Genomic DNA, 86,674 nt, shown 5'->3' with positions numbered 1-86,674 from the left:
GAAGTGGATGATCCTATGCTGTCGAGAAAAGCCTCTAGCGAGTTTCATGGCGGCCCGTACCCCAAACCGACTCAGGTGGTCAGGTAGAGAATACCGAGGCGTTCGGGTGAACTATGGTTAAGGAACTCGGCAAAATGCCCCCGTAACTTCGGGAGAAGGGGGGCCATTCCTGGTGACGGGCCTTGCGCCTTGAGCTGGGGGTGGCCGCAGAGACCAGCGAGAAGCGACTGTTTACTAAAAACACAGGTCCGTGCGAAGCCGTAAGGCGATGTATACGGACTGACGCCTGCCCGGTGCTGGAACGTTAAGGGGACCGGTTAGCTTGGATTCGTCCGGGCGAAGCTGAGAACTTAAGCGCCAGTAAACGGCGGTGGTAACTATAACCATCCTAAGGTAGCGAAATTCCTTGTCGGGTAAGTTCCGACCTGCACGAATGGCGTAACGACTTCTCGACTGTCTCAACCATAGGCCCGGTGAAATTGCATTACGAGTAAAGATGCTCGTTTCGCGCAGCAGGACGGAAAGACCCCGGGACCTTTACTATAGCTTGATATTGGTGTTCGGTTCGGCTTGTGTAGGATAGGTGGGAGACTTTGAAGCGGCAACGCCAGTTGTTGTGGAGTCGTCGTTGAAATACCACTCTGGTCGTGCTGGATGTCTAACCTGGGTCCGTGATCCGGATCAGGGACAGTGTCTGGTGGGTAGTTTAACTGGGGCGGTTGCCTCCTAAAGGGTAACGGAGGCGCCCAAAGGTTCCCTCAGCCTGGTTGGCAATCAGGTGTTGAGTGTAAGTGCACAAGGGAGCTTGACTGTGAGACTGACGGGTCGAGCAGGTACGAAAGTAGGGACTAGTGATCCGGCGGTGGCTTGTGGAAGCGCCGTCGCTCAACGGATAAAAGGTACCCCGGGGATAACAGGCTGATCTTCCCCAAGAGTCCATATCGACGGGATGGTTTGGCACCTCGATGTCGGCTCGTCGCATCCTGGGGCTGGAGTAGGTCCCAAGGGTTGGGCTGTTCGCCCATTAAAGCGGTACGCGAGCTGGGTTTAGAACGTCGTGAGACAGTTCGGTCCCTATCCGCTGTGCGCGTAGGAGTGTTGAGAAGGGCTGTCCCTAGTACGAGAGGACCGGGACGGACGAACCTCTGGTGTGCCAGTTGTCCTGCCAAGGGCATGGCTGGTTGGCTACGTTCGGGAGGGATAACCGCTGAAAGCATCTAAGCGGGAAGCCTGCTTCGAGATGAGCACTCCCACCTCCTTGAGAGGGTAAGGCTCCCAGTAGACGACTGGGTTGATAGGCCGGATATGGAAGCCCTGTGAGGGGTGGAGTTGACCGGTACTAATAGGCCGAGGGCTTGTCCTCAGTTGCTCGCGTCCACTGTGTTGTTCTGAAACAACGACCGCCCTGCCGGCGGGTCGAATAGTTTCATAGTGTTTCGGTGGTCATAGCGTGAGGGAAACGCCCGGTTACATTCCGAACCCGGAAGCTAAGCCTCACAGCGCCGATGGTACTGCAGGGGGGACCCTGTGGGAGAGTAGGACGCCGCCGAACAATTCTTCTGAAGAACCCCCATCCGGATCCCGGATGGGGGTTCTTCGCATTTCCGGACCCTTTTCGGGCCGCGAGCCAGGGAATCGCAGGACGCCCAGGGCGGCCGCGTGGCGCATGATCAGCGAAGACAGGTCGCTTGCTCCCACGCCTCCCACCTGTCTACGCCCGTAGCGCCCCTTCAGGGCCCTTCTGAGGCCCCTGAAGGCTGAAGGGCTGATCCGGTGTCACTCCTCGGGCCTGGAGCTGGTGATGACGGCGAAGACGGCCCCGTGCGGGTCGATCAGCTGGCCGAGGCGGCCGACGCCGTGCACGTCCATGGCCGGGATCCGCACGGTGGCGCCGAGGTTGGTGGCGATGGCGAGGGAGGCGTCGACGTTGGGGACCTCGAAGTACGGGAGCCAGTGCGAGCTGGTGCCGGCGGCGGTCTGTTCGGGGCCGAGTTGCATGATGCCGCCGTGGGCGTCGTCGGTGCCGCCGCCGGCCGGGGTGAGGACGGTGTAGAGCGAGCCTTCGAGCGGGACGTCCTGTTCCTGCCAGCCGAAGACGCTGCGGTAGAAGGACTTGGCGCGTTCGGCGTCGACGCTGTAGCACTCGGCCCAGCAGAGGCTGCCTTCCTCGTTGACCAGGTCCAGGCCGCGGGTGTCGTGCGGTTGCCAGACGGCGAACTCGGCGCCGGTGGGGTCGGTGTAGCCGGCCATTCGGCCCGCGGTGAAGACGTCGAAGGGGGTGAACCGGACCCGGCCGCCGGCCTCTTCGACCAGTTCGGTGGTGCGGTCGGCGTCGAGGGTGGCGAAGTAGAGCGTCCAGGCGGGCAGTGCGCCCTCCTCGGTGAGCGGGCCGAGGGCGGCGACCGTCCGGCCGCCGAGCTGGAAGAAGCCGTAGCCGCCGGCCTCGGGGCCCGCCGAGTCGAATGTCCAGCCGAACAGTGCGGTGTAGAAGTCGACGGAGGCCCGGGTGTCGGGGCTGCCCAGGTCGAGCCAGTCCGGGGAGCCGGGGCGGAAGGCGGTGTTGAGCATGGCACTGCTCCTCGGACGGGGCCCGGGCGGGCGCGGTCGACGGTCCCCCTCGGCTCCTCCCAGCCTGGCACCTCGGCGGGGGCGCTGCACGACAGGGTTCGCATGCGGGTTCGGGGGTCGGGCCGGGGCCGGGTCCGGGGGTGTGGGCTTGTCGGGGCCGGGCGGTACGGTGCGTAGCGGAATGATCCACCCGTACCGGTCGAAGGGGGCCCGGTGAGCAAGCAGGCGCAGGCGCAGGCGCAAGCGGGTCAACAGCCGCGCCAGCTCGCGCAGGTCGAGGGCGTGCTGGAGCGGATCACGTACGCCAACGAGGAGACCGGCTACACGGTGGCCAGGGTCGACACCGGCCGGGGCGGGAACGACCTGCTGACCGTGGTGGGTGCGCTGTTGGGTGCGCAGGTCGGGGAGTCGCTGCGGCTGCACGGCAGGTGGGGCTCGCACCCGCAGTACGGGCGGCAGTTCACGGTGGAGAACTACACGACGGTGCTGCCCGCCACCGTGCAGGGCATCCAGCGGTACCTGGGCTCGGGGCTGATCAAGGGGATCGGGCCGCGGTTCGCCGAGCGGATCGTGGAGCGCTTCGGGGTGGACACCCTGGAGGTGATCGAGAACGAGCCGGGCCGGCTGATCGAGGTGCCGGGGCTGGGGCCGAAGCGGACGAAGAAGATCGCGGCGGCCTGGGAGGAGCAGAAGGCCATCAAGGAGGTGATGGTCTTCCTGCAGGGGGTCGGGGTGTCGACCTCACTGGCTGTGCGAATCTACAAGCAGTACGGCGACGGCTCGATCGGTGTGGTGAAGAACGAGCCGTACCGGCTGGCCTCGGACGTCTGGGGCATCGGCTTCCTGACGGCGGACCGGATCGCCCAGGCGGTGGGGATCCCGCACGACAGTCCGGAGCGGGTGAAGGCCGGGTTGCAGTACGCGCTGTCGCAGAGCACCGACCAGGGGCACTGCTTCCTGCCGGAGGAGCGGCTGATCGCGGACGGCGTGAAGCTGCTGCAGGTGGACGTCGGCCTGGTGATCGACTGCCTGGCGGAGCTGGTGGCGACCGAGGGGGTGGTGCGCGAGGCGGTGCCGGGGGAGGGCGGGGAGCCGGTTACCGCGGTGTACCTGGTGCCGTTCCACCGGGCGGAGATCTCGTTGGCCAACCAGCTGACGCGGCTGCTGCGTTCGGACGCGGACCGGATGCCGTGGTTCGGGTCGGTGGACTGGCCGGTGGCGCTGGAGTGGCTGGCGAAGCGGACCGGGGCGGAGCTGGCGCCGGAGCAGGAGCAGTCGGTGCGGCTGGCGTTGACCGAGAAGGTCGCGGTACTGACGGGCGGTCCGGGCTGCGGCAAGTCGTTCACGGTGCGGTCGATCGTGACGCTGGCGCTGGCGAAGCGGGCCAAGGTGGTGCTGGCGGCGCCGACCGGCCGGGCGGCGAAGCGGCTGGCGGAGCTGACCGGGGTGGAGGCCTCGACGGTCCACCGGCTGTTGGAGCTGAAGCCGGGCGGGGACGCCGCGTACGACCGGGACCGGCCGCTGGACGCGGACCTGGTGGTGGTCGACGAGGCCTCGATGCTGGACCTGATCCTGGCGAACAAGCTGGTCAAGGCGGTGCCGATGGGCGCTCACCTGCTCTTCGTGGGGGACGTGGACCAGCTGCCCTCGGTGGGTGCGGGGGAGGTGTTGCGGGACCTGCTGGCGGAGGGCGGGCCGATCCCGTCGGTGCGGCTCACCAGGATCTTCCGGCAGGCGCAGCAGTCGGGCGTGGTGACCAACGCACACCGGATCAACGAGGGCAGGCCGCCCCTGACGGAGGGTCTGGCGGACTTCTTCCTGTTCGCGGAGGACGACGCGGAGCGGGCGGCCGGGCTGACGGTGGACGTGGTGGCGCGCCGGATCCCGCAGAAGTTCGGTTTCGATCCGCGCCGGGACGTCCAGGTGCTGGCGCCGATGCACCGGGGCCCGGCCGGCGCGGGCAACCTGAACACGCTGCTGCAGGGGGCGGTGACGCCGGCCCGGGAGGGGCTGGCCGAACGTCGTTTCGGCGGTCGCACGTTCAGGGTGGGGGACAAGGTCACGCAGATCCGCAACAACTACGACAAGGGGCGCAACGGCGTCTTCAACGGCACGGTGGGGGTGGTGACCGCCCTCAGCGTGGACGACCAGCGGTTGACGGTGCTGACCGACGAGGACGAGGAGGTGGCGTACGACTTCGACGAGCTGGACGAGCTGGCGCACGCGTACGCGGTGACGATCCACCGCTCGCAGGGCAGCGAGTACCCGGTGGTGGTGATTCCGGTCACCATGTCCGCGTGGACGATGCTCCAGCGGAACCTGCTCTACACCGCCGTGACCAGGGCACGGAAACTCGTGGTGCTGGTCGGGTCACGGAAGGCGATCGCGCAGGCCGTTCGGGCCGTCAGCGCTGGTCGGAGGCATACCGCGCTGGATCATCGACTGGCTACTGGATGATTATCCAACAGGATGGTTGCCTCTAAAGTTCTCTTGACGTGAAGAGATTTACGGCAGAGCCTAGGGTGGTGCCGATCTTGTCCGGTTCGTACCGGCTGCGGCTGCAGGTTTTGTAGGGGCGGGCCCTTTCGGGCCACCCCGGGTGCGCGACTGTCCTCCGGATGGGGGATGGTAGAGACAGTCAGGGCACCTTGGAAGAGGATTCATTTCGTCGGTGAGGAAGACGTGAGCGACAACTCGGTAGTACTGCGGTACCAGGACGGCGAGTACGAATACCCCGTCGTCGAGAGCACTGCGGGCAACGCCGGCTTCGACATCTCGAAGCTGCTCCCGCAGACCGGCCTGGTCACCCTGGACAACGGCTTCGGTAACACCGCCGCGTACAAGTCCGCGATCACCTTCGTGGACGGCGACAACGGCATCCTGCGGTACCGCGGCTACCCGATCGAGCAGCTCGCCTCGCAGGGCGGCTTCATCGAGACCGCGTACCTCCTGATCAACGGCGAGCTGCCCAACGCGGACCAGCTGGCGGAGTTCAACCGCGAGATCACCCAGCACACCCTGCTGCACGAGGACGTCAAGCGCTTCTTCCAGGGCTTCCCGCGGGACGCCCACCCGATGGCCATGCTGTCCTCGGTGGTCGGTGCGCTCTCCACGTTCTACCCGGAGAGCCACAACCCCTTCGACGCGGCCCAGCGCCACCTGTCGACCGTCCGCCTGCTCGCCAAGCTGCCGACGATCGCCGCGTACGCGTACAAGAAGGCGATGGGCCAGCCCTTCGTCTACCCGCGCAACGACCTCAGCTACGTGGAGAACTTCCTGCGGATGACCTTCGCGGTCCCCGCCGAGGACTACGAGCTCAACCCGGTCGTCGTCAACGCCCTGGACAAGCTGCTCATCCTGCACGCGGACCACGAGCAGAACTGCTCGACCTCCACGGTGCGCCTGGTCGGCTCCAGCCACGCCAACCTGTTCGCCTCGATCTCGGCCGGCATCTCGGCCCTGTGGGGCCCGCTGCACGGCGGCGCCAACCAGGCCGTGCTGGAGATGCTGGAGAGCATCCAGAAGGACGGCGGCGACGTCGACGCCTTCATCACGAAGGTGAAGAACAAGGAAGCCGGCGTCAAGCTGATGGGCTTCGGCCACCGGGTCTACAAGGCCTTCGACCCGCGCGCCGCCCAGGTCAAGCTGCTCGCGCACGAGGTCCTCGGCCAGCTCGGCAAGAGCGACGAGCTGCTGGACATCGCGCTCAAGCTGGAGGAGCACGCGCTCAAGGACGACTTCTTCGTCTCGCGCAAGCTCTACCCGAACGTGGACTTCTACACCGGCCTGATCTACCGCGCCATGGGCTTCCCGACCAGCATGTTCACCGTGCTGTTCGCCCTCGGCCGGCTGCCGGGCTGGATCGCCCACTGGCACGAGATGATCAACGACCCGACCAGCCGGATCGGCCGTCCGCGCCAGATCTACACCGGCACCGCCATCCGCGACTACGTCCCGCTCGACGGTCGCTGACCCGGCAGTGGTCCGGCAGTAGCGAAGAGGGGCCCGGCCGCCGAGCGGCCGGGCCCCATCGCGTCCCCGCGGCGGGCCCCCGGAGGGGTCCGCCGTGGGGACGGAACCGTACGACGCACGACTCCGGGGCCGGCCGCAACCGGGGACGGCCGCTCAAAGCGTCCCTGGCCCGCCAGAACCCCGGCGCCGTGCGCGAAGGCCGTCAAGGGCGACGACCGTTCCCGGGGCCCGCCGGAGCCCCGTCGGCGGCAGGCGGTGGAAGCGCAGGGGACGCGTTGCCGTTCATCGCGTTCCCACCCACCGGAAAACTGCCGCACTACCAACCTAAGACGTACCAGGGCGCGAGAAGTTACGCCCGGGGGGTGTGAGCTGCCTCTCGCCACGCTCCGTGTGCGCGTCGTACCCCGCCCATATCACACCTTCTCTCGCGCGGGACGTCACCCTCCCCGCAGTCACGGCAACCGAGCGTGATAGGAATCGTGGCATTCCGGTACGGACCGCCGCGCACTCGCAGCGCGGCGGCGGACCTGGGGAGGGAGTGCGCAGATGGCCAGGAACGTCGTCGTCACCGGCGGTGGCACGGGAATCGGGTACGAAGTCGCGCGGCGCTTCGCCGAGGCGGACGACCAGGTGGTGATCGTGGGCCGCCGACGCGCGGTCCTAGAGAAGGCCGCAGCCGACCTCGGGCCGAACGTCACCCCGCTGGTGTGCGACCTCGCCGACCCGGACGACGTCGAGTCCGCGCTGCGCGAACTGCCCGAGCGGATCGACATCCTGGTCAACAACGCCGGCAGCCGCGAGACCGTGGTCGGCGGCGGGCCGCACGCCCTGCTGGCCCGCTGGCGCGGCGACTTCGAGCGCAACGTGCTGACCGTGGTGCTGCTCACCGAGTCGGTCCGCGACCGGCTCACCCCGGGCTCCGGCCGGGTCGTCACCATCAGCTCCATCGCCGCCCTGCGCGGGGCCGGCTCGTACGGGGCGGCGAAGGCCTCGCTGCACGCCTGGAACCATTTCCTGGCCGCCCAGTTGGGCACCTCGGGCATCACCGCCAACATCGTCGCGCCGGGGACGGTCAGCGGCACCGAGTTCTTCGGGCCCCGGCTGGACGAGGCCGAGGTCGCCCGGCGGGCGGCGCGCACCCTGCTCGGCCGGATCGGCGAGACCGGGGAGGTCGCGGCGGCCGTGCACTTCCTGGCCTCGCCCGAGGCCGGGTTCATCACCGGCGAGATCCTGCACTGCAACGGCGGCGAGCTGCTGGGGCGTTGACGCGCGGCGAAGGCTCCGGACCGGGTGTCGGTCCGGAGCCTTCGTGCTGTCGGGGGCCGGGCGGGTCAGGCGGGGCGGAAGCGGCGCAGCCGGAGGCTGTTGGTGACCACGAAGACCGAGGAGAAGGCCATCGCGGCCCCCGCGATCATCGGGTTCAGCAGCCCGGCGGCGGCCAGCGGGATCGCCGCCACGTTGTAGCCGAAGGCCCAGCACAGGTTGCCCTTGATGGTGCCGAGGGTGCGGCGGGAGAGCCGGATCGCGTCGGCGGCGGAGCGCAGGTCGCCGCGGACCAGGGTGAGGTCGCCGGCCTCGATCGCGGCGTCGGTGCCGGTGCCCATCGCCAGACCGAGGTCGGCCTGGGCGAGCGCGGCCGCGTCGTTGACGCCGTCACCGACCATCGCCACCACCCGGCCCTCGGCCTGCAGCCGCCTGACCGTCCCGACCTTGTCCTCGGGCAGCACCTCGGCGATCACGTCCCGGGCCGGGATGCCGACCTCGGCCGCCACGGCCTCCGCGACCAGCCGGTTGTCACCGGTCAGCAGCACCGGGCGCAGGCCGAGCGCGCGGAGCCGGGTGACCGCCTCGGCGCTGGTCGGCTTGACCGCGTCGGCCACCTCCAGGACGGCCCGCGCCTCGCCGTCCCAGCCGACCGCGACCGCGGTGCGGCCGGCCGCCTCGGCGGCGGCCTTGGCGCGGGCCAGGGAGGGCGGCAGGTGCAGCGCCCGGTCGGCGAGCAGGGCCTCGTGCCCGGCGACGACCGTGCGGCCCGCCACGCGGCCCTCCACGCCCCGGCCGGGGACCGCGCGGAAGCCCTCGACCTTCGGCAGCTCGCCGGTGGGCTCGGCGGCGAGCGCGGCCGCGGCGATGGCGGCGGCGATCGGGTGCTCGGAGGCGTGCTCCAGGGCGCCGGCCAGGCGCAGCACCTCAGCCTCGGTGGTGGCGCCGGTGGTGTGGACGGCGAGCAGGGTCATCCGGCCGGTGGTGACGGTGCCGGTCTTGTCCAGGACGATGGTGTCCACGGTGCGGGTGGACTCCAGCACCTCCGGGCCCTTGATCAGGATGCCCAGTTGGGCGCCGCGGCCGGTGCCGACCATGAGGGCGGTCGGGGTGGCCAGGCCCAGGGCGCACGGGCAGGCGATGATCAGGACGGCCACGGCGGCGGTGAAGGCCCCGGTCGGGCTGTCGGTGACCAGCAGCCAGCCGACCAGGGTGGCCAGGGCGATCAGGATGACCACGGGGACGAAGACGGCGGAGATCCGGTCGGCGAGGCGCTGGGCGGCGGCCTTGCCGTTCTGCGCCGCCTCGACCAGCTTGGCCATCCGGGCGAGTTGGGTGTCGGCGCCGACCCGGGTGGCCTCGACCACCAGGCGCCCGCCGGCGTTGACGGTGGCGCCGGTGACGGTGTCGCCGACGGTGACCTCGGCCGGGACGGACTCGCCGGTGAGCATGGAGGCGTCCACGGCGGAGCTGCCCTCGACCACCAGGCCGTCGGTGGCGATCTTCTCGCCGGGGCGGACCACGAAGCGCATGCCGACGGCCAGCCCCTCCACCGGCAGGCGCACCTCGCGGCCGTCCTGGAGCACCGCGACCTCCTTCGCCCCGAGGTCGAGCAGGGCGTGCAGGGCGGCGCCGGCCCGGCGCTTGGAGCGGGCCTCCAGGAAGCGGCCGAGCAGGATCAGCACGGTGACGGCCGCGGCGGTCTCCAGGTAGAGCGTGGCGGAGGCGTCGGTGTCGCCGATGGTGAGGGAGACCTCGTGGCGCATCCCGGGCATGCCGGCGTGGCCCCAGAACAGTGCCCAGAACGACCAGCCGAAGGCGGCCAGGGTGCCCAGCGAGACCAGGGTGTCCATGGTGGCGGCGCCGTGCCTGAGGTTGGTCCAGGCGGCGCGGTGGAACGGCAGGCCGCCGTACGCCACGACCGGGCCGGTGAGGGCGAAGGCCAGCCACTGCCAGTTGGTGAACTGCAGGGCCGGGACCATCGACAGCAGCACCACCGGGACGCTGAGGACGGCGCTGATCAGCAGCCGGTCCAGGAGCGGGTCGGCGGCGGGCTGCTCGGGCGCGGTGGTGGCGGCGTCGGTGCGGCCGGACGGTGCGGGGGCGGCGGGCGCGGGGGGCGGCGGGAGCTCGGCGGTGTAGCCGGTGCGTTCGACCGTGGCGATCAGGTCCTCGACCGTGGTCCCGGGGCCGAAGTCGACCCGGGCCTTCTCGGTGGCGAAGTTGACGGTGGCCTCGACGCCGTCCATCCGGTTGAGCTTCTTCTCGATCCGGGCCGCGCAGGAGGCGCAGGTCATCCCGCCGATCGACAGCTCGACCCGGTCCCGGGCCTCGACGTCGGGGGCGGACGTGCTCATGCGGATCAGCTCCTCGGTGGGGGCGGACGGCGGGGCCGCTGGTCCGGCCCCACCGCTCGACGGGTTCAGGCGCTGCGGCCGACCAGCTCGTAGCCGGCCTCGTCGACGGCGGCGCGGACCTGCTCGTCGTCCAACGGTGCGGCGGAGGAGACCGTCACGGTCCCGGCCTTGGAGTCGGCGGCGACCTCGGTGACGCCGGTGAGGGCGGAGAGCTCCTCGCTGATCGCCTTCTCGCAGTGGCCGCAGCTCATGCCGGACACGGTGTAGGTGATGGTGCTGGACATCGGGGCCTCCGGGAGGTCTGGTGCGGGTGCGTGCGCTGGTTCCTGCACGGATCCGTGCGCTGTTCCTACGGTGATTCCTATGATGAGAACACCATACCCCTCTGGGGTATTCCAGGAAGGTCCCAGGAAGGGGTGGGGGAGGTGCAACGCATCGTAGGCGACACGGCGGGTGGGTGACGGCGCAGATCGTCCCTTATGTTCGATATGTGTTCTCGTTCCGCCGCGCCCAGTCACCCTCGGCTCCCACGGCAGCCGGACTGTCACCGGGCCGGCAGCGCGGCGCCCTGCTCGCCGCCGACCTCCAGGACATCCCGTTCTGGCGGCGGGCCACCCCCGCCCTGCTCGCCGTCCTGCTGGTCGGGCTCGCGGACCTCCTCTCCGGCAAGGACCGCTACCTCGCGCCGCTGATGACCGTCGTGCCGACCATCGCGGCCCTGACCCTGCGCCCCCGCGAACTGCTCTCGGTCTGCGCGCTCGGGCTGATCGCCGTCTTCGGACTCAGCCACTACGACGAGGTCGACAACATCAACGACGCGCGCTTCCTCTACGGCGCGATGGTCAGCTACCTGGTCGTGACCCTGTTCTCGGCCTGGGTCGCCAAACTCCGGATGCGCCGCGCGGCCGCCTTCGCGGCCGTCAGCTCCGTCGCCGAGGCCGCCCAACGGGCCCTGCTGCGGCTGCCCGGGCCGGCCGTCGGGCCGCTGCGGCTCGCCGTCCGGTACGTGTCGGCGGCCGACGCCTCGCACATCGGCGGGGACCTGTACTCCGTCCTGGAGACGCCGCACGGGACCCGCGTCGCGGTCGGGGACGTCCGCGGCAAGGGGCTCGCCGCCGTGCAGACCGCGGCCGTGGTGCTGGGCGCGTTCCGCGAAGCCGCGTACGACGAGTCCGGGCTGCGGGGCGTCGCGGCGCGGATCGAGGCCAGCGTCGAACGGCACGTGCCGGACGGGGAGTTCACCACTGCGCTGTTCGCGGAGTTCCGGACACCGGGGGTGATGGAACTGCTGCAGTACGGGCACGTGCCGCCGATCAGGGTCGACGGCGAAGGGCGGGCGCACGTCCTGGACGCGCCCGACCCGTGGGTGCCGCTGGGCCTCGGCCGGCTGGCCACCGGGGAGCCGACCACCTGGGGGCAGCCGTTCGGGCCGGAGGACGTGCTGGTGCTCTGCACGGACGGGGTGATCGAGGCGCGGCACCGCGAGAGCGGGGAGTTCTACCCGTTGGCGGAGCGGGTGGGGCCGCTGGTGCGGGGCGCTGCGCGCTCGGCGGGGGATCTGGAGGCGGCGGTGGGGCGGGTGTACGCGGACCTGCTGGCGCACACGGGTGGGGAGCTGCGGGACGACGCGTTGTTGTTGCTGATCACGCGGACGGACGAGTGAGGTTCCGCCGCGCGGGGCTGGGGTGGGGTCGGGCTCTCGGGGGATGGGTGCCGGGTCAGGAGGCGGTGGTGTCGGCGAGGGTGCGGAAGAGGAGGGCGGTGGAGGTGGCGCCGGGGTCCTGGTGGCCGATGCTGCGTTCGCCGAGGTAGGAGGCACGGCCCTTGCGGGCCTGGAGGGGGACGGTGTCGCGGGCGCCCTGGTCGGCTGCGTCGGCGGCTGCGGCGGCGGCCTCGGGGAGGGTGGCGCCGGCGGCGGCCGCGGCGCGGAAGGCGGCGACGGCCGGGGTCCAGGCGTCCACGATGGTCTTGTCGCCGGGTTCGGCCTTGCCGAGGAGGCGGACGGCGTCGAGCCCGGCCGCGAGGGCTTCGGCGAGGGCGGCCGGGGCGGCGGGCTCGGGCAGGGCGGTGCCGATGGCGCGGAAGGCCTTGCCGTAGAGCGGGCCGGAGGCGCCGCCGACCTTGGAGATGAGGGTGGTGCCGGTCTTGGTGAGGACGGCGCCGGGCCCGGCCGGATCGAGGCCGTCGAGGGCGGTGAGGACGGCCGTGAAGCCGCGGTGGAGGTTGCTGCCGTGGTCGCCGTCGCCGATCGCGGAGTCCAGCTCGGTGAGCCGGGCCTGCTCCTTCTCGACGGCCGCGGCGATCGCGCGGACCCAGGCCTCGGCCAGCGGGGTGTCGAAGTCCATCGCGAATCCTCCTCAGGCCCGCTTGAGGGCGGGGGTGTCGACGGGGGCGTCCCAGAGTTCCAGCAGCTGGGTGTCGGCCTTGGTGAGGGTGAGCGAGAAGCCCGCCATGTCGAGGCTGGTGACGTAGTTGCCGACCAGGCTGCGGGCCACCGTGATGCCGCGCTCGGCGAGCCGGGCGGCGACCTCGCCGTAGACGACGTACAGCTCCAGCAGCGGGGTCGCGCCCAGGCCGTTGAGCAGGGCGATCACCTCGTCGCCCGGGGTCAGGTGGTGGTCGGTCAGGATGGTCTCGACCACCTCGGCGGCCAGCTCGCGGGCCGGGCGGAGCTTCTCGCGGCGGCGGCCGGGCTCGCCGTGGATGCCGACGCCGACCTCGATCTCGTCCTCGGGCAGGTCGAAGCCGGGCTTGCCGGCGGCCGGGACGGTGGCGGGCGAGAGCGCGATGGCGAAGGAGCGGGAGGCGGCGTTGACCCGCTCGCCCAGGGCAGCCACCTCGTCCAGCGGGGCGCCGCGCTCGGCCAGCGCGCCGGCGGTCTTCTCCACCAGGACGGTCGCGCCGGTGCCGCGGCGGCCGGCCGTCCAGGTGGAGTCCTCGACCGCGACGTCGTCGTTGACCAGGACGGTGCGGACCTCCAGGCCCTCCTCGGCGGCGAGTTCGGCGGCGAGCTCGAAGTTCATCACGTCGCCGGTGTAGTTCTTCACGACGAAGACGACCCCGGCGCCGCTCTCCACGGCCTTGGCGGCGGCCAGCATCTGGTCCGGGACGGGGGAGGTGAACACCTCTCCGGGGCAGGCGGCGTCGAGCATCCCGGGGCCGACGAAGCCGCCGTGCAGCGGCTCGTGGCCGGAGCCGCCGCCGGAGATCAGCGCGACCTTGGGCCCGGCCGGGCGGACGGCCCGGGTGATCACCCGGTTCGGGATGTCCACCGTCAGCTCGGGGTGGGCGGCGGCGACTCCGGCCAGGGCGTCCTCCAGGACGCTCTCCGGGGTGTTGATCAGCTTCTTCAACGCTCTTCGCTCCCTTGGTGGCCTTGGTGGGCTTGCTGAGGACGCTACGGCGGCGGACGCCGGCGGGGACTGTCGCGCGGGACGGGCTCCGGACCCGACGCTACGCCAGACGGGGGGGCCGGGCACGGGGTACGACACGCGGGATCCCGGTCACTCGCCCGGAGTAGTGGGAGCGGGCCGTAGGGTCGCGGGCATGAGCGGAAACGTGGGCATTGTTCTGGTCTCGCACAGCGCCCGGCTCGCGGAGGGGCTGCGCGAGCTGCTGGGCGAACTCGCCTCGGACGGTGTGCGGGTGGTGGTCGCGGGCGGTACGGAGGACGGCGGGCTCGGCACCAGCTACGAGCTGATCGCGGGGGCGATCGCGCAGGCGGAGGGCGGGGCGGGCGTGGTCGTGCTGCCGGACCTCGGCAGCTCGGTGCTCACCGCCGTCACGGTGCTGGAGGACGAGCCGCGGCCGGGCGTGCGGCTGGTGGACGCGCCGTTCGTGGAGGGCGCGGTGGCCGCGGCCGTCACCGCCTCGACCGGGGCGGGGCTGGCCGAGGTGGTCGCGGCGGCCGAGGAGGCGCGGGGCTTCCGGAAGCTGTAGGGCCCGCCTCGGAAGGGCCCCGCTTCGGAAGGGCCCGCCTCGGAAGGGCTCACTTGGCGTCCGCGTAGCAGTCCACCACCGCCGTGCTGAGCGGGAAGCGCACCGGGGTGTCGCCGAACACCAGCCGGCGGGCCTCGTCGGCGGCCGCGTCGGCGGCGGCGGCGACCTCGTCGGCGAGGTTGGCCGGGGTGTGCACGATCACCTCGTCGTGCTGGAAGAACACCAGGTGGGGGCGGTCCGCCGGGCCGGTTGCGGGCAGCTCGTTCAGCCGTCGGCGCAGCGCCGCGAGCAGGGCGAGGGCCCAGTCGGCGGCGCTGGCCTGGATGACGAAGTTGCGGGTGAAGCGGCCGCGGGCGCGGGCCGTGCGCCCGCCGGACTCGCCCGCCGTGTCGGCCTCGGTGAGGTCGAGGAAGTCGGCGGAGGCGGGCGGGCAGACCCGGCCGAGCCGGGAGGCGACCACGCCGCCGTCCTCGCCGGTGCGGGCGGCGGCCTCGACGTAGCCCATCGCGGCCGGGTAGCGGCGGCGCAGGGTGTTCAGCAGCGGGCCGATGTCGCCGCCGGTCTGCCCGTACATGGCGCCGAGCAGGCCGAGCTTGGCCTTGTCCCGGTCGCCCTGGAAGGCGGTGGCGGCCAGCGCCTCGTACAGGTCGCCGCCGGCTGCGCTGCGGGCCAGCCCGGCGTCCCCGGAGAGTGCGGCGAGCACCCGGGGCTCCAGTTGGGCGGCGTCGGCGACCACCAGCAGCCAGCCCGGGTCGGCGACCACGGCCCGGCGCAGGATGCGCGGGATCTGCAGGGCGCCGCCGCCGCGGCTGGCCCAGCGGCCGGAGACCACGCCGCCGACCACGTACTCGGGCCGGAAGCGGCCGCCGCGGGCCCAGGCGTCCTGCCAGGCCCAGCCGTGCGCGACGTGGATCCGGGAGAGCTCCTTGTAGCGGACCAGCAGCCGGGCGGCCGGGTGGTCGATGCCCTTGAGCTCCCAGGAGCGGGTGGAGCCGAGCTGGATGCCCGCCTCGGCGAAGGCGCGCAGCACCTGGGTGTGCGAGTCGGGGTTGAACGGCTTGCCGCCGAGGGCCTGTTGGAGTTCGTGGGCGAGGTCGGCGAGCAGCCTGGGCTGGGTGCCGGGGACGGTCGGGCGGGGGCCGAGCAGATCCGTCAGCAGCCGGTCGTGGACGTCGGAGCGCCAGGGCAGGCCGTCGTGCGCGATCTCGGCGGCCACCAGGGCGCCGGCCGACTCGGCGGCGACCAGCAACCGGAACCGCTGCCGGGCGGCCGGGTCGGCGATGGCCGCGATCCGGCGCTGCTGCTCGGCGTGGACGGCGACCACGGCGGCCAACGGGTCGGCGCCGGGCGGAAGTTGCATCCGGTCGGGGGCGAAGAGGGTGTCCTGGCCGTCGTCGGCGTCGGCGAGGCCGGGCTCGGGCAGGTCCTCGGGGACGGGCAGGCCGCGCAGCCGGGACCAGGCGGCGCCGAGCGAGCGGGGCGCGCCGAACCGGCCCTCGTGCGCCAGCAGCAGGGCCTCGACCAGCCGCAGGTCGTGGCAGCGGGCGAGCCGGTCGGGGAGCCGCGGCAGCAGCGGGGCGTAGCCGGAGTCGGCGGCGGCCCAGACCCAGCGGGTCTGCTCGGCGGCCTCCCGGGCGGCGACGGCGGCGGCGAGGTCGCGGACGGCCTCGGGCGGGCCGAGGGGCACGCCCGCGTCGTCCAGCGCCTGGAGCCGGCCGCCGGGGCCGTGCGGGTCGGGCACGAGGGCCGTTCTGGGGGCCACGGGGGCTGCTCCTCTCCGGCGCGCGGTCGGGCGTGCGGCTACGGGCGCGGGCGTGTGGACACGGGTGTGCGGGTCTAGGGGTACGGGTGCGGGTGTTCGGTCTGCGGGTGCGGGCGTGCGGGGCGACATTCGTCCGGGTCGACGTTAACGGGTGGGTACGACAACGGGAGGAGGGGCACATGGGCAGGGCGGGTGACACCGCGTAGGGTCGGCGGAATGACCGAGAACCCGTTCTTCCGGCCCAGCACGCTGGAATACGAACTGCCGCCCTTCGCCGAGATCCGTGAGGAGCACTACCTGCCCGCGTACCGGCGCGGGATGGCCGAGCAGTTGGCCGAGATCGCGGCGATCACGGCCACCGGGTCCGCGCCGACCTTCGAGAACACCCTGGTGGCGCTGGAGCGTTCCGGGGAGCTGCTGCGCCGGGTGGACGTGGTGTTCCGCAACCAGGTCTCCTCCGACACCACCGACGCGCTGGACGCCGTGGACGCCGAGGTGAGCCCGCTGCTCGCCGCCCACCACGACGCGATCCACCTGGACCGCGCGCTGTTCGCCCGGATCGAGGAGCTGTACGGGCGTCGCGACGAGCTGGGCCTGGACCCGGAGTCGCTGCGGCTGCTGGAGCGCTGGTACACCGGCTTCGAGCGTTCCGGAGCCCGGCTGGGCGAGGCCGAGCAGGCCCGGCTGCGCGAGCTGAACGCCGAACTCGCCGCGCTCGGCACGACCTTCCAGCAGAACGTCAACGCCGCCACCCGGGCCGCCGCGCTGGTCCTGGACTCCGCGGCCGAGCTGGCCGGGCTGGACGAGGGTGCGATCGCCGGCGCCGCGGAGAACGCGCGGGTGCTCGGCCACGAGGGCAAGTACGTGCTGAGCCTGAAGAACACCTCCGGCCAGCCCGAACTGGCCCAGCTCGCCGACCGGTCGGTGCGTGAGCGGCTGCTGGCGGCCTCGCTCGGCCGGGGCGTCGAGACGAACGGCCCGCTGGCGATCCGGATGGCCGCGCTGCGCGCCGAGCGGGCCGGGCTGCTGGGGCACCCGAGCCACGCCGCGTACGTGGTGGCGGACGAGACGGCCGGCACCGTCGAGGCCGTCTCCGGCCTGCTGTCCCGGCTGGTCGGGCCGGCCGTGGCCAACGCCCGCCGGGAGGCCGCCGAACTGGCCAAGGCGGCGGCCGAGGACGGCATCGAGGAGATCGCCGCGCACGACTGGGCGTACTACTCGGAGAAGGTCCGGCAGAGCTCGTTCCAGGTCGACGCGGCGGCGCTGCGCCCGTACTTCGAGCTGGAGCGCGTGCTGCGCGACGGTGTGTTCTTCGCGGCGGAGCTGGCGTACGGGCTGCGCTTCACCGAGCGGCCGGACCTGACGGCCCACCACCCGGACGCGCGGGTCTTCGAGGTGTTCGAGGCGGACGGCACCCCGCTGGGCCTGTTCATCGGCGACTTCCACGCCCGGGCGTCCAAGCGCGGCGGCGCCTGGATGGACTCGCTGGTCGCGCAGTCCGGGCTGACCGGGCAGCGGCCCGTGGTGCTGAACACCCTCAACATCCCGCTGCCGGCGTCCGGCGAGCCGGCACTGATGTCCTGGGACGAGGTGCGCACGCTCTTCCACGAGTTCGGGCACGCGCTGCACGGGCTGTTCTCGGACGTGCGCTACCCGCGGTTCTCGGGCACCTCGGTGCCGCGGGACTTCGTCGAGTTCCCCTCGCAGGTCAACGAGATGTGGATGGTCCGCCCGGAGGTGCTGGCCAACTACGCCCGCCACCACGAGACCGGGGAGCCGCTGCCGGCCGAGCTGGTCGAGCGGATGACGGCGGCCGAGGGCTTCGGGCAGGGCTTCCGGACGGTGGAGTACCTGGCGGCCACGCTACTGGACTGGGCCTGGCACACCGTGCCGCAGGGCGAGGAGGTCGCGGACGCCGAGGAGTTCGAGGCGCGGGCGCTCGCCGCGGCGGGGATCGCGGTGGACGCGGTGCCGCCGCGCTACCGGACGGCGTACTTCCAGCACATCTTCGCCAGCGGCTACAGCGCGGCGTACTACGCCTACATCTGGTCGGAGGTGCTGGACGCCGACACCGTGCAGTGGTTCGAGGGCAACGGGCGCACGGTGCGGGAGAGCGGCGAGACGTTCCGGCGCGAGCTGCTGGCGCGCGGGTTCAGCCGGGACCCGCTGGAGTCCTTCCGCGCGGTGGTCGGCCGGGCGCCGGAGACCGGGCCGCTGCTGGCCCGCCGGGGGCTCGTCTGATCAGTTCGGTTCGAGTCGTTCCGGTTCCGGGTCATTCCGGTCGGAGCGTGATCGTCACCGGGGTGCCCGGACGGGCGTGCGGGAGCCGGATCCGTACGGTTCCCGCGCGTCCGTCCGCGGGCTGCTCGACCTCGACGCGGGCGTCGGCGGGCGAGACGGTGACCCGGGCGCCGCGCGGAAACGCGGACGGCGGCAGGAGGAGTTCGCTGCTGTGCCCGGTGCCGTCGGCGCTCCAGCGGACGGTGCCGCCCGCGGTGCCGCCTTCGGTGCCGGTCTCGGTACGGACGTCGGTGCCGGCGACGGCGGCCGGGTACGGGCCGAAGGCGGGCTCGTCGCCGGGGGCGGGCCGCCCGGCCGGGTCGAGCGCGCAGTAGCCGCCGGTGCCCCGGCACCAGTACCACATCGTCCAGCCCTCGGCGAAGCCGTCCATCGCGGCGACCTGCCGGGAGACCAGTTGACGGTTGCCCGGCGTACGGGAGTTCGGCGGGCCCCACTCACCGACCAGGACCGGCAGGCGGTGGGCGGCCGGGTAGCCGGTGATCGCGGCGGTGTACTGCTCGACGAAGCCTGCCGCCGGATCCCAGTCGGCGCCGTTCTCGACCGCTGTGTCGTAGAAGTGCGGCGCGTAGCCGAGCCGGGGTGCGCCGGGGCGCGGGTCGGTGAAGCCGGGCAGCCGGGTGGGCACGCCCTGGCCGACCAGGACCGTCGGCTCCACGAACAGCCAGGCACGGGAGTCGACTCGGCGCACCGCGGTGATCAGCCGGCCGTACATGTCGGCGAGCCGGCCCTGTTCCAGGGCGGCGGAGGCGGCGGCCAGGACGGCCGGGTCGCTCGGGTCGCCGTCCACCGGGCCGAACGGCTCGTTGAACAGGTCGTAGCCCAACAGCGAGCGGTGGCCGCGTAGTTCGCGGGCGAGCCGGGTGTAGAAGTCGGCCTGCCAGGCGCGCAGGTCGGGGTCGTCGTAGAGGTGGCGGAAGGCGGCCTGGACGGCGGGCTGGAAGTAGCCGGCGAACCAGTCGTCCGGGTCCGGGGTGAAGGGCAGGCCGTCGTCCCGGGTGGCCCAGACCGGGATGCCGTTGGTGCCGCCGCCGAACTTCGGCCCGTAGACGTCCTGGTGGAAGTCGACCAGGACGAGCAGGCCCAAGCGGTCGGCCCGGTCGAGGAGTTGGTGCAGGCGGCGCAGTTCGGTCCGGTCGAGGCGGCCGCGGGTGGGCTCCAGCCTGGTCCAGGAGACCGGCAGCCGGACGAGGGTGAAGCCCTGCTCGGCGATCGCGTCGAGGTCGGCCGCGGTGGCCTCGGCGTACTTGTCGAGGTTGAAGCCGCGCAGTCGGAGCTGCCGCCCCTGGGCGTCGGTGAGTGAGGTTCGGCCGTCCGCGGCGGTGGCCGTTCCGGTGGGGAAGCGGTCCTGGTACCCGCCGTGGGCCGGGGCCGCGGTCGGGCTCGCGGGCTGGGCCGCGGCCGGTTGCGGGGCCGGGGCCGGGGTCGGGGCGCCGTGGGCCGGTCCGGTGGTCAGGGCGGCGGTGGCGGCGAGCAGCAGGGCGACGGCGGTGCGGCGCAGGCGCATCGGGGACCTCGCACGGCGGGGTGGGTGGGGGCCCGATGATGCCCGGCTCGCCCTCGGCGGCACAAGGGTCGTGCGCACCAGAGTCGTGTGCACAAAGGTCGTGCACGGCAAGGGAGTTCCGGTGAGTTCAGTCCGCTGCCGGGGCCGTGGGCTCGGTGGGGGCGGTCGGCAGGACGGCGGTCGGCAGGTCGGCGGCGGCGGCCAGCCGGCCCCAGAGCAGGTCGGCCAGGGCCTGCACCATCCGGGTGCGCGAGCAGGGCCTGGACTCCAGCCACCAGTCCCCGGCGGCCAGCACCATGCCGGTGATGCCCCGGCCCCAGGCCTCGGCGAGCAGGTCGCGGTCGGCGCCGAGGTCGATCTGGCTCTGGACGGCGCGGGTGATCTCCTCGGCGATCTGCCGCAGGGCGGGGGCGAGTGCGTTGCCGGCGCCGCTCGGGTCGCCCGGCTCGGGGTGGGTGAGCAGTCGGTAGACCTGGGGGCGGGCCTCGATCCCGGCGAGGTAGGTGTCCAGCACGTGCTCGACCCGGTCGCGGCGCTCCAGCGGTTCGGCGAGGGCGGCCCGGACAGCGGTCAGCAGGCCGCTGGTGTGGCGTTCGGTCAGGGCTCTGATCAGGCCGTTCCGGTCGCCGAAGTGCCGGTAGAGGATCGGCTTGGTGATGCCGGCCTCGGCGGCGATGGCGTTCATGCTGGCACTCGGCCCCTCGCGCTGGATGACCCGGTCGGCGGCGTTGAGCAGCTGCTCGCGGCGGGGCTCTCGGGACATGCGCTGCTCCTCGGATTCGGGGGTGGATCTGGGGGGTCGTCACCGGTCAGGGCCGTTGACACCGGTTACCAATCAGTAGCAGACTCCGTCGATGTTACCGGAGGTAACACCCTGGTCGGCCGCACACGTCTTCGGAGGCAAGCACCATGAGCAGCACGTTCTCGCTGGACCCGGGCGCGGACCAGCTCGCCGTACGCGACTGGCTGCACGGCTTCGCCGCCGACGTCATGCGCCCCGCCGCCGCCGAGTGGGACGAGCGCGAGGAGACCCCCTGGCCGGTCATCCAGGAGGCCGCCAAGCTGGGCATCTACTCGCTGGACTTCTACGCCCAGCAGTACTTCGACCCCTCCGGCGTCGGCATCCCGATCGCCATGGAGGAGCTGTTCTGGGGCGACGCCGGCATCGGGCTGTCCATCGTCGGCACCACGCTGGCCGCCGTCGCGGTGCTGGCCAACGGCACCGACGAGCAGATCGGCACCTGGACCCCGCAGATGTTCGGCACCCCGGACGACGTCAAGGTGGCCGCGTTCTGCTCCTCCGAGCCGGACGCCGGCTCCGACGTCTCCGCGCTGCGCACCCGGGCCGTGTACGACGAGGCCAAGGACGAGTGGGTGCTCAACGGCACCAAGACCTGGGCCACCAACGGCGGGATCGCCGCCGTCCACGTCGTGGTCGCCACCGTCGACCCGGCGCTCGGGGCGAAGGGGCAGGCCTCCTTCGTCGTCCCGCCGGGCACGCCCGGGCTGAGCCAGGGCCAGAAGTTCAAGAAGCACGGCATCCGGGCCTCGCACACCGCCGAGGTCGTGCTGGACGGCGTCCGGGTGCCCGGCAGCTGCCTGCTCGGCGGCAAGGAGAAGCTGGACGAGCGGCTGGCCCGGGCCCGCGAGGGCGTCAAGCGCCCGGGCGGCAAGGGCAACGCGGCGATGGCCACCTTCGAGGCCTCCCGCCCGGCCGTCGGCGCGCAGGCCATCGGCATCGCCCGGGCCGCGTACGAGGTGGCGCTGGATTACGCCGGAACCAGGGAGCAGTTCGGCCGCCCGATCATCGACAACCAGGGCGTGGCCTTCCAGCTCGCCGACATGAAGACCCGGATCGACGCGGCCCGGCTGCTGGTGTGGCGGGCGTCCTGGATGGCGGCCAACAACCAGCCGTTCACCGCCGCCGAGGGCTCGATGTCCAAGCTGTACGCGGGCGAGACGGCCAAGTACGTGACGGCGCAGGCGATGCAGATCCTCGGCGGCAACGGCTTCACCCGGGAGTACCCGGTGGAGCGGATGCACCGGGACAGTGCGATCTACACGATCTTCGAGGGGACCAGCGAGATCCAGCGGCTGGTGATCGCCCGGGCGATCTCGGGGATACCGATCCGCTAGACGCTGGTGGCCCGCCCTAGCGGGCGCCCCAGAAGGTGAGCCCGGCGGTGAGTGCGCCCACCGCCGTGCCGACGACCGTCTGGGCGACGGTGTGGTCCCGCAGCACCACGCGGGACCAGCCGACCACCGGGACCAGCGGGGAGAGCAGCAGCCAGAGCGGGCCGAGCGCGATGGCCAGGCAGACCACCGCGCCGGCGGTCACGGCGGTGTGCACGGAGACCTTCCACCAGGCGGTGATCACCAGGATCGGGATCAGCGAGGCGAACATCGCCAGGACCAGGGCGGTCAGGTCGGCGGGGGCGTCCAGCCGGATCATCACCGCGAAGCTGAGCAGCACCGAGCCCATGATGAACGGCAGGACGGTCAGCCGGCGCTGCCGGTGGCCGACGTGGCGGTCCGCCACGGTGCCCCTGCGGATGCCGCGCCGGATGAACAGGGTCGGGATGACGGCCGCGAAAAGGATCGCGAACAGTGCCCAGCCGACGCCGGGCAGGCCGTAGCGCAGGCCGCCCAGCAGCGGGAGCAGGGCGATGATCACGTTCTTCGGCTCGACGCCGTCGGTGATGCGGCGGGCCCAGACCGTTCGGGCGGTGGGGGCGGCCCCGCCTTCGGTCGTGGCCTCGGTCATGGCCTCGGGCGTGGCCTCGGTCGTCATCGGGGTGGTCGCTCCGGGGTCGTGAGGGGCTGGACGGCGGCCGGATGATCGTACGGGTGTCGCCGCCGTGCACGGACCCCGGCCGCGCTTCCCGGCCACCTGCTCCGGTCCGGGATCAAACCGGTCCCGGTTCAGAACCGGGCCGGCCGGCCCTCCAGGAACGCGGCCAGGCCCTCGTGGACGTCCGGGGCCTGCCGGGAGCGGCGCTCCCAGGGGGCCAGCGCCTCGGCGGCCTGCTCGGGCGGGACGGCCAGGGCGGCCTTGACCGCACCGATGGTCTGCGGCGAGCGGAGGGTCAGCAGGCGGGCGAAGTCCAGTGCGGCGGCGTCCAGTTCGGCGTCCGGCAGGACGCGTTCGGCGAGGCCCAGCGGCAGCGCGTCCCGGCCCGGCACCAACTCGCCGGAGAACAGCAGGTACTTGGCGCGCGCCGCGCCGACCAGCCGGGCCAGCCGCAGGGTCGGCACCGCCGGGTAGACCACCCCCAGCTTGGCCGGGGTGATGCCCAGCCGGGCGTCCTCGGCGACGAAGCGCAGGTCGCAGGCGACGGCCAGTTGGCAGCCGCCGCCCACGCAGGCGCCGTGCACCACCGCGATCGTCGGGTGCGGGAAGGCCGCCAGCGCCTCCTCGGCGACGACGTTGATCGCGTGGTAGGCGTCCGCGCGTTCCGGAGCGCCGTACATCTCGGCGAGTTCGCCGATGTCCGCGCCCGCGCTGAAGGTGTTGCCGGCGCCGGTGAGCAGCAGGGCGCGGATGCCGTCCTGGGCGGCGAGCTGCTCCAGCACGGCGGGGATGGCCTGCCAGATCGCCAGGGTCACCGCGTTGCGGCGGTGCGGGCGGGCCAACTCCAGCACCGCGACGCCGTCCTCGCCGACGTACGCATGGAGGCCCTCGACCCGGGTGGGCAGGTCTGAGCGGTCCTGCGTGAGCAGCGGCTGGTCGTCCATGCGCACCTCCGGTGGGTCGTGGTGCGCCCACTCTCTCAGGCGGTGGCGGCGCAGTAGTCCCCGAGGCCCCGTTCGACCAGGGCGAACGCGCGCCGGGTCGCGCCGAGGGCGTCCGGCAGGATGTCCGCGGCGCGTTCGCCGGCCAGCATCCGACGCTGGTTCTCGCCGGCCAGGGTCAGCTGGGCGGCCACCAGTTGGGCGGCGGCGACCCTGGCGGTGAGCTCGTCGTGGGCCGGGTCCTGGGCGAGCAGTTCGGCGGCCAGCAGGGTCTGCGTCTTGCGGTCGAAGCCGGCGGTGGCGCGAATCGCCAGGGCCGGGGTCTGGTGGATCACCCGGACCACATTGAGGACGACCGGGTCGTCGCTCAGGCCGGTGGAGGGGTCGAACCGTTCGAGCGCGGCCAGGTAGTGCTCGCGCAGCGCCACCACCGCAGAGGTGCCCGGGGCGCGCTCGCGCACCACCCGGGCCGGCTCGTCGAGGTGCTGCTCCAGCGGGGCCATGACCAGGTCTTCCTTGGTGGGGAAGTAGTTGAAGACGGTCATCTTGGACACCTCGGCGGCTGCCGCGATCTCGGCGACCGAGACCTGGTCGAACCCCCGCTCGGCGAAGAGTCCGATGGCGGTGTGCCAGATCCGCATGCCGGTCTGGATCTTCTTGCGCTCGCGCAGCGGGAGCGCGCCGAGGTCGCGGTCGGCGGCGAGGTCGAGGGCGGGGTGTGTCGCCATGGGGAGACTGTACCAGGATCAAAGGTGGACTCGGCTGAATGATTGGTCAGAGCGAATAATTGGCTTGGGCGAAGAATTGACCAGGTATAAAAATGCTGCCATGGTGGTGCCGAGCCCGCCGGATCACCCCGGTCGGGCCGAACTCCACTGACTCCGGGGGGACTTTCCGATGGCATCCGATGCCCTGGCCGAACCGGCTCCGACCGCACCGACCCTGATGACACCGGCCCGGCGAAGGCTGGGCATGATGCTCTGCCTGGTCACGATCGTGCTGGCCGTGCTCGACATGAACATCGTGTCGGCGGCCACCGTGCCGATCGTCCGCGACCTCGACCCCGTCCACGGCGTCGACCGGCTGCCCTGGCTGGTCAGTGCGTTCGCCCTGGCCGCCACCGCGCTGCTGCCGCTGTACGGCAAGCTCTGCGACGTCCACGGCGCCAAGCGCGTGTTGCTCGGGGCCGTCGGCACCTTCCTGGTCGGCTCCGCGCTGTGCGGGGCGGCCCAGACCATGGGCCAGCTGATCGCCTTCCGGGCCGTCCAGGGCATCGGGGGCGGCGGCCTGATGAGCGTCACCATGGTGGTCATCGCCCAGTTGAAGGAGCCGGAGGAACGCGGCGGCGGCAAGGGCGGGGCGATGGGCGGGATCGTCGCGGGCCTCGGCATGGCGATCGGCCCGCTGATCGGCGCGCTGTTCACCGACCACCTGAGCTGGCGCTGGATCTTCTACGTCAACCTTCCGCTCGGCCTCGTCGTCCTGGCCGGCGTCGCCCTGGTGGTCAAGCTGCCGTCGGCGGCCGGGCGTCGGAGACTGGACTTCCCCGGCGCCGCCCTGGCGGCCGCCTTCGCCACCGGGCTCCTGCTGGTCACCGAGTGGGGCGGCAAGGACTACGGCTGGGCCTCCCCGGTGATCCTCGGGCTCGGCGCCGCCACCCTGGCCGTGCTCGCCCTCTTCCTGTGGCGCCAGAGCACCGCCGCCGAGCCGGTGCTGCCGCTGTCGCTGTTCCGGATCCGGGTGGTGCGCCTCGGCTTCGCGATCCAGGGCCTGGTCGGGATGGGCATGACCGGCTCGATCATGTTCGTGATGCTCTACTTGCAGATCGCCCGCGGGGTCGCACCGACCGCGGCCAGCCTGTACCTGATCCCGATGGCCGCCGGGATGACGGCCGTCGGCCTGCTGACCGGCCGGCTGGTCTCCCGCGGCCACTCGTCGCGCACGTTCCTGGTGACCGGCGCGGGCTGCTCGGCGCTCGCCCTGGCCCTGCTCGCCCTCAGCGGGCCGGCCACCGGCCTCTGGACGGTCTGCCTCGAACTCGCCCTGCTGGGCGGCGGGCTGGGCCAGCTGATCGGCCAGCTGATCGCCGAGGTGCAGCAGGCCGCCCCGGCCCACCAGCTCGGTGTGGCGACCACCGGGGTGCGCTTCTTCCAGACCCTCGGCAGCGCGCTCGGCGCGGCGCTGTTCGGCACCGTGCTGGCCCGGGTGTTCGAGGCGGGGGAGTCCGGCCGGACGCTCGACGCGGTCAGGACGCTCACCGGCGCGGCCCGCGAGCACGCGCTGGGCAGCTTCACGGACGCCGTGGACGTGGTGTTCCTGTCGGCGGGCGGGGTGATGGCGGTGGTGCTGGTGCTCGCGCTGCGGCTGCGGGCGGCCGGGGCGCCGGTGGCGGTGGCCGGATCGGCGGAGGAACGCTCCGAGCAGGAGAAGCCGGTGCTGGCGGCCTGAGCGGGCCGGGACGACCGGTACGGCGCGGGGCCCGGTGGACCACAGGGGAGTCCACCGGGCCCCGCGCCGTCGGTGCTGCCGGGAAGGGCGTCGCCGCCGGGCGTCAGGCCGCCCGGGCGGCCCACTCGGAGGCCAGGATCGCCCAGATCTCCTTGTCCAGGCGGACCCCGTTGTGCAGGTACCACTCGCGCAGCACGCCGTCCCGCGTCATGCCGACCCGTTCGGCGACGGCGCGGCTGCGGGCGTTGACGGAGGTGCACCACCACTCGGCCCGGTGCAGGCCGCGGGTGACGAAGGCGTAGTCGAGCAGCTGCCGGACGGCGGCGGTGACCAGCCCGCCGCCCTCGCCGGCCGGCTCGGTCCAGGCGCCGATCTCGCAGACGCCGGACTTGGTGTCGAAGCTGACGAACATCACGCCGCCGACCAGCGTGCCGTCCCGCCAGATGCCGAAGATCCGCTTCTGGTCGGCGGCCTGGCCGTCGGCGTAGCGCTGCAGGGTGGCCCGGGCGGAGTCCAGGTCGGTGGAGAAGGTGGCCCAGGGGATCCACGGGTCGGTGTGGGCGCGGGCGCGGTCGATGTGGGCCAGGAACTCGGGGGCCTGCCAGGGCTCCAGCGGGCGCAGTTCGGCGTGGTCGGTGAGCTGTACGGCAAACACGGGCGGGCCTTTCACGATGGTGCGCGGGCTGGTCGGATCTATTCATAACAAACGTTTGGTATGTACGATAGCCCCCATGACACCGGCCCGTGGAGACCATGACGCCCGCCGCTCGGACGTGTCCGAGGGGGTGTGGCGAGTGCTCTCCACCCGGGGCTTCGAGGGGCTGACGCTGCGCGCGGTGGCCACCGAACTGGGCGCCTCCACCGGGCTGTTGACGCACTACTTCCCGAACAAGCGGGCGCTGCTGAGCCATGCGCTGGAGGAGCTGGACCGGCGCTCGGGCGACCGGCCCCGGCGGGCCGCCCCCGCCGACGGCAGCCCGCCGCCGCCTCCCGGGCTGGCCCGGCTGCGGGCGGCGCTGCTGGACGTCCTGCCGCTGGACGGGGACTCCGCGGCCGGCAACCGGATCTGGGTCGGCTCCTGGGACCACGCGCTGGCCGATCCGGAGCTGGCGGCCGCGCACGCGGGCCGCTACGCCCGGTCGCGGGTGGCGCTCACCGGGTTCGTCCGGGACGCCCAGCGGCTCGGGGAGCTCCCGGCGCAGGCCGATCCGGCCGAGGTCGCGGCGGGGGCGCAGGCCTTCGTGCTCGGACTGGTGGTGCAGGCGCTGTTCGCCCCGGACGAGTTCCCGGCCGGGCGCCAGGAGGCCCTGCTGGACGCCTATCTGGCGGGGCTGACGGGGCCGGCGGGGCCGGCGGCGCCGACCGAGTCGGCGGACTGACGGCGCTTTCCGGCTCGTGTTCCTGGGTGTCCGCTGGGCGTTCCCGGGGTGCTTTCCGGGTGCTTTCGAGCGCGACCGGTGCGCTTTAGGGCGTTTCCGGGTGCTTCCGAGAGCTTCCGGGCGGGGAGTTCCCCCGGGATTTCCGCCGTACGGGCGGCCCGGCGGGATTGTCCGGGCCGTGGGATTGTCCGAAAACGGCCCGGAACCCGACCGAGCACCGCACCTGCCGCCGGCAATGGCCGCCGGCACTTTTTCGCGGCGGCATGACACGCATTGTCACGGGTTATGCGCGGTGCGTGCGCAGTATGACCGGGAGAACCTATCCGGCTACGCATAGTCGCGGTCGTGCGGCGATCCGCGGAAATTGTCGGGTGGCGCCCCCAGCAGGATTCGAACCTGCGACCTACCGCTTAGAAGGCGGGTGCTCTATCCGCTGAGCTATGGGGGCGGGACGGGCGGCGCCCGGGTGGGCGTGACCGTGGCCGGGAGCGGGCGACGAGCGCCGAGGGCGCGCGCTGTCCGGCCCCGTACCTGAGGGTGGGGGTGGGGGTGGGTGGACCCTCGACCTGTCGGGGACAGGATAAGGGTGTCCAGTTCCTCGGCCGAGTGTGACGACACCGTCGTTGGTGTGTCGGTTCGGTGGAGCGGTCCGATAATCGCAGGTGAACGCCGTGAGTGCAGCGGTCTGGGAGTGTTCCGCGCCGGACGTTGTGCAGTCGTTACGGGGCTGCCTCCTCACCCGTTATGGATTCGGCACGGAGAATGCGCCGCCGGCGGCGCGAGTGGGGCGCTAATCGTGGTTGCGCCGGTCGGATGACGTGCGCGGACGGTCGCCGGGGGGCGTTCCCCCGGCGGCGGGTGGGGGCGGCGATCAGCGGGTTTGTTGTCATGGCCGCGAAGAGGCGGGGGCGAAGCGGTCTCCGGAGGGCAAAATTCACCCCTGCGAGTGACAGCTGTTCCACGAGCCCGAGTTATCCACAGGATTTCGGAAGTCATTGGCCGTTATTTCCCGCGGGGTGCACGCTCAAGGCGCACCGGTCGATTCCGTACGGTGCATCGGCGAGAACGGAGAGTGTGCCGTGAGCGAGACGCATGTGACGGTGGTCGGCAATGTCGCGACGGAGGTGACCTACGGGGAGACCTCCGGCGGGGTGCCGATGGCGAGCTTCCGGGTCGGCTGCACCGAGCGGCGGTACGACCGGCAGCGCGAGTGCTGGGTGGACGGCGAGACGCAGTTCGTGGCGGTGACGGCCTGGCGGGCGCTCGCGGTGAACCTGATCAGTTCGCTGAACAAGGGTGATCCGGTGCTGGTGAGCGGCCGGCTGCGGGTGCGGGAGTGGAAGGAGGGGGAGGTGAAGCGCAGCCGGGCTGAGATCGACGCCCGATCGGTCGGACACGATCTCACCCGCGGTACCTCGGCGTTCCGTTGGGCGTCGGCGGTGCGAGGGCAGCCCGCGGGCGGCGTGGGGCCGGGCGGGGCGGAGGCCGCGGGCGAGGCCGGAGGTGAGCCCGGGGGCGAGGTGGTGCCGGGGTGGATCGTGAGCGCACTGGAGGCGCGTCGGGCCCTTGCGGCCGCCGCGACAGCTCCGGCGGCGGCCGTGCGTCCGGTGATGGAGGGTCAGAGCGAGGTGGCCGGGAGCGGTCGGGGAGGTGACGTGCAGGGCGTGGTGAACTGACCGGTCGGTGGCCGACTCTGTCGACAAATATGTTGATCGAGATGGTTGTTGTGCCCGCACGCACAATGCCGACCGGATAACAGAAAGTGGCCCGGAGTTTCCGGCCATCCGTCAGCTTGTGTGGAATCTGGGAGGGTTGATAACGATCCAGATACGGAATCGTCCTGATTTCGCATGGGGGTTTCGGGGCCTCTGGGGGTCAATAGGATTCGTCTGGTTCATACCCGCAGCAGTGCCACAGGGGGCACGCGCGGCACGGCAAGTCGGCGGGCCGTCCATCGGACCGGCCCGGCCCGGAGGGATCCCAGATGTTCCAGAGGCAGGGGCGGAGTCTGTCCCGGATAACCACTGTCATGCTCACGACCAGCGTGGCGCTGGGCGGAGGCCTGTTCGCGGCCGGTGCGGCGGTCGCAGCGGACACCCCGGGTTCGGGCGTCACCGCGGTGGTGCAGAACACCATGCTCGGCGAGAAGGTCGACGTCGAGGGCAAGGGGACCGTCGACGCGGGTCTGTTCACCCTCAAGACGGCCGCGGGCGAGAAGCTGCAGACCTACTGCATCGACTTCGACAACCCGGTCTACCTGAACAGCCGCGCCAAGTACCACGAGGCCGACTGGGCGTCGAGCTCCCTCAACAGCAACGCCAACGCCTCCAAGATCCGCTGGATCCTGGACAACTCGTACCCGCAGGCGAACCTGGCCTCGCTGGCCGCGGCCATCCACGTCAACAGCCTGAGCGACGAGGACGCCGCCGCCGGCACCCAGGCGGCGATCTGGAAGTTCTCGGACGACAAGACCGCGATCCCGCGCACCGAGAACGCCAAGAAGCTGCGCAACTACCTGACCAGTGACGCCAACAAGGGCGTGGCGGCCGAGCCGAAGCCCTCGCTGACGCTCACCCCGGACTCCGTCTCCGGCAAGTCGGGCGGCAAGCTCGGCCCGTTCGTGCTGAACTCCAGCGCCGGCGCCGTCAAGCTGGCCGTCTCCGGCGACGCCGCCGACAAGATCAAGGTGCTGGACAAGGACGGCAAGCCGGTCGCCGGCAACCTGGCCGGTCCGATCGCCAAGGACACCCAGCTGTTCCTGGACGTGCCGGCCGGCACCCCGGACGGCAAGGCGGGCCTCGACGCCAGCGCCGAGGCCACCGTGCTCAGCGGCCGGGTCTTCATGAGCGACCTGGACGACGACGGCAACCACAGCCAGACCATGATCCTGGCCGGCTCCACCAAGGTGAACGTCGCGGCCTCCGCCAAGGTCGCCTGGAAGCAGGGCAAGGGCGCGCTGGTGGACAGCTCCGCCAAGGTCGAGTGCGCCAACAACGGCGTGCGCGTCTCCGTCACCAACAGCGGTGACGAGGCCGCGACCGTCACGGTCGACAAGCAGCAGGTGACCGTCCAGCCGGGCAAGATCGAGAGCGTGCTCGTCAAGGTCGCCGAGAAGGCCAAGTACGACATCAAGGTGGCCGGCCCGAACGGCTACGCCAAGGAGTTCACGGGCGTCCTGGACTGCAAGACCGGTGTGACCCCGACCGGCACCCCGACCACCCCGGCCGGCACCGCCACCCCGTCGGCGACCTCGACCACCCCGGCCGCCGGCCAGCCGACCCCGGCGACCACCAGCTCCGCCCCGGGCACCGGTGGCCTGGCCCAGACCGGTGCCAATGACTCGACCCCGATCCTCGCCGCCGTCGCCGGTGGTCTGGTCGTGGCCGGTGGCGCCGCCGTCTTCGTCCTGCGCCGCCGCGGCCGCCACGGTCGCACCGCCGCCTGAGGCTCCCGAAGCGCCTCAGCGCCTGAAGCGCACCGTCGCCTGAGGCGCCTGAGGCGCCCGGGCGGGCCGGGGGAGTCCACCTCCTGAGGCCTGAAGAACGGAATCGGCCCGGTTCCCCGCAGTTGCTGCGGGGAACCGGGCCTTCGCCGTTCCCGAGGAGTCCCGGATCCGTTCGGGATACCCCGGCGGGGGTCCACCTGGGCGGTTCGGGGGTTCGGGCCGGGTGCGGCACAATGGAAGGCTGCAAGCCGAATACTCCCGACGACGCCGGAGCGATCTCACGTGGCGGAATACATCTACACGATGCGCAAGGTGCGCAAGGCTCACGGAGACAAGGTCATCCTTGACGACGTGACGCTCAGCTTCCTCCCCGGAGCGAAGATCGGCGTCGTGGGCCCCAACGGTGCCGGTAAGTCCACCGTGCTGAAGATGATGGCCGGCCTGGAGCAGCCCTCCAACGGCGACGCCTTCCTCTCGCCCGGCTACACCGTCGGCATGCTCCTCCAGGAGCCGCCGCTGGACGAGTCCAAGACGGTCCTGGAGAACGTCCAGGACGGCGTCAAGGAGATCAAGGGGAAGCTCGACCGCTTCAACGAGATCGCCGAGCTGATGGCGACCGACTACTCGGACGAGCTGCTCGACGAGATGGGCAAGCTCCAGGAGGAGCTGGACCACGCCGAGGCCTGGGACCTGGACGCCCAGCTGGAGCAGGCCATGGACGCCCTGGGCTGCCCGCCCGGCGACTGGGCCGTCACCAAGCTGTCCGGTGGCGAGAAGCGCCGCGTGGCGCTCTGCAAGCTGCTGCTGGAGGCCCCCGACCTGCTGCTCCTCGACGAGCCCACCAACCACCTGGACGCCGAGTCGGTGAACTGGCTGGAGCAGCACCTGGCCAAGTACAAGGGCACCGTCGTGGCCGTCACCCACGACCGGTACTTCCTGGACAACGTGGCCGGCTGGATCCTGGAGCTCGACCGCGGCCGCGCGATCGGCTACGAGGGCAACTACTCCACCTACCTGGAGAGCAAGCAGTCCCGTCTCAAGGTCGAGGGGCAGAAGGACGCCAAGCGCGCCAAGCGCCTCAAGGAAGAGCTGGAGTGGGTCCGCTCCAACGCCAAGGGCCGCCAGGCGAAGTCCAAGGCCCGTCTGGCCCGCTACGAGGAGATGGCGGCCGAGGCCGACAAGATGCGGAAGCTGGACTTCGAGGAGATCCAGATCCCGCCGGGCCCGCGCCTGGGCAGCGTCGTCATCGAGGTCGAGAACCTCAACAAGGCCTTCGGCGAGAAGGTCCTGATCGACGACCTCAGCTTCACCCTGCCGCGCAACGGCATCGTCGGCATCATCGGCCCGAACGGCGCCGGCAAGACCACCCTGTTCAAGATGCTCCAGGACCTGGAGACCCCGGACAGCGGCAAGGTCAAGGTCGGCGAGACCGTCAAGATCAGCTACGTCGACCAGACCCGCTCCAACATCGACCCGAAGAAGACCCTCTGGGAGGTCGTTTCCGACGGTCTGGACTGGATCAACGTCGGCCAGGTCGAGATGCCGTCCCGCGCCTACGTGTCGGCCTTCGGCTTCAAGGGCCCGGACCAGCAGAAGCCGGCCGGCGTGCTCTCCGGCGGTGAGCGCAACCGCCTGAACCTGGCGCTCACCCTCAAGCAGGGCGGCAACCTGCTGCTCCTCGACGAGCCCACCAACGACCTGGACGTCGAGACGCTCTCCTCGCTGGAGAACGCCCTGCTGGAGTTCCCCGGCTGCGCCGTGGTCATCTCCCACGACCGCTGGTTCCTCGACCGAGTGGCGACCCACATCCTCGCCTACGAGGGCGAGAGCAAGTGGTTCTGGTTCGAGGGCAACTTCGAGTCGTACGAGAAGAACAAGATCGAGCGACTGGGCGCCGACGCCGCCCGTCCGCACCGGGCCACCTACAAGAAGCTGACCCGAGGCTGACACCCAGCTGTCACAACGGCCCGGCAGACTGCCCTCCGGGGCGGCCTGCCGGGCCGCGGCCCGTCACCGACGTCCGACGTCCGAACTCCGACGTCCGGCGTCGGGCCACCGGACACCGAGGAGAACACCCGTGGCTCGCCACATCTACCCCTGCCCGCTGCGCTGGTCCGACATGGACGCCTTCGGGCACGTCAACAACGTGGTCTTCCTGCGCTACCTGGAGGAGGCCCGGATCGACTTCATGTTCACCCAGGCCGCCGAGGCCGGCGCCGGGGAGTTCGCGGGCGGCTCGGTGGTGGCGCGCCACGAGATCGACTACAAGCGCCCGCTGGTGCACCGGCCGACGCCGGTCACCATCGAGACCTGGGTGACGAAGATCGGCGGAGCCTCGCTGACCGTCTCGTACGAGATCAAGGACGTCGCCGAGGACGGCACCGAGACCGTGTACGTCCGGGCGTCCAGCGTGGTCGTCCCCTACGACCTGGCCGAGGGCCGGCCGCGCCGGATCTCGCCGGTGGAGCGGGAGTTCCTGTCCCGTTTCATGGACGAGGAGCCCGCCGTCGCGGCAGTCTGAAAGCCCACCCCACCGATCGATTCGAGCTGAGCCGCGTGACCATCACCGCCCGCCTCGCCCTGGCCGACGCCGGGGAGGCCGCCGACCTCTCCGCCTTCCTGCTGCGCCTGTTGCGCTTCGACAAGGCGGCGGCCGTGCGCCTGCAGGCGGTCGGCCCCGCGCCGGAGGACGGCGTGCTGGCGGTCTTCGGCCGGCTGCCGCTGGGCGGTTCGGGCGTGCTGGTGATCCGCACCGCGCGGCTGGGCGGCCTCGACGAGCCGGTGGACCTGACCGCCTCGGCGGGCCAGCTGCTGGACGGTGTGGACGCGGAGGCGGGCACCGTCGCGCTGCCCGCGCCGGTGACCGGCCCCGCCTGGGCCGGGCTGCTGCCGCCGCGCACCGGCTGGCGGCCGGTCGGGGCGCCGCCGGTGGCCGAGGTGCACCCCGAACTCATGGCCGGGGTGCGGGAGTTCCGCGAGCGCAGCGAGGCCGTCCCGGCGCACCACCGCACCCGGTCGGTGCTGGACGCGCTGGCCGACGAGATCTGGTCGCGCCCGGTGTCCGCGCTGCCGGAGCTGCCGCTGCGGGCGGTGCACGCCGCGTACGTGATCGGTTTCCTGAAGCCCGGCGCCCCGCTCACCGTGCACCGGGCGGGCGGCTGGCTGCGGCTGAGCGCCCCGGCGGGTTCGGTGGTGGTGCGCACGGCGGCCGCGCCGGGCGCGGGGCTGGGGCTCAGCCCGATCCGGTAGCGGCCGGATCCGGTAGCCGGGCTCAGCCCGGGGTGTTGATCATCGAGGCGGCGGCGTAGGTCAGGTAGTCGATCAGCTGCTGTTCGTGCTCGGCGGGCAGTTCCAGGCCCGCCACCGCCGCCCGCATGTGGGTGAGCCAGGCGTCGTGCGCGGCCTTGTCGACCTTGAACGGCGCGTGCCGCATCCGCAGCCGCGGGTGGCCGCGCCGGTCGCTGTAGGTGCGCGGGCCGCCCCAGTACTGCATCAGGAACAGCGCCATCCGCTCCTCGGCGGGGCCCAGGTCGTCCTCGGGGTACATCGGCCGCAGCAGCTCGTCCTCGGCGACGCCCTGGTAGAACAGCCGGGCCAGCCGCCGGAAGGTCGGCTCACCGCCGACCTGCTCGAAGAAGGTCTCCTCGCTCAACGTGCCCCGTCGGATCTCGTTCACCCGACCATGGTCGCAGACGCCGGTGGGGCCGTACACCAGGACAAAAGGCGTACGACCCCACCGGGGACGGTCAGCGGGAGGTCAGTGCTCCCACGTGATCAGTCCTCCCACTTGAACAGCTTCCAGGAGATGCCGGTCAGCACGGCCGCGAAGAGCAGCAGGCCGCCCATGGTCGGCAGGGCGTCCATGACGCCGCCGCCGCGGGTCAGCACCGACTGTGCGGAGTTGACCAGGTAGTGCAGCGGCATGACCTCGGAGATGGTCTTCAGCCAGCCCGGGGCGCCGTCCAGCGGGAAGAACGAGCCGGACAGGAAGGACATCGGCAGCACGATGATCTGCGAGATGCCGTTGGCCGCCTCCTCGGTCTTGGCGACCGAGCCGGCCAGCAGGCCGATCGACATGAAGGCGAGCGTCGCGCAGCACACCAGCGGGATGATCAGCCACCAGTTGCCGGTCAGCTTGAGCCCGAAGAAGCTCGTGGCGACGACCAGGAAGACGGTGGTCTGCAGGAGCGCGGTCACCAGCGAGACCAGGACCCGGGAGCTGACGACCGTACCCGCGTTGATCGGGGCCAGCCGCAGCCGGCGCAGCACCTTGGTCTTGCGCCAGTTGACCAGCGTCAGGGCGGCGCCGAACACCGCGCCGGTGGCGACGGCCCAGCCGAGCAGGCCGGGGGTGAGGAACTGGATCGGCTTGAGCGACTTGTCCTCGACCTGCTGGGCGTCCAGGACGTAGGCCGGCTTCTGGCCGGTGGCCTCCTGGTTGGCGCTCTGCACCACGGAGTTGAAGATGCCCTGGACGGCGCCGGCGCGGACGGTGTCGGCAGCGGTGAAGCGCAGCTCGACCTTGCCGTCCGGGCCCTGCTTGATCATCGCGTCGAAGTCGCCCTTGCGGACCTTCTCCAGCGTGGCCGACTCGTCGTCGGTCCTGGTGATCGTGAGGACCTGGTCCAGCCCGGCCCGCTCGCCGCCCTGCATCGAGTCGAACAGCTTCACCGCGCCGACCTGCGCCACCTTGGCGTGCGGGCTGCCGGAGCCCTTGGTCACGGCGCCGAAGAAGACCAGGAAGACCAGGGGGAAGAGCAGGATGAAGAAGGTCGCGGTGCGGTCGCGCTTCATGCCGAGCAGCATGGCGCGGGACAGGCTCCAGAACGCGCTGACCCGCTCCCGTTCGCCGGCGGCGCCGGCCGAACCGCCCCGCTGGGCGGGGACCTTCGGCTCGGTGGACGTGCTGGCGGTCATGCGCGGAACTCCCGTCCGGTCAGCTGGAGGAAGACGTCCTCCAGGGTGGCGCCCCGCACTTCGAGGCCGCGCAGGGCGTTCTGCTCGGCCAGGACGCTGAGCACCGGGGCCGGAAGGCGGGTGGAGACGGAGAGCGAGACGGTGTCGTCCTCCAGGGTGGCGATGTCGGCGCCGGCCGCGGTCAGCAGCTCGCGGGCCCGGTCGAGGGGCAGCTGGCCGGAGGCCACGCTGATCCGCACGGTGTCGTCGATCTCGCGGATCAGCGCCGCCGGGGCGCCGGTGTGCAGGATCTTGCCGTGGTCCATGATCGAGACGCGGTCGCAGAGCACCTCGGCCTCGTCCAGGTAGTGCGTGGTGAGCACGACCGTGCGGCCCTCGGCGTTGATGTCCCGCAGGAGGTCCCAGAGGTTGCGCCGGGCCTGCGGGTCGAGGCCGGTGGTGGGCTCGTCCAGGAAGACGAGCTCCGGGTCGTGGGCCAGTGCGCAGGCGATCGACAGGCGCTGGGCCTGGCCGCCGGACATCTGGTCGGTCATGGCTTCGGACTTGTCCGCGAGGCCGACCCGCTCCAGCATCGCATCGGCCCGCTTGGCACCGACCCCGTAGAACGACGCGAAGGTGCGAATGGTCTCCCGGGCCGTCAGTTTCCGGAAGAAAGCGGAGGCCTGGAACTGCACGCCGATTCTCGGCAGCAGTTTCGGATTGCGCGGCCAGGGAGCCATCCCCAGCAGCTCGACCCGGCCCTCGTCCGGTTCCCGGACGCCTTCCAGGATCTCCATCGTGGTGGTCTTCCCGGCGCCGTTGGGGCCCAGGATCCCGTAGAACTCGCCGGCCTCGACGGTGAAGGACACCCCGTCGACGGCCTGCACATCCCCGTACCGCTGACGGATGCCGTCGGCGGATATAGCTGCAGTCATGTGCCCTGACAATAGGGCTAGCGGAGCGTCTTGTGCACGTCCCGGAGCGGGATTTGCGGATCCTTTGAGGAAGCCGGAGGAAAAGGGCCGGGCCGGGCGAAATGTCGAATTCCGCTCGGCCCGGCCGCAGTTGCCGCTGACGCTGGCTCAGAGTGCGTCAGGCGCGGTGCACCGTGATGGTCGTCCAGGCGCCGATGTGGATCCGGTCGCCGTCGTTCAGCGGCACCGCGGTGTGCGGGGCGACCGGCTCCGCGCCGCCGTTCACGGTGGTGCCGTTGGTCGAGTCCTGGTCCACCAGCACCCAGCTGCCGTCCGCCTGTTCGGCGAGCAACGCGTGCTGGTGGGAGGCGCCCGGGTCCTCCGGCGGGACGGACAGGTCGATCTCCGGGACGGTGCCGCGGTGCTGGCTGCGCCGCCCGATCCGCAGCTGGCCGCGGCCGGTCAGCGGGATCCGGCGCTCGGGGCAGTACGGCGGGAAGAACAGGCCGGCAGCCTCGGGGCCGCTGCGGGCCATCATGTCGGTGAAGTAGTCCCGGTCGGCCGCGACGACGGCGATCCAGGTGGTCCGCACCGGCTCGGCCGGGGCGGCCTCCTGGTGCGGAGGCTGCGGCTGCTGCGGCTGCTGCGGCGGGGCGAGGTGGAAGGAGGTGCCGAAGTCGCCGCCGCGGGTGTTCGGCCCGGGGCCGGCCGGCTGGGCGTACACCGGGCCGGAGTCCTCGCGCAGCTGGGCCTCGGGGAAGGCGCCCTCCGGCGGAGGGTAGCCGTAGGTGTGCTGCTGGGCCGGTGCCTGCTGGGCGGGGGCCTGCGGCTGCTGCGGCACGGGCGGGGCGACGGCCTGCGGGGCCGCCGGGGGCTGCTCGGCCGCCTGCCGGCCGTACGGGTCCTGGCCGTACGGGTCCTGGCCGTGTGGGGCCTGGCCGTACGGGTCCTGCGGGTGCTGGGGCTGCTGCGGGGCGCCGCCGTAGGCCGCCGGGATGTTCAGCGGCGCGGGCTGGGCGGGGCCGGGGACGGGCGCGGCGGCGGCCGGGGTCTGGCGGCGCGAGGGCGTGGAGAGCTCGTAGTCGTAGCCGCACTCCTCGCAGAACCGGCCGGTCTGCGGGCTGCGGCAGATCGGGCAGACGGTCAGGCCCTCGGTGAGGCCCTGTGCCGGCGGCGGGTAGGACCCGGGCGGCGGGTAGGACCCGGGCGGGGGCACGGCACCCGGCGGGGGCACCGCCCCCGGGGGCATCGGCGGCGGGGGCGGCGGCGCGCCGAAGGACGCACCGCCGTGCTGCGGGTGCCCGGCGGGCGTGCCGGGTGCCGGGTGCTCGGCTCCGGGCGCGCCCGGGTAGCCCCCGTGGGCGCCGGGGGCCGGGGCCGGCGGGGTCATCGGGAAGCCGCAGAAGTCGCACCAGTCCTCGGCCTGCGACTCGTGGCCCCTCGGGCAGATCGGCATCAGGTCCCCCTCGTTTCGGGCCGGCTCCGTGCGGCGTCGGGCCGGGGCGCCGGCCCGGTCACGTCTTCAGCGGTCACTTCTTCACACGTACCGTCTTGGTCGACCGGGTCTCAAGGGTCATCGAGTCGGCCTCGCTCACGTTCTTACGGAACCGAACCGTACCCTCCTTCGGGTCCACCACGTCCACCACCTTCTGCAGCAGCTTGTAGGTGCCGTCGTTCCCGGTCGCGTGGGCGATCCGGACGGCGGCGCCCAGCTTGGCGGTGGCGGTGTCGACGTCCCCGGCGCGGTGGGCCTCCAGTCCCTCCTGGATGGAGGAGGCCAGTTCGGCCTGCCCGGTGTAGTGGGCGACCTGTGGGCTGATCCGGGTGGAGGAGGCCAGGTCGTCGGTCCACACCGCCTTGACCAGGCCCTGGCTGAGCACCTCGGGGGTGCCGCTGCCGACCTGCGGGGGCAGCACCAGGCTGATCCGGGCGGCGAGCATCTCGTTGCCGATGGAGGCGGCCGGGACCTCGACGCAGACGTGGTAGTCGCGGCTCTCGTCGCCCCAGGAGCCGGTGGGGTAGTCCCCGGCCCGGGGCCCGGCCTCGGTGCGGCGGGCGGTGAGGTCCTCGACCGCGGGGGCGACCTGCTTGACGAACTTCACGGTGGCGTTGGCCGGGGTCCAGATCCGCAGGGCGACGTCGGCGACCTGCTTGCCCATGGCGCCGGCCATCATCGAGCGGAAGTCCTCGGCCAGGCCGGAGGGTTCGGCGACGATGTCGACGGTGCCGAGCAGCGCCGAGGAGATCTTGCGCAGTTCGTCGATCCGCCAGTCGGTGCCGACGCCCCGGCAGTCGGCGGTGAAGTGGCCGGTGACCCGCTCGATGGTGCGGGCCAGGTCCTCCGCCGACTCGTGCTCGTTGTTGCCGTCGGTGAGCAGGATCGCGTGCCGGATGGCGATGTCGTGGCGGGTGAGGAAGAGCTTGTCGGCCTTGGCCAGCCAGGTGCCCATCGCGGTGCCGCCGGCCGCGGTGAGGCGGCGCAGCGACTCCTTGGCCTGCTCGCGGGTGGCGGCGGAGGCGGTGGCCAGGGTGCCGTCGCCGGGGTAGATGTCGCGGGCCTCGTGGGTGCCGGCGACGACGGCGAAGGCGGTGCCGTCGCGCAGGGCGTCGATGGCGGCGGAGGTGGCCTCCCGGGCGCCGTTGATCTTGGTCTTGGGGTAGTCCATCGAGCCCGAGCAGTCCACCAGGATCACCACGGCCGCCTCGGCCCCGGCCCCGGCGGGCCCGGCGTCGGTGATCCCGAGCGGGCGCCCGCCGGAGGTGCCGCCGCCGGTCGCGGTGACGGTGACGATGGCGTTGACCTCGCGGGCGCCGTCGGCCAGGTACTCGTTCTGGAAGATCTCCACGTCGAACCTGGGCAGGTTCGGCTTCGCCAGTGTTGCCATGGGGCGGTCGGCTCCCGTCGGGTGAGGGGGTGGATGCGATCAGGACGGTGGGGCGGTGCGCCGGGCCGGCCGGCGGACCGTGGTCCGCGAGCTCCGGTGGCGGGCCGGTCAGGCCGTCGGCGGGTGCGGCGGCTGGGGTGGCTGCGGCGGGACGGGCGGGGCGGCGGGAGGCGCCGGCGGGACGGCCGGGACCGGTGGGGCCTGGGGCGGCAGGGCGGCGGGCAGCGGGGCGGCAGGGGAGCCGATCACCGGGATGTCCGGCAGGGTCGGCTCGTAGTCCTCGTCCTCCTCGACGGCCGGTCGTGCCGCCGGCGCCGCCGGGGTCAGCACCGGCAGGTCCAGTGCGGTCGGGGTCTGTTCGGCCTCCTCGACGGGGACGACCGGCGGGTCGATCGGCAGCACGGCGACCGTGATGTTGTCGTGGCCGCCGGCCGCGACCGCGAACTTCACCAGGGTCTGCGCCGTGGCGAGCGGCTCGGTGCGGGCGTCCGGCCGGACGTAGTACGCCAGGTCGGTGGCCGCCTCGGCGTAGTTCCACAGGCCGTCGGTGCAGATCAGCACCACGCCGGGGACGTGCGGGGTGAAGTCGAGGGTGTGCGGCACGACCTCCTCGGCGTCGGCGCCGAGCCAGCCGGTGATCGCGTGGGCGCGCGGGTCGGCGTAGGCCTCCGCCTCGCTCATCAGCCCGGCCTCGACCATCCGGGCCGCCCAGGAGTCGTCCTGGGTGAGCCGGAAGGGCTCGGCGGCGGCGCGGTCGTCCGGGATCCAGTACGCCCGGGTGTCGCCGACCCAGCCGATGGTGACCCGGCCGCCGGCCGCTATCGCGCTGACGTAGGTGCAGGCGGGCGCGTTGAGGTCGGGCCGGGCGGGGCCGGCGCCGTCGGTGGCCAGGTCGGCCACGGCCCCGGCGGCGTCGGCGATGGCCGCGCGCATCGCCTCGTTCGGGTCGCGGCCGGCCTCCAGGGAGGTCAGCAGGGACTCGGAGGCGGCGTCCACGGCGGTCGCCGAGGCCTCGTCCGGGCGGTCGGAGGAGGAGACGCCGTCGCACACCACGGCGACCACGACCGGCTCGCCGCCGGGCAGCGAGGTCGCGGCGACGGTGAAGCTGTCCTCGTTGCGGTGGTGGCGCACGCCGCGGTCGCTGACCCCGGCGACGCCGCCGAGCGCCTTCTCCATGTGGTCGCGCGGGCGCGGCTGGGCGCCGCCGCAGCCCTCGCAGTAGCCGTCCGGGGTGACCTGCGGCTGCCCGCAGTGCACGCAGACCGGCCCGCGCTGCTGCGGTACGGCCTCACCCCGGGCGGCGGCCCAGCCCGCGGGCATCGCGCCCGGGGCCGGCCGGCCGTCCCGGCCTGCCCCGCAGGAGCCGCAGTAGGCGTCCTCCGGATCCATCGGCTCGGAACAGCTCGGGCACTCGGTCTGCTGCGGCATCGGCTACACCCACGTCCTGGGACGGGCACGGTTGGCCCGTTCCACCATCTCGATCCTGGTCTCCGCCCGGTCGGCCAACCGGGCGAGTACCCGGTAGGACTGTTCCAGGGCGAAGCGCAGTTCCCGCTCCTGCGCGGGACGTCCCAGCACCACCAGTCCGGCGGCCTGCGGGGCGCCGGCCGAACCGGCGCCGATCCAGCCGAGGGCCGCGCTGAGCACCTCGACGGACAGCTCCTCGCGGCGGCGGTCGTCCAGCCGCAGCGCGGTCAGCTGCTCGGAGCCGGCGCCGAGGTCGGCGGCCAGCTCGTCGGTGGCGGGCCGCTCGCGCAGCCGGGCGCGGACGGCGGCGATCCGGGCGGCGGTGTACTGGCTGGAGGTGGCCGGGACGGACTCCAGGACGCGGACCGCGCCGGGGCGGTCGTCCTCGGCCAGCCGGACCCGGGCCAGCCCGAAGGCGGCGCTCAGGTAGGCGTGGTCGGTGCTCCACACCAGCCGGTAGAACTCGGCCGCGTCGCCGCCGTCGCCGAGGAGTTCGGCGCAGATGGCGAGGGCCAGCTTGGGGGCGGCCTCACCGGGGAAGGCGTCGTAGACGGCGTCGAAGGCCTCGGCCGCCGCCCGGAGGTCTGCTACGCGCCCGCTCGCCGGATCGGCTGCTCGGGGCGGCTCCGCAAGCCCCTCGGCAGCCCCGACGAGGGCGGTGAGGCCGCGGTACCAGACCACCCGCCAGTCGTCCGGGTGGTCCTGTTCCAGCTCGGCGAGGCGGCCCACGGCGTCGCGGTGGCGGCCGAGTTCGAGCAGGGCGCGCAGTTCGCGCAGCCGGCTCTCCATCGAGACGGCGGGTGCGCCGGCCAGGGCGGCGAGCGCGTCGGCGGGGTCGGGGGAGAGCAGGGTGGCGAGGAAGCCGGCGTTGGGGTCGCCCGGGTCGACCCGGGGGATGGGCAGGGCGAGGGCGGCGGCGGCCGGGTCCAGGGCGGTCACCCGGAGCTGTCCGGGCGTGCTGGCCGGCAGGACCAACTCGGTGTCCACGACGCGTAGTTCGGGCCCGAAGAGGGTGGAGAGGGCCGGGTAGGGCCGGTCGTTCCGGAGGGCCAGGATCTCCCGCAGCACGGCGGTGAGCTGGTCGGCCATCTCCTCGGCGGAGGCGAAGCGGCGGGCCGGGTCCGGGTCGGTGGCGCGGACCAGCAGCCGGTAGTACGACTCGTACCGGGCGAAGACCTCGACGTCCTCCGGGCCGGGCAGGGTGTCCCGGTAGGTGCTGCTGTAGCCCTGGAAGTCGAAGGTGAGCACCGCGAGGGTGCGGGCCACGGTGTAGAGGTCGGAGGCGGGGGAGGGGCCGTCGGTGGCGATCTCGGGCGCCTGGTAGCCGATGGTGCCGTAGATCGGGCCGTCGTCGTCGAGGCGGCGGACGGCGCCCATGTCGATGATCTTGAGGGTGTCGCCGCTCTGGATGGCGTTGTCGATCTTGAAGTCGCAGTACACCAGGCCCCGGTCGTGCAGGTAGCCCAGGGCCGGCAGCGCCTCCAGCGCGTAGGCGATGGCCTGCTCGACCGGCAGCGGCTCGCGCCGGCCGTCCGGGGCGCGGCGGTCGTTGGCGATGTCCTTGAGCGACTTGCCGCCGACGTACTCCATCACGATGTAGCCGTCGGTGGCGCCGGTGCGCAGGTCCGGGTGCTCGGCGAAGTTGATGATCCGGACGATGTTCGGGTGGTCGACCTCGGCCAGGAAGCGCCGTTCGGCGACGGCCGCGGCCAGCGCGTCCTCGTCCCCGGTGTCCAGCAGGCCCTTGAGCACCACCCACTTGTCGTCCAGCCGCCGGTCCACCGCCAGGTAGATCCAGCCGAGCCCGCCGTGCGCCAGGCAGCCCACCACCTCGTACTGCCCGCCGACCAGGTCGCCGCGGCGCAGCTTGGGCGTGAACGAGTACGGCGTGCCGCACTTGGTGCAGAAGCCGTCCGGGCGGCCCGGGCGGCCGTTCTTCTCCCGGCCCACCGGGGCCTCGCACTTGGAGCAGAACCGCTTGCGCTCGGGCACCTCCGGGTTGGCCAGCACCGCCTGCGCCGGGTCGGCGCTCGCCACGGTCGGCACGGTGACCAGGCCGGCGCCCAGCCGGTTGCGGGTGCCCGCGCTGCTGCTGCCCCGGGTGGAGCGCACCGAGACCGAGCGGCTGCTGCCGGTGCGGGTCGAGCGGTGCGAGCGGGAGCGGCCGGACATCGAGCGGGCCGAGCCGGTGCGGGAGGAGCGGGCGGAGGCGCTGCGCGCCGAGTCCGGGGCGACCCGGGCGGAGGGGACGTAGGGCTGGGTGACGCCGGTGTCGGGGCCGGGCGGGGTCAGGCCGCAGTCGTCGCAGTAGCCGTCGGCGTCGATGGTGCCGGAGCAGTCCCGGGGACAGGGCGAGCCGGGGCCCGCCGCGGCTGCCGGTGCGGGCGCCTGGGGCGTGGCGGTGGTCCCGCCCGCCGGGGCCAGCCCGCACTCGTCGCAGTAGCCGTCCGCGTCGATCCTGCCGTCGCCGGAGCAGTCCGGCCGTACGCACGTCTCGCCCATCAACCTCAGCCCCCCTGAACCTGTCCGTCGACCGGCGTCTGGCCGGTCGCCCCCTGAGCCTGCCCGGCCTCGGCCCGGGCCTGGTCCTCCGCCTCGGCCCGGCCCGCTGCCTCGGCCTGGCGCTCCGCCTCTGCCTGGGCCGGGCGCAGCGACTGCTGGAACCGGGCCACCGCGGCGGCCGCCGCCCGCAGGTCGCACGGCGCGCTCCAGAGCAGCCAGCGCGCCTTCTCGTACCGCTCGATCACTTCCGGGTCCTCGGAGACCCGCAGCCGGGCGGCCATCGCCTTGTAGGCGTCCAGCCGGCCGCGCAGCTCGGCCCGGACGGCCAGCGGCTGGGTCACCTCGGTGAGCGCCTGCCGGGCCCGGGCCAGCTCCTTGGCGGCGGCGTCCTCCAGGGTGTCCAGCAGCGGCGCCAGCCGGCCCCACTGCCCGCTCTGGCGCAGGTCCAGCGCCGCGACGATCCGTTCGCGCAGCGCCGACGCCGGGCCGGGCACCGCCGGGACGTCGCTGGCCGCTATCTTCGCCAGCACCTCGCCGCGCGCCCGGCGGGCCTCGGCCAGCGTCGCGTCGGCCCGCTGGAGGAGGTCGCCGACGCCCTGCAGCCGCTCCTCGGCCTCGTCGCGCAGCCGCAGCAGGTCCTCCAGCTCCAGCCGGACGCCGTCCAGCGCCCGCCCGGCCCGGTCGAACCGCTCGGTGTCCACCACCCCGGCGGGTCCGGCGAAGGCCGAGCCCTCCGGCACCGTGCCGCGCTGGGCGGGCACCCGGGCCGGGCGCCACAGCGCCAGCGGGTCCGCGCGCACCTCGGTGCGCAGCTCGGTGAGGTCCTTCTCCAGCCCGGCCAGGTCGTCGCCGAGCGGGTGGGCGCCGATGCGCACGCCGAGCGAGGCGGCCAGGGTGCGCACCCGGTGCAGTTCGGCCAGCAGCAGGTCGATCCGGGCCGGCAGCGCCGACCAGACCGCGTCGGCGGCGCTGACCACCTCCAGCACGGTGGCGTACCAGGAGTTCATCCGGGCCATCAGCGCGTCCAGGCTGATCCGCTCGACCAGCTTGGCGGGCGCGCCCAGCAGTTGCGGCCCGTCCGGCACCGCGCCGCCCGGGACGGTCACCGCGTCGCCCGTCAACAGCTCGCTCAGCTCGGCGAGTTCGGGCGCACCCGGCTTGGCCTTGCGGGCCCGTACGGCGCGCGCCGAGGCCAGCGCCTCGGAGTAGCGGTCGAACAGTGCCCAGAGCAGCGGCAGACCCTTCCCGGCGACGGACCACCGCTCCAGGGTGCGCCCGGCCAGCTCGGCGCCGTCCAGCAGCCGCAGGCCCGGGTGGTCCTGCAGCGTGAGCAGCGCCGACTCGACCGCGTCCCGCTCCGCGCCGAGGCGCGCGAGCGCGCGGTCCACCTCCTCCCGGCTCAGTACCGGGCCAGCCGATGCTGCCACCGCGGTGTCCTTCCTTCCTCGCGTGCGATCCCGACGTGCGTGACGCGTGACCCCACGACAACCCCCGTGTCCACCACCGGTCTCCCCGTGGTGATCGTCCCGAACCCTAGCCGGTGACCGTTCGGGCGGAGCGGGCGCGGGGCGTCAAGACCGTGTCAACGCCCCGGGCCCGCCAGCTGTGGATCCGGCCCGGTGGACGGCTCAGTGCGTGCTTCAGTGTGTGCTTCAGTGCGTGCCCGGCCAGTAGTGGTCGGCCTCGCCGCCCATGTACGGCTTCAACCAGTGGTCGTATGAACGGGCCCAGTCGCCGCGGGCGTAGTAGTCGGCCAGCACCTGGTTGACCCGGGCGGTCAGGTCGGGGCTCTCCTTCAGCATGGCGACGCCCATCACCTCCGGCTGCGCCTCGCCGTCCACCATCCGCACGGTCTGGTCCTGGGCGGCCTGACCGGCCGCCAGGCCGGTGTCGGTCATGGTGGCGTCGACCTTGCCGAGCTGCATCAGGACCAGGCAGTCCAGCTGGTTCTCCACCGTGACGACCTTCGCCGCGGTCTTCTTGCCGGTGACCACGGCCTGGGCGGTGGAGCCGTCGGCGGCGCACACCGTCCGGTCCTTGATCGCGTCGTCGACGGACTTCGCCGGGGAGGCCTTCGGGACCAGGACGCGCTGGGTGGTGTTGAAGTACGGCTTGGAGAAGGCGACGTCCTCCATCCGCTTGCAGTTGATCGTCATGGTGCGGACGATCAGGTCGACCCGGCCCTTCTTGACGGCGTCGATCCGGTCGGCGGTCGCCACCGGCTTGAGCACCACCTTGTCCGGGTCGCCCATGACGGCGGCGCCGATCGCCCGGGCGAGGTCGATGTCGAAGCCTTCGATCTGGCCGGTGTTCGGGTTGCGGGCGCCCCACCGGTAGCTGTTCTGGTCGACGCCGATCACCAGGCTGCGCCTGGCCTTGATGGCCTTCACGGCCGGGCCGTCCTCGGTGCTCGGCGGCACGCTCTTGTAGACGTCGCAGGTGTCGGTCGGGCCCTGCTCCTGTTGTTCCTGCTGGGTTTGTTGTTCCTGCTGGGCCTGCTGGGCCTGCTGGGCCTGCTGGGCCTGCTGGGCCTGCTGGGCCTGCTGCGCCGCCTGGGGTGCGGCGCCGACCGGCCCGCCCGCGGTGAGCACGACGGCGCCGGCCGCGAGCAGGGCCAGGGCCCGGGTGGCTGTTCCGATGACGGTCCTCTTGCGCATCTGTCCGTTTCCCCCTTGCCCGTTACCGGTACTCGGCCAGTCGCCGCCCCAGGCCCCGCAGCGCGGCGGCCGCCGCCACCAGGCCGAGCAGCGCGGCCGCGACGGCGGTGGTGCGCAGGTCCCCGCCGGTGCCCACGGCGGCCTGCGTGAAGTGGTCCTGCTCGATGTCGGCGGCCCGCGCGAGTGCCCTGTCGGTGGCGTTGAAAGCGGCGTCGGCGGTGGCCGCGTCGGGCTTGGCCGTCACGGTCGCGTCCAGGGCGCCCTGGTAGTCGGCGTTGCCGGTCTCCTGCGCCCGGGCCGCGTCGTGCCGGGTGCGCCACTCGTCGAACTGCTTGGCCGCCTCCTGGACGCTCGCCTGCGCGGCCGAGGGGGCGAGCCGGACGGCCTGCGGGAGGGAACCGTCGCTGCGCTCCGGCGGGAGGTCCGCGGACCCGGCGAGGTGCGCGGTGGCCCTGGCCCACTGGTCGACGTACTTGGTGGTCGAGCCGCGGGCGACGAAGTGCAGGTTCTCCGCCAGCCGGGCGGTCAGCACGTCGACCCGGGCGGAGTTGAGCGCCCGCAGCGGGCCGGCCCCCTCGCGCTCGCTCTGCTGGAGCGCCGAACTGATGGTCAGCCCGGTGACGGTGAGCCAGAGCGCGCCCGCCAGCACCGCGGCGGTGGCGCCCAGCAGCCCGACGTTGAACACCCGGTTGGTGCGGCGGAACAGCGTCAGCTGCACCCAGGCCAGCGCCGCCAGGGTGAGCGCCGCCAGGCCGTACGCCGCCCAGGGCACCGACTCGGCCGCGGCGTAGTCGTCAGCCAGCTCCTGGTTCTCGACGGCGGCCAGTTCGGCGGCGGTCGGCAGCAGGACGGTCTGCATCTGCTCGGAGGCGTACCGCAGGTAGGCGCCGCCGAGCGGGATGCCCTGCCGGTTGTCGGCCCGGGCGGTTTCCACCAGTCCGGCGTACGCCGGGAGTTGCTGGTTCAGCCGGGCGAGTGAGTCCTGCGCGGGGGAGGTCGAGGTGGTCCGGGCGGCGGCCTGGGCGACGAGCTTGGCGGCCGTGGCCAGGTCCTGCTCGTAGCGGTCCCGGACCTCCTTCGGCTCGGCCCCCGCCAGCAGGAAGCCGGTCGCCGCGGTGGTGGCGGCATCGGCCAGGTTGCGGTGGATCTCGGCGGCGTCCCGGCTGAGCGGCTGGCTGTACGAGACCACCCGGTCGGCGGCCTGCGCCCTGGTCTCCAACTGCCAGGCGGTGAGCCCGCCGAAGGCCACCGTCAGCACCGTGAGCACCACCCCGGCCAGCCGCAGCCGGCCGGGCGCCGTACGGGTGGCCTGCGCCAGCCGGGCCCGTACGCCCGTGGCCAGGACGGCCCGGGGGCGCGGGGCGGGCGCCCCGCCGGGGCCGGGCGCCGCGAGGGCGCCGGGCTGCGCGGCGGCGTGCGGGCCCGCGAACGGTGCCGGCGCGATGGCGGCCGGCCTGACCGCGGTGCCCGGTGCCCCGGCCGTCCGCGGTGGTACCGGCGGGCCGTTCGGCCGTGCCGGGATCGGGGCGCCCGGTGCGCCGTTGCCTGCTGGTGTCGCCACCCGCCTCATCCTCCCCTGGAGCCGAACCCGTTCCCCGGGGCCCGGCCGATGGCAGCAGTATGGCCGCGACTCCCCCCGGCCACACCCGACTTGCGCCGATCTTGAGCTTGTCGTGCACGGTTTCCGCACGTTCCCCCCGGGGCGTTTCCGACCCCGTACGGAGAGGTGGCGAACCGTCCGACGCGGCCCGCACCCTACGCGGTTCCTTCACACGGGGGGAATGCGGGGGTCCGTTTGTGGGCGCGCGCTCCCGGGTGCGGCAGCCCCCCGCTCCGTACGATGGCCCCATGCGCCTGCTTGGAACGATCACGCCCGACCGCCCGCTGCTCGTCGTCGCCGTCCGCGAGGAGGCCGCCCACCTCGGCGACGGGCTGCCCGTGCTGCTCACCGGGATGGGGAAGGTCAACGCCGCCGCCGCGCTCGCCGCCGTCCTCGCCCAGGGCGAGAAGCCCTCCGAGGTGATCAACCTCGGTACGGCCGGCGCGCTGCGCCCCGGCTGGGAGGGCACCCACCACGTCGTCCAGGTGATCCAGCACGACCTCGACACCGCCGCCCTGCACGCGCTCACCGGCCGCCAGTACGGCGCCCCGCTGGTGATCGGCAAGGGCGACGGGCCGGTGCTGGCCACCGGGGACCTGTTCGTCTCCGACGCGGCGGCCCGCGACCGGCTCGCCGAGCACGCCGACCTGGTCGACATGGAGGGCTACGCCGTCGCCACCGTCGCCCACCGGGCCGGGGTGCCGGTGCGCCTCGTCAAACACGTCAGCGACGAGGCCGGCGAGGGCGCGGGCCACACCTGGCGGGAGTCGGTCGACGACTGCGCCCGGCACCTCGCCGACTGGGTTGCCACGCAGGGCTGGTGACCGTGCGTCAAAGTCGGTTCTCCGTGGCGGAGAAGGTGGCTAGGGTGGCTCGGTGACCCAGAATCCCGAGCCGAGCAAGCTCTCCGACACCCGCCCGCCGAGCCTGAACGCGGACGAACCGACCACCCTGCTGGCCTTCCTCGACTACCTGCGCGAAGGGGTCATCGGCAAGGTCGACGGGCTCTCCGACGAGGACGCCCGGCGCCCCGGCGTCGCCTCCGGCACCAGCCTGCTGTGGCTGCTCCGGCACCTGACCGCGGTCGAGCACAACTGGTTCGCCTGGGCCTACCAGGGCGAGGCCGAGGGGCCGTACGACGTGGACCGCGACCCGCTGGACGGCGTGACCGTGGCGGAGCAGGTCGCCGCCTACCGGGAGGCGGTCAAGCGGTCCAACGCGGTGGCGGCCGCCGCTCCGGACCTCGACCGGCCGGGCGTGCGGTCGCTGCGGCCGGACGTCATCGAGGGGCCGTCGCTGCGGTGGGTGCTGGTCCACATGATCGAGGAGACCGGGCGGCACGCCGGGCACGCGGACATCATCCGCGAGCAGCTGGACGGGGCGGTCGGGCGCTGAGGGCGGGCTGCTCCGGAAGGGGGGTGGGAAGGCGGTCGCCTTCCCACCCCCCGCCCGTCGACGGCTCCGGCGGTCCTACCGGTCGCGGAAGGCCGAGAGGTCCAGCGCCGCCAGCCGCTCCGGGTCGGTGAGCACGTCGATCGCGACGATCGCGCCGGCCACGACGGTGAACGCCATGATCGACAGCGCCCGGCCGTTGTCGCCGATCACCACCGCGCCCGCGGTGCCGTTGACCAGCGCCGGGCGGGCGAACGGCGACAGCGTGCCCCACAGCACCGCCTGGCCGGCTACCGTGGCGGCGCCCGAGAGCACCACCGTGTGCCGGGCCATCACCGCCCCGCCGTCCGAGCGCAGCACCACGTCCGGGTCGAGCACGGCGACCAGCGCGTCCAGGTCCCCGTTGCGGGCGGCGGCGAAGAAGGCGTCCACCGCCAGCCGCTGCCGGCCCAGGTCCGGATCCGGCGCGGGCGCCTGCCGCTGCACCTTGCGGCGGGCCCGGCTGGCCAGCTGGCGGGTGGCGGCCGCGGTCTTCTCGATCAGCGGCGCGATCTCGTCGAAGGGCACGGCGAACAGGTCGTGCAGCACGAAGGCCACCCGCTCGGCGGGCGACAGCGACTCCATCACCACCATCAGCGCCAGCCCGACCGAGTCCGCCAGCATCACCTCCTGCTCCGGGTCCACCACGCCCTCCCGGCGCAGCAGCGGGTCCGGGATGCGCGGGCCCGGCTCGCCGCCCGGCCCGGCCGGCTCCAGCGGCTCCTCCCGGCGGGCGGCGCGGGCGCGCAGCAGGTTCAGGCAGACCCGGGAGACCACCGTGGTCAGCCAGCCGCCGAGGTTCTCCACCGCGGCGGTGTCGGAGCGGTCGTAGCGGAGCCAGGACTCCTGGAGGGCGTCCTCCGCCTCGCTGATCGAGCCGAGCATCCGGTACGCGACCGCGCGCAGGTGCGGGCGCTGCTCCTCGAAGAACGCGGCCCGGGCAGCGCTCTCCTCCTTCGTCCCGACTTCTTTCCCGTCTTTCTTTCCGTCTTTCTCGTCCACCTGTCACATTCCTTCGTCGCCGGGGGTCAGAGCAGCAGGAGCCACCCAACAACGGCTGCGGCGGGGAGATCAACTCCCCGCCCGGGACGAACCGGAGACGATCGTGACGAACAACCCCGTGCTTGTGACCGGCGGCACCGGCACCCTCGGCCGGCAGGTCGTACCGCTGCTGCGCGCGGCCGGGCGGCCGGTGCGCGTGCTCAGCCGGCAGGAGCGCACCGCCGCCGACGGCGTGACGTACGTACGCGGCGACCTGCTCGGCGATCCGGCCGAGGCGGCCGCCCGGTTGGACGAGGCGCTGGTCGGCGTGGACACCGTGCTGCACCTCGCAGGCGGCCCCAAGGGCGACGACGCCGCCACCCGCCTGCTGGTCGCCGCCGCGCAGCGGGCCGGGGTGCGGCACCTGGTGTACATCTCGGTGATCGGCGCCGACCGGATCCCGCTCGGCTACTTCCGGGCCAAGCACGCCGCCGAGGAGGCGGTGGCCGGCTCGGGTCTGCCGTACACGATCCTGCGCGCCGCACAGTTCCACGACCTGGCGTTCACGGTGGTGGAGAAGATGGCGAAGCTGCCGGTCGTGCCGGCGCCCGGCGGGGTCCGCTGGCAGCCCGTGGACGTGCGCGAAGTCGCCGCCCGGCTGGTGGAGTTGACGCTGCACGAGCCGGCCGGGATGGTGCCCGACCTGGCCGGGCCCGCGGTGTACGAGATGGGCGAGCTGACCAGGCGCTACCTGGAGGCGCGCGGGCGCAGCCGCCGGCAGTTGCCGGTACGGGTGCCCGGCAAGGTCGGGCGCGCCTACCGGGCGGGGGAGAACCTGACCCTCGCGGGCGCGGAGCTCGGGCGGCGGACCTGGGAGGAGTTCCTGGCGGAGCGGCTCGCGGCCTGAGCCGGCTGTGGCCCGAGCCGGCTGTCGGGGGCGTGTCCGTGGGGCGTCGTAGGGTGGCCGCCATGTCCCTCCTCGACGCGCTCCGCGCCAACCCCGACGCCCTCGACCACCTGATCTGGCACGGGGACTTCGACCCCACCCGCAGCTACGAGCACGTGGAGGAGGTCGTGCTCGCCTCCGGAGCGGCGCTGGAGCGGTTCGCCAAGGACAACGCGGGCGGCACCTACTTCCTGTGCGGCGAGGGCGGCGAGGAGCGGCCCGTGCTGTTCGCCGACTCCGAGGGCGGCGCGGCCCTGCTGGCCGTCGGTGTGCCGGAGCTGGTCCGGCTGCTGCTGGCCGTGCCGTGGTGGCGGGACTGCCACCGGCTGACGCAGGAGGAGAGCGCGAATGCGACCGCGGAGTACCTGGAGATGGCCGAGGAGTCCCTGGAGCGCGACCTCGACCTGCCCGCCGAGCGGGACGCCGTCGCCGCCGCCCTCGGCCTCGAAGTGCCTTCCGAGGCCGAGGCGTTGGCGCGGCTGCGCGAGGTGGCGTTCGGCCTCGGGCCGTCCTTCGTGCTGCTCAACGCGGAGGAGGGCGGCGCGTACGAGCCGCTGTTCCGGGCGTAGCCGTCAGGCCTTTGCCGCTCGGACGACGTCCTCCGTCGTGACCACCTTGGCGAAGCGCATCGCGTGCAGGGTGGTGGCGGTGGCGCGGGCGAGGTCGGCGGCGGGGACGGTGGTGCCGTCGGGGCCGGTCATGTCGAAGGAGTGCATGGCGTCGGTCGGGAAGATCGCGTCGTAGCCGAGGTTGCCGGCCATCCGGGCGGTGGTCTCGTTGCACACGTTGGTGATGATCCCGGTGATCACCAGCTGGCGGGCGCCGCGCTCCTGCAGCCAGGCGTGCAGGTCGGGGGTGCCGTAGAAGGCGCTGTTGACGGTCTTGGTGACGTGCAGGTCCGGGGTGAGCCCGGCGACGAAGTCCTTCAGCTCGTACCCCGGGGTGCCCTCGGCCAGCGGCCCGGCCTTGGAGGCGTGCTGAACGGTGACGATCGGCCGGCCGGTGGCCTGCCAGGCGGCGATCAGCTCGGCCATCCGCTGCTCGGCCTGCGGGTTGTCGCGCGGGCCCCAGAAGTCGCGGTCCTCGAAGCCCTTCTGGACGTCGATGAGGAGCAGGACGGCGTCGGAGTCGAGGGTGAGCGGGGCGTCGAAGGCGTCGGTGTTCGTCATGCGTCCATGGTGGGCGCGGGGGCGGTGCGGCCGTGATGGGCAGAGAAGCCACCCATCGAGAGATTCCTGCCATAGATTCTCTGCCATGCGAACCGTGGGCTGCCTGATCTTCGACGGTGTCCGGGCCTTCGACTACGCGGTGATCGGCGAGGTGTGGGCCAACCGCACCTCCCGGCCCGGCCTGCCCGCCTTCGACCTACGGGTCTGCGGGCCGGACGGCGCCCGGGTCCGGCTGGGCGGCGGGCTGGAGCGCGTCCCCGACCACGGGACGGAGGCGCTGGCCGACTGCGACCTGGTCGTGGTCCCCGGCGTCGAGGACCCGGGCGCCGCCCGCGACCCGGCCGTCCACGCCGCCCTGCGGGCCGTCCGCTCCCGGGGCGTGCCCATCGCCTCCCTCTGCGCGGGCGCCTTCGTCCTCGCCGAGGCCGGCCTGCTCGACGGCCGCGAGGCCACCACCCACTGGGCGCTCGCCCCCGAACTCGCCCGCCGCTTCCCGGCGGTGACCGTCCGCCCCGAGGTGCTGTTCACCGGCGGCGACGGCCTGTGGACCTCGGCCGGCGTCGCGGCCGGCATCGACCTCTGCCTCCACCTCGTCCGCACCGCCCACGGTCAGCGGGCCGCCGCCACCATCGCCCGCGCCATGGTCACCGCCCCCTTCCGGGCCGGCGGCCAGGCCCAGTTCATCCCCACCCCGGTCCCGGCCCCCACCGCCGACGACCCCCTGTCCCGGGTCCGCGCCGAGGTCCTGGCCTCCCTGGACGCTCCCTGGACCGTCCCGCGGATGGCTGCTGCCGCCCTGATGTCCGAACGCAGCTTCGCCCGCCACTTCACCGCCGCCACCGGCACCACCCCCGTCCGCTGGCTCCTCGACCAGCGGATCCTCACCGCCCAACGCCTCCTGGAGGAAACCGACCTCCCCGTCGACACCGTCGCCACCCACTGCGGCTTCACCTCCGCCGTCTCCCTCCGCCCGGTCTTCACCACCAGGGTCGGCGTGGCCCCCCGCGAATACCGCCGCGCCTTCCGCGGCCGGGAGGCGGAGGGTTAGGGGGTGCTCGGTGCCGACGGCGAGGCCGAGTCGGAGGGCGGGATCAGGCAGGGCGTCCGGACCGCGAGGGACATCCGGTTGTGTCCCTCCGTGCTGTCGACGTCCACGACGTACCGGCTGTCGGGGTGCCGGGCCGAGAAGGCGACGATGGGCTGGGCGGACGGGGTGCCGACGGGGTTCTCCCGGTACTCGGTGACCGTGAGCCCTTCGCCGGTGAGCAGGTCCCGGACCTTGTGGAGCACGTCGTTCTGCTGGTCATCCGGGACGTCGGCGTGGACACCGTAGTTGAGCGTGTAGCGGCCGTCGGACGCCTTCTCGCCGTTCATCCCGGACGGCGAAATCGCTGCTGACGGCCCGCCGGCTCGCGCGCGAACTGGGGCCGGATGCCTGGTCGTGGTGCTGCTGCCGGACTCGGGCCGGTTGGGGGGCGATGTGACGGGGTGACCCGGGATGGGGGATAGGTATAAAACTGGCAGCACGTCCGCGACGGTGCTTGCATGGAGATTGAGACATGCCCTCGTGTGAGCACCGAGGAAGGTTCATCTACCCGCTCAGCTGCCCCGGCTTTCGTCGCCCGTCTGCAGCGCACAGCAGCATGCCGGACAGGATCAGGTCCGCACGACGCAATTCATCAACCAGAGGCGACAGCCATGCCCGCGACCGCCACAAAGATCGACTCCACGTGCCATTCACCACTGTTGTTCATCGGGGAAGTGCTCTTGCGCCCGTCGGCCCCGAAAGCCCTGGAACAGTTCCCAGACGCGGAATACGAACTCGGCGTGGACATTATCGGCCCGCCCGGGTACAGGGTCGTACTGGATAACCTCATGCTGTTCCTCACCATCACGGATCCCCCCTTGAACGCGGACGGGACCGGGGTGTTCTTCGTCCAGCATGCGGATACCGGCTGGTATTGGGGCCTCCCCGTAAGTGACACCACACCCCCAGGTTTGGACGGCTGGGTAGAAGACCTGCACCAGCCGCATCAGCCCACGAGGCGACTGCGAGGCCGCAAGGAGCATGATGCGATCTGGTCCGGCCCCGGTAACGGCTCGACCTACTGGATCGGCGTGAACGGCTTGAAAGACACGCAACCCTTGTCCTTCACCGCCTACCCGATGGCAGAGAAGGCTGTCGCTACCACGAGCGGATGCACTATCCAGCTGACGGGCCTCAGCATCAACGAAGAACTGACCGGGACTTGGGGCGGTTAGTACTCCAGCTGTAGATCTTGATCGTCATGGTTGTTGGGCTGCCTGCCGCTGGTAGTGGCTGGTGCGGGCGCGTGCTTGGTGCCGACACCGCCATTCCGACCAGCGGAGTTAGTTGGCGAGGTCGCGAAGGGGCGGCGGGAGTTCCTGGCGAGGCTGTGGGCGGGGGTGTGGGGAGGGGTGGCGGCCCTCAGCGCCGCCACCCCTTCTGGCTTCTCGGCAGGGGGGTGGTGGTTCGTTGAGCCAAACCGCTCGGTGGGGTGAAGTCGGGTGGGGATCTTCGTGGGGTTTGGCGGAGGTGGTGTGGGAGTCGTTCCTCGGGCGTGCGGTTCGTCAGAGGGTGGCGAGGTGGTCGGCCAGGGCGTCGAGGCCGAGGGAGCCCTGGGCGAGTGCGTTCATGTGCCAGGACTTGAGGTCGAAGGCGGCGCCCTGGCGGCGGCGGGCGGCTTCGCGGCCCTGCAGCCAGGCGCGTTCGCCGAGCTTGTAGCCGATGGCCTGGGCGGGCCAGCCGAGGTAGCGGACGATCTCGCTGTCGCGCAGTTCGGCGGGGCTGCCGTTGTAGGTGGCCATGAACTCGGTGGCGAGTGCGGGGGTCCAGCGTTCGCCGGGGTGGAAGCCGGAGTCGGCGGGGACGGCGAGTTCCAGGTGCATGCCGATGTCGATGATCACGCGGATGGTGCGCAGCATCTGCTCGTCGAGGAAGCCGAGCCGGTGGGCCGGGGTGTCGAGGAAGCCCAGTTCGTCCATGAGGCGTTCCGCGTACAGGGCCCAGCCCTCGACGTTGGCGCTGACCATGCCGAGGGTGGTCTGGTAGCGGCTGAGCCGGTCGGCGAGGGCGACCCACTGGGCGAGCTGCAGGTGGTGGCCGGGGACGCCCTCGTGGTACCAGATGCTGACGAGCTGCCAGGTCGGGAAGGTGTCCCGCCCGAGGGTGGGGAAGTAGGTGCGGCCGGGGCGGCTGAAGTCGAGGCTGGGACCGGAGTAGTACGGCGAGGCGGAGCTGCCCGCGGGGGCGAGCTTGGATTCCACCCGGCGCAGCGGTCCGGAGATGTCGAAGTGGGTGCCGTCGAGGGCGGTGATCGCCCGGTCCATGACCGACTGCAGCCAGTCGAGGACCGCCTCCTCGCCCTCGACCGCGGGGCCGTGCTGCTCCAGGTGCCGCATCGCGGCGAGGGCGCCCGCGCCGGGCAGGACGCGTTCGGCTTCGGCGCGCATCTCGGCCGCGGTGCGGTGGAACTCCTCCCAGGCCCAGGCGTAGGCCTCGTCCAGGTCGACGTCGGCGCCGGTGTGGTGGCGTACGGCGAGCCGGTAGCGTTCCCGGCCGACGGCGTCCGGGGTGTCGGCGGTGGCGGGCGCGTAGGTGTTGCGCAGCCAGTCGCGGAACTCGGCGACGGCGACGGTGGCGCGGAGGGCGGCGGCGTCCAGTTCACCGCGCAGCTGCTCGGGGCCGGGGGTGACGAAGTCGGCGAACCAGCCTGCGGCGCCGGTGTTTTCACCGGTGCCGGTGGTGCCGGTGGGGCCGGGCTTTTCGCCGGTCCAGGCGGTGAGCTGGTCGATGACGGCGGCGGCCTGGCGGGGTGCGACGAGCAGGCGCCGGGACATCCCCTCGGTGAGGGTGGCGCGGTACCCGTCGAGCGCGGCGGGCAGGTTGCGCATCCGGCCGGCGACCGCGGCCCAGTCGTCGTCGGTGGCGGTCGGCATGTAGCTGAAGATGTCCCGCACCTGGTGGACGTGGGCGGCGATGTTGCGCAGCTGCCGGAAGTTCTCGCCGGAGTCGTGCATCGCCAGTTCGGCGGTCAGGCGCTCGCGGAGCAGCCGGGCGCAGGCCCGGTCGGCGGGGTCGTCCACGGGGGCGGTGGTGGGGGCGGCGTCGAGAGTGGTGAGGGTCCGGCGGGCGAGGTCGGCGAGCGCGTCGAATCCTGCCGGGGAGAGGTCCGGTTGCCGGTCGTCGCCCGGGTGCAGGCCCAACCAGGCGGCGTGCAGCGGGTCTTGGGCGGCGACCTGGTCGAGGTAGCGGTCGGCGATGGTGCGAGCGGTGATCGTTTCATCTGCCATGGCGCCATGATGGCGCACCCGCCGGGCGCCCCGACGGCGAGTTCGCCGCCGGGGTTCCTCCGCGCCCGGGTGACGCCGGGCCGCCGTCAGTCCGCGGGGGCGTCCCGCAGCAGCTTCTTGTCCGGCTTGCCCACCGGCGTCAGGGGGATCTCCGGGACGATGCGCAGCACCTCCGGGGCGTACATCCGGCCCTTGTGCGCGGTGACGAAGGCGCGCAGCTCCTCCAGTTCGGGCCGCTGCCCCGGGGCGGGGACGACGGCGACGTGGACGTGTTCGGCCTGCTCGGCGTCGCGCACCCCGTAGACCGCGCACCGGGCGACCGCGGGGTGGGTGAGGAGCAGGTCCTCCACCTCGCTCGGGTAGACGTGCCCCCCGACGACGATGATCTTGTCCTTGAGGCGGTCGGTCAGGTAGAGGTAGCCGTCGGCATCGAGGTAGCCGATGTCGCCGGTGTTCAGCCAACCGTCGTGCAGCACCTCGGCGGTGAGGTCGGGCCGCTTCCAGTAGCCGGCCATCACGGTGGCCGAGCGGACGTGGATCTCGCCCTGTTCGCCGGTCGGCAGGTCGGTGCCGTCGGTGGAGCGGATCATCACCTCCACGCCCGGGAGGGGCCTGCCGACGGAGAGTTGGCCGCCGTGGCCGATCCGGTCGTGCTCGTGCGGCAACAGCATGGCGATGTTCTGCGCCTCGGACTGCCCGTAGCCGCTCACCAGCACCGGCCCGAACACCTTGATCGCCTCCCGCACCCGGCTCGGCGAGGCCGCGCAGCCCCCGTACGCGACCCGGCGCACGCTGGACAGGTCGGTACGGCCGAGCGCCGGGTGGTCGAGCAGTCGGTAGAGCAGCGGCGGCAGTACCCACAGGTCGGTGATGCGCTCGCGCTCGACCGCGGCCAGCACCTCGCCGGGGTCGAAGGAGCGCTGGAGGACCACCGAGCCGCCGCTGTACAGCACCAGGTCGGCGAGGACCCCGGCGAGGTGGGCCAGCGGGGTCGCGGCGAGCAGGCGGGGCGGGACGCCGTCGGGCCCGCCGCCGTACGGGACGTCGAAGGCGCCCCGGTAGGCGCCGTGCAGGCCGCGGACGCCCTTCGGGATGCCGGTGGTGCCGCCCGTGTGGCGGATGGTCAGGTCGTCATCGGGGCCGATCCGGACGGCCGGCGGCTCGGCGGGCCGGTCGGCGGAGGCGGCGATCACGTCCTCGCCGATGGGCTCGGCACCGACGGTCTCCGGGCCGGGGCCCAGGGCGAGGACGGTCGGCCCGTCGAGCAACGGGACCAACTCGGCTGCCCCGGCGAACCGTTCGGCGTCCACGAGCAGGATGGTGGTGTCGACGCTGGCGGCGATCTCGGCGAGGATCGGCGCGCTCATGCCGTCGTACAGGTTCACGATCCGTGCACCGGCGAGCCAGGCGGCGTACCGGGCGCTCAGCGCCTCGGCGGTGTTGCCCGTCAGCAGGGTCACGGTGGTGCCCCGGGTCGCGCCCCGGGCGATCAACTCGTGGGCGAGGCGGTACGTGGCGGCGGCGAACTCCCCGGCGGTGATCACGACGCCGTCGGCGGTGGTGATGGCCCGCCGGTCGGGGTCGGCGAAGAGGGAGCGGAGGATCAGGGCGGGGGCGCTGACGAACTCCGCGTCGGTCATGGCCACTTCTTCTTGGTGGGTGGTAACCATGGTCGCAGACTAACCCGATCCTTCGTGCCCCATCGGGGAGTTGGGAGCCCGGCCGGTCAGAATGCTTCCGGGGGAGGAGGGCGAGGTCCGTGGCGCCCAGCCCGCTGGTTTATGAGTTTTCGTCAGTGTGACGAAAATTGGCTAGGCTGGGCTGCCACATGGGCCGACGGGGATAGGGGTGGGGGCGATGAACCAGGTCAAGGTCCGCCGGTTGGAGAAGCGCGCCTGAAGGCGGAGATCACGCGGCTCAGCGCGGTCATCGGACTGACGGGCTGGTCGGTGCCCAGCTTCGAATACCGCGACGGCGAGTTCCTGGAGGTCGGCCCGGACGGCGTGCTGCACTTCCTCGCTGCGGACCGGGGAAGAATCTGCCTCCATCGGACGACCCGTGATCCTGATGAGCTGCTGTACTGGGCGTTCGAGGAGCCAGTCGCAGGGCTCGCCCACACGTGGGTGAGCAGATGAGGCCTGGTCGGGGAGAAGGGCACGGCGGCCATGTGGAAGCGTCGCGCGATGCTGCTCCACGTGATGAACCCCGACTGGGCGCGGCGGTGGCGGGCGGAACTGGTCGAACGCCTGGGGCCCGACGGCGACTTCGGCCTCGTCCCGGACCTGCCCCTGGCTCCGTCGGTCCTCGATGACAGCGAAGCCCTACGTGCGGGGCCGGCTGGATGAACCGGGTGAGTTGCGCAGGAAGTCGACCTGGTCGACTTCCTGCGCTTACGGGCTGGCCGTTTGGGTGGCGTGGGTGCGGCAGCGGTGGAGGGCGTATGTGAGGCGGGTGTCGGGGTTGGGGGTGGTGGTGAGGAGTTCGCCGGCCTGGATGAGGGTGGTCCAGTAGAGGGTGGGGTTGCCGGTGCGGGGCATGGGGCGGGCGGCGGTGAGGGAGAGGTAGGCGGTGGTGAGGTTTCCGGTGGTGAACCAGCGGTGGAGGCCGTGCTGGTGGCCGGGGCGGATGCCGCCCATGGCGTCGACGGCGGTCAGGAAGAGGTCGATGACGGCGAGTTCGGTGGGGGTGAGGGGTTTGGGGACGTCGAAGACGCCGAGGGCTTCGAGGAGTTCGCCGGTGTCGGCCTCGGAGCCGGGGCGGGGGGTGGCGAGCAGAGCGTCGTAACAGTCGTCGAGACGGCGGTCCATCTCGGCGGCGGGGATGCCGAGGGCGGTGCAGACGGCGCGGGCGCAGCGCAGGGGTGCGCGGGTGCGGCGGGCGAGGAGGGCGTAGGTACTGGCGGGGGTGTGGCCGCGGGAGAGCGCGTGGCGGGCGAGGGTGGCGAGGTGCATCAGGAGTCGGGCTTTCAGGCGGCGTGGGCAGTGGCGGTGGGGCGGCTGGGCGGGACGAGAGCCCAGATGAACTTGCCGATGCCGCCGGCACGCGGGCAGCAGCCCCAGCGTTCGGCGAGCTCGTTGACGAGGAACAGGCCGCGCCCGTGCTCGTCGTCGGGCGCGGCGGACCGGACGGAGGGGCGTCCGCTGCCGGCGTCGTGGACCTCCAGCCGCAGGCGGGAGTTGGCCATCGCGAAGCGGACCTCGATGAGGCAGTCGTCGGGGGCGTTGCTGTGCTGGACGGCGTTGGCGAACAGCTCGCCGAGCAGGAGTTCGGCGACATCGCGGTAGCGGTCGCCGGCCGGGAGGGCGGTGAGGTAGGCCCGGAGCAGGTACCGCGCGAGGGGCGTGGATTCGGTACGGGATTCGAGCCTGGCGGCGAACGTGCGGGGGTGGTGGGTTGCGAGCATGGCGAAGTACCTCTGGGGGCGGTTGGGGGAGCGCGAAGGGCGCGCGCAATCACGCTATGCATGCAGATGATTGCGTTCTGGTGTCAATCATCGGGGCTGCGGAGGTACGGTGACGCCCAAATCGGTGTGCGGGACGTGTGATGCACAAACGGGGGCAGCGATGACACAGCGGAAGATCAAGGCACCGACGGCCAGTTCCGCGATCATGTTCGGCGCCGAGCTCAAGTACGCGCGCGAGCGGGCGGGCTACCGCCAGGAGGACATCGCCAAGATCCTCCATTGCGACCGGACGGTGATCTCGCGGATCGAGAGCGGCAAGCGGAAGCCGTCGGTCGAGGAAATCGAGGCGATCGAGCGCCTGTTGGACACCGGCGACCTGCTGATGCGGCTGTACCTGCGGGTTGACTGGGATGCGCAGGTCGAGCACCCGGACTGGTTCCAGGAGTACGTCGATGTCGAGGCCATCTCCATTGGGGCTCGGGTGTACCAGGGCGACGTGATGCCCGGTCTGTTGCAGTGTGAGCGGTACGCACGTGAGCTATTCGCCACCGGTGATGCGGCAGGTAACGCCGAGGAGATCGAGGAGCTGACCAAGGTTCGACTCAGTCGGCAGAGCCGGTTCCTGGAGCCAGATGGGCCGTTGTTGCTCGTCATCCTCGACGAGAGCACCATCCGCACCGTTGTGGGCGGCCCTGGTGTGATGAGGCGGCAGATGGAACACCTTCTGCAGGTGGCTCAGCTTCGGAACGTCATCATTCACGTGGCGCCGTTTTCGGCTCGGCGGACCCGCATCAACACCTCTATGGTGTTGCTTGAACTGCCGGACGGGCAGCGCTTCGTCTATTCGGAGAGCCTTGATCGGGGCCACCTCAGCGATGCCTCGGCCACCGTGGCCAAGCATCAGCGTCGCTATGATCAGGTACGTGGCGAATGCCTGTCGGAGAGCGACTCGCTTCGGCTGATTGTCGAGGCGCTGGAGGGTTTCAGGGATGATGAGCAACGAGCTCGCCGCAGCCGCCTGGCGGAAGAGCAGCTACAGCGGCAACAACGGCGGCAACTGCATCGAGGTAGCCCCCGGATTCCCCGGCCTCGTCCCCGTACGTGACTCCAAGGACCCCCACGGCCCGGTGCTCGTCTTCCCCGCCTCCTCCTGGGACGCCTTCATCGACGCCGTTCGGACCGGCCGCCTCCCGATCGAGGGCTGAGCACCCCCAGGGGGTCGTCCGGGGGTGGTCATCAGCACCTCTCCAGATGGTCTATAGTTAACCCATCACCCAGATGCGCGGGTGGCGGAATAGGCAGACGCGCTGGATTCAGGTTCCAGTGCCCGAAAGGGCGTGGGGGTTCAACTCCCCCCTCGCGCACAGCGAACGGCCGGTCGATCTTCGGATCGACCGGCCGTTTTGTTTCGCGCGACACCTTCCACATGCGAGGGGGCGGGATGGACGCCGTACTGGGTGGGCTGTAGGGGGCGTACTACCGTCGGCGGTCGCCTCGACTATCTCGTCACATCGGCGCCTACCCGCGCATTCTTTGGAATCACAGGTCGCACGTATGGCCGAGGCGGCCTCTTTGACGGCAACCGCGACGGCAACGCAGGACGGACGAGGCGCCAGTTGCGGGCCGTCAGGTCTCTTCATCCAAGAGCCGCGCGGCCGCCTTGGGGTCCATGAGGTCGGACCAGACCTGTTCGGCAGGCAGCAGCTCGCGCTCGGGCAGCGCGGACTCGGGGAACCCTGCCAAGTCGACGGCGTGCTCGTGGCCATCTCGCAGCGAGCCGCGCACCACGTCGGTGATCACCCCGCTCAGTCGCAGGGCGAAACGGGTCGCTGCCTCCAGCTGGTAGCGGTCGCGGTCGTCGGGGCCGGGCAGCAGATGATCGCTGTGCGTGTCGGTGGCGACAGGCCGGTCGTGTGTGGCGTTATAGCGCTGCCGGGCCGGTCAGCATGGCGACGCTGGAGGTGAGCGAACCATCCAGGACCTTCATCGACTCGACCATGCCCCGGCGGACCTCCTCCCGCCGCTGCTCCAGATAGATCAAGGCGCCGTCCTGCGGCCGACGCTTCGCTCCACTCGGGCCGGGCCGTCGAGTGTTCCCTCTCCTCCCTCGATCGGGGGAGGTCGGTGCCGGGAGCCCCGACGATACTGGCGACCATGATCAAGGTGATTCGGCCGCTGTTGCGCGGCTCCACGTACACAGGTGTGCTGTTCGCGCTGGTCGGGGCGGTGGCGGGGCTGCCGTTGGCGCTCGTCGCGCTGGTTCCTGCTGCGGGGATGTCGGCGAAGCCGTATGTGCTCTCCGCCGCCCTGTCGTTGGCGCTCTGGGTGGTGCTGATCGGGCTTGTCGGGCTGGCCGGGGCCACGCGACGGGTTTTGGTGCGGGCGGCGCGGCGGTTGTTGCGGGTGGCGGTGGCGGACCCGGCGGCGGGGGCCTCGGGGGAGCGGTGGCGGACTCCGGTCTTCTTCGTCCTGCACGTGCTGCTGGGCTGGGTGCTGCTGTTCGGCGGGAGCACGCTGCTGGTCATGGGGGTGGCGCTGCCCGGCGGATACGCCGACGGCGAGGCGCGGGTGAGTCTGTTCGGCTGGTCCACGGACCTGACGGGCGGCTGGAGTTGGGCCACCGCAATCCTCTGCCTCCTGCTGGCGGCCGTACTGTTCGCGGCCGTCTCCGCCGCGCTGCGGTGGCTGGCGCCGCGCCTGCTCGGGCCCTCCTCCGCCGAGCGGCTGGCGATGGCGGCCGAGCGGGAGCGGGCACTGGCCGAACGCAACCGGCTGGCGCACGAGTTGCACGACTCGATCGGGCACACCCTGACCGCCGCCACCATCCAGGCTGCCGTGGCGGGAGAGGTGCTGTCCGCCGATCCGGTGGCTGCCCGGGCCGCCATGCGCAGCATCGAGGAGTCGACCCGGGCCGCTCTGGAGGACCTGGACTACGTGCTGGGCGTGCTGCGCGCGGAGCAGGCGGGCACGGCGCCGACCCGTACCCTCGCCGACCTTCCCGAACTCCTCGACCGGCTGCGGCACGCGGGCGCGGTCGTGGTGCCCGAGACCGTCGGTGACCCCGCCCGGGTGCACGGCACGCTGTCCCGCGCCGCGTACCGGATCGTGCAGGAGGGCCTGACGAACGCGCTGCGGCACGGCGCGGGCGGGCCGATCCGGCTGCGGGTGGCGGTCGCGGGGGAGTGGTTGGAACTGAGCGTGCTGAACGGGATCAAGAGCGGGCCGAGCGGCTTCCCCACCTCCGGCCACGGCCTGCCCGGGCTCGCCGAGCGGGTCCGCCTGCTGCACGGCGAGTTCGAGGCCGGTCGGCACGGTACGGACGAATGGCGGCTGGCCGTCCGGCTGCCGATACGGTTGGCGGCGTGAGCAGCGCAGAAGCCCTCGTCACCGTCCTGATCGCCGACGACGACCCGGTGACCCGCAGCGGGCTGAGCACCCTGCTGAACGCCCAACCGGGCATCGAGGTGGTCGGGCAGGCCGCCGACGGCGTCGCCGTTGTGGAGCAGGTGCGGCTGCTGCGGCCGGACGTGGTGCTGATGGACGTCCGCATGCCACGCCGCAACGGCATCGACGCGACCCGCGAACTGCTCGCCGACGCGACGGCGGAGCCGCCGAAGGTCGTGGTGATCACCACCTTCGAGAACGACGACTACGTCACCGCCGCGCTCGGTGCCGGCGCCAGCGGTTTCGTGCTCAAGCGCCTGCCGGTCCCGCAGATCGCCGAGGCGGTGCGGGTAGCGGCGGCCGGGGAGGCGATCCTCTTCCCGGCCGCGCTGCGCCGGATGGTGGCGGCCCGCCCGCTGAACTCCGCCGAGGCGCTGCCCCGGGCGGCGCTGACCGGGCGGGAGGAGAGCGTGCTGCGGCTGATGGCGACCGGGCTGTCCAACCCGGAGATCGCACAGTCGCTGGCGGTGAGCCTGGAGACGGTGAAGACGCACGTCGGGAACGTGCTGACCAAGCTGGACGCGCAGAACCGGACGCACGCGGTGGTGATCGCGTACGAGTCCGGGCTGGTCGTGCCGGGCCTGCAGGGCGCCTGACCGTCCCCCGGCTTCGGCCGCGTGGGTCAGGTCCGCGGGTCGATCGGGGTGAGCACGCCGAGCCGGTCCTCGACGGCCTGGGCGGCGGCCAGGCACAGGTCCTCGCGGAACGCCCGGCCGATGAGCTGCACGCCGGTGGGCAGCCCGTCCTCGGCGAGCCCGGTGGGGACGGCGACGGCCGGGACGCCGACGAAGCTGGTCACCGAGCAGAGCCGCATGCCCGACGCGACGCGGTCGCGGCCCGCCTGGTCCCGCGACTCCAGGCCGGGTTCGACCGGTGGCTCGGTGAAGACCGGGCCCAGCAGCAGCGGGTACGCGTGCAGGAACTCCGTCCAGGAGCGGCGGATGTTCATCCAGGTGCCCAGGAGCCGGAGCAGCCCGGCGGCGTCGGCGGGCGGGGCGGTGCGCATCGTGAAGCCGATGAAGCGGTCGCCGCCCGGGCCCAGCAGCTGCCGTACGGCGGGCCAGTTCGGGGCGAACTCGGTGTTGGTGAGGCGGTGGTAGGTGTCGAGGGCTTCGTCCAGCCGTGGGACGTCGGGGACCTCCCGCACGTCGTAGCCGGCGTCGCGCAGCGCGTCAGCGGCGCGGGCGACGGCCCGGCGGACGGTGGGGTGGACGCCGTGGCCGCCCGGGTCGGTGACGACGGCGACCTTCGGCGGGCCGTTGAGCGGTTCGCCGTACAGCGGGGCGGGGACGGAGCGCGGGTCGCGGGGGTCGGGACCGGCCAGCGTCTCGTAGGCGAGCCGGAGGTCGGCGACGGTGCGGGCCAACGGGCCGTCGGTGACCAGGACTTGGGAGGCCGGGCCGGGGTCGTCCGGGCCGAGGAGGCGCTGGTCGGCGGGGAAGCGGCCGGTGGTGGGCTTGAGGGCGGCGACGCCGCAGAAGGCCGCCGGGATCCGGAGCGAGCCGCCGGAGTCGTTGCCGAGCCCGAGCGGGGCCAGGCCGGCGGCGACCGCGACGCCGTCCCCGCCGCTGGTGCCGCCGGGGGTGCGGCCCGCGTCCCACGGGTTGCGGGTGTCGCCGTACAGCTCGCTGCGGGTGTGCATCCCGGCCAGGATCAGGGTCGGCATGTTGCTGTGGCCGACCGGGATCGCCCCGGCGGCGCGCAGCCGGGCCACCGGGATGGCGTCGGCGCGGGCGGTGTGGTCGCGGAAGTGCGGGGTGCCGAAGGTGGTGGGCACGCCCTCGACGGGGGTGCACTCCTTGACGGTGAAGGGCACGCCCGCGAGCGGGCCCAGTTCCTTGCCGGCGGCCCGGCGGCGGTCGGTGTCCCGGGCGTCGGCGCGGGCGCGGTCGGCGAGGAGCTGGGTGACGGCGTTGAGGTGGGGGTTGACCTCGGCGATGCGGGCGAGGTGGCTGTCGACCACGTCGAGGGCGGAGACCTCGCCGCTGCGGACGGCGGTGGCGAGTTCGATGGCGGGTTTGCTCCACAGGGGCACGGGGCGGGTCTCCTCGGGTCGTCGTGGTTCCGTTCCGATGCGGGTGCATCGGAACTGGGGACAGAACCATAGCGGGGAACCGATACGCTTGCATCGAATAAGGCGGGCATCGCGCCACAGCGGGCATTGCGCCACAGCGGACATCGCGCCACAGCGGACGAGGAGGTCGGGCATGCCGAAGCAGGTGGACCACGACGGCCGGCGCCGGCAGATCGCCGAAGCCGTCTGCCTGCTCGTGGACGAACACGGGCTGGCGGCCGTCACCCTGCGGGACGTCGCCACCCGCGCCGAGGTCTCCATGGGCGCCGTCCAGCGCTGCTTCCGCACCAAGGAGGAGATGCTGCTGTTCGCCCTCGCGCACATCGGCGAACGCGTCACCGCGCGGGTGCGCAGCCGGCTGTCCGCCGGGCCCGCGCAGTCCGCCGCCACCCGACTCGGGCTGGTGGCCGGGGAAGTGGCGCTGCTGCGCGAGGAACACCGGGCCGAGGCCAGGATCTGGCTCGCCTTCGTCGCCGGGGCCGCCGTCACCCCGATCCTGGCGCAGACGTTGCGCAGCAGCTACGCGGAGCTGGAGGAGCTGATGGCGCGGCTGGTCGGGGAGGCGGCCGGTGAAGCGCTGGACCCGGCTGCGGAGGCGCGGACGCTGCTCGCCCTCGCCGACGGGCTCACCGCGCACGTGCTGATCGGGCACCGGACGGCGGAGGAGGCGGAGGAGGTCCTGCACACGTACCTGGCCGGGCTCTGGGCGCGCTGCTGAACCCCGGCAGGCTCCCGTTCGCGGAGCCGTCGCCGTCCGGTCCGTGGATGGTCGACCGCAGCGGCAGCCGGATCGGGCAGGATCGGGGCCGACGCCGCTGGACACACCTGAATCGGGAGAGCCTGCCGTGACCGTCGTCGAGATCCCCGGGTCCAAGTCCGTCACCGCCCGGGCGCTGTTCCTGGCCGCCGCCGCCGACGGCGTGACCACCCTGCACCGCCCCCTCGCCTCCGACGACACCGAGGGGTTCGTACAGGGGCTGGACACGCTCGGGTACCGGGTCGACCGCGCGGCGGACCGCTGGCACGTCACCGGCCGTCCCACCGGTCCCGCCGTCAAGACCGCCGACGTCTACTGCCGGGACGGCGCCACCACCGCCCGCTTCCTGCCCACCCTCGCCGCCGCCGGCCACGGCAGCTACCGCTTCGACGCCTCGGCCCAGATGCGCCGCCGCCCGGTCGCCCCGCTGACCCGGGCGCTGCGCGAACTCGGCGTGGACCTGCGGCACGAGGAGGCCGAGGGGCACCACCCGCTGACGGTCCGCGCCGACGGCGTCCGGGGCGGCGAACTCACCCTGGACGCGGGGGAGTCCTCGCAGTACCTGACCGCGCTGCTGCTGCTCGGCCCGCTCACCCGGGACGGGCTGCGGATCACCGTCACCCGGCTCGTCTCGGCCCCCTACGTCGGCATCACCCTCGCGATGATGCGGGACTTCGGGGTGGAGGTGAAGCGGGAACGGACGCCGGCCGGCGAGGTGTTCGACGTCCCGCCCGGCGGCTACCGGGCCGCCGACCACGCGATCGAGCCGGACGCCTCCACCGCGAGCTACTTCTTCGCCGCGGCCGCCGTCACCGGCCGGGAGGTCACCGTCCCCGGCCTCGGGCGGAACGCCCTCCAGGGTGACCTGCGCTTCGTCGAGGTGCTGCGCCGGATGGGCGCCCGCGTGGACGTCGGCAGTGACCGTACGACGGTCGCCGGCTCCGGCTCGCTGTCCGGGCTCACCGTCAACATGCGCGACATCTCCGACACCATGCCCACCCTCGCGGCGATCGCGCCCTTCGCGACCGGGCCGGTACGGATCGAGGACGTCCACAACACCCGGGTCAAGGAGTGCGACCGGCTGGAGGCCTGCGCCGCCAACCTGCGCGCGCTGGGCATCGCGGTGGCGACCGGGGACGACTGGATCGAGATCCGGCCCGGTACGCCGCGCCCGGCCGAGATCGCCACGCACTCCGACCACCGGATCGTGATGTCCTTCGCCGTCACCTCGCTGCGCACCTCCGGGATCACCTTCGACGACCCGGGGTGCGTGCGGAAGACGTTCCCGGGGTTCCACGAGGCGTTCGCGCGGCTGCGCGCGGAGTGGGAGCTCTGACGGCGGGGCACAGGCCGGGATTCCCTGTTGCCAGGGGCCTGCTCCGGCGGCGAGGATCCTGTGCGTGTCCGAGACGACGACGGAGCCGACGGCGGGGCTGACGGCAGGGCTGACGACAGGGCTGACGACAGGGCCGGCGAAGGCGCTGAGGCCCTACCCCAAGATCCCCGCGCGCGGCCGCTCCGGGGGGCCCGGCAGCCGGGAGTGGATAGCGGCGGAGAAGGTGCACGGCGCGCACTTCGCGGTGGTCTGCGAGGGCGGCGCGTCGGTGCGGGCCGCCAAGCGGCGTGAACTGCTGGACGACGAAGGGCTGGACGGCTTCTTCGGGGTGAGCCGGATCTGGCCGCAACTCGCCGTCGCCGCCGCCCGGTTCGCGGACGTGCTGCGGGGGACGTGGGGCCCCTCGGCGGTGGTGACGGTCTACGGTGAGCTGGCCGGCGGACGCTACCCGCACCCCGGGGTGCCCGCCCTCGCCGGGGTCGATCCGGTGCAGACCGGCGTCTGGTACGCCCCGGGGCTGCACTGGCTGCCCTTCGACGCCACCGTGGAGACGGCCGACGGCCGGTGGTGGATCGCCGACCGTGCGCTGCGCGAGGCGGCGGGCGCCGCTGGGCTCGCCTGCGTCCCGCTGCTGGGCCGGGGTGCGCTGAACACGCTGCACGACCTGCCGGTGCGGTACCCGAGCCGGGTGCCGGCCCTGTTCGGCCTGCCCGAACTCGCGGACAACCTCGCGGAGGGCTATGTCCTCAAGCCCGCCGGGGAGTGGCGGGAGGCGGGCGTGGCAGAGGTGGTGGCGCGCCCGCTGGTGAAGGTCAAGCAGCAGGCCTTCGCCGAGGACGAGCGCTACGACGGCGCCCGCCCGTACCTCCCTCCGCCCGAGGGGGCGGCCGGAGTCCCGGCCTGGCTGCTGGTCCAGGCCTCGGCGCTGCTCACCCCCGCGCGGGCGGCGGCCGCGGTCAGCAAACTGGGGCCGGGTACGGGCGCGGAGGCCGTAGTGAGCGAGATCGCCCAGGACGTGGCGGACGAACTCGGGGACGCCCTGGGCGGGTTGGAGGAATCCGTCCGCACGGCCCTGCGGCGGGCACTGGAACCCGGGGCGCGGGCACTCGCGTCCTTCGACGCGGAGGACCGGCGCAACCCCCGACGGTGAGGGAGCGGAATGGCTCAGGCAAGGAAGCGGCTGTCGCGCGCGGAAGCGCTCCGGCGCCGGGCGGGTGCCCAATTCGTCGGTCGGCGCGCCCAGTTGGCGCTGTTCGCGGAGAACTTACGCCGGAACCCCGACTCGGAGGCCACCGACGACCCGGCCGACTTCCTGTTCCACGTCCGCGGCGTCGGCGGCGTCGGCAAGTCGACGCTGATCGCCGAATGGCGCGAAGCGGCCCGGCGGGCCGGGGCGTTGACGGCGGTGGTGGACGAGAACGACGTCCACGGAGTCGAGTCCGCGCTGAGCGCCATCGCCCGCCAACTCGCCGACCAAGCCGGCCCGTTGAAGGAGTTCGACCGGGCCCTCGACCAGCACCGGCGATCCCTGCAGGCCGCCGCCGACCGGGCACCGGCCCCGCCCACCGGCGGCGAGACGGCCTCGCTGCCGGCCCGGATGATCACCCAGGCGGCGTTCGGCGCCGCCTCCATGCTGCCCGGTGCGGGCGTGGTGGCCGCGGTGGCCAACCCCGAGAACGTCGCCCTCGGCACGGACCGCCTCATCGCCGGCCTGCGGCAGCGCCGGCGGGGCAACGACAGCGAGGAGGAGGCGCTCAGCCGTGCGTTCGTCGCCGAACTGGAGAAGCTGTGCGGCGCCCGCGACAACCAGTGGGTGGTCATCTTTCTGGATACCTGGGAACTGACCGGCCGCCACCTGGACGCCTGGCTGCGCGAATTCATCGACGGCGCCTACGGCGAGGTCCCGCTCGACGTCGTGATCGTCCTGGCCGGACGGGACGAACTCAGCGAACGCGACTGGGGCACCCTGCGCTCGGAAGTCGTGGACGTCCCCCTCGACGTCTTCACCGAACAGGAGACCCGCGAACTCCTCGCCGTCCGGGGCGTCACCGACCCCGAGGTGGTCGAGGCCGTCCTGGGCCTGTCGATGCGGCTGCCCCTGCTGGTCGCCTTGCTCGCCCAGACCGGCCTCCAGGCCGTGGACGACGTCGCAGACGCCGATGCCGACCTCACCGACCACGCGGTCGAACGCTTCCTGCAGTGGATCCCCGAACCGGACCGCCGCGAGACGGTGCTCGCCGCGGCGCTGCCCCTCCAGCTCAACCACGACCTGTTCGCCTGCGCCGTCCCGGGCGCGGCCGCCGACGCCTGGGACTGGCTGCTGGACCAGCCCTTCGTCTCCGGCCGGGGCTCCTACCGGCAGTACCACGCCGTGGTCCGGGCGAGCATGCTGCGCCGTCAGCGGATGCACTCGCCCACGGCCTGGTCGGCGGCGCACACCCGGCTGGCGGAGCACTTCACGGCGGCCCGGGAGGCCCTGGAGCGGCGGCTGCCGGAACGGAAGCGGCGCACGGACGAGCAGTGGCGCCGTGCGACGCTGAACGAGACCTACCACCTGCTCTGCGCCGACCCGGCCGCCAACCTGGCGCAGGCCCTGGAGCACGTCGCGCGGATCACCGGAGTGGCCCGCGCGGACCTGCCCGCGTGGCTCGACATGCTGCGGCAGGCGGCACAGGACGGCGACCACCCGGAGCTGACCCGGTGGGCGGGGAAGCTGCGCACGGCAGCCGCCGAGGAGCAGCCGGAGACGGCGGTCCTCACCGTCCTGTGCGCTCCGGGCCTGCCGCCGCACGTACGGGCCTGGGCGCTCGCCGAGCGCGGGGACTACCACTCCATGTCGGACCGTACTCCGGAGGCCATCGCCGACCTCGACCGCGCCATCGCGCTCATGCCCGGGCTCCCCGATGCACGCGCGTACCGCAGCCGCGCCCACGTCGAGCGCGGCGACGAGCAGGCGGCCATGGCCGACCTCGACGCCGCCCTCGCACTCGACCCCGAGTACGCGTGGGCGTTGTGTTTCCGCGGCGTGATCCACCTGGATGCGGGGCGGCCCGACGAAGCGATGGCGGACGTCACGGCGGGCCTCGCGCTGGACCCCGACCTGAACTGGGCGCTCATCGTTCGTGGTGAGGCCCATCGCGAGGCCGGTCGGCTGGAGGAGGCGGTGGCCGACTTCACGACCGCCCTGGAGACGATCCCGGAGGCCGGATGGGCGCTGAGCCGCCGCGGAGAGGCCCATCGGCAGGCCGGTCGGCTGGACGCCGCGATAGTCGATCTCACCGCGGCCATCGAGCTGGACGGTGAGGACGAGTCGGCTCTCGGATCCCGAGGGCTGGCCCACCACGCGGCCGGTCGGTTGGAGGAGGCGGTGGCGGACTTCACGGCGGTCATCGAGCTGGGCGCCACGGACGGATGGGCGCTGGCACAGCGCGGCAACAGCCATCGGGTGGCGGGTCGGCGGGAGGAGGCGATGGCCGACCTCACGGCGGCCCTGGAAGCGAACCCGGCGGACGACGTCGCGTTGGCCCGCCGTGGTGAACTCCACCGTCTGGCAGGCCGGTTCGAGGAGGCGTTGGCCGACGTCACGGCGGCGCTCGAACTGGACCCCGGGTACGTGTGGGCACTCGGTGAGCGTGGTCAGCTGCACCAGGAGGCCGGTCGGCCGGAGGAGGCGCTGGCCGACTTCACGGCGGCCCTGGAGCTGAGCCCCGACTATGCGTGGGCACTCGTTCAGCGTGGTGAACTCCACTGTCTGGCAGGCCGGCTGGAGGAGGCGGCGGCCGATCTGACGGCGGCCCTGGAGCTGGACCCCGCCTATGTGACGGCGCTGGCCCAGCGAGGGCTGGTCCATCGCCTCGCGGGCCGACCGGAGGAGGCGTTGGCCGATCTGTCGGCGGCGCTGCAGCTGGACCCCGCGAACGAGTGGGCGCTGGCCGAGCGTGGTGAACTCCACCGTCTGGAGGGTCGGCCGGAGGAGGCGGTGGCCGACCTGTCGGCGGCGCTCGCACTGGACCCCGCGTACGGGTGGGCACTGGCCCGGCGCGGCGGAGCCCATCGTCTGGCCGGTCGGCTGGAGGAGGCGTTGGCCGATCTGTCGGCGGCGCTGCAGCTGGACCCTGCGAGCGCGTGGACACTCGGTGAGCGCAGCCTGGCGCACCAGCAGGTGGGTCGGTTGGAGGAGGCGGTGGCCGATCTGTCGGCGGCTCTGGCGGTGGATCCCGGGTACGGGTGGGCACTGGTCCGGCGCGGGGAGTTCCATCGCAGCGCCGGCCGGTTGGAGGAGGCGTTGGCCGATCTGTCGGCGGCGCTGGAACTGGACCCCGGGTACGTGTCGGCACTCCTCCAGCGCGGGGACGTCCATCGCAGGGCCGGCCGGTTCGAGGAGGCGACGGCCGATCTGACGGCGGTGCTGGAGCTGGAGCCCGAGCACGTGTGGGCGCTCGTCCTGCGGGCGTGCACTCACCAACTGGCCGGCCGTGAGGCCGAGGCGGTGGCGGACGCTTCGGCAGCTCTCTCCCGGAACTCCGACGATCCGGAGGTCGGATCCTTCCTGGTCATGATCTTCCTGCAGGCCGGTCGTTTTCAGGAGGCCCGGGAGGCCCTTCGCCGGGCGGCGCAGCCGGACCCGGACGACTCGGACGTCCTGCTGGACACGGCGATGCTGGCGCTGCTGGAGGGCGGGCGGGAGGCGTCCCTCGCGGCCTGGAACGACTATGCGGCGGCGGCAGGGGCCGGGAAGGAACTCGAAGTGGCGGCGGCCGCGCTGCTGCACGGTCTGGTCGTCGGCAGCGCTCCGCCGGATGCGTTGGCCCGCGCGTTCCTTTCCGTGCCCCAGGGCCGTCTCGTGCTGGTCGACGTCCGCGCCTACGTGGAGGCGCTGACCCGGGTGGAGGCGCCGGTCGGGCCGCGGGCCGACGCTGCGCTGCGGGTGCTGAGGGCGCCTGACGCACCTTGATCGTCGGCGCCTTCGGGAGGCCTCTTCGGGATGTTCCAGGGCGCGGAGAACTTCTCGGAGAAAATTCCCGACCGATGTCGAGGTCCCGTTCGGCGGCTCCGACCGGGAGGTGACCGCGCGCCGGAGGGGCGCGTGAACCGGAAGGACACCCGAGATGAAGTACGTCGCGATGATCTACGGCAACCAGGCCAAGTGGGCCTCCTTCCCCGCCGAGGCGTGGCCGGAGGCGATCGCCAAGGTCGAGGCGTTCACCGCCAAGTACCGCGGCACCGGCGAGCTCGTCGGCGCGTACGGGCTGGCGGACGCGGCCGCCGCGCAGCTGGTGCGGCGGGTGGCCGGTGTGCCGGTGGTGACCGACGGGCCGTACCTGGAGACCAAGGAGTACCTGGCCAGCTTCTACCTGCTGGACTGCGAGGGCCTGGAGCGGGCCCAGCAGATCGCCGCCGACATGCCGTTCGCGGACCTGGAGCCGGTGGAGCTGTGGCCGATCCTGCACGAGTCGCCGGTGAACGACCTCCCGGCGGGCGAGTGAGCCTGACGGGCGGCGCTGCCCCCGAGGACCTGCTGCGCGAACTGGCGCCGCAGGTCCTCGGGGTGCTGGTGCGGCGGCACGGCGCGGCGGCGTTCGACGCGTGCGAGGACGCGGTGCAGGAGGCGCTGTTGGCCGCCGCGTTGCAGTGGCCGGAGGAGGGCGTGCCGACCAGCCCGCGCGGGTGGCTGGTGACCGTCGCGGACCGCCGGTGGGTGGACCAGGTGCGCAGCGAGTCGGCGCGGCGCCGGCGGGAGGAGTCGTCGGTGCTGGCGACGCCGCAGTCGGCGCTGGTCGCTCCGGCCGCCGACGTGCCGGATCCGGCGGCGGACGACTCGCTCGCGCTCCTGTTCCTCTGCTGCCACCCGGCGCTTTCCGTGCCGAGCCGGATCGCGCTGACCCTGCGGGCGGTCGGCGGCCTGACCACCGCGCAGATCGCGGCTGCGTTCCTGGTGCCCGAGGTGACCATGGCGCAGCGGATCAGCCGGGCCAAGCAGACGCTGAAGGCGGCGGGCGGCGGGTTCGGGCTGCCCGAAGGGGAGAGCGCCGTCGCCCGGCTGGGTGAGGTCAGGCACGTGCTCTACCTGGTCTTCAACGAGGGCTACACGGCCAGTGGCGGCGAGGAGTTGACGGTGCCGCGGCTGGCCGTCGAGGGGGTCCGGCTGGCCCGGCTGCTGCTGCGCCTGACTCCGGGTGACGCCGAGACGGCGGGACTGCTCGCGCTGATGCTCCTCACCGAGGCCCGCCGGGCGGCCCGCACCGGACCGTACGGGGAGGTGGTGCCGCTGGAGGAGCAGGACCGCGGCCGGTGGGATCGCGAACTCCTCGCTGAGGGGCTTGAGTTGATCGAGGCGGCGCTGTCGCGTGGGCAGGCCGGGCCGTACCAGGTGCAGGCGGCGATCGCCGCCGTGCACAGTGAGGCGGCGACGGCCGATGCCACCGACTGGCCGCAGATCCTGGTGCTGTACGACCTGTTGCTGCGATTCGACGCCAACCCGGTGGTCGCCCTCAACCGGGCCGTCGCCGTGGCGATGGTCCACGGGCCGGCGGCCGGGCTCGGCCTGCTCGACGAACTCGCCGCCGACCGGCGCCTGGCCCGGCACCACCGCCTGCTCGCCGTCCGCGCCCACCTCCTCGACCGGCTCGGCACCGACCCGGCGGCGGCCGCGCGTGCCTACCGGGAGGCCGCCGCCCGTACCTCCAGCGGACCGGAGCGACGCCACCTGACCGCCAGAGCGCTGCGGGTCGGAGCGGCGGGCCCGGGGGCGTGAGCCGTACGGGGACGGGGGCGTGCGCCGCCGGGCCGCACGCTGGTTCGCTGCTGCGCAGGGGGTTCTCGGCGTGCGCAGGGGGTTCTCGGCGACCCGCTCTTATTGTACTGTCCGTCTAATAAGCGGGTGAGCGGGAACCCGCAGGAGCAGGCACCCGGAGGCAGCCATGGCTCTCACCGACCCGGCGGCGCGCAGGCAGGACCACCGCCACACCACGGCCGACGACGACGTCTCCCGGCGGCTGCTGGAGTCGGCCGCCGCGCTGTCCTACGACCCCTCGACCGAGATCGACTGGGACAGCCCCCTCCCGGAGGGCCACTACGGCCTCAACCCCGAGTGGAGCACCCTCTACGGCACCCGGCTGTGGGACGAGATGACCGAGCACCAGCGGGTCACCCTGACCCGGCACGAGGTCTGCTCGATCATGAACACCGGTATCTGGTTCGAAATGATCCTCCAGCAGATGGTGCTGCGCGACCAGTACCTCAAGAACCCGGTCAGCGCCGAGTTCCGGTTCGCGCTCACCGAGATCGCCGACGAGTGCCGCCACTCGATCATGTTCGCCCGCGCCTGCGAGAAGATGGGCGTCCCCGCCTACCGGCCGAACAAGCTCATCGCCCAGGCCGGGCGCGCCTACAAGTCGCTCGCCAAGGGCGAACTCGCCTACGGCGGCATCCTGGTGGCCGAGGAAGTGCTCGACGTCATGCAGCGCGACTGGATGCGCGGCGAGAACGTGCTGGACATCGTCCGCGGCACCTCCCGGATCCACGTGGTCGAGGAGTCCCGGCACATGAAGTTCGCCCGGCAGGAGATCCGCGAACGGCTGCGGTACGCGAGCCCGGCCCGCCGGCGCGCCTCGGCCACCGGCATCGCCATCGGGGCGTACGTCATCGTCACCAGCATGGTCCACCCGGGCGTGTACAAGGCCGCCGGGCTGGACGTCGGACGGGCGCTCGCCGAGGTGAAGGGCAACGAGCACCGCAAGGCGATGATGCGCAACAGCTCCCGGCACCTGATGGCCTTCCTCGCCGAGACGGGGCTGCTCACCAGCCGCTCGGCGGCCGTCTACCGCCGCGTGCACATGCTCTGACGGTCAATCAGCTACAGCGAGGATCCGACTCCGGCCATGGCCTACGCGATCACCCAGACCTGCTGCAACGACGCCTCGTGCGTGTCCGTCTGCCCGGTCAACTGCATCCACCCGACCCCGGACGAACCGGAGTTCGGCAGCACCGACATGCTGTACATCGACCCGCAGGCGTGCATCGACTGCGGCGCCTGCGCGGACGCCTGCCCGGTGGACGCGGTGTTCCCCGTCGACCGGCTGCGCGGGCCGGACACCGTGTTCGGCGACCTCAACCGGACCTGGTTCCGCGACCACCCCAACGACCACGCCTGGGGCCGGCCCAGCTTCCCGCGCAGCCTGCCGGGCGAACTCGGCACGCTGCGGATCGCCGTCGTCGGCACCGGGCCGTCCGCCGGGTACACCGCGCAGGAACTGCTGCGCAGCACCAGCGCCGAGATCACCATGATCGACCGGCTGCCGGTCACCGGCGGACTGCTGCGGCACGGCGTCGCGCCCGACCACCAGGCCACCAAGCGGATCGCCGAGAGCTTCGCGAGCGTCTTCCGCGACCCGCGCCTGCGGATGCACCTGAACGTGGAGATCGGCACCGACGTCACGCACCGGGAGCTGGCCGCCCACCACCACGCCGTGGTGTACGCGGTCGGCGCGGCCGCCGACCGCCGGCTCGGCATCCCCGGCGAGGACCTGCCCGGCAGCCTGCCCGCCACGGCCTTCGTCGGCTGGTACAACGCCGACCCGACGGTGCCGGCCGACACGGTCGAGCTCCCGGCGGAGCGGGTGGTGGTCATCGGCAACGGTAACGTCGCGGTGGACATCGCCCGCATCCTGCTCACCGACCCCGACCGGCTCGCCGCCACCGACATCGCCGACCACGCCCTGGCCGCGCTGCGCCGCACCCGGGTGCGGGAGGTCGTGCTGCTCGCCCGGCGCGGGCCCGAGCAGGCGGCGTGGACGACGGCGGAGTTCCTGGCGCTGCGGCAGCTGCCGGGGGTCGAGGTGGTGGTCGAGGACCACCCGGAGGTGCGGGCGGCGATCGAGGCAGCCGCACCGGACTCGCGGGCCGCGCTGCTCGCCGGCCTGCCGCTGGTGCCGTACGACGGGGGCGCGGAGCCGGCGGCGGAGCGGCGGCTCGTGCTGCGGTTCCTGTCGTTGCCGGTCGGGATCTCCGGGGACGGGCGCGTCGAGTCGGTGACCGTGGAGCGGACCACGCTGACGGCGGACGGGCGGGCCGAGGCCACCGGGGAGACCGACGTCCTGCGGGCCGGCCTGGTGGTGCGCTCCATCGGGCACCGGGGTGTGCCGCTGCCCGGACTGCCGTTCGACCAGCGGGCGGGGACGGTCGCGCACCGGGGCGGGCGGGTCGTCGACCCGGCGACCGGGCAGCCGTTGCCGGGCGCGTACGTGGTGGGGTGGGCCAAGCGCGGGCCGTCCGGCGGGATCGGCGCCAACCGGGCCTGCGCGCGCGAGACGGTGGACGCGCTGCTGGACGACGCGGAGGCCCGTGTGCTGCCCGTACCGGAGGCGGGGCACCGGGAGTTCGAGCGGCTGGTGCGGAGCCGGCGGCCGGACGCGGTCGGGCTGAAGGAGCTGCGGGCGGTGGACCGGGCGGAGCGCCGGCGGGGCGAGGCCGAGGGGCGGCCCCGGGTGAAGCTCGCCACGGTGCCGGAGCTGCTGGCGGCGGGGCGGCGACGGTAGCCGGCGTGCACGGGATACCGGCGTGCACGGGAAGTCGACGTGCACGGGAAGTCGGACGGGCCGACTTCCTGTGCACGCCCGGACCGATCTCCGCGTGCGGGTTGATCTGCGGGCCGCCGGGTTGACGCGGCCGTGTCCCGGCGCGGAGGGGGCGCGTTGGGCGGGTGTGAGCGGATTTGGGGTGATGCCGGTCCCACGGCAGTGGCCGGTCGAAGAAACGATTCTGCATGGCGTGGAGCCACCGGGGGAGCCCGATGCGGGGCCGCCCATCTACGCCGAGCTGGCCCGGCGGTGGCAGGCGGAGGGGCGGACGGTCCCCGGGCTGCCCGACCCGGTGTGGGAGACGCTGGCCGCGCCGGGCGGTCCGTGAGCTCAGTGTCCGGGACAGCACCACGTCCTTGCCCGTCAGTCGGGCCGTGCGCAGCCACCCCGGCGGCAGGTCCCGGGTGCGGCCGACGCAGAACCAGCCGCTCGGGTACGGCAGCGGGTCGGAGTGCTCGTCCACGGCGGAGGACGTCGGAGGTCACCTCGGTGGCTTGACGGCGGTGTGAACGTACCAGGCGACGTACTCGCGCACGCCGTACATCTCCACCGTGGAGCGGAGATTGAGCCACTTCGCCGGGTCGCCGACACGGCGCAGCAGCTCCCACGGCAGACGGAAGTAGGTGTGCACGGCCTCGGTGGTGGGCGTGTAGTACGCCGTCGCGTCCAGCGCCTCCTCGACCTCGAAGCCGGCCCCGGTGAGCAGCTGCGGCAGGTTGCGGGCGTGGTACAGCTTGGCGCCGGTCATCACCATCGCGTCCAGGTACGGTTCGAGCAACCCCCGGGCGTGCGACGGAAGTTCGTCCAGGGAGTCGGTGCTCATCGGGCCGAGCAGCACCAGCCGTCCGCCGGGGCGCAGCACCCGGTGCAGCTCGGCGAGTGCGCGGGGCGGGTCGTAGGAGTGGACGAGCGTCTCCATCGAGTAGGCGCCGTCGAACTCGCCGTCGGAGAAGGGGAGCCGGTGGTAGTCGCCCCAGGAGAAGGCGGTCCGGTCGGCGAGTCGGGCCCGCTCGCTCAGCCGGCGGGCCTCGGCGAGGTGGAAGTCCAGCACGTCGACCCCGGTGACCAGCAGCCCGAACCGCGCCGCCATCGCCCGGGCCACCACGCCCGCCCCGCAGCCGGCGTCCAGCACCCGTGACCCGGGCGGCAGCGCCAGCTTGCGGCCGAGCACGTCCTCCAGCTGCCGCTGCGCCCGCCACAGCCGCCACTTCGACTGACCCGGCTCCGTCCAGCCCCAGTGCCGGGCGTTGCGCGCGACCCGGGTGTAGAACCACCGGCTCCCGGCCCGCCCGTACACCCGGCGCAGCCCGGTGAGATCGAGTTCCTGAGCGCCCATGCGGACACGCTAGCGGCGGGTGGGCGGCTGCTCCCGGCGGCGCCACGGGGAATGCCCCGCCGGGAGGGTTCGTAGGGCTGTAGGACTGGCAGGTCTGCGGGGCTCAGCCCCGCCAGGTGCGCTTCAGCTCCTCCCACCGCTTCGCCTGCTCGGGCGTCAGCGTGCCGCGCAGCTCGGCGAGCTTCAGCAGCTGCGCCTCCGCGTCGGCGCCCAGCGGCTGCGCCTCGGCGCGGTAGTGGTCGGTGAGCAGGGCGTCGAGCTCGGGCCGGGTGAGGGCGGGGTCGAGGCGCTGGGCGAGTTTGGCCATGTTGCGGTACGAGCCCTGGAGGAGGAAGGGGGGCTCGGTGCGGGTGCGGTCGTCCTGGGCGGCGGAGTCGAGGTAGGCGCGGTTGACGGCCAGGACGGTGGAGCGCAGGTGCAGCAGGCCGGCCAGGACGGCGGTCATCCGCTCGGTCTCGGCGGCCGGCCAGGCGCCCGTGAGCTGCCCGCCCGGGGTGCCGGCCGCGCGGGCGAGCAGGGTGTCCAGGTCGGCGCGTTCGGCGGTGGCGAGCGGGGCCAGGTGGGCGTTGGCGGGCAGCGCGTTCTCGACGAAGCTGAGCGCGAAGAGGTCCTGGCGCCCGGCGACGGCGTCGCCGAGGTTCCAGACGTCGGCGCGGTTGGCGAGCATGTCGGGCAGCCGGAACAGCCGCCCGGACTCGGTGTACGGGTTGGCGGCCATCACCACGGCGAAGCGCCTGCCGCGCAGGTCCCACTCGCGGGCCTCGCCGTCCTGCACGCCGTCGATGCGGCGCTGGGCGTCGCACAGCGGGATGAAGCGCTGCAGGAACTCGGGCGAGGTGTGCTGGACGTCGTCCAGGTAGAGCAGCACGTTGTCGCCCGCGTGCAGGGCGAAGTTGAGCTTCTCGACCTCGCGCCGGGAGGTGGCGTCGGGGGCCTCGGCCGGGTCCAGCGAGGTGACCCGGTGGCCGAGGGCCGGGCCGCTGACGGTGACCAGCAGCAGGCCCAGCCGTTCGGCGAGGTACTCGACCAGGGTGGTCTTGCCGTAGCCGGGTGGGGAGACCAGCAGCAGCAGGCCGCTGCGGTCGACCGGCCCGCCGGAGTCCGCCGTGCCGAGCTGCTTGGCGAGGTTGTCACCGATCAGCGGCAGGTACACCTGGTCGATCAGCCGGTTGCGGACGAAGCCGTTGAGCGGGGCGGGCCGGTACTGGTCGAGCCGCAGCCGGGCGTGTTCGGCGGCCAGCAGGTCGCCGCGCAGTCGCTGGTAGGCGCGGTGGCCGGGTGCCTCGACGGCCTCGAACTCCCGGACCCGGCAGAGTAGTTCGTCCAGCCGGAGGTCGAGCGTGCCGCCGGTCAGCCGCGGGTGGTCGCCGAGCAGTCCGGTGACCCGGGTGCCGACGGCGCCCTCGACCGGCCGGCGCGGCAGCGAGGGGCAGAGCAGTGCGGCGGCGGCCTCGGCGAGGTCTCCCGGCTCGGCGTCGGCGGCGCCCGCCGCCAGCCAGGCCGCGGCGAGTTGGCGCCGTACGGGCAACAGGGCGGGCTCGTCGGGCAGCGCGGCCAGTGCCTCGGTGAGGCCGGCCGACTCGGGGGCGGCGCGGAACTTGTCGAGCAGTGCGGCGGCGCCCGCCGAGTAGGCGAACGCGGGTGCGGTGGAGGCGAGTTCGGCCACCAGGTACGGCCCTGCTGCCGGGGATCCCACGGTCTCGGATCCGGCCGCGTCCGGCACGAACTCGGCGACCGCGGCCGACAGTTCGGCGGCCAGGGCGTCCAGCGCCGCCTGCGCCTGCGGTGCCGGGGCGCCGCCGAAGGCCTCCCGGGCGAGCCCGAGCGAGCGGGCCCGGGTGTGCCAGAGCAGCCGCTGCCGCGCGTCGGCGCCGTGCGCCCAGTACAGCTGTGCGGCCGCCCGGGCCCGCGCAGGGTGGCGCAACAGCCCGGCCTCGGCGTCGAGTCGGAGCAGGGCGTGGAGCAGCAGCGCCGCGTCGTGGTCGTGCACACCGCGCTGGTAGCCCTCGTCCGGGCGCTGTTCGGCGGCCCGCCGGACGTGCTCCAGCAGCTCCGCCGGGTCCGCGTCGGCGGCGAGCGTGCCCGGTGCGGCTGCCAGCAGCAGGCTCGCGGCGAGGTATTCGGCGCGGTAGAGCCCCGGGGTCTCCGAGGGCAGCGGGCGGTCCCAGTAGCGTTCGGTGGCGGCGAAGGCCGGGTCGGTGACGGGGGAGCGGTAGGCGGTGCCGGTCAGGGTGAAGGCGGGGCGTCCGCGCCAGGGGACGAGGGCGAGTTCGGGCCGCTGGGTGGTCACACCGAACAGGTGCCGGCCCAGCCGCAGGGTGCCCGGGCCGTCCCCGGCGAGCTCGGCGCGGTCGCGCAGGGCGCGGTGGGCCCGGCCGCGGGCGGCGCGCAGCCGGCCGGTCAGCTCCTCGGCCCGGACCCGGTCGCCGAGCGCGGTCAACTGGGCGGCCAGGTCGCGGAGTTTGACGGCCGTCGGGTCGGCGGCGAGGGCGGCGTCGATCTCGGCCGTGGTGGACAGTGCGGTCAGCCGCCGGTGCAGGGTGTCCAGGATGCGCTCGGCGGAGGCGGCCAGCCGGTCGGCGCGGCGGGCCCGTTCCTCCAGCAGGTGCTGGCGGCGGGCGGTGAGCGCGTCGTGGAGCTCGGTGCGCCGCTGGGCGAGGTGTTCGCCGAGGGCCGGGTCGGCGTCGGCGAAGCGGGTCTCCAACTGCTCGATCCGCAGCAGGAGTCGGCCGAGCTGGTCGTCGCAGGCCTCGGGGGTGTCGGCGGCGGCGAGCGCGGCGGTGGCGGCCTGGCCGAGCAGGGCCGTCTCGGCGGCGAACTCGGCGGCGGCCTCGCGGGTGCGCAGTTCCCGGCGGCGCACGGTGAGCGCGGCCCGGGCCCGATTGAGCAGCCCGAGCACGTCGGCGAGCCGGTCCAGGATCGCGGTCCGGGTGGTGGCGTCGGCCAGGTCGAGGGTGCCGACCAGCTCCGAGACGGTCTGCAACGCCTCGCCCTGGGCGGTGAGTTCGCCGCTCAGCGGCTCGGCCTCGGCGGCGGTGGCGATGACGGCGCAGGCCTCGGCCAGTTCGGCGGCCCGGCGCCGGTGCGGGGCGAAGGCCGTGGGCTCGGCGAGTTGGCCGACGGCCCGGCCGGCGGCCTCCGTCAGGCCCTCGGCGAGGTGCGCGGCGAGCGCGTCGATCCGCTGCGGGTCGGCGCGCGGCAGGTCGCGCAGTGCCTCGACCCGGCCCTGGGCGCGGCGCAGCCCGGCGAGCCGGTCGACCCACTCGGCGGCGTCGGCCAGGGTCTCGCCGCGGGCGGTGCGCAGCAGGCCCTCGACGTGCTCGGCGGCCTCCTCGGTCTGCCGGGCGGCGTGCGCGGTGAGCTGGGCGACGGCCTCGTACTCGGCGATGACCCGGCGGGCGGTGTCGCGGATCTCGGCGAGCGGTGCGGCGAGGTCGCCGAGGCCGTCCTGGCCGAGCCAGTGGTGCCGGTCGGCGGTGCGGGTGCAGGCGGCGAGCACGGCCCGGTGGCCGGCCGGGGTGTCGGCGCCGGCCGCGGCGAGCCGGGCGAGGGCGAGGCAGTCGGCCAGGGCGCGGACCAGGTCGGCGTTGCCGATCCGGGCCAAGGGCCCGGTGCCGGGCGGCTGTCGGGCGGCGAAACGCTCGCTGGTGAACGGGGTCCGCCAGAGCTGGACGGGGTGCAGCCGGGCGGGCCCGTCCTCGGCCGGGCGCAGCGCGATCAGGGTGCCGTCGGCGAGCAGCGCGTAGCCCTGGCAGGGCAGCGGGGCGGCGGCCTCCTGGCGGACGCTGTTGTACGGCTGGAGCAGGGCGCGGCCGTCGGCGGGGGAGCGGAACTCGTACAGCACGTCCTCGCCGTTGGGCGAGAGCACGGTGCGCTCGTACACCAGGCCGTCCACCGGCTGGTCGAAGGTGCGCACGGTGCCGTCCACCAGGTGGCAGCCGCCGGGGAAGGCCACGCCCTGGTCGGCGGGCAGCCGCAGGCAGGCCTGGCCGAGCGCGTCGATCCGGGTGACGGTGCCGGTGGGCAGGTGCACCACCAGGTGCCGGACGGTCTCCTCCTGGTACGGGCGCACCCGCACCAGCAGCAGGGTGCCCAGCCGGGCGTGGGCGATCTGCGCGTCGGCGAGGGTCTGCAGGGCCTCGGCCAGCGGCTCGTGGTGCAGCTCCCGGCCGTCCGGGGTGGCGAGGGTCAGCCGGCCGCCGTCGACGCCCAGGTGCAGCTCGCCGGCCAGGTCGGCGCGGGGCGGGCGGCCGGGGCCGGCGGGGAGCTGGTCGTCGCGGGTCAGTGCCGTCCAGGGGAGCTGCTGCCCGTCGGCGGGGGTGTGGTCGCGCTCGCCGCGCCCGTCCAGGTAGGCGGGCCGGGCGTCGTCGGCGCCGTCGTCCAGGCGCCAGCGCAGCACCCGGACGTCGGTGGCGGCGGGGCCGGTGCGGAAGACGGCGAGCAGCCGGCCCGCCACCGGGCGCAGCCGCTCCAGGCGGGCGTCTCGGAAGTAGCGGCGCAGGTCGGCGAGGTCCTGGCGCAGCCGGGGGTCGTCCAGCAGGGTGCCCTCGGCGGGGGCGGGGGAGAGGTCGGGGCGGTGCAGGCCGAGTCCGCCGGTGGTGTCCCCGGCGGTGGTGTCGGGCCGGGTGCCGAGCAGCAGCAGCCCGCCGACGGCGGTGAGGTCCTGCGGGAGGCAGGCCCGGGCGGTGGTCAGCCGCCCGGTGCCGGTGAGCCGCAGCTCCCCGCCGCCGAACTCCTCGACCCGGCGGGCGTTCAACGCCCGTGCGCGGTCGGCGAGTTCGGCGGCAGCCCGGGCGAGCCGGTCGCGCAGGACCTCGTAGGTGCCGGCGTCGAGCCGGGCGTCGTCGAGGGCGTCCACGGTCAGTTCCTCAGCTGTTCGGCGGGTTGGCTACTTGCTGCCGTTCGCGGTGGCCTGCGCCCCGATCGGGGTCTCGGCGATGCCGAGCTTGCGCGCCGAGTCCAGCAGTCGGCTCAGCTGCCCGGCCTGCTCGCCGTTCCCCGAGCCGATCAGTTTCATCAGCAGCGCGGACACCGTCAGGTTCTGCACGTCCGCCGTGGAGACGGAGGACAGCACCCGGGTCAGGTCCTCGGTGAAGTCGGCCCGGCCGTCCAGCCACGGGCCGGCCAGCGCCTGCGCGGTCTGCGAGTGTCCGACGAAGGCGTCCACGCTCTTGCCGGCCGTCACCGACTGCACCAGCCGGTCGAAGAACACCGAGTCCCCGCCGACGATGTCGATCTTCGCCTTCTCCAGGCCGGCCGCGACCAGGGCCGCCTGCGCCTCGGCGATCTGCCGCTGCGCGTCCAGCCCGGCCAGCCGGACGTCCTTCTCGGCAGCCAGCCGCAGCCGGTACTCCTCGTGCCCGCGCGAGGCCTCGTCCAGCTTGGCCATCGCCGCGGCCTTCTCGGTCAGGCCCTCGGCCTCGGCCTTCAGCCTGGCACCGACCTCCAGCGCGCCGGCCTTGGCCTTCTCGGCCTGCACGGCGGCCTCGGCGCGGCCCACCTTCTCCACCGCCGCGGCCTCCTGCTCCCGTACCTGCACGCGGGCCAGGCCCTCGGCGGCGGCCTCCGCCCGGATGCCCTCGGCCAGCCGGACCTTGGCGGACGCGTCCAGCTCGGCGGCCCGCTGCCGGGCCTCGGCCAGCACCAGCGCCTCGCGGGCCTTGTGGGCGGCGGCCTGCTCGGCGGCCTCGGCGGCCTTGATGTCCTTGACGAGCTTCTCCTGCGCCTCCGCCTCGGCCTGGATGACCACGGCCTTGCGGACCCGCTCGGCCTCCTCGGTGGTGCGCAGCGTCTTGACGGCCTCCTCCTGCTCGGCGACGGTGCGGTCCACCGCGACCCGCTCGCGGACCACGTCCGCGACCTCCCGCTTGGCGGACTCGACCTCCTTCGTCTTGGCGATCGTGGCGAGCTCGGTCTCCCGCTCGCGGCCGACGACCTCCAGCAGGCGGTCCCGCTCGATCCGCTCGTTCTCCACCGCGATCACCCGCTCGCGGTTCTTCTGCGCCACCGCGACCTCGCGGGCCTGGTTCTCCCGCTGCACGCCGAGTACTTCCTCGGTGCGCAGGAAGGCGGTCTGCGCGTTGAGCCGCTCCTCCTCCTGCACCCGGGCGATCACCGCGTCCTCCTTGGCCCGCAGGGTCTCGATCTCGCGGCGCTGGCGGATCTCGGCGTCGGCCTGGCGCCGTTCGAGCTCCAGGACGGTCTCCCGGGCGTCCACGTTCTGCCGGGTGATCTCCTTCTCCTCGGTGCGCTGGTACTCGTTGGTGCGCACGTGCTCGATCGCGGTCAGCTCGGTGATCTTGCGGATGCCCTGGGCGTCCAGGATGTTGTCGGCGTCCAGCTGGCTCATCGGCGTCTGTTCCAGATGGTCGATGGCCGCGTCCTCCAAGGTGTAGCCGTTGAGGTCGGTGCCGATGACCGCGATGATCTGGTCCCGGAACTCGTGCCGGTGGGTGTACAGATCGGTGAAGTCCAGCTGCTTGCCGACGGTCTTGAGCGCCTCGGCGAACTTCGCGGCGAAGAAGTCCTGGATCGCCTGCGGGTCGCTGGCCCGGGCGGTGCCGATCGACTGCGCCACCTTGATGACGTCCTCGACGGTCTTGTTCACCCGGACGAAGAAGGAGATCCGGATGTCGGCACGGATGTTGTCCCGGCAGATCAGGCCGTCCCGGCCGGCCCGGTGGATCTCCACCGTCTTCGCGGTGATGTCCATCAGCTCGGCCTTGTGCAGGATCGGCAGGACGATCGCACCGGTGAAGGTGACGTCCACCTTCTTCGTCCGGGAGACGATCAGGGCCTTGCCCTGCTCGACCTTCTGGAACAGGCGGCCCACGAACAGCAGCACGGCGAGCACGATGAGCAGCACGACGGCGACGAGAACGCCGAAACCCACGGCGATGGTGTCCATCACGGAGTCCTTTGACGAGATGGCGAGTTGGTGCGAAGCGGTGTGAAGTGGCGCGAGAATGCCGGAATCTGACGAGACGTCAGTGGATGATGCCCGGCGGCGACGGGTCGAAGGGTGCCACCAGGAAGTGCTCGCCCTCGGCGTCGTAGTCGAAGATCAGGGCGGTCCGTCCGGCGGTGAGCCCCGGCTCGGGGGTGGGGGTACGGACCTGGACGGTCGCGGTGGAGCCGTCCCCGGCGGTGACCTCGGCCTGGCCGAAGTCGGCGGTCACCCGGCCGGTGCGGATCACGCAGACCCGGCCGACGAAGTCCCCCCGGGTGACCGGCCGGTCCTCCGGGAACAGCCGCCGCAGCGGCCTGACCAGCACCCGGGTGCCCGCCCAGGAGGCGACCAGCGCGCCGGCGAGCACACCGCCGCGCGCCGGCGCCCCCGAGGTGAGCGCGGTGCCGGCCAGGCTGACGAACCAGGCGAGCGCGACCAGCAGCGACACCGCCACCGTCACGGGCACCCCGCCCAGTCCCAGCGCGCCCAGCACGCCCCCGTGGTGGCCGGGGCCCGGGTGGGAGCCGTTTCCCCCGTTGGTCCCGTGGGCCCCGTTCCCCCCGACACCGTTCCCCCCGGCACCGTGCCCGACGTGACCCGCGTGACCCGCCGGCCCGACGTGCCCGGCGCCCCCGTGGTGTCCGACGCCGTGTCCCCCGTGCAGGGCGTCGAACCCCAGTCCGCCGAGCAGCATCAGCAGCCAGTACCCGACGACCACCACCAGTGCGAAGCTGAACAGCGCCGTCGGAAAGGCCAGCGCGGCCGCGAAGAATCCCCCCGATCCGGCCACGCTCCCCCGCCTTTCCCCCGGCGCCGTGCTTCGGCACCGGGGAGATCATGACAGTGTGGGCGGCCCCCGCACATTGCCAGGATCCGGCAATCTTTACGGCCTTTTGACACCCTGGTACGCGCGGCCCGCGAGACATTGCGACGGCCCGGCAACAGGGCGGTCGCCGGGCCGTCGCAGAGCGGCCCTCCGGGTTTGCCGTGCCGGGCCGGCAGAGGTGCCGGGGCTGTCGGGGCGCTGGGCCGTCGGGGCGATGGGCCGTCGGGGCACCGGAATCAGAGCGGCTGGTCCGGCCAGTTCAGCAGCCGGGCCCCCATCGCCGCCGTCTCCAGCGTGAACCGCTGCAGCGCATCCGAAGGGTCGTACCCCGTGAGCGCCTTGATCCGCTCCAGCCGGTAGCCGAGCGTGCGCACGCTCAGCCCCAGCCGGCGCGCCGCCTCCGCGTTCACGTACGCGGCCTCCGCCTGAACCGCGATGGTGTCCAGCAGCGGACGGGCGCCGCCGCGCGCCTCGGTCAGCGGACCGAGCACGCTGCGCACCAGGTCCGCCATGGCCGCCCGGTCGCGCATCAGCACCGG

At 73.0% G+C, this 86,674-nt stretch carries 70 protein-coding genes, 2 tRNA genes and 2 rRNA genes (2 of these 74 running past the window's edge); 37 read left to right on the top strand and 37 right to left on the bottom strand.

The features are described 5' to 3' along the window. Window positions 1–1,363, top strand: a 23S ribosomal RNA gene (locus CRP52_RS09370) (it extends 1,757 nt beyond the left edge of the window). Window positions 1,364–1,435: 72 nt separating this feature from the next. Continuing rightward, window positions 1,436–1,552: ribosomal RNA gene (gene rrf, locus CRP52_RS09365) — 5S ribosomal RNA — on the top strand. Window positions 1,553–1,776: 224 nt separating this feature from the next. On the opposite strand, the gene CRP52_RS09360 is transcribed toward rrf, so the two are convergent. After that, window positions 1,777–2,568 (bottom strand): VOC family protein, encoded by a 792-nt coding sequence (locus CRP52_RS09360; RefSeq protein WP_097235977.1) that lies wholly within the window; start codon window positions 2,566–2,568, stop codon window positions 1,777–1,779. A 213-nt stretch (window positions 2,569–2,781) separates the two neighbouring features. Between CRP52_RS09360 and recD2 the strand changes: the two genes are divergently transcribed. The 3 genes from recD2 (at window position 2,782) to CRP52_RS09345 (ending at window position 7,806) form a co-directional block, all read left to right on the top strand. After that, entirely contained in the window at window positions 2,782–5,025 is a 2,244-nt protein-coding gene (recD2, locus tag CRP52_RS09355) for an SF1B family DNA helicase RecD2 (RefSeq protein ID WP_097235976.1), read from the top strand. Window positions 5,026–5,250: 225 nt separating this feature from the next. Then, window positions 5,251–6,540 (top strand): citrate synthase, encoded by a 1,290-nt coding sequence (locus tag CRP52_RS09350; protein WP_097235975.1) that lies wholly within the window; start codon window positions 5,251–5,253, stop codon window positions 6,538–6,540. Window positions 6,541–7,086: 546 nt separating this feature from the next. After that, window positions 7,087–7,806, top strand: coding sequence for an SDR family NAD(P)-dependent oxidoreductase (locus tag CRP52_RS09345; protein WP_097235974.1), 720 nt, complete (start codon window positions 7,087–7,089; stop codon window positions 7,804–7,806). A 65-nt stretch (window positions 7,807–7,871) separates the two neighbouring features. On the opposite strand, the gene CRP52_RS09340 is transcribed toward CRP52_RS09345, so the two are convergent. Together CRP52_RS09340 and CRP52_RS09335 are read right to left on the bottom strand one after the other, a co-directional pair. Next, window positions 7,872–10,160: a heavy metal translocating P-type ATPase gene (locus tag CRP52_RS09340; protein ID WP_097235973.1), complete on the bottom strand. Its 2,289-nt coding sequence runs from the start codon at window positions 10,158–10,160 to the stop codon at window positions 7,872–7,874. Between the two features lie 65 nt (window positions 10,161–10,225). Next, on the bottom strand, window positions 10,226–10,444 hold the full coding sequence (locus tag CRP52_RS09335; protein ID WP_097235972.1) for a heavy-metal-associated domain-containing protein: 219 nt from the start codon (window positions 10,442–10,444) through the stop codon (window positions 10,226–10,228). A gap of 206 nt (window positions 10,445–10,650) precedes the next feature. On the opposite strand from CRP52_RS09335, the gene CRP52_RS09330 reads away from it, so the two are divergent. Further along, the gene (locus tag CRP52_RS09330; protein ID WP_257032382.1) at window positions 10,651–11,823 is read left to right on the top strand and encodes a PP2C family protein-serine/threonine phosphatase; all 1,173 of its coding nucleotides are present in this window, start codon (window positions 10,651–10,653) and stop codon (window positions 11,821–11,823) included. A gap of 55 nt (window positions 11,824–11,878) precedes the next feature. Here the strand turns inward: CRP52_RS09330 and dhaL are convergent, their stop codons facing one another. Both dhaL and dhaK read right to left on the bottom strand, forming a co-directional pair. Next, window positions 11,879–12,505: a dihydroxyacetone kinase subunit DhaL gene (gene dhaL, locus CRP52_RS09325; protein ID WP_097235971.1), complete on the bottom strand. Its 627-nt coding sequence runs from the start codon at window positions 12,503–12,505 to the stop codon at window positions 11,879–11,881. Between the two features lie 12 nt (window positions 12,506–12,517). Next, on the bottom strand, window positions 12,518–13,513 hold the full coding sequence (dhaK, locus tag CRP52_RS09320) for a dihydroxyacetone kinase subunit DhaK (RefSeq protein ID WP_097235970.1): 996 nt from the start codon (window positions 13,511–13,513) through the stop codon (window positions 12,518–12,520). 193 nt (window positions 13,514–13,706) lie between these two features. Between dhaK and dhaM the strand changes: the two genes are divergently transcribed. After that, window positions 13,707–14,099: a dihydroxyacetone kinase phosphoryl donor subunit DhaM gene (gene dhaM, locus CRP52_RS09315; protein ID WP_097235969.1), complete on the top strand. Its 393-nt coding sequence runs from the start codon at window positions 13,707–13,709 to the stop codon at window positions 14,097–14,099. A 49-nt stretch (window positions 14,100–14,148) separates the two neighbouring features. Here the strand turns inward: dhaM and CRP52_RS09310 are convergent, their stop codons facing one another. Continuing rightward, the gene (locus tag CRP52_RS09310) at window positions 14,149–15,861 is read right to left on the bottom strand and encodes a bifunctional 3'-5' exonuclease/DNA polymerase (RefSeq protein WP_257032381.1); all 1,713 of its coding nucleotides are present in this window, start codon (window positions 15,859–15,861) and stop codon (window positions 14,149–14,151) included. Between the two features lie 216 nt (window positions 15,862–16,077). Here CRP52_RS09310 and CRP52_RS09305 point away from each other — a divergent pair, with 216 nt between their 5' ends. After that, a complete protein-coding gene (locus CRP52_RS09305) occupies window positions 16,078–18,102 on the top strand; it encodes a M3 family metallopeptidase (protein ID WP_097235967.1) in 2,025 nt (674 codons plus the stop codon). A 31-nt stretch (window positions 18,103–18,133) separates the two neighbouring features. Here the strand turns inward: CRP52_RS09305 and CRP52_RS09300 are convergent, their stop codons facing one another. Both CRP52_RS09300 and CRP52_RS09295 read right to left on the bottom strand, forming a co-directional pair. Then, window positions 18,134–19,666: a cellulase family glycosylhydrolase gene (locus CRP52_RS09300; protein ID WP_097235966.1), complete on the bottom strand. Its 1,533-nt coding sequence runs from the start codon at window positions 19,664–19,666 to the stop codon at window positions 18,134–18,136. 127 nt (window positions 19,667–19,793) lie between these two features. Then, window positions 19,794–20,429, bottom strand: a complete 636-nt coding sequence (locus tag CRP52_RS09295) for a TetR family transcriptional regulator (RefSeq protein WP_097235965.1) — start codon at window positions 20,427–20,429, stop codon at window positions 19,794–19,796. A 146-nt stretch (window positions 20,430–20,575) separates the two neighbouring features. Here CRP52_RS09295 and CRP52_RS09290 point away from each other — a divergent pair, with 146 nt between their 5' ends. Next, a complete protein-coding gene (locus tag CRP52_RS09290) occupies window positions 20,576–21,802 on the top strand; it encodes an acyl-CoA dehydrogenase family protein (RefSeq protein ID WP_097235964.1) in 1,227 nt (408 codons plus the stop codon). Between the two features lie 16 nt (window positions 21,803–21,818). Here the strand turns inward: CRP52_RS09290 and CRP52_RS09285 are convergent, their stop codons facing one another. From CRP52_RS09285 to CRP52_RS09275, 3 genes are all read right to left on the bottom strand, one after another. After that, window positions 21,819–22,457 (bottom strand): hypothetical protein, encoded by a 639-nt coding sequence (locus CRP52_RS09285; protein WP_257032380.1) that lies wholly within the window; start codon window positions 22,455–22,457, stop codon window positions 21,819–21,821. Between the two features lie 131 nt (window positions 22,458–22,588). Further along, window positions 22,589–23,401 carry an enoyl-CoA hydratase/isomerase family protein gene (locus tag CRP52_RS09280; protein WP_097235963.1) on the bottom strand — a complete coding sequence of 271 codons (813 nt, stop codon included), beginning with the start codon at window positions 23,399–23,401 and terminating at the stop codon, window positions 22,589–22,591. Window positions 23,402–23,436: 35 nt separating this feature from the next. Further along, the gene (locus tag CRP52_RS09275; RefSeq protein ID WP_097235962.1) at window positions 23,437–24,126 is read right to left on the bottom strand and encodes a TetR family transcriptional regulator; all 690 of its coding nucleotides are present in this window, start codon (window positions 24,124–24,126) and stop codon (window positions 23,437–23,439) included. Between the two features lie 169 nt (window positions 24,127–24,295). Between CRP52_RS09275 and CRP52_RS09270 the strand changes: the two genes are divergently transcribed. Then, window positions 24,296–25,846 carry an MFS transporter gene (locus CRP52_RS09270; RefSeq protein ID WP_373560471.1) on the top strand — a complete coding sequence of 517 codons (1,551 nt, stop codon included), beginning with the start codon at window positions 24,296–24,298 and terminating at the stop codon, window positions 25,844–25,846. A gap of 103 nt (window positions 25,847–25,949) precedes the next feature. Here CRP52_RS09270 and CRP52_RS09265 read toward each other — a convergent pair whose 3' ends face one another. Beyond that, window positions 25,950–26,501 carry a GNAT family N-acetyltransferase gene (locus CRP52_RS09265; RefSeq protein ID WP_097235961.1) on the bottom strand — a complete coding sequence of 184 codons (552 nt, stop codon included), beginning with the start codon at window positions 26,499–26,501 and terminating at the stop codon, window positions 25,950–25,952. Between the two features lie 76 nt (window positions 26,502–26,577). On the opposite strand from CRP52_RS09265, the gene CRP52_RS09260 reads away from it, so the two are divergent. Beyond that, entirely contained in the window at window positions 26,578–27,225 is a 648-nt protein-coding gene (locus CRP52_RS09260) for a TetR/AcrR family transcriptional regulator (RefSeq protein ID WP_179852736.1), read from the top strand. Window positions 27,226–27,597: 372 nt separating this feature from the next. On the opposite strand, the gene CRP52_RS09255 is transcribed toward CRP52_RS09260, so the two are convergent. Further along, window positions 27,598–27,673: transfer RNA gene (locus CRP52_RS09255), tRNA-Arg, on the bottom strand. Window positions 27,674–28,304: 631 nt separating this feature from the next. Between CRP52_RS09255 and CRP52_RS09250 the strand changes: the two genes are divergently transcribed. The 5 genes from CRP52_RS09250 (at window position 28,305) to CRP52_RS09230 (ending at window position 33,919) form a co-directional block, all read left to right on the top strand. Continuing rightward, window positions 28,305–28,901, top strand: coding sequence for a single-stranded DNA-binding protein (locus CRP52_RS09250; protein WP_097235960.1), 597 nt, complete (start codon window positions 28,305–28,307; stop codon window positions 28,899–28,901). A gap of 353 nt (window positions 28,902–29,254) precedes the next feature. Further along, a complete protein-coding gene (locus CRP52_RS09245; protein WP_179852735.1) occupies window positions 29,255–30,670 on the top strand; it encodes a Cys-Gln thioester bond-forming surface protein in 1,416 nt (471 codons plus the stop codon). Between the two features lie 282 nt (window positions 30,671–30,952). After that, window positions 30,953–32,617, top strand: a complete 1,665-nt coding sequence (gene ettA, locus CRP52_RS09240; protein WP_097235958.1) for an energy-dependent translational throttle protein EttA — start codon at window positions 30,953–30,955, stop codon at window positions 32,615–32,617. 130 nt (window positions 32,618–32,747) lie between these two features. Next, window positions 32,748–33,191, top strand: a complete 444-nt coding sequence (locus CRP52_RS09235; RefSeq protein WP_097235957.1) for an acyl-CoA thioesterase — start codon at window positions 32,748–32,750, stop codon at window positions 33,189–33,191. Window positions 33,192–33,226: 35 nt separating this feature from the next. Further along, a complete protein-coding gene (locus tag CRP52_RS09230; protein ID WP_306458849.1) occupies window positions 33,227–33,919 on the top strand; it encodes a hypothetical protein in 693 nt (230 codons plus the stop codon). 22 nt (window positions 33,920–33,941) lie between these two features. Here the strand turns inward: CRP52_RS09230 and CRP52_RS09225 are convergent, their stop codons facing one another. The 10 genes from CRP52_RS09225 to CRP52_RS09180 all read right to left on the bottom strand — a co-directional run bounded on the left by CRP52_RS09225 (window position 33,942) and on the right by CRP52_RS09180 (window position 47,552). After that, complete coding sequence (locus CRP52_RS09225; protein ID WP_097235956.1) at window positions 33,942–34,346, bottom strand: globin; 405 nt, start codon at window positions 34,344–34,346, stop codon at window positions 33,942–33,944. Window positions 34,347–34,444: 98 nt separating this feature from the next. Continuing rightward, on the bottom strand, window positions 34,445–35,587 hold the full coding sequence (locus CRP52_RS09220) for an ABC transporter permease (RefSeq protein ID WP_257032379.1): 1,143 nt from the start codon (window positions 35,585–35,587) through the stop codon (window positions 34,445–34,447). Continuing rightward, window positions 35,584–36,501 carry an ABC transporter ATP-binding protein gene (locus CRP52_RS09215; protein WP_097235955.1) on the bottom strand — a complete coding sequence of 306 codons (918 nt, stop codon included), beginning with the start codon at window positions 36,499–36,501 and terminating at the stop codon, window positions 35,584–35,586. Before CRP52_RS09215 ends, CRP52_RS09220 begins: the two co-directional genes overlap by 4 nt. A gap of 157 nt (window positions 36,502–36,658) precedes the next feature. After that, a complete protein-coding gene (locus CRP52_RS09210; RefSeq protein ID WP_097235954.1) occupies window positions 36,659–37,936 on the bottom strand; it encodes an FHA domain-containing protein in 1,278 nt (425 codons plus the stop codon). 73 nt (window positions 37,937–38,009) lie between these two features. Beyond that, window positions 38,010–39,365: a vWA domain-containing protein gene (locus CRP52_RS09205; RefSeq protein ID WP_097235953.1), complete on the bottom strand. Its 1,356-nt coding sequence runs from the start codon at window positions 39,363–39,365 to the stop codon at window positions 38,010–38,012. Between the two features lie 108 nt (window positions 39,366–39,473). Then, window positions 39,474–40,793 (bottom strand): PP2C family serine/threonine-protein phosphatase, encoded by a 1,320-nt coding sequence (locus CRP52_RS09200; protein ID WP_179852734.1) that lies wholly within the window; start codon window positions 40,791–40,793, stop codon window positions 39,474–39,476. A 3-nt stretch (window positions 40,794–40,796) separates the two neighbouring features. Further along, a complete protein-coding gene (locus CRP52_RS09195; RefSeq protein ID WP_097235952.1) occupies window positions 40,797–43,334 on the bottom strand; it encodes a serine/threonine-protein kinase in 2,538 nt (845 codons plus the stop codon). A gap of 5 nt (window positions 43,335–43,339) precedes the next feature. Beyond that, window positions 43,340–44,761 (bottom strand): hypothetical protein, encoded by a 1,422-nt coding sequence (locus tag CRP52_RS09190; RefSeq protein WP_097235951.1) that lies wholly within the window; start codon window positions 44,759–44,761, stop codon window positions 43,340–43,342. Between the two features lie 225 nt (window positions 44,762–44,986). Beyond that, window positions 44,987–45,991, bottom strand: coding sequence for a glutamate ABC transporter substrate-binding protein (locus CRP52_RS09185; protein WP_097235950.1), 1,005 nt, complete (start codon window positions 45,989–45,991; stop codon window positions 44,987–44,989). Window positions 45,992–46,013: 22 nt separating this feature from the next. Next, the gene (locus CRP52_RS09180) at window positions 46,014–47,552 is read right to left on the bottom strand and encodes a hypothetical protein (protein WP_257032378.1); all 1,539 of its coding nucleotides are present in this window, start codon (window positions 47,550–47,552) and stop codon (window positions 46,014–46,016) included. A 287-nt stretch (window positions 47,553–47,839) separates the two neighbouring features. Between CRP52_RS09180 and CRP52_RS09175 the strand changes: the two genes are divergently transcribed. Beyond that, window positions 47,840–48,415 (top strand): nucleosidase, encoded by a 576-nt coding sequence (locus tag CRP52_RS09175; protein ID WP_097235949.1) that lies wholly within the window; start codon window positions 47,840–47,842, stop codon window positions 48,413–48,415. A 52-nt stretch (window positions 48,416–48,467) separates the two neighbouring features. After that, window positions 48,468–48,986: a DinB family protein gene (locus CRP52_RS09170; protein ID WP_257032377.1), complete on the top strand. Its 519-nt coding sequence runs from the start codon at window positions 48,468–48,470 to the stop codon at window positions 48,984–48,986. Window positions 48,987–49,061: 75 nt separating this feature from the next. Here CRP52_RS09170 and CRP52_RS09165 read toward each other — a convergent pair whose 3' ends face one another. After that, a complete protein-coding gene (locus tag CRP52_RS09165) occupies window positions 49,062–50,024 on the bottom strand; it encodes a sigma-70 family RNA polymerase sigma factor (RefSeq protein ID WP_097235948.1) in 963 nt (320 codons plus the stop codon). A gap of 103 nt (window positions 50,025–50,127) precedes the next feature. Between CRP52_RS09165 and CRP52_RS09160 the strand changes: the two genes are divergently transcribed. Then, window positions 50,128–50,910 carry an SDR family oxidoreductase gene (locus CRP52_RS09160; protein WP_097235947.1) on the top strand — a complete coding sequence of 261 codons (783 nt, stop codon included), beginning with the start codon at window positions 50,128–50,130 and terminating at the stop codon, window positions 50,908–50,910. Between the two features lie 62 nt (window positions 50,911–50,972). Next, window positions 50,973–51,518, top strand: a complete 546-nt coding sequence (locus CRP52_RS09155) for a hypothetical protein (protein ID WP_097235946.1) — start codon at window positions 50,973–50,975, stop codon at window positions 51,516–51,518. A gap of 3 nt (window positions 51,519–51,521) precedes the next feature. On the opposite strand, the gene CRP52_RS09150 is transcribed toward CRP52_RS09155, so the two are convergent. Further along, window positions 51,522–52,118: a cysteine hydrolase family protein gene (locus CRP52_RS09150; RefSeq protein WP_097235945.1), complete on the bottom strand. Its 597-nt coding sequence runs from the start codon at window positions 52,116–52,118 to the stop codon at window positions 51,522–51,524. Between the two features lie 85 nt (window positions 52,119–52,203). Between CRP52_RS09150 and CRP52_RS09145 the strand changes: the two genes are divergently transcribed. After that, window positions 52,204–53,166, top strand: coding sequence for a GlxA family transcriptional regulator (locus tag CRP52_RS09145; protein ID WP_097235944.1), 963 nt, complete (start codon window positions 52,204–52,206; stop codon window positions 53,164–53,166). Here CRP52_RS09145 and CRP52_RS09140 read toward each other — a convergent pair. Continuing rightward, window positions 53,163–53,492, bottom strand: a complete 330-nt coding sequence (locus tag CRP52_RS09140; RefSeq protein WP_097235943.1) for a hypothetical protein — start codon at window positions 53,490–53,492, stop codon at window positions 53,163–53,165. The two genes, CRP52_RS09145 and CRP52_RS09140, sit on opposite strands and share 4 nt — an antisense overlap. A gap of 324 nt (window positions 53,493–53,816) precedes the next feature. Here CRP52_RS09140 and CRP52_RS09135 point away from each other — a divergent pair, with 324 nt between their 5' ends. Continuing rightward, the gene (locus CRP52_RS09135; RefSeq protein ID WP_097235942.1) at window positions 53,817–54,380 is read left to right on the top strand and encodes a hypothetical protein; all 564 of its coding nucleotides are present in this window, start codon (window positions 53,817–53,819) and stop codon (window positions 54,378–54,380) included. Between the two features lie 330 nt (window positions 54,381–54,710). On the opposite strand, the gene CRP52_RS09130 is transcribed toward CRP52_RS09135, so the two are convergent. Together CRP52_RS09130 and CRP52_RS09125 are read right to left on the bottom strand one after the other, a co-directional pair. Then, window positions 54,711–56,432 (bottom strand): DUF885 domain-containing protein, encoded by a 1,722-nt coding sequence (locus CRP52_RS09130; protein ID WP_097235941.1) that lies wholly within the window; start codon window positions 56,430–56,432, stop codon window positions 54,711–54,713. A gap of 86 nt (window positions 56,433–56,518) precedes the next feature. After that, window positions 56,519–58,102, bottom strand: coding sequence for an AMP-binding protein (locus CRP52_RS09125; RefSeq protein ID WP_306458848.1), 1,584 nt, complete (start codon window positions 58,100–58,102; stop codon window positions 56,519–56,521). A gap of 513 nt (window positions 58,103–58,615) precedes the next feature. On the opposite strand from CRP52_RS09125, the gene CRP52_RS38125 reads away from it, so the two are divergent. Then, window positions 58,616–58,777 carry a hypothetical protein gene (locus CRP52_RS38125; RefSeq protein ID WP_179852733.1) on the top strand — a complete coding sequence of 54 codons (162 nt, stop codon included), beginning with the start codon at window positions 58,616–58,618 and terminating at the stop codon, window positions 58,775–58,777. Window positions 58,778–58,822: 45 nt separating this feature from the next. Here the strand turns inward: CRP52_RS38125 and CRP52_RS09115 are convergent, their stop codons facing one another. Together CRP52_RS09115 and CRP52_RS09110 are read right to left on the bottom strand one after the other, a co-directional pair. Then, complete coding sequence (locus tag CRP52_RS09115; RefSeq protein ID WP_097235938.1) at window positions 58,823–59,383, bottom strand: hypothetical protein; 561 nt, start codon at window positions 59,381–59,383, stop codon at window positions 58,823–58,825. Window positions 59,384–59,397: 14 nt separating this feature from the next. Further along, entirely contained in the window at window positions 59,398–59,835 is a 438-nt protein-coding gene (locus CRP52_RS09110) for an ATP-binding protein (RefSeq protein WP_097235937.1), read from the bottom strand. A 160-nt stretch (window positions 59,836–59,995) separates the two neighbouring features. Between CRP52_RS09110 and CRP52_RS09105 the strand changes: the two genes are divergently transcribed. The 3 genes from CRP52_RS09105 (at window position 59,996) to CRP52_RS09095 (ending at window position 61,199) form a co-directional block, all read left to right on the top strand. Further along, window positions 59,996–60,940: a helix-turn-helix domain-containing protein gene (locus CRP52_RS09105; protein ID WP_306458847.1), complete on the top strand. Its 945-nt coding sequence runs from the start codon at window positions 59,996–59,998 to the stop codon at window positions 60,938–60,940. After that, on the top strand, window positions 60,897–61,040 hold the full coding sequence (locus CRP52_RS39365; RefSeq protein WP_306458911.1) for a DUF397 domain-containing protein: 144 nt from the start codon (window positions 60,897–60,899) through the stop codon (window positions 61,038–61,040). Before CRP52_RS09105 ends, CRP52_RS39365 begins: the two co-directional genes overlap by 44 nt. A gap of 75 nt (window positions 61,041–61,115) precedes the next feature. Continuing rightward, window positions 61,116–61,199: transfer RNA gene (locus CRP52_RS09095), tRNA-Leu, on the top strand. A 262-nt stretch (window positions 61,200–61,461) separates the two neighbouring features. Here the strand turns inward: CRP52_RS09095 and CRP52_RS38885 are convergent. After that, a complete protein-coding gene (locus tag CRP52_RS38885) occupies window positions 61,462–61,635 on the bottom strand; it encodes a hypothetical protein (protein ID WP_218893082.1) in 174 nt (57 codons plus the stop codon). A gap of 354 nt (window positions 61,636–61,989) precedes the next feature. Between CRP52_RS38885 and CRP52_RS09085 the strand changes: the two genes are divergently transcribed. Together CRP52_RS09085 and CRP52_RS09080 are read left to right on the top strand one after the other, a co-directional pair. Next, window positions 61,990–63,201 carry a sensor histidine kinase gene (locus tag CRP52_RS09085; RefSeq protein ID WP_097235935.1) on the top strand — a complete coding sequence of 404 codons (1,212 nt, stop codon included), beginning with the start codon at window positions 61,990–61,992 and terminating at the stop codon, window positions 63,199–63,201. Continuing rightward, complete coding sequence (locus CRP52_RS09080; RefSeq protein ID WP_097235934.1) at window positions 63,159–63,875, top strand: response regulator transcription factor; 717 nt, start codon at window positions 63,159–63,161, stop codon at window positions 63,873–63,875. The genes CRP52_RS09085 and CRP52_RS09080 overlap by 43 nt, the downstream gene beginning before the upstream one ends. 26 nt (window positions 63,876–63,901) lie before the next feature. Here CRP52_RS09080 and CRP52_RS09075 read toward each other — a convergent pair whose 3' ends face one another. After that, a complete protein-coding gene (locus tag CRP52_RS09075) occupies window positions 63,902–65,314 on the bottom strand; it encodes an amidase (protein WP_257032376.1) in 1,413 nt (470 codons plus the stop codon). 172 nt (window positions 65,315–65,486) lie between these two features. On the opposite strand from CRP52_RS09075, the gene CRP52_RS09070 reads away from it, so the two are divergent. From CRP52_RS09070 to CRP52_RS09030, 9 genes are all read left to right on the top strand, one after another. Next, window positions 65,487–66,071: a TetR/AcrR family transcriptional regulator gene (locus CRP52_RS09070; protein WP_097235932.1), complete on the top strand. Its 585-nt coding sequence runs from the start codon at window positions 65,487–65,489 to the stop codon at window positions 66,069–66,071. A 127-nt stretch (window positions 66,072–66,198) separates the two neighbouring features. Further along, entirely contained in the window at window positions 66,199–67,446 is a 1,248-nt protein-coding gene (gene aroA, locus CRP52_RS09065) for a 3-phosphoshikimate 1-carboxyvinyltransferase (protein ID WP_097235931.1), read from the top strand. 64 nt (window positions 67,447–67,510) lie between these two features. After that, window positions 67,511–68,596: an RNA ligase family protein gene (locus tag CRP52_RS09060; protein ID WP_179852732.1), complete on the top strand. Its 1,086-nt coding sequence runs from the start codon at window positions 67,511–67,513 to the stop codon at window positions 68,594–68,596. A gap of 9 nt (window positions 68,597–68,605) precedes the next feature. Further along, window positions 68,606–72,400, top strand: coding sequence for a tetratricopeptide repeat protein (locus CRP52_RS09055; protein WP_097235929.1), 3,795 nt, complete (start codon window positions 68,606–68,608; stop codon window positions 72,398–72,400). 154 nt (window positions 72,401–72,554) lie between these two features. Further along, window positions 72,555–72,932, top strand: coding sequence for a YciI family protein (locus CRP52_RS09050; RefSeq protein WP_097235928.1), 378 nt, complete (start codon window positions 72,555–72,557; stop codon window positions 72,930–72,932). Window positions 72,933–72,934: 2 nt separating this feature from the next. Then, a complete protein-coding gene (locus CRP52_RS09045; protein ID WP_097239949.1) occupies window positions 72,935–74,200 on the top strand; it encodes an RNA polymerase sigma factor in 1,266 nt (421 codons plus the stop codon). 166 nt (window positions 74,201–74,366) lie between these two features. After that, window positions 74,367–75,290, top strand: a complete 924-nt coding sequence (locus CRP52_RS09040) for an AurF N-oxygenase family protein (protein WP_097235927.1) — start codon at window positions 74,367–74,369, stop codon at window positions 75,288–75,290. Window positions 75,291–75,326: 36 nt separating this feature from the next. Next, window positions 75,327–76,982, top strand: a complete 1,656-nt coding sequence (locus CRP52_RS09035) for an FAD-dependent oxidoreductase (protein WP_097235926.1) — start codon at window positions 75,327–75,329, stop codon at window positions 76,980–76,982. A gap of 232 nt (window positions 76,983–77,214) precedes the next feature. Continuing rightward, window positions 77,215–77,352 carry a hypothetical protein gene (locus CRP52_RS09030; RefSeq protein ID WP_257032375.1) on the top strand — a complete coding sequence of 46 codons (138 nt, stop codon included), beginning with the start codon at window positions 77,215–77,217 and terminating at the stop codon, window positions 77,350–77,352. Window positions 77,353–77,505: 153 nt separating this feature from the next. Here CRP52_RS09030 and CRP52_RS09025 read toward each other — a convergent pair whose 3' ends face one another. The 5 genes from CRP52_RS09025 to CRP52_RS09005 form a co-directional block, all read right to left on the bottom strand. Beyond that, on the bottom strand, window positions 77,506–78,360 hold the full coding sequence (locus tag CRP52_RS09025) for a methyltransferase domain-containing protein (RefSeq protein ID WP_097235924.1): 855 nt from the start codon (window positions 78,358–78,360) through the stop codon (window positions 77,506–77,508). A 103-nt stretch (window positions 78,361–78,463) separates the two neighbouring features. Further along, window positions 78,464–83,218, bottom strand: a complete 4,755-nt coding sequence (locus tag CRP52_RS09020; RefSeq protein ID WP_097235923.1) for a DNA repair ATPase — start codon at window positions 83,216–83,218, stop codon at window positions 78,464–78,466. A gap of 30 nt (window positions 83,219–83,248) precedes the next feature. Continuing rightward, window positions 83,249–85,267, bottom strand: coding sequence for a flotillin family protein (locus tag CRP52_RS09015; protein WP_097235922.1), 2,019 nt, complete (start codon window positions 85,265–85,267; stop codon window positions 83,249–83,251). 79 nt (window positions 85,268–85,346) lie between these two features. Beyond that, entirely contained in the window at window positions 85,347–86,099 is a 753-nt protein-coding gene (locus CRP52_RS09010; protein WP_097235921.1) for a hypothetical protein, read from the bottom strand. Between the two features lie 272 nt (window positions 86,100–86,371). Next, window positions 86,372–86,674, bottom strand: partial view of a PucR family transcriptional regulator gene (locus CRP52_RS09005; RefSeq protein WP_097235920.1) — the final stretch only. Its footprint extends 813 nt past the window's final position; the window shows 303 of its 1,116 coding nt (coding positions 814–1,116); the start codon falls outside the window, past its right edge; its stop codon occupies window positions 86,372–86,374.

This window comes from Streptomyces sp. 1331.2 (assembly GCF_900199205.1).
In the GTDB taxonomy this organism is placed as follows: Bacteria; Actinomycetota; Actinomycetes; order Streptomycetales; family Streptomycetaceae; genus Kitasatospora.
The sequence above is the reverse complement of the archived record's forward strand: the minus strand, read 5'-3'. Positions and strand labels throughout refer to the sequence as shown.

Coding starts and splice junctions, on each gene's coding strand:
- CRP52_RS09025 (WP_097235924.1), bottom strand. CDS start 78,360: ATGGGCGCTCAGGAACTCGATCTCACCGGGCTGCGCCGGGTGTACGGG.
- CRP52_RS09295 (WP_097235965.1), bottom strand. CDS start 20,429: ATGTCCCGAGAGCCCCGCCGCGAGCAGCTGCTCAACGCCGCCGACCGG.
- CRP52_RS09340 (WP_097235973.1), bottom strand. CDS start 10,160: ATGAGCACGTCCGCCCCCGACGTCGAGGCCCGGGACCGGGTCGAGCTG.
- CRP52_RS09140 (WP_097235943.1), bottom strand. CDS start 53,492: ATGAACGGCGAGAAGGCGTCCGACGGCCGCTACACGCTCAACTACGGT.
- CRP52_RS09015 (WP_097235922.1), bottom strand. CDS start 85,267: ATGGACACCATCGCCGTGGGTTTCGGCGTTCTCGTCGCCGTCGTGCTG.
- CRP52_RS09035 (WP_097235926.1), top strand. CDS start 75,327: ATGGCCTACGCGATCACCCAGACCTGCTGCAACGACGCCTCGTGCGTG.
- CRP52_RS09205 (WP_097235953.1), bottom strand. CDS start 39,365: ATGGCAACACTGGCGAAGCCGAACCTGCCCAGGTTCGACGTGGAGATC.
- CRP52_RS09110 (WP_097235937.1), bottom strand. CDS start 59,835: ATGCTCGCAACCCACCACCCCCGCACGTTCGCCGCCAGGCTCGAATCC.
- CRP52_RS09070 (WP_097235932.1), top strand. CDS start 65,487: ATGCCGAAGCAGGTGGACCACGACGGCCGGCGCCGGCAGATCGCCGAA.
- CRP52_RS09290 (WP_097235964.1), top strand. CDS start 20,576: ATGAGCAGCACGTTCTCGCTGGACCCGGGCGCGGACCAGCTCGCCGTA.
- dhaM (WP_097235969.1), top strand. CDS start 13,707: ATGAGCGGAAACGTGGGCATTGTTCTGGTCTCGCACAGCGCCCGGCTC.
- CRP52_RS09260 (WP_179852736.1), top strand. CDS start 26,578: ATGACACCGGCCCGTGGAGACCATGACGCCCGCCGCTCGGACGTGTCC.
- CRP52_RS09145 (WP_097235944.1), top strand. CDS start 52,204: ATGCGAACCGTGGGCTGCCTGATCTTCGACGGTGTCCGGGCCTTCGAC.
- CRP52_RS09220 (WP_257032379.1), bottom strand. CDS start 35,587: ATGACCGCCAGCACGTCCACCGAGCCGAAGGTCCCCGCCCAGCGGGGC.
- CRP52_RS09280 (WP_097235963.1), bottom strand. CDS start 23,401: ATGGACGACCAGCCGCTGCTCACGCAGGACCGCTCAGACCTGCCCACC.
- CRP52_RS09050 (WP_097235928.1), top strand. CDS start 72,555: ATGAAGTACGTCGCGATGATCTACGGCAACCAGGCCAAGTGGGCCTCC.
- CRP52_RS09135 (WP_097235942.1), top strand. CDS start 53,817: ATGCCCGCGACCGCCACAAAGATCGACTCCACGTGCCATTCACCACTG.
- CRP52_RS09125 (WP_306458848.1), bottom strand. CDS start 58,102: ATGGTTACCACCCACCAAGAAGAAGTGGCCATGACCGACGCGGAGTTC.
- CRP52_RS09215 (WP_097235955.1), bottom strand. CDS start 36,501: ATGACTGCAGCTATATCCGCCGACGGCATCCGTCAGCGGTACGGGGAT.
- CRP52_RS09195 (WP_097235952.1), bottom strand. CDS start 43,334: ATGGGCGAGACGTGCGTACGGCCGGACTGCTCCGGCGACGGCAGGATC.
- CRP52_RS09270 (WP_373560471.1), top strand. CDS start 24,296: ATGGCATCCGATGCCCTGGCCGAACCGGCTCCGACCGCACCGACCCTG.
- CRP52_RS38125 (WP_179852733.1), top strand. CDS start 58,616: ATGCTGCTCCACGTGATGAACCCCGACTGGGCGCGGCGGTGGCGGGCG.
- CRP52_RS09285 (WP_257032380.1), bottom strand. CDS start 22,457: ATGACGACCGAGGCCACGCCCGAGGCCATGACCGAGGCCACGACCGAA.
- CRP52_RS09175 (WP_097235949.1), top strand. CDS start 47,840: ATGCGCCTGCTTGGAACGATCACGCCCGACCGCCCGCTGCTCGTCGTC.
- CRP52_RS09150 (WP_097235945.1), bottom strand. CDS start 52,118: ATGACGAACACCGACGCCTTCGACGCCCCGCTCACCCTCGACTCCGAC.
- CRP52_RS09080 (WP_097235934.1), top strand. CDS start 63,159: ATGGCGGCTGGCCGTCCGGCTGCCGATACGGTTGGCGGCGTGAGCAGC.
- CRP52_RS09115 (WP_097235938.1), bottom strand. CDS start 59,383: ATGCACCTCGCCACCCTCGCCCGCCACGCGCTCTCCCGCGGCCACACC.
- CRP52_RS09185 (WP_097235950.1), bottom strand. CDS start 45,991: ATGCGCAAGAGGACCGTCATCGGAACAGCCACCCGGGCCCTGGCCCTG.
- CRP52_RS09105 (WP_306458847.1), top strand. CDS start 59,996: ATGACACAGCGGAAGATCAAGGCACCGACGGCCAGTTCCGCGATCATG.
- CRP52_RS09335 (WP_097235972.1), bottom strand. CDS start 10,444: ATGTCCAGCACCATCACCTACACCGTGTCCGGCATGAGCTGCGGCCAC.
- CRP52_RS09085 (WP_097235935.1), top strand. CDS start 61,990: ATGATCAAGGTGATTCGGCCGCTGTTGCGCGGCTCCACGTACACAGGT.
- CRP52_RS09040 (WP_097235927.1), top strand. CDS start 74,367: ATGGCTCTCACCGACCCGGCGGCGCGCAGGCAGGACCACCGCCACACC.
- dhaL (WP_097235971.1), bottom strand. CDS start 12,505: ATGGACTTCGACACCCCGCTGGCCGAGGCCTGGGTCCGCGCGATCGCC.
- CRP52_RS09275 (WP_097235962.1), bottom strand. CDS start 24,126: ATGGCGACACACCCCGCCCTCGACCTCGCCGCCGACCGCGACCTCGGC.
- CRP52_RS09210 (WP_097235954.1), bottom strand. CDS start 37,936: ATGCCGATCTGCCCGAGGGGCCACGAGTCGCAGGCCGAGGACTGGTGC.
- CRP52_RS09200 (WP_179852734.1), bottom strand. CDS start 40,793: ATGCCGCAGCAGACCGAGTGCCCGAGCTGTTCCGAGCCGATGGATCCG.
- CRP52_RS09155 (WP_097235946.1), top strand. CDS start 50,973: ATGTCCCTCCTCGACGCGCTCCGCGCCAACCCCGACGCCCTCGACCAC.
- CRP52_RS09055 (WP_097235929.1), top strand. CDS start 68,606: ATGGCTCAGGCAAGGAAGCGGCTGTCGCGCGCGGAAGCGCTCCGGCGC.
- CRP52_RS09345 (WP_097235974.1), top strand. CDS start 7,087: ATGGCCAGGAACGTCGTCGTCACCGGCGGTGGCACGGGAATCGGGTAC.
- CRP52_RS09305 (WP_097235967.1), top strand. CDS start 16,078: ATGACCGAGAACCCGTTCTTCCGGCCCAGCACGCTGGAATACGAACTG.
- CRP52_RS09360 (WP_097235977.1), bottom strand. CDS start 2,568: ATGCTCAACACCGCCTTCCGCCCCGGCTCCCCGGACTGGCTCGACCTG.
- CRP52_RS09245 (WP_179852735.1), top strand. CDS start 29,255: ATGCTCACGACCAGCGTGGCGCTGGGCGGAGGCCTGTTCGCGGCCGGT.
- CRP52_RS09130 (WP_097235941.1), bottom strand. CDS start 56,432: ATGGCAGATGAAACGATCACCGCTCGCACCATCGCCGACCGCTACCTC.
- CRP52_RS09300 (WP_097235966.1), bottom strand. CDS start 19,666: ATGCGCCTGCGCCGCACCGCCGTCGCCCTGCTGCTCGCCGCCACCGCC.